The sequence below is a fragment of the Olsenella sp. KH1P3 genome, assembly GCF_900167315.1.
GTDB classification, from domain to species: Bacteria; Actinomycetota; Coriobacteriia; order Coriobacteriales; family Atopobiaceae; genus Olsenella_J; species Olsenella_J umbonata_A.
The window spans coordinates 113,446-206,638 of record NZ_FUWQ01000004.1 but is presented as its reverse complement, the minus strand read 5'-3'; the positions used below and the strand labels follow the sequence as shown (position 1 = coordinate 206,638).

General features: G+C 64.5%; 68 protein-coding genes, 1 pseudogene and 1 riboswitch (1 of these 70 cut by a window edge). Of the genes and pseudogenes, 34 read left to right on the top strand and 35 right to left on the bottom strand.

All coding sequences use genetic code 11. The features are described from left to right. Positions 1-47 precede the first annotated feature (47 nt). Positions 48-611, bottom strand: a complete 564-nt coding sequence (locus B5D13_RS06835; RefSeq protein WP_078687568.1) for a manganese efflux pump MntP — start codon at positions 609-611, stop codon at positions 48-50. 204 nt (positions 612-815) lie between these two features. Here B5D13_RS06835 and B5D13_RS06830 point away from each other — a divergent pair, with 204 nt between their 5' ends. Continuing rightward, positions 816-1,745 (top strand): zinc dependent phospholipase C family protein, encoded by a 930-nt coding sequence (locus B5D13_RS06830; protein WP_078687567.1) that lies wholly within the window; start codon positions 816-818, stop codon positions 1,743-1,745. On the opposite strand, the gene B5D13_RS06825 is transcribed toward B5D13_RS06830, so the two are convergent. Beyond that, positions 1,742-3,256, bottom strand: coding sequence for a cation:proton antiporter (locus tag B5D13_RS06825; protein WP_078687566.1), 1,515 nt, complete (start codon positions 3,254-3,256; stop codon positions 1,742-1,744). The two genes, B5D13_RS06830 and B5D13_RS06825, sit on opposite strands and share 4 nt — an antisense overlap. Positions 3,257-3,384: 128 nt before the next feature. Between B5D13_RS06825 and B5D13_RS06820 the strand changes: the two genes are divergently transcribed. Both B5D13_RS06820 and B5D13_RS06815 read left to right on the top strand, forming a co-directional pair. Then, positions 3,385-3,930 (top strand): ribonuclease domain-containing protein, encoded by a 546-nt coding sequence (locus B5D13_RS06820; RefSeq protein ID WP_200802623.1) that lies wholly within the window; start codon positions 3,385-3,387, stop codon positions 3,928-3,930. 9 nt (positions 3,931-3,939) lie between these two features. Beyond that, positions 3,940-4,212, top strand: a complete 273-nt coding sequence (locus B5D13_RS06815; RefSeq protein WP_078687565.1) for a barstar family protein — start codon at positions 3,940-3,942, stop codon at positions 4,210-4,212. 80 nt (positions 4,213-4,292) lie between these two features. Here the strand turns inward: B5D13_RS06815 and asnS are convergent, their stop codons facing one another. Continuing rightward, entirely contained in the window at positions 4,293-5,696 is a 1,404-nt protein-coding gene (gene asnS, locus B5D13_RS06810) for an asparagine--tRNA ligase (protein ID WP_078687564.1), read from the bottom strand. Positions 5,697-5,971: 275 nt separating this feature from the next. On the opposite strand from asnS, the gene B5D13_RS06805 reads away from it, so the two are divergent. After that, positions 5,972-6,475 carry a GAF domain-containing protein gene (locus B5D13_RS06805; RefSeq protein ID WP_234970750.1) on the top strand — a complete coding sequence of 168 codons (504 nt, stop codon included), beginning with the start codon at positions 5,972-5,974 and terminating at the stop codon, positions 6,473-6,475. Between the two features lie 58 nt (positions 6,476-6,533). On the opposite strand, the gene B5D13_RS06800 is transcribed toward B5D13_RS06805, so the two are convergent. Together B5D13_RS06800 and B5D13_RS06795 are read right to left on the bottom strand one after the other, a co-directional pair. After that, a complete protein-coding gene (locus tag B5D13_RS06800) occupies positions 6,534-8,894 on the bottom strand; it encodes a bifunctional diguanylate cyclase/phosphodiesterase (protein WP_078687563.1) in 2,361 nt (786 codons plus the stop codon). Positions 8,895-9,121: 227 nt separating this feature from the next. Further along, positions 9,122-9,844, bottom strand: coding sequence for a B3/B4 domain-containing protein (locus tag B5D13_RS06795; RefSeq protein ID WP_078687562.1), 723 nt, complete (start codon positions 9,842-9,844; stop codon positions 9,122-9,124). A gap of 246 nt (positions 9,845-10,090) precedes the next feature. On the opposite strand from B5D13_RS06795, the gene B5D13_RS06790 reads away from it, so the two are divergent. The 5 genes from B5D13_RS06790 (at position 10,091) to B5D13_RS06770 (ending at position 15,852) form a co-directional block, all read left to right on the top strand. Continuing rightward, positions 10,091-11,107, top strand: coding sequence for an alpha/beta hydrolase fold domain-containing protein (locus B5D13_RS06790; protein ID WP_078687561.1), 1,017 nt, complete (start codon positions 10,091-10,093; stop codon positions 11,105-11,107). Between the two features lie 7 nt (positions 11,108-11,114). Next, the gene (fumC, locus tag B5D13_RS06785) at positions 11,115-12,500 is read left to right on the top strand and encodes a class II fumarate hydratase (protein ID WP_078687560.1); all 1,386 of its coding nucleotides are present in this window, start codon (positions 11,115-11,117) and stop codon (positions 12,498-12,500) included. A gap of 3 nt (positions 12,501-12,503) precedes the next feature. Then, a complete protein-coding gene (locus B5D13_RS06780) occupies positions 12,504-13,658 on the top strand; it encodes an NAD(P)-dependent malic enzyme (protein WP_078687559.1) in 1,155 nt (384 codons plus the stop codon). Further along, a complete protein-coding gene (locus B5D13_RS06775; RefSeq protein WP_078687558.1) occupies positions 13,655-14,944 on the top strand; it encodes a glycoside hydrolase family 25 protein in 1,290 nt (429 codons plus the stop codon). Before B5D13_RS06780 ends, B5D13_RS06775 begins: the two co-directional genes overlap by 4 nt. A gap of 272 nt (positions 14,945-15,216) precedes the next feature. Continuing rightward, a complete protein-coding gene (locus B5D13_RS06770) occupies positions 15,217-15,852 on the top strand; it encodes a TetR/AcrR family transcriptional regulator (RefSeq protein WP_078687557.1) in 636 nt (211 codons plus the stop codon). Positions 15,853-15,875: 23 nt separating this feature from the next. Here B5D13_RS06770 and B5D13_RS06765 read toward each other — a convergent pair whose 3' ends face one another. Further along, a complete protein-coding gene (locus B5D13_RS06765) occupies positions 15,876-16,364 on the bottom strand; it encodes a DUF1858 domain-containing protein (RefSeq protein ID WP_159444001.1) in 489 nt (162 codons plus the stop codon). A 324-nt stretch (positions 16,365-16,688) separates the two neighbouring features. Here B5D13_RS06765 and B5D13_RS06760 point away from each other — a divergent pair, with 324 nt between their 5' ends. Beyond that, positions 16,689-18,689 (top strand): heavy metal translocating P-type ATPase, encoded by a 2,001-nt coding sequence (locus B5D13_RS06760; protein WP_078687555.1) that lies wholly within the window; start codon positions 16,689-16,691, stop codon positions 18,687-18,689. Between the two features lie 489 nt (positions 18,690-19,178). After that, positions 19,179-20,258, top strand: a pseudogene (locus B5D13_RS08905) (cation-transporting P-type ATPase); the annotation flags it as partial. 261 nt (positions 20,259-20,519) lie between these two features. Here B5D13_RS08905 and ettA read toward each other — a convergent pair. Further along, complete coding sequence (gene ettA, locus B5D13_RS06745; RefSeq protein ID WP_078687554.1) at positions 20,520-22,199, bottom strand: energy-dependent translational throttle protein EttA; 1,680 nt, start codon at positions 22,197-22,199, stop codon at positions 20,520-20,522. 281 nt (positions 22,200-22,480) lie between these two features. Between ettA and B5D13_RS06740 the strand changes: the two genes are divergently transcribed. The 8 genes from B5D13_RS06740 to B5D13_RS06705 all read left to right on the top strand — a co-directional run bounded on the left by B5D13_RS06740 (position 22,481) and on the right by B5D13_RS06705 (position 36,670). Next, the gene (locus tag B5D13_RS06740) at positions 22,481-23,494 is read left to right on the top strand and encodes an asparaginase (protein WP_078687580.1); all 1,014 of its coding nucleotides are present in this window, start codon (positions 22,481-22,483) and stop codon (positions 23,492-23,494) included. A gap of 263 nt (positions 23,495-23,757) precedes the next feature. Next, entirely contained in the window at positions 23,758-25,419 is a 1,662-nt protein-coding gene (locus tag B5D13_RS06735) for a putative manganese-dependent inorganic diphosphatase (protein WP_078687553.1), read from the top strand. A gap of 166 nt (positions 25,420-25,585) precedes the next feature. Then, positions 25,586-26,683: a GGDEF domain-containing protein gene (locus B5D13_RS06730; protein ID WP_143327760.1), complete on the top strand. Its 1,098-nt coding sequence runs from the start codon at positions 25,586-25,588 to the stop codon at positions 26,681-26,683. Between the two features lie 11 nt (positions 26,684-26,694). Beyond that, positions 26,695-31,734, top strand: a complete 5,040-nt coding sequence (locus tag B5D13_RS06725) for an EAL domain-containing protein (RefSeq protein WP_078687551.1) — start codon at positions 26,695-26,697, stop codon at positions 31,732-31,734. Positions 31,735-31,736: 2 nt separating this feature from the next. Then, positions 31,737-32,336, top strand: a complete 600-nt coding sequence (yfbR, locus tag B5D13_RS06720; RefSeq protein WP_078687550.1) for a 5'-deoxynucleotidase — start codon at positions 31,737-31,739, stop codon at positions 32,334-32,336. Between the two features lie 157 nt (positions 32,337-32,493). Beyond that, a complete protein-coding gene (locus B5D13_RS06715; protein ID WP_078687549.1) occupies positions 32,494-33,339 on the top strand; it encodes a tRNA (guanine(46)-N(7))-methyltransferase TrmB in 846 nt (281 codons plus the stop codon). Positions 33,340-33,456: 117 nt separating this feature from the next. Further along, positions 33,457-34,458, top strand: coding sequence for an alpha/beta hydrolase fold domain-containing protein (locus tag B5D13_RS06710; RefSeq protein WP_078687548.1), 1,002 nt, complete (start codon positions 33,457-33,459; stop codon positions 34,456-34,458). Positions 34,459-34,624: 166 nt separating this feature from the next. Beyond that, positions 34,625-36,670, top strand: coding sequence for a DUF3825 domain-containing protein (locus B5D13_RS06705; RefSeq protein WP_078687547.1), 2,046 nt, complete (start codon positions 34,625-34,627; stop codon positions 36,668-36,670). 109 nt (positions 36,671-36,779) lie between these two features. Here the strand turns inward: B5D13_RS06705 and deoC are convergent, their stop codons facing one another. The 7 genes from deoC to B5D13_RS06670 form a co-directional block, all read right to left on the bottom strand. After that, entirely contained in the window at positions 36,780-37,418 is a 639-nt protein-coding gene (gene deoC, locus B5D13_RS06700) for a deoxyribose-phosphate aldolase (RefSeq protein ID WP_078687546.1), read from the bottom strand. A 108-nt stretch (positions 37,419-37,526) separates the two neighbouring features. Further along, the gene (locus B5D13_RS06695; RefSeq protein WP_078687579.1) at positions 37,527-38,228 is read right to left on the bottom strand and encodes a DUF6580 family putative transport protein; all 702 of its coding nucleotides are present in this window, start codon (positions 38,226-38,228) and stop codon (positions 37,527-37,529) included. Then, positions 38,225-39,661, bottom strand: a complete 1,437-nt coding sequence (locus B5D13_RS06690; protein WP_078687545.1) for an ABC transporter ATP-binding protein — start codon at positions 39,659-39,661, stop codon at positions 38,225-38,227. Before B5D13_RS06690 ends, B5D13_RS06695 begins: the two co-directional genes overlap by 4 nt. 32 nt (positions 39,662-39,693) lie before the next feature. Further along, a complete protein-coding gene (locus B5D13_RS06685) occupies positions 39,694-40,590 on the bottom strand; it encodes an energy-coupling factor transporter transmembrane component T (protein ID WP_143327759.1) in 897 nt (298 codons plus the stop codon). A 13-nt stretch (positions 40,591-40,603) separates the two neighbouring features. Next, complete coding sequence (locus B5D13_RS06680; RefSeq protein WP_078687543.1) at positions 40,604-41,761, bottom strand: DUF4430 domain-containing protein; 1,158 nt, start codon at positions 41,759-41,761, stop codon at positions 40,604-40,606. 2 nt (positions 41,762-41,763) lie between these two features. Then, positions 41,764-46,710 (bottom strand): DUF4430 domain-containing protein, encoded by a 4,947-nt coding sequence (locus B5D13_RS06675; protein WP_159444000.1) that lies wholly within the window; start codon positions 46,708-46,710, stop codon positions 41,764-41,766. A gap of 242 nt (positions 46,711-46,952) precedes the next feature. After that, positions 46,953-47,990, bottom strand: coding sequence for a LacI family DNA-binding transcriptional regulator (locus tag B5D13_RS06670; protein ID WP_078687541.1), 1,038 nt, complete (start codon positions 47,988-47,990; stop codon positions 46,953-46,955). Between the two features lie 242 nt (positions 47,991-48,232). Here B5D13_RS06670 and B5D13_RS06665 point away from each other — a divergent pair, with 242 nt between their 5' ends. Next, entirely contained in the window at positions 48,233-49,441 is a 1,209-nt protein-coding gene (locus tag B5D13_RS06665; RefSeq protein ID WP_078687540.1) for an NADP-dependent isocitrate dehydrogenase, read from the top strand. Positions 49,442-49,465: 24 nt separating this feature from the next. Here B5D13_RS06665 and B5D13_RS06660 read toward each other — a convergent pair whose 3' ends face one another. Further along, entirely contained in the window at positions 49,466-50,377 is a 912-nt protein-coding gene (locus tag B5D13_RS06660) for a glycerophosphodiester phosphodiesterase family protein (protein ID WP_078687539.1), read from the bottom strand. Positions 50,378-50,729: 352 nt separating this feature from the next. Between B5D13_RS06660 and B5D13_RS06655 the strand changes: the two genes are divergently transcribed. The 5 genes from B5D13_RS06655 (at position 50,730) to nrdG (ending at position 56,515) form a co-directional block, all read left to right on the top strand. Then, a complete protein-coding gene (locus B5D13_RS06655; protein WP_078687538.1) occupies positions 50,730-51,416 on the top strand; it encodes a MarR family winged helix-turn-helix transcriptional regulator in 687 nt (228 codons plus the stop codon). 3 nt (positions 51,417-51,419) lie between these two features. After that, complete coding sequence (locus tag B5D13_RS06650) at positions 51,420-51,989, top strand: HD domain-containing protein (protein ID WP_078687537.1); 570 nt, start codon at positions 51,420-51,422, stop codon at positions 51,987-51,989. After that, positions 51,979-52,998 (top strand): putative ABC transporter permease, encoded by a 1,020-nt coding sequence (locus tag B5D13_RS06645; RefSeq protein ID WP_078687536.1) that lies wholly within the window; start codon positions 51,979-51,981, stop codon positions 52,996-52,998. The genes B5D13_RS06650 and B5D13_RS06645 overlap by 11 nt, the downstream gene beginning before the upstream one ends. Before the next feature lie 517 nt (positions 52,999-53,515). Next, positions 53,516-55,738: an anaerobic ribonucleoside-triphosphate reductase gene (gene nrdD, locus B5D13_RS06640; RefSeq protein WP_078687535.1), complete on the top strand. Its 2,223-nt coding sequence runs from the start codon at positions 53,516-53,518 to the stop codon at positions 55,736-55,738. Positions 55,739-55,948: 210 nt separating this feature from the next. After that, positions 55,949-56,515 (top strand): anaerobic ribonucleoside-triphosphate reductase activating protein, encoded by a 567-nt coding sequence (gene nrdG, locus B5D13_RS06635; protein ID WP_078687534.1) that lies wholly within the window; start codon positions 55,949-55,951, stop codon positions 56,513-56,515. Between the two features lie 107 nt (positions 56,516-56,622). Here the strand turns inward: nrdG and B5D13_RS06630 are convergent, their stop codons facing one another. Next, positions 56,623-57,825 (bottom strand): pyridoxal phosphate-dependent aminotransferase, encoded by a 1,203-nt coding sequence (locus B5D13_RS06630; protein ID WP_078687533.1) that lies wholly within the window; start codon positions 57,823-57,825, stop codon positions 56,623-56,625. A gap of 219 nt (positions 57,826-58,044) precedes the next feature. On the opposite strand from B5D13_RS06630, the gene B5D13_RS06625 reads away from it, so the two are divergent. Beyond that, positions 58,045-58,761, top strand: coding sequence for a nitroreductase family protein (locus B5D13_RS06625; protein ID WP_078687532.1), 717 nt, complete (start codon positions 58,045-58,047; stop codon positions 58,759-58,761). A gap of 44 nt (positions 58,762-58,805) precedes the next feature. Here the strand turns inward: B5D13_RS06625 and B5D13_RS06620 are convergent, their stop codons facing one another. Genes B5D13_RS06620 through B5D13_RS06610 form a run of 3 tightly spaced genes read right to left on the bottom strand, consistent with a single transcriptional unit; the run spans position 58,806 to position 61,076 of the window. Then, complete coding sequence (locus B5D13_RS06620) at positions 58,806-59,330, bottom strand: prolyl-tRNA synthetase associated domain-containing protein (RefSeq protein WP_078687531.1); 525 nt, start codon at positions 59,328-59,330, stop codon at positions 58,806-58,808. Positions 59,331-59,381: 51 nt separating this feature from the next. After that, entirely contained in the window at positions 59,382-60,179 is a 798-nt protein-coding gene (locus B5D13_RS06615; RefSeq protein WP_078687530.1) for a Cof-type HAD-IIB family hydrolase, read from the bottom strand. Between the two features lie 54 nt (positions 60,180-60,233). Next, positions 60,234-61,076 carry a type III pantothenate kinase gene (locus B5D13_RS06610; protein WP_078687529.1) on the bottom strand — a complete coding sequence of 281 codons (843 nt, stop codon included), beginning with the start codon at positions 61,074-61,076 and terminating at the stop codon, positions 60,234-60,236. 171 nt (positions 61,077-61,247) lie between these two features. Between B5D13_RS06610 and B5D13_RS06605 the strand changes: the two genes are divergently transcribed. Continuing rightward, positions 61,248-62,948 carry an OPT/YSL family transporter gene (locus B5D13_RS06605; RefSeq protein WP_078687528.1) on the top strand — a complete coding sequence of 567 codons (1,701 nt, stop codon included), beginning with the start codon at positions 61,248-61,250 and terminating at the stop codon, positions 62,946-62,948. Between the two features lie 109 nt (positions 62,949-63,057). Here B5D13_RS06605 and B5D13_RS06600 read toward each other — a convergent pair whose 3' ends face one another. After that, positions 63,058-63,921: a Cof-type HAD-IIB family hydrolase gene (locus B5D13_RS06600; RefSeq protein WP_078687527.1), complete on the bottom strand. Its 864-nt coding sequence runs from the start codon at positions 63,919-63,921 to the stop codon at positions 63,058-63,060. 10 nt (positions 63,922-63,931) lie between these two features. Next, positions 63,932-65,398, bottom strand: a complete 1,467-nt coding sequence (locus tag B5D13_RS06595; protein ID WP_078687526.1) for an MBL fold metallo-hydrolase — start codon at positions 65,396-65,398, stop codon at positions 63,932-63,934. Positions 65,399-65,571: 173 nt separating this feature from the next. Between B5D13_RS06595 and B5D13_RS06590 the strand changes: the two genes are divergently transcribed. Continuing rightward, positions 65,572-66,435, top strand: coding sequence for a DegV family protein (locus B5D13_RS06590; RefSeq protein WP_078687525.1), 864 nt, complete (start codon positions 65,572-65,574; stop codon positions 66,433-66,435). 19 nt (positions 66,436-66,454) lie between these two features. Here B5D13_RS06590 and B5D13_RS06585 read toward each other — a convergent pair whose 3' ends face one another. The 4 genes from B5D13_RS06585 to xylB are packed head-to-tail and all read right to left on the bottom strand — an operon-like array spanning position 66,455 to position 71,097. Then, positions 66,455-67,984, bottom strand: coding sequence for a 2-isopropylmalate synthase (locus B5D13_RS06585; RefSeq protein WP_078687524.1), 1,530 nt, complete (start codon positions 67,982-67,984; stop codon positions 66,455-66,457). 4 nt (positions 67,985-67,988) lie between these two features. Further along, positions 67,989-68,660: a phosphoribosylanthranilate isomerase gene (locus tag B5D13_RS06580; protein WP_078687523.1), complete on the bottom strand. Its 672-nt coding sequence runs from the start codon at positions 68,658-68,660 to the stop codon at positions 67,989-67,991. Between the two features lie 19 nt (positions 68,661-68,679). Next, positions 68,680-69,606, bottom strand: a complete 927-nt coding sequence (gene nudC, locus B5D13_RS06575; RefSeq protein WP_078687522.1) for an NAD(+) diphosphatase — start codon at positions 69,604-69,606, stop codon at positions 68,680-68,682. A gap of 12 nt (positions 69,607-69,618) precedes the next feature. After that, positions 69,619-71,097 (bottom strand): xylulokinase, encoded by a 1,479-nt coding sequence (xylB, locus tag B5D13_RS06570; RefSeq protein WP_078687521.1) that lies wholly within the window; start codon positions 71,095-71,097, stop codon positions 69,619-69,621. A gap of 260 nt (positions 71,098-71,357) precedes the next feature. Between xylB and B5D13_RS06565 the strand changes: the two genes are divergently transcribed. Next, the gene (locus B5D13_RS06565; RefSeq protein ID WP_078687520.1) at positions 71,358-72,359 is read left to right on the top strand and encodes a LacI family DNA-binding transcriptional regulator; all 1,002 of its coding nucleotides are present in this window, start codon (positions 71,358-71,360) and stop codon (positions 72,357-72,359) included. Between the two features lie 209 nt (positions 72,360-72,568). On the opposite strand, the gene B5D13_RS06560 is transcribed toward B5D13_RS06565, so the two are convergent. After that, positions 72,569-75,076, bottom strand: coding sequence for a phosphoketolase family protein (locus B5D13_RS06560; protein WP_078687519.1), 2,508 nt, complete (start codon positions 75,074-75,076; stop codon positions 72,569-72,571). A 430-nt stretch (positions 75,077-75,506) separates the two neighbouring features. Here B5D13_RS06560 and B5D13_RS06555 point away from each other — a divergent pair, with 430 nt between their 5' ends. Continuing rightward, positions 75,507-76,529: an aldose epimerase family protein gene (locus B5D13_RS06555; RefSeq protein ID WP_078687518.1), complete on the top strand. Its 1,023-nt coding sequence runs from the start codon at positions 75,507-75,509 to the stop codon at positions 76,527-76,529. A gap of 128 nt (positions 76,530-76,657) precedes the next feature. Here B5D13_RS06555 and B5D13_RS06550 read toward each other — a convergent pair whose 3' ends face one another. The 7 genes from B5D13_RS06550 to B5D13_RS06520 form a co-directional block, all read right to left on the bottom strand. Then, on the bottom strand, positions 76,658-77,371 hold the full coding sequence (locus B5D13_RS06550; RefSeq protein WP_200802622.1) for an L-ribulose-5-phosphate 4-epimerase: 714 nt from the start codon (positions 77,369-77,371) through the stop codon (positions 76,658-76,660). A gap of 4 nt (positions 77,372-77,375) precedes the next feature. Next, positions 77,376-78,986: a xylulokinase gene (locus tag B5D13_RS06545; RefSeq protein WP_078687517.1), complete on the bottom strand. Its 1,611-nt coding sequence runs from the start codon at positions 78,984-78,986 to the stop codon at positions 77,376-77,378. Between the two features lie 80 nt (positions 78,987-79,066). After that, the gene (gene araA / locus B5D13_RS06540; protein ID WP_078687516.1) at positions 79,067-80,563 is read right to left on the bottom strand and encodes an L-arabinose isomerase; all 1,497 of its coding nucleotides are present in this window, start codon (positions 80,561-80,563) and stop codon (positions 79,067-79,069) included. 81 nt (positions 80,564-80,644) lie between these two features. Further along, positions 80,645-81,634, bottom strand: coding sequence for an ABC transporter permease (locus B5D13_RS06535; protein WP_078687515.1), 990 nt, complete (start codon positions 81,632-81,634; stop codon positions 80,645-80,647). 15 nt (positions 81,635-81,649) lie between these two features. Beyond that, entirely contained in the window at positions 81,650-83,143 is a 1,494-nt protein-coding gene (locus B5D13_RS06530; protein WP_078687514.1) for a sugar ABC transporter ATP-binding protein, read from the bottom strand. 15 nt (positions 83,144-83,158) lie between these two features. Beyond that, positions 83,159-84,109 (bottom strand): ABC transporter permease, encoded by a 951-nt coding sequence (locus tag B5D13_RS06525; protein ID WP_078687513.1) that lies wholly within the window; start codon positions 84,107-84,109, stop codon positions 83,159-83,161. A gap of 109 nt (positions 84,110-84,218) precedes the next feature. Further along, positions 84,219-85,412, bottom strand: a complete 1,194-nt coding sequence (locus tag B5D13_RS06520; RefSeq protein ID WP_078687512.1) for a sugar ABC transporter substrate-binding protein — start codon at positions 85,410-85,412, stop codon at positions 84,219-84,221. 644 nt (positions 85,413-86,056) lie between these two features. Between B5D13_RS06520 and B5D13_RS06515 the strand changes: the two genes are divergently transcribed. After that, a complete protein-coding gene (locus B5D13_RS06515) occupies positions 86,057-87,421 on the top strand; it encodes a PFL family protein (protein ID WP_078687511.1) in 1,365 nt (454 codons plus the stop codon). 147 nt (positions 87,422-87,568) lie between these two features. Here B5D13_RS06515 and murB read toward each other — a convergent pair whose 3' ends face one another. Then, positions 87,569-88,495: a UDP-N-acetylmuramate dehydrogenase gene (gene murB, locus B5D13_RS06510; protein WP_078687510.1), complete on the bottom strand. Its 927-nt coding sequence runs from the start codon at positions 88,493-88,495 to the stop codon at positions 87,569-87,571. Between the two features lie 198 nt (positions 88,496-88,693). Then, positions 88,694-88,841, top strand: a riboswitch (FMN riboswitch). 5 nt (positions 88,842-88,846) lie between these two features. On the opposite strand from murB, the gene B5D13_RS06505 reads away from it, so the two are divergent. The 3 genes from B5D13_RS06505 to B5D13_RS06495 are packed head-to-tail and all read left to right on the top strand — an operon-like array spanning position 88,847 to position 92,058. Then, positions 88,847-89,428, top strand: coding sequence for an ECF transporter S component (locus tag B5D13_RS06505; protein ID WP_078687509.1), 582 nt, complete (start codon positions 88,847-88,849; stop codon positions 89,426-89,428). A gap of 10 nt (positions 89,429-89,438) precedes the next feature. Then, entirely contained in the window at positions 89,439-91,256 is a 1,818-nt protein-coding gene (locus B5D13_RS06500; protein WP_234970746.1) for an ABC transporter ATP-binding protein, read from the top strand. Between the two features lies 1 nt (position 91,257). Then, on the top strand, positions 91,258-92,058 hold the full coding sequence (locus tag B5D13_RS06495; protein ID WP_078687508.1) for an energy-coupling factor transporter transmembrane component T family protein: 801 nt from the start codon (positions 91,258-91,260) through the stop codon (positions 92,056-92,058). 32 nt (positions 92,059-92,090) lie between these two features. Here the strand turns inward: B5D13_RS06495 and B5D13_RS06490 are convergent, their stop codons facing one another. Next, positions 92,091-93,193 carry the end of an AAA family ATPase gene (locus B5D13_RS06490; RefSeq protein WP_078687507.1) on the bottom strand. It continues 2,173 nt past the right edge of the window, so the window shows 1,103 of its 3,276 coding nt (coding positions 2,174-3,276); its start codon lies beyond the right edge, outside the window; it ends in the stop codon at positions 92,091-92,093.

Sequence of the window (93,193 nt, the reverse complement as noted above, 5' to 3'; positions counted from 1 at the left end):
GAATCGCATTGTACCAACTGGGGAATTGGAACCGCGCGAGCAACACCCTACCCCAGCAGGGCCTTGATGCCTATACCAATCAGTACGAAGCCACCCACGACCTCTGCCCTGTCGCCCAGAAGATGACCGAGCCTGCGGCCAACAAAAAGCGCCGCTACGCAGCAGGCGGCCGTGGTAAGGCCGATGGCCGTCACCGCGAAGATGAGGTCGACGGACTGCGCGCGAAGGCTCACTCCGACGGCAAACGCGTCGATGGCAGTGGCGACGGCCTGGAAGACCAGAGTCGCAATGGTAAGACGCCCGGTGGAGACCTCCTCGTCGTCCTCGGGGTGAAGCAGGGCGCTGACGCCCTCACGCACCATGTTCCCGCCGATGATGCCCAGGATCACCAGGGTGACGATGCCGGAGTATGCCTCGATCAGCTGGGCCGCAAGTCCACCGAGGAAGTAGCCCAGAAGGGGCATCAGCGCCTGGAACGCGCCAAAGAAGACGGGCATCAGCAAGAGGCGCGATTTCTTCTCGTGAGAATAGACAAACGAGTTGGAGATGGTGACGGCAAACGCGTCGGCAGAAAGGGCGAGGCCCAAAAGCAGGATTTCAAGAGCGCCCATGCGATCCTCCGGTCTTCGGCAATACGAAAATGCTGGCCGAGGCCACCGAAGGTCGGCAGCGGCTGTCGCGACGCAACCGCTTGATTGTATTCCTGCAAGCACAGCCCAGAGTGAAATTAACAAACATCCCAAGTTGAAATGGTCTAACCTAGTGTCTGCACGCTTTCGCGCATCGCGAAAGAACACGAACACACCGGAGCGCACATGCCAGCCGTTATCACGCACCACCTCTTTGGTGAAGAGGCGGTTTCGCTTCTGCCCGAGGGCATCATCCAGAACCAGGAGGAGCTCCTGGCCTTCCTGCTGGGAAACCAGGGTCCTGACCCCCTGTTCAGCCGTGCCCTCACCATTCCCGAAGCCGCACACAACTGCCACGTCCTCGCCCGCAAGATGCACGACGGCAAGGTTCTCGAGGCGTTCATGGCGCTGCACCAGGGCGTGTCGCACCTGCCCGAGCAGGACAAGACCCTCGGCCGCGCCTTCGTCCTGGGCCTGTTGGGACACTATCTGCTGGACAGCCGCGCCCACGCCTTCGTCTACGCGCAGCAGGACGACCTGACCCAGGCCAACCCGGAGCTGAAGGACGCGCAGCACGAGCTTCATGCCATCATCGAGAGCGACATAGACACCTGGATGCTCTGGTCCATGCGCCACCTCACGGTGCTGGAGTCGCCCGCCGCAGACTACCTGGCACGCACCGAGCGCGTTGACCGCGTCGCGGGAGCGCTCGTCTCGGCCATGGCGCAGTCCGTCTTCGGGCTCAGCATCAACCCCGAGGAGTACGGCGGCGCCGTGAGCAACTACGAGACGATCTTCCGCCTGATCGACCCCCTCGAGTCTCTCAAGGTCCAGGCAATTGCACGGGTCGAGATGCTCCTGCGCAGCCACTCGATGGCACGCGCCTTGGCTCACTCCGCCAAGGGAAGCGACGAGTGCCCAGCCGCCAACCTGGAGCACCGCCGTTGGAAGAACCCCTACACCGACGAGCCCTCCAGCAAGAGCTTTGCCGACCTGTTCTTCGAGGCGCTCGAGATCTGGGAGGAGCTCTCCGAGGCCTACGTCAAGGCAGACGAGAAGACCCTTGCTCCCCTGATGGGCAAGCTCAACTACGACGGGAAGCCCGTCGAGCGCTAGCCACGCGCACCAACGTCGCCAGCAGGACCGCTGCCGGCACCATCGACCGCGCTATCGCCAGAGGGGATGACATCAGCGTCGCCTCCGGCGCTGTCGTCGTAGCCGGCATCGTCATAACCCGAGTCATCCAGCATCATGAGGTCAAGCGCACCCTCTGGCATTGCGAGGTAGACCGCCGACGAGAGCTGCTGGCCCTTCTCGCGCGCGGCGTGAAGTCTCTCGTGGTAGGCGGCCTCGCGACGGTGGAAGTTCTCGACGCTCTCGTGCAGGGCCTCTCTCAGGCCGTGCTCGTCGTGAAGGATGCCATGGAACGCCTCGGAGGGGCCAAACTCGTCGACCACGCGCGCAAGCGCGGTGACGACGGGAACCACGACGACGGTGACGGCGGCCGCTATGATCAGCACCGAGGCCTCGGTCGCGCTCATGACCTCGCTCGCAACAGCGATGTTCGAGACTGCAACGACCAGGGGAAGCGCCATCGTGCAGTATGTCGCGCTGACCAGAGACTCCTTCCAGGAAAGCCTGCGGGTCTCGGGGTCGATCCTCAGGGTAACGCCCACCACGACCCCGCGCACGACCGCGAGCGACGCGATGAACGCAAGCAACAACGGCAGGTTCTGGGTAGCGGCGGAAAGGTCGAGGGTTGCTCCCGAGACCACGAAGAAGACGGGCTGGAAGAAGCCGTTCGAGATGACGCCAATCTTGCCCTCGAGCTCGGGATTCCCTTCCGGGAAGAGCGCCCTGAGGATGAAGCCCGCCGCAAACGCGCCCAGAACGCCGTCGAACCTGAAGATTGCCGTGGCAAGAAGCAGAAAGACCAGAAGCAGCGACACGACGCGCATCATGGGCTGGCTGAGCGCATCCGTCGACTCCTGGAGGAAGCGCCAGAACCTCGTGCCGGCGCGCTTGGCGGCGCGCGAGAACGCAAGCACCAGGAAGCACACGAGAGCAAATACCAGAAGGGCCGCGACGGTGCGGCCCGTGGCGCGCGTGGAGAGCAAGAACGACATCGCTACGATGGGCAGGAGCTCTCCCAGAGAGCCGTAGATGGTGACGACCCTGCCCACGCTCGTCTGCTGGAGCCCGCGTTCCTCCAAGATGGGCGCAAGCGTGCCATAGCCTGTCGTGGTCATGATGATGGCCAGGGCCGGCCACGACGAGGAGTCGCTAAACCCCAGCCCAGCGAATACGGTCATCGTCACCAGAAAGCCCAGCCCGAGCGACACGAGCCACGACGCCGACGCGACGCGTCCCATGTGCCCCACCAAGTCGCGCGGGTCTATCTCGTAGCCAGCCTTGAGAAAGAGAAACCCCATGCCAAGGTCAGATATTGCCTCGACGGGCGCAAGCTGCGGATTGATCAGCCTGAGGCCATGGCTTCCCAAGATGGCGCCGCCAAAGACCAGAAACACGACCTCGGGCACGGCACGGCCACGCACCAGGCTCGCCATGAACGGCGCCACCAAGGCCATCGCGAGGCAAGTGACGAGCGAAACGTAGACCTGGGTCAAGGAAACTCCTAACGACTCCCAGCGCCATCGGCCCAAGCCGAGAGGGGCTGGCTCCCAAAGTTGACTAGACTTATACCCACCCAGAGGCGCGCTCAAAGCGCGGAGGCAGCGAAACACCGGGAGAGCCCATGCACGTCACGACAAGAGCGCTCACTCGGCGGCAGGATGACGCGGGAGCTCCCCAGCGCCTTCGGCTCCGCGCGTGGACGCAGGCCCTTCTGGCAGTTGCCTCATGCCTGCTGCTCTGCATGGTCTTGGGAGCCTGCGCGGGCAAGAGCGGGCAGGCGGGCACACCAGACCAGACGCCGGCTCAAGCCCAGGGCGCCACGAGCGTCAGCGAGGACGGAACCTACAGCTCAAAGAACGAGGTCGCCCTCTACCTGCACCAGTTTGGGCATCTGCCCTCGAACTACATCTCGAAGACCAAGGCGCGCAAGGCCGGGTGGAAGCCCTCGAAGGGGAACCTCGACGAGGTGTGCCCGGGCAAGAGCATAGGCGGCGGGCCGTTCTACAACGACGACGGAAGGCTGCCCGACGCCCTGGGCCGAAGCTGGAAGGAGTGCGACGTGAACTATGTGGCAGGCTTCAGGGGACCCGAGCGCCTGGTGTACTCGAACGACGGGCTGGTTTACTACACGCCAGACCACTACCAGAGCTTCGAGCGGCTGTACTAGGAGGAGACCATGCGCGAGCTGAGACTCTACGAGACGGACTTTCCCGACGCGCGCTCGGTGCACGACTACCTGGCCGAGCATCTAGGCTTTCCCTCCTACTACGGGGCGAACCTGGCGGCCCTACAGGACTGCCTGGAAGACCTCGAGGACCCGGTCAGCATCGTGGTGGAGCGCGTCGACGACGACCATTGGGACGAGCGTCCCTGGTTCGGAAGGATCTGCGACGTGCTGATACGCGCGGCCCGAGAGGGCGACGTCCTGCACCTGAGCATCAGACGCTAGCGGCAGCAAAAGGCCTCCGACACGCAGGGTGCCGGAGGCCGGTCTTTCGCAATCGGGAAGCCTTGCGCGGCCTAGTCCAATTAGAAGTCGGCGTTGCCCACGGTACGCGGGTGCGGCAGGACGTCGCGGATGTTGTCCATGCCCGTGAGGTACATGACCAGGCGCTCGAAACCCAGGCCGAAGCCGGCGTGGTGGCAGGTGCCGTAACGACGCAAGTCAAGGTAGTACTTGTACTGCTCGGCATCCATGCCCAGGTCCTCGATGCGCTTCTGGAGCACGTCCAGACGCTCTTCTCGCTGGGAGCCACCGATAATCTCGCCGATGCCGGGAACCAGGCAGTCGGCGGCGGCAACGGTCTTGCCGTCGTCATTCATGCGCATGTAGAACGCCTTGATGGCCGCAGGGTAGTCCGTCACGAAGGTCGGCTTCTTGAAGTGCTCCTCGGTCAGGAAGCGCTCGTGCTCGGTCTGCAGGTCTACGCCCCACTCGACGGGGTACTCGAACACGTGGCCGGCAGCCTGGGCGTCCTGCAGGATCTTGATGGCATCGGTGTAGCTGACGCGCGCAAAGTCGCTCGTGGCGACGTGCTGCAGGCGCTCCCTCAGGCCCTTGTCCACGAAGCTGTTGAACATGTCGATCTCGTCGGGACAGCGCTCCATGACGCGAGAGATGACGAACTTGAGCATGTCCTCAGAGACGTTCATCTCACCCTCGAGGTCGCAGAAGGCCATCTCGGGCTCAACCATCCAGAACTCGGCGGCGTGACGGCGGGTGTTGGAGTCCTCGGCACGGAACGTGGGGCCGAAGGTGTAGATGTCGCCGAAGCTCATGGCGAAGTTCTCGCCCTGGAGCTGGCCCGAGACGGTGAGGTTGGTCGCCTTGCCGAAGAAGTCCTTGCTGTAGTCGACCTTGCCGTCCTCGGTCAGGGGTGGGTTGGCGGGGTCGATGGTGGTGACGCGGAACATCTCGCCGGCGCCCTCGGCGTCAGAGGCAGTGATGATCGGCGTGTTGACGTAGACGTAGCCGCGCTCCTGGAAGAACTGGTGGATGGCGAAGGCCGCCACGGAGCGGACGCGGAAGACCGCGCGGAACAGGTTGGTGCGGCTGCGCAGGTGCTGCTGGGTGCGCAGGAACTCGCGGCTCTGACGCTTCTTCTGCATGGGGTAGTCCGGCTGCGCGGCACCCTCGATCACGATGGTCTCGGCCTGGAGCTCGAAGGGCTGCGGGCGGTCGGGCGTGAGCGCGAGCCTGCCGGTGATGACGAGCGCGGAGCCAACGGTGAGGGCGGCGACGTCCTCGTAGTTATTGAGGGACTCACGATTCATGACGACCTGGAGGTCCTTGAAGCAGCTGCCGTCATTCAGCATGACGAAGCCGAAGTTCTTCATGTCACGAATGGAACGGACCCAGCCGGCGACGGTAACCGTTGCGTCACCATACTGGTCCATCTGCGCATACAGCTGCGCAATCTTGGTGAGGTCCATCTAATGGCTCCTTTTGCCGAGCGCGCGACTTCCGCCAAAGCCCTGCCGCCAGGGAGGGCAGGAAGGCGCACTTCCCTACTACAGTCCTGTAACCATATCTCAAATGGGGCTCTTCCGACCACGTCAGAGCACATGCAAACCCAACGTCCATCTGCGGGAGGAGAGCATGGACGCATGATGGCACGCCCTTCTCGCCCACGCGGATGGGAGGAGAGTGGCATATAGTACGAGAATCAAACGAGAAGGGCATGCGCCCACAACACGAGGAGGCAGCCTTGGCCTGCAACGCAACGACGGAGACTCCGGTTCTGGACATGAGCGACTACAAGATCCTTGCGGCCCAGGTCCGCGCACTCGCCGAGGAGGACGCCCACTGGGCACCCGTGCTCTCCAACGCCTCGGCGCTCGTGATGGAGACGCTTCCCCGGCTCAACTGGGCCGGATTCTACCTGGTGCGAGACGGCCAGCTGGTGCTCGGACCCTTCCAGGGCAAGGTCGCCTGCGTCCATATCGCGCGCGGCCGCGGCGTCTGCGGCACCGCATGGGAGCAGGACCGCGCCCAGCACGTCCACGACGTGCACGAGTTCCCGGGTCACATCGCCTGTGACAGTGCCTCGAACTCCGAGGTCGTCGTCCCCCTGCACGCAAGCGGAGAGGTCGTGGGCGTGCTCGACGTGGACTCTCCCCTCGTCGGCCGCTTCAGCGACGTCGACGCAGAGGGCCTGGCCCTGGTCGCCCAGGCGGTCGAGGAGGTCGCGGACTTCTCGGACCTGCGATAAGGCTCAGGCCCGCAACGGCAAGGAGACTCGCGCGGCTACCGGACGTGCGGCCCGAAGCCTACGCCCTGCGCTCGCTCAGCTCCCTGATGACCTCGTCGGCGGGACGGGGCTCCGAAAAGTAGTAGCCCTGCACCAGGTCGCAGCCGGCCTTGCCCACGAAGTCGAGCTGGCCCATGGTCTCGACGCCCTCGATGAGGGCCGCGGCGCCCAGCTTCTTCGAGAGGTCGGCGATCGACGAGATAATCAGCGCGCTGTCAGGGTTCTTGTCGAGCGTGCGCAGGAAGTTCATGTCGATCTTGATGACGTCGAAGTGCGTGCTCTGCAGCATGTTGAGCGACGAGTACTCGCTACCGAAGTCGTCCAGCCAGACCCGATACCCCAGCGAGCGCAGGCGCTCGATCTTGCCGATGATCTCGTCGGGCTTGTCGCTCAGGGCGCGCTCCGTAACCTCGATGTCGATGAACGAGCGCGGGGTCTCGCAGCTGGACAGGACCTCCTCGACCTGCGCGACGATGTCGCCCAGCATGAAGTCCACGCGGCTGAGGTTGACCGAGACCGACCTCACGCCAAGCATGCTGAGCATCCCGTAGCTCTCGCAGGCCTTGCGCAGCATGTAGAGGTCGAGCTTGGTGATGAGGCTCATGCCCTCCAGCGCCTCGACGAACTCGCTCGGGTGGAGCATGCCGTAGCGCGGGTCCTCCCAACGCGCGAGCACCTCGAACGAGACGAGCTTGTCCACATGCAGGTCCATGATGGGCTGCAGGTACACCTTGATGCGCTCGTTCTGGAGCGCCTCGTCGATGTGGTTGACGATGTACTGGGCGCGCTTGCCGCGCTCCTCGAAACCGCTGTCGTACAGGCAGAGGTAGCGGTGGTAGTCACCCGTGATGCTGTCGCAGGCCATCTTGGCGCGGTCGCAGGCGACGCCCACGTCGTCACCATCCTGGTAGACGTAGACGCCCGCATTGAGCGCCGTGCCCTTCAAGTGATGGAACGCGTAAACGCGTTCGTAGATGGCGTCCACCTTCTTCTGGGCCTCATCCAGGTATGCCAGAACCACAAAATGGTCCGCGTTGAAGCGCGAGACCAGGCGATCGTCAAACACCTGCGAGAGCTGCTGGGCGACATACTTGATCAGCTTGTCGCCGCGTTCGAATCCGTAGCGCTCGTTGTAGCTCTTGAGGTTGGTTATGTTGAAGTAGATGATGACCGGCTTGCGCGTGCTGTCGACGGTCGACTCGAGCATGTCGTGGGCCTGCGTGCGGAAGAACTGCATGCCGGGAAGCCCCGTCAGGCTGTCAAGCAGACGCGGCTGGAGGTTCATGCCGAGCTCGCACATGATGTCCTCGCTGCGGGCGTCGCTGGAATCGAACTCGCCGCCGCTGATCTGCCCCCTGCCGTTCCGGCGCGCCTCGTAGGTCCGAATGTCCGCGTGCCTGACCATCTCCTGCAGCTCCGCGACGTCGGTAGGCGTGCCGAAGACGTAGCCGCAGCTTGCGGAGGGGCGCAGGTGACGCTCCTTCACCACGATGTCACGCAGGTCGTGCTGGCAGGCGCGGGCAAGCACGAGGTTGGTCTCGAGCTTCGTGTCGCGGCAGGCCACCAGGAACTGGTCGCTCTTGTAGCGATAGACGTGGTCCCTCCCGAAGCGGCTCACCAGGATGCGCGAGAACGCCACGATGATGTCGTCGCCCACGCCGTGACCGTACATGTCATTGAAGAACTTGAAGTCGTCGATGTCGAAGAAGAGGAGGAGAAGCTCGTGGCCCACCAGGCCGGGGGCGTCCCCCTTGAGCCCCAGGACGTTCTTGGCGTCAGTCACCACGTCGTGGGTCGAGGCCCACTTGATCTCGCGCAGGTTGTGCATGCTCTCGAAGCGGTCGGCAAGGGCCAGGGCCGTGATGACAAGGCTGGCCACGTAGAACTCGATGCCGTTAAGGAGGTCGACGCGGAAGATCGAGGCGGGCTTGACCATGAAGCTCGTGACCTCGAAGGCAACGGTCCAGAAGGTCGTGTGCAAGAAGACGCGCCAGGGCCGGTCCACGATGAACGGCGGAAGCATTACCAATAGCAGCAGGAAGGTGACGGCAATGTGATTGGGGTCGTTGACGGTGTTGTACAGGAGGGACATCAAAAGTGGCGCCGACTCGCACAGGTAGATGAGGACGGTGCCGTGCTTGCCCTTCGCGGGAATGACCAGCGCAAGAATGAGAATGGTCAGAAGGTGGAGCGAGGTGACCACGACCGAGTCAAGGCCACCGCCCATCACGATGCACTCTCTCACGAAGATGTTGAGCACGCCTATGGGCATGCTTGCGACGATTAGATACTTCAGGGAGTCGTGGTTGCGCTGCGATATCTCATCCGCGACCGACTCATAGTCGTCATATCCAATGGCTTTAATCAGCCTTCTGAACACTGTGCTTCCCGTCTTTGTCGTATTGCGTTTATGGTTCGTTCTAATCTGCGTATGGCGTGGGAACACCCGCTCCTTGCGTCACAAAGAGCGCGCTAAGAATGTAACCCAAACGAGGATGGTTGTGGAACAACGTTACCCATCGTTTCGGACATTTCCTTTTTGATTACGGGAATCGCCGGCACCGCACGGCATGCGGCGGGGAGGCAGTTGCGGCGGCCACGGCCAAACTAGGCCAGCTCGACCCTGGGATGATCCCTGGCCGCGTAATCCTTATTGGTGACGGTGGCCCCCAGCAGACGCTCGCACGTCTCGGCCAGCTCGTCGATAGCCGCATGGAGGTCGCCCGAGCGCTCGGGCATGACGTTCTCCATGATGAACATGCAGTGCGAGGTCTCGTCGGAGACCTCGGTGCGACGCCCGTCTCGCCAGTTCCAGCACCGGCAGACCGCACCGGCGTCGTCCAGGTAGGCCACCTCTCCGGGAAGCGTGGGGTCGCTCTCGTCCTCGCCGATGGGCAAAAAGACGTCGCCCCCCTCAGTCACCGCAAGGCGGAAGGTACCCTCGATAGCGTCGATGTTCTCGGCGCCAATGGGCAGGGCGTACTTGAGCGAGATCGCGTTGGAGACATCCACCGAGGGGACAATGTGACCCACCGGATTGCTCTTGAGCACACGCTTAAGGAGGTTCTCGACCGAGCAGCGTGCACCCTTCTTGGTCTTGAAGCGCCTATAGGCGTCGCGCCAAACCGCGACGACCTCGTTCTCGCTGATGGTCTCGCTCGTCAGCCACTTTTTGGCGCCGGCGTTGGCCCTGTCGAGAAGTGCCGCGGCCTCGGCCGCCGACTCTTCGCTGATCTGGTCGGTGGGCAGGATGCCCTCAAGGCACAGGACGCCGATCTCGACGTCGGGAAAAAGGTCCCAAAACGAATCCTCAACGACAAACTGCTTCATAGCCGACTCCCCCACGACGCACTTCCCTTTGAGCCTTCGCAGGCAAGGCGCAGCTCGCCCGCCCCCTCATGATATCCAAGAGTCGCACCCGACAAAAACGCGCGTCCACGAGCGGCTTTGCATAAACGGTAGTCTGCCAAGCCCCTGCGTCACGAGGCGGCGACAACCTACTAGAATGAAGGACGTTGTCACAACTTTGCCGTCCATGGCCTGGGTTGTCCCGGGCAGTCGCAAGGGAGTCATCGCATGGCAGACAAGAAGAACCGTATCTTGGACACCACGGCCAAAAAGGCGCTCGCCGCGGCCATAGCCACACCTGCCGCGCTCTTTGGCGCCGTCACCGCCGTCAACCACCTGGCGTACCGCCGCTCCAACATCGCTGCGGCATCCGAGGTCTACAACCGCGTCACCGGCAACAAGAAGAAGATGGCCGACGCCGTCGAGTGGGACAACCTCATCCTCGACCGCAGCGAGGCCAACGAGCAGCGCCAGACCCTCCCCACCCTCCTGAGCTTCAAGGTGTCGGTCGAGGACACCGACTTCGACGGCATGCAGACCTTGGTCCTGAACCGCCGCAGCATCAACGACCGCGCCGTCATCTACGTGCACGGCAGGGTCCTGGTCGACCAGCCCAGCATCTACCAGTGGAAGTTCCTGGACACCATAGCCCGACGCACCCGCGCCGAGGTAATCGCGCCCATCTACCCCCTGGCCCCGGTCCACGGCTTCCGGGAGGCCTACGACAAGATCGAGGCCCTCTACCTCGAGACCGTCAAGAAGTACGGCGCCCAGAACGTCACGCTCATGGGCGACAGCGCGGGCGCAGGCATTGCCGCGGGCCTGTGCCAGTCCTTCTCCCCCAAGGGAATCGAGCAGCCGGGACACCTCATCCTGATCTCCCCGTGGGTCGACCTCACGCTGGGCAACCCCGACATCGCGCACTACGAGGCCCAGGACCCCATGCTCTCCGCGAGCGGCATGCGCAAGGTGGGCAAGGTCTGGGCGGACGGCACCGACCCGCGTGACCCGCGCCTCTCGCCCATCAACGGACCGGTGTCCGACCTGCGCAACGTGATGGTCTTCACGGGCACGCGCGAGATCTTGCATCCCGACGCGGTCCTGTTCCACCAGCGTGTGAGCGCCTACGGCAACCACTCCGAGCTCTTCGTGGGCACCGGACTGCACAACAACTTCCCGCTCTACCCCATCCCCGAGGCAAGCGGCACCATCAATTCCATCGTTACCGCGATAACAATGGACTAGGAGCAACATGGGCAACTGTCGCATAGAGCACGACTCGATGGGAGAGGTCAAGGTCCCCTCCGACGCACTGTGGGGCGCGCAGACCCAGCGCTCCTACCAGAACTTCAGAATCGGCACCGAGACCATGCCGCACGACATCGTGCGCGCGTTCGCCCTGCTCAAGAAGGCAGCCGCGCAGGCGAATGCCTCACTGGGCACCCTTCCCGAGGCAAGCGCGCAGGCCATCGAGCTCGCCTGCGACGAGATCCTCGCCGGAGAGCACGACGACTCGTTCCCGCTCAAGGTCTGGCAGACCGGCTCGGGCACGCAGTCGAACATGAACCTCAACGAGGTCATCGCCAACCGCGCCAATCAAATCGCCGCCAAGAAGGGCATCGCCCTTCCGACCCCGATCCACCCCAACGACGCGGTCAACCGCTCCCAGTCGAGCAACGACACCTTCCCCACCGCGTTGCACGTGGCGGCCACCCTCGCCGTGAGGCAGAAGCTCGTGCCCGCCGCGGAGCGCCTTGCGGAGACCTTCGAGCGCCTGGAGCGTGAGAACGCCGGCATCGTGAAGAGCGGGCGCACGCACCTTCAGGACGCCGTCCCCATCGCGTTCAGCCAGGAGATCTCGGGCTGGCGCGGCATGCTCCAGGCGAGCGTCGAGCAGCTCGAGGCGAGCCTGCCCATGCTGAGGCGCCTGGCCTTGGGCGGCACCGCCGTGGGAACCGGCCTGAACGCGCCTGAGGGCTTCGACGTCCTGGTCGCGAAGCGCCTGGCAGAGCTCACGGGCGAGCCGTTCGAGACCAACCCCAACAAGTTCCACGCGCTCACGAGCAAGGACGCCGTGGTCTTCTCGCACGGCGCCGTAAAGGGGCTCGCCGCGAACATGATGAAGATCGCGAACGACGTGCGCTGGCTCGCATCGGGCCCTCGCCTGGGCCTGGGCGAGATCACCATTCCCGCCAACGAGCCCGGAAGCTCCATCATGCCCGGCAAGGTCAACCCGACCCAGTGCGAGGCCGTCACGATGGTCGCAGTCCAGGTCATGGGCAACGACAGCACCATCGGGATCGCCGCCAGCCAGGGCAACTTCGAACTGAACGTGTTCATTCCCGTGATCGCCTACAACTACCTGCAAAGCGTCAACCTGCTCGCAGACGCCATCGACTCGTTCCGCGTACACTGCGCTGAGGGCATCAAGGCGAACCGCCAGAAGATGGCCGACAACATGCGCAACTCGCTCATGCTGGTCACCTGCCTTAACCCCTACATCGGCTACGAGAACGCCGCGAAGGTCGCGCACAAGGCCTTCGACGAGGGCACGAGCCTGCGCGAGGCCTGCTGTGGCCTGGGCTTTCTGACCGAAGAAAAGTTCGACGAGATATTCAGACCCGAGGAGATGGTCTAGCCAATGGACGACACCAGCAAGAGAAGCCTCGATCTGCACGAGCAGCTTCACGGAAAGATCGAGGTGGTCTCTCGCAAGCACGTCGAGACCCGCGACGACCTCTCGCTCATGTACACCCCCGGCGTGGCCGAACCCTGCCGACAGATTCAGGCCGACTACCAGAAGTCCTGGGAGCTCACACGCCGCGGCAACATGGTGGCCGTCATCACCGACGGCACCGCCATCCTCGGACTGGGAGACATCGGCCCCGCGGCCGGCATGCCGGTGATGGAGGGCAAGTGCGCCCTGTTCAAGGAGTTCGGAGACGTCGACGCTTTCCCGCTGTGCGTGGACACGCACGACGTGGATGAGTTCGTGCGCTGCGTCCAGCTGATCAGCAAGTCCTTCGGCGGCATCAACCTCGAAGACATCGCCGCGCCCCGCTGCTTCGAGATCGAGGAGAAGCTCAAGCGCACCTGCGACATCCCCGTCTTCCACGACGACCAGCACGGCACGGCCATCGTGGTCGCCGCCGCGCTAATCAACGCCCTCAAGGTCACGGGCAAGACCATGGGAGAAGTGCGCATCGTCATCAACGGCGCGGGCGCCGCGGGATGCGCCATCGGCACGCTCCTTTCCCACATGGGCTTTGGCAACGTGATCATGTGCGACATCAACGGCATCATCTGCGAGGGCGACGAGGGACTCAACCCCGGGCAGGAGGCCATCAGCCACATCACCAACGCCGACCACGAGCACGGCACGCTGGCCGACGCGCTCAGGGGTGCCGACGCCTTCGTGGGCGTCTCTCGTCCCAACCTGGTGAGCACCCAGATGGTCTCGACCATGAACGACGGCATCGTGTTCGCCATGGCCAATCCCACGCCCGAAATCATGCCCGACGAGGCCCTGCGCGGAGGAGCGGCCGTCGTGGGCACGGGACGCTCCGACTTCCCCAACCAGATCAACAACGTGCTGGTCTTCCCCGGCATCTTCAAAGGCGCGCTGGCTGCCCGCGCACGCGAGATCACCGAAGAGATGGAGGTCGCCGCAGCCTACGCCATCGCCTCCGTCATTCCCGACGACGAGCTCTCTCCCACCAACATCATCGCCTCGGCCCTCGACAAGACCGTCGCCGACGTCGTCGCAAAGGCCGTCGCGGACCATGCGAGCGCATGAGCCAGGACAGACAGAAGAAGCGCGCCACCAAGCGGACGGCGCCGCACGCGCGCATCAGCCGTCGCCCCAGCGGGACGCCTCACGACAGCACGCGCTATCGCGAGCGCCTGACGCACGAGAGCGGGCGTGACGCAAGGCGCCCCGCCCGCGTGGCGACGCCATCGCACAACGACATACAGAGGAGGCCCTACCGCGAGACCGCGAGCCACCAGGAGGTGCGCGGGACGCGCGTTGACCGCTCGCGCCAGGCGACCAGCCAGGCGAGGACCAGTCGCGGCCCGCGCGACCGCTCCGGACGCACCAACGCGCGCGCCCACAAGGTCGCCCAGCTTCGCGAGAGCCGCGAGCGGCGCGCCGACGAGGCGCGCGTGCGCAACGCCCGCCGCACCAGGCGCGAGAAGGCCCAGGTCCCCATCAAGATCGCGATAGCAACGGTCGCCCTTCTCCTCGTGGTAGCCATCCTGCAGCTGCCCGTCTTCTCCTCGCCCTCGGCTGACGCGAGCCAGGACGCACAGGATACGCGCCAACCAAGCGCCAACCAGATATCCGCAAGCGTGAGCGACCCGAACAAGGTATTTCGCTCGGCCTTCGACTGGTCGAACCTCAAGAGCGAGGGCGACCGCCTGAGCTACGTGGTCGACGGCAAGACGCTCTCCCGCTGTGGCATCGACGTCTCGGAGCACAGCGGCGACATCGACTGGAAGGCCGTTGCCGACGACGGGGTCGACTTCGCCTACATTCGTCTGGGTTACCGCGCCACGGCAGACGGAGCCATCCACCTAGACACGCATTACAAGAGGAACATCAAGCAGGCGCAGGCGGCGGGACTGGACGTCGGCGTGTACTTCTACTCGCAGGCCGCCAACGAGGACGAGGCCGTCGAAGAGGCCAACTACGTGTGTGACACGCTGGGCGACCTCGACCTGCGCTACCCCATCGCCTTCGACATGGAGCCCTCGGCCACAGGAACCGACCGCATCTCTGCGCTAAGCAACTCCGAGCGCAGCGCCGCGGCCCAGGCCTTCTGCAAGCAGGTCGCCTCGCGCGGCTACAGGGTGATCATCTATGGAAGCAGGTCCGACCTGGCCAGCTACAGCCTCAAGGACTTCGCCGACTACGGCTTCTGGTACGCAGAGTATGCCGACAAGCCCTCGCTCAGCCTCCAGATGGGCATCTGGCAGTACAGCGACAAGGCGACGGTAGACGGCATCGACGAGAAGGTCGACCTTGACCTTGACCTGACCGCCGTCCTGGCACGGGGTGACGAGAAGGACTTCGACCAGTAGCCTGCGCATGAAACTTCCCAATGGGACTACCGTTCGCCGAACGCGCAAATAGTGGTCTGTAACTGCTAAGAATCATAAATGGAATCGATTACGCAACCGCTTGTAGGTTTAATATTGACAATTCCATAAAGTGACCATTTTTAATAATTGTCACTTTTTGTGAAGACACAAAAAGTGAACATGTACAACACTCCCAAAAAATATTATTCCCAACGGAATGAGACAGGTTGCCTGCGAGCAACGGACGAAGTCTATCGTTTTGGGGAGTTACCTTGACCGTCAAAGTTATCACCAAGAACGCCCGCCGCGTCGGCTCTGCCTCGCGAAAACAGATGCGCTGTGAAAAGATCATCGAGACGGCCCGCGCCCTCTATACCGAGAAGGGCATCGAGCACACCAGCGTCAGCGACATCACGGAGACACTGGGGATCACCCGCACCCTCTTCTATCACTACTTCTCGAACAAGGACGAGGTTACCGAGGCCATCCTGCAGGGATACGTGCGCGACGTCGTGGAGCGCACCGACCAGTGGCACAAGTCGCTCGCCCCCGACATGACCATGGACGAGTACGTCGACAGTCTGGTCTCCCTGCTCCACACGCAGCTGAACGAGATGGAGGGCTTCAAGCAGGACCTCCTCAAGAAGCAGAACGCCGTTCTGTACCAGCACTACTTCCTTCAGGCCTGCTCGGCGGTCGCCCACTACTTTGTGGACATCAACTCCGAGCTGGGCAGCATCGCGACCTCGCGGGTGTACCAGCACCCCTACGAGACCTTCTACACCGTCCTGGTCGGCATGGTCGCGGTCATTCGCCACAACCCCAACATCCCCGACGAGACCCTGAGGGACATCATCATCACCACGCTTCACCTTCCCATGGATCAGAAGATTGGAGCGAGAATCTAGCCTCGCCAAGAAGGACGAGCGCACTACACGAGGCGCTGGACTTCCCTTACGGGGACGCCGCCACGGATGAGCGCCTGCTCGGCAGCCGCGATCTCCCCACCCGAGACGTCCTTGAAGTTCCGGCGGAAGTCCTCTTGCACGTCCTCGACGACCTCACCCGAGCCCAGGCGCTCGAGCAGATCCTGAAGCAGCCTCATTCGCTCCTCAGGGCTCTTGGCAACGGAACGCCCGCGAGGCTTTCCCTCGCATGCAGAGGCGACCACGCCGGCGCCGCGCACGCCCCTGCCCTCGACCTCGAATCCGGATTGCATAAGGGCATCCACCACCGCATCGAGCGTGATGCCCTTGTGGCGGCAGCCCTTGGCGAGAGTCATGAAGCGCCCAACAGTCGCAAGACGCCCCGGGCGTGTTATCTCGTTGAAGCCCAGTCCCGCCATGATGTCCACAACCTCGGGATGGGAAGTGCAGACGTCGAAGATAGACTCGTCCACGCTGATAGCCCTGTCGTTCATGCTCACTCCTTCTGTTCGGGGCACGCTTCGGCTGGGTGAAAGTATATGTCGGTAAACTACTAGGGTTTGTTGCCGAAGCAACACCATAATGACTCGACCAAGAAGGCCGGAAGCCTCACCCGCAGCGCAACGGTGCCCAGGGCGGCCACATGCGGAAGTCGAAGCCCGGTCAGGGACGATAAGTCACCCTTTCCCGATACCACATGTAATTATGAGTGGATGCTCATATCCTAATAATATCTGTTGACCACAGAGGTTTTATGGCGTAGCATACGGAGCCATAAGTATGAATGATTGCTCATATCTTCACGTTAGGAGGAGAAGATGGCCTGCAAGCACTGCCATGACCATGGGCACAGCCATTCCCACAGCCACCACGGGCACGACCAGGACGCAGACGAGAAGTGCTGCGGCTCTCGTCCGGAGGTCGACGAGGACGAGGACGACGAGGACCCGAGCGTCCTCAAGCGCAGGATTGCGCTTTCTGCCGTCCTTCTCGTCGTGGCGATCGCCGCGCAAAGGCTGATCGAGGTGCCGCTCTGGGCGCAGCTTGTCATCTTCCTGCCCAGCTACCTCGTCGTCGGGCGAGAGACGCTGGCGGAGGCCGTCGAAAACATCGCGGAAGGTCACCCCTTTGACGAGGACTTCCTCATGGCCCTGGCGACTGTGGGCGCCCTGCTGATCGGGTTCGTCCCCGGCGGCAAGCCGATGTTCGCCGAGGCCGTCTTCGTCATGCTGTTCTTCCAGGTGGGAGAGCTGTTCGAGGGCATCGCGGAGGACAGGAGCAGGAAGTCCATCGGCGAGCTTATGGACATCCGCCCCGACTCGGCGAACCTCGAGCGTGACGGCAAGGTCGTCAGCATGCATCCCGACGACGTGCATCCCGGCGACGTCATCGTCGTCCGCCCTGGCGAGCGCATCCCTCTGGATGGGCGCGTCATCGAGGGTCGCTCGAGCCTGAACACCGTCGAGCTCACGGGCGAGTCCGCCCCGCGTGACGTCAGCGTCGGCAGCGACGCCATCTCGGGCTGCATCAACCTCTCGGGCGTGCTTCGCATTCGCGTATCCAAGGAGTTCGGCGACTCCACGGCCTCGAAGATCCTCGACCTGGTCGAGAACGCCAGCGGCAGCAAGTCGAAGTCCGAGGCGTTCATCACGCGATTCGCGCGCGTCTACACCCCAATCGTCGTCTTCCTGGCCATTGCCGTCGCACTTCTCCCTCCCCTGGCAACCGGAGACTTCGGCGCCAACTTTGCCACCTGGCTGCTGCGCGCCCTCACCTTCCTGGTCGTCAGCTGCCCATGCGCGCTCGTGCTCTCGGTTCCCCTCACCTTCTTCGGCGGAATCGGCGGCGCCTCCCGCCACGGCATCCTAATCAAGGGCTCCAACTACATGGAGGCGCTCGCCAACGCGAGTACCGTCGTGTTCGACAAGACCGGCACACTCACCCAGGGCGTCTTCAAGGTCGCCGTCGTCCACAGCTCGGGCCTGACCGACGACGAACTGCTTCACCTAGCAGCCCACGTCGAGGCGAACTCCACGCACCCCATCGCGACCGCCCTGCGCGAGGCCCACGCCATCGACGACTGTGGCTGCAGCGTGTCTGACGTTCAGGAGATTGCAGGCGAGGGCGTCGTCGCCCGCGTCGGCGGAAGGAGCATCGCCGTCGGCAACGCCAGGCTCATGAAGCGCATGGGCACCACGCCCCAAGCCTGCCATGAGGCGGGTGGGACGATCATCCACGTGGCAATCGACGGCGCATATGCGGGCCACGTCCACATCGAGGACATCGTCAAGCCCGACTCACCCCAGGCCATCGAGGACCTGCACGCGACGGGCGTCCGCAAGACGGTCATGCTCACCGGCGATCGCGAGGACGTCGCCCGCCAGGTGGCATCCGAGCTCAAGATCGACGAGCACCACGCCAACCTGCTGCCCCAGGACAAGGTCGCAAGCGTCGAGGCACTGCTCGGCGCAAGGAGCAAGGGGGAAGCACTCGCCTTCGTGGGCGACGGCATCAACGACGCGCCCGTCCTCGCGCGCGCCGACATCGGCATCGCCATGGGCGCCATGGGTTCCGACGCCGCCATCGAGGCCGCGGACGTCGTGCTGATGGACGACAAGCCCTCCAAGATTGCCGTTGCCATCCGCATCGCGCGCCGGACCCTGGCCATCGCGCGCCAGAACATTGTGTTCGCCATCGGGGTGAAGGTTGCCATCCTGGCCCTTGCGGCCCTGGGGCTCGCGCCCATGTGGCTCGCGGTCTTCGGCGACGTGGGCGTCATGGTAATCTGCGTGCTCAACGCAACACGCGCGCTCAGGTAGCCAGGCGCGCACGACAGGCTCACACAACGGAAACGGGAGGCGGGTCGACCCAAGCGGTCGGCCCGCCTCCCTCGTTTCTCCCCACTATGCACACGAACCGACATGGTCCCCTTTTTAATATAGCGCCTGTTAAAATGGCGTCTTTTGCATTCACCTCGCACCCAGATGCCTTGTTTTGGCCCTTTGGGACGAGCGGCGTCGACAGTCTTTCCTCATTGTCATACCCTCGGTCAGTCATCACGCTCTCGCAGGAGAGCAGCCAGCATTTGCCCCAACCGAAGGAGGTGCCCCCATGCCAGACGGGCCGAGTCACAGTCACAGTCACAGTCGCAACTCATCACGTCAGAACTGCACATGGAGGGGCGCCGCCCATCGGGATGGAGGCGCCCGCCTCGCCTAGGCTGGCTCTCGCCGCCGTAGGCGCGGCCGCATGTAGTGCGCTCCGCTGGTGCCAACAGGCACTTCCCATCCCGGGAAAAGAGGAGGCGCATGACGCTTCGCACCCTCATCCAGAAGACCCCCGCAAGCGCGGGCAAGAACCGTCCGAACGCCCAGGACCAGTGGCTGTGTCATGCCGCGGTCTGCCCCATCGACGAGCTCTTCGTCGAGCTCAACAGCTCTGCCGAGGGCCTCGACTCATCTCAGGTCGACAGCGCCCGCGAGCTCTATGGCGGCAACGCTGTGTCGTCACCCGACAGCAAGCCCGTGTCGCTCAGACTCCTTGCCTCGTTCGCGGACCCCTTCACCTACATCCTCGTGTTCATTGCCGGCGTGTCCGTGCTGACCGACTGGGTGTTCGCCCAGCCGGGAGACAGGAGCATCACCACCCCGGCCATCATCTCGTTCATGATTCTCGCGTCCGGTCTCCTCAGGTTCACGCAATCCGAGCGCAGCACCGTTGCCGCGGCATCGCTCGCCAAGATGATCGAGCCGTGCGCAAACGTCGAGCGCGACGGGGACGGCGGCAACGAGACGGCCGTTGAGCAGATCGTGGTCGGCGATGTCATCCGCCTCTCCTCCGGATGCGTCGCCCACGCCGACATGCGCATCTTCTCGGCTCGCGACCTCTTCGTCAGCCAGGCGTCGCTCACCGGCGAGTCCGACTCCATCGAGAAGCTGCCCTTCCTTTCCGACGCGGGCGAGAAGTGCCCCGTCATCGGCCTTGACGACCTCGTGCTCGCCGGGTCGACCGTCATCTCGGGCCACGGCCGCGGCGTCGTGGTGGCAACGGGCGTCAACACCATGATCGGCGAGATTGCGGGCTCGCTCGCCAGCACGCCACGCAAGACCTCGTTCGACGAGGGCATCTCCTCGGTGAGCAGGCTCCTTGTGGGGCTGATGGCGACCATGGTGCCCATCGTCTTCATCACGTCCGGCATCACCAAGGGGGAATGGGTGGACGCCCTTCTCTACTCCCTCTCCGTCGCCGTCGGGCTCACCCCCGAGATGCTCCCGATGCTCGTCACCTGCTGCCTGGGCAAGGGCGCGGTCGACCTTTCGCGCGACCACGTCATCGTGAAGCGCCTCGACGCCATCCAGGACCTGGGCTCGATCAACGTGCTGTGCTGCGACAAGACGGGCACTCTGACCGAGGACCGCATTGTCCTGGAGCGCCACCTCAACGTCGACGGCGAGGAGGACGAGCGCGTGCTGCGCTTCGCGTACCTCAACAGCAACTACTCGACCGGAGTCAAGAACCTCATCGACCGTGCCATCATCGACTACGCGGGCGGCCGTGGAGCGGGCGAACAGGGCGGCCGCACGCAAAAGGAGCCGGGGCACGCGTCCCGGCTCCTCCTTCATTTCGAGCGAGCTATCCCCCGAGCCGACCTAGTCGCGCGTCAGCTTGCGGTGGATGCGATGCGGACGGGCCGCGTCCGCACCCAGGCGGGCGACGCGGTCCTTCTGGTAGTCCTCGAAGTTGCCCTCGAACCACTTCCAGGCGCCGGGGTTCTCGTCGGTGCCCTCCCACGCGAGGATGTGGGTGCAGATGCGGTCCATGAACCAGCGATCATGGCTCGTGATGACGCAGCAGCCGGGAAACTCCAGGAGGGCCTCCTCCAGCGCCTCGAGGGTCTCGGTGTCGAGGTCGTTGGTGGGCTCGTCCAGAAGCAGCAGGTTGCCGCCCTGCTTAAGGGTGAGGGCCAGGTTCAGGCGGTTGCGCTCGCCGCCGGAAAGGACGCCGGCGCGCTTCTGCTGGTCGGTGCCCTTGAAGCCGAAGGCGCTCACGTAGGCGCGGCTGGGGATCTCCTGCTTGCCGACCATGATGTAGTCGTTGCCGTCCGAGACGACCTCCCAGACGTTCTTCTGGGCGTCGAGGCCCTCGCGGCCTTGGTCGACGTAGGAGAGCTTGACCGACTCGCCCAGCTCGATGGAGCCGGAGCTGACGGGCTCCTGCCCAACGATCATCTTGAACAGAGTCGACTTGCCCACGCCGTTGGGGCCGATGACGCCGACGATGCCGTTGCGCGGCAGGCTGAACGAGAGGTCGTCGATCAGGACGCGGTCGCCGAAGGCCTTGTGCAGGTGGTCGGCCTCGAGGACCTTGTTGCCCAGGCGCGGGCCCACGGGAATGTGGATGTCGGTGTAGTCGACCTTCTCCACACGAGAGGCCTGGGCCTCCATCTCCTCGTAGGCAGCAAGGCGAGCCTTGCTCTTCGCCTGGCGCGCCTTCTGGGAGCTGCGGACCCACTCGAGCTCGGACTTCATCTTCTTGGCGCGCTTGGCGTTCTGCTTGGACTCCATCTCGAGGCGCTTGGCCTTGGTCTCGAGGTAGGTCGAGTAGTTGCCCTCATACGGGTAGAGCGTGCCGCGGTCGACCTCGCAGATCCACTCGGCGACGTTGTCCAGGAAGTAGCGGTCGTGCGTGACCGCCAGAACGGCACCCTGGTAGTTCTTGAGGAACTGCTCGAGCCACAGGACGGACTCCGCGTCCAGGTGGTTGGTGGGCTCGTCCAGGAGAAGAAGGTCGGGGGCCTCGAGCAGCAGCCTGCACAGGGCCACGCGACGGCGCTCGCCACCCGAGAGGTGGGTCACGTCCGCGTCGGGGTCGGGGCACTGGAGGGCATCCATCGCCTGAGAGAGCTGGCTGTCCAGGTCCCAGCCGTTGGCCGCGTCGATCTCGTTCTGCAGCTCGCCCATCTCGGCCATGAGGGCATCGAAGTCCGCGCCGGGCTCGCCCATCTCCTCGCCGATTTTGTTGAAGCGCTCGATCTTGGCCAGAAGATCACCGAACGCCATCTCGATGTTCTCCTTGACCGTCTTCGTCTCGTCGAGAGGGGGCTCCTGCATGAGCATGCCCACGGAGTAGCCGGGGGCAAGGCGGGCCTCGCCGTTGGAGATGTCCTCAATTCCGGCCATGATCTTAAGCAGGGTGGACTTGCCCATGCCGTTAGGGCCGACGACGCCAATCTTGGCGCCGGGGTAGAATCCCATGGTCACGTCGTCCAGCACGACCTTGTCGCCGTGGGCCTTACGGACCTGGTACATCTGATAAATGAACTCAGCCATTAGTCGGAAGCTCCTTTTTTGCGTCGTTGTGGCGCTTACGTTTTCCCATTTTCGTGGGCGCCGACGTGCGGGGCAAGTGCTCCGCGATATAAGCACGAGTATCGCGCGCGACCGTCTGGCCAGCCCCGCGCAACACGGCACCGCCGCGTCGTGCGGCGAGGAAGCAAGAGGCCCTATAATCTCCAACGCACGAACACGAACGCCGCCTTTTTGCGGAATAGCAAGGAGCAACCGTGAGCAAGAACATCCTGCTGATAGCAACCGGAGGGACCATCGCCTCGATGCCCGAGGACTCTGGGCTCGCCCCCGCCCTCTCCGGCAAGGAGCTCGCTGCCTACGTGCCCGAGATCCGCGGCCTGTGCGACGTGAACGTAGTGCAGCCCATGAACATCGACAGCACCAACATGCGCCCCGCCGACTGGCTGCGCATCGCGGAAGAGGTGGAGCGCAGCTACGACGACTACGACGGGTTCGTGATCCTCCACGGTACCGACACCATGGCCTACACCGCCGCCGCGCTCTCCTACCTCATCCAGGGCAGCCGCAAGCCCATCGTGCTCACCGGCTCGCAGCAGCCCATGGCCGCGCCCTTCACCGACGCGCGCCTCAACCTGTACCAGTCTCTTCTCTACGCGACGGACCCTTTGAGCCACGACGTCTCCATCGTCTTCGGCGGCTGCGTCATCGTGGGAACGCGCGCCCACAAGCAGCGCACCATGAGCTTCAACGCCTTCACCAGCGTCAACTACCCGCTGCCCGCCGTCATCCGCAACGACCGCATCGTGCGCGACAGCGCCATGGGCATGTCGATCACGGGCATCCCCGTCGCCACCGCGGGACACGCCGACCTCGACGCGGGCGAGAAGGACCTGCCACGTCCCAAGACGTACTCGTCTCTCAACGAGCGCGTCATCGTGCTGAAGCTCACGCCCGGCCTCACGCCCGAGGTCTTCGCCCTTCTCAAGCCCCACTACGACGCGGTCATCCTCGAGACCTTCGGCATCGGAGGCGTCCCCGAGTACGAGGGGGCGTCCTTCGAGCGCGCCATCTTCGACTGGGTGGACTCGGGACGAAGCATCGTTATGACCACGCAGGTCTCAGAGGAGGGCCTCGACCTGGGTGTGTACGAGGTCGGCCGCGCCTACGCTCAGCACCGTGGCATCCTGAGGGGCGACGACATGACCACCGAGGCGCTGGTTGCCAAGACCATGTGGGCCCTGGGCCAGACGAGCGACCCCGACGAGCTGAGCGAGCTCTTCTACACGCCCATCAACCACGACAGGGCCCCTCGATAGCATCGCCTCGGGCGCCTTGTGCGCGCCACATATGTGGTGATGTTTTGTCAAGCAGCCCTAACATTACCCATGACGTGCTGAAACGCACTTCCCAATATGGCACGTGAGTGGTAAAGGCGCAGGTATTGTGCAAATATGGTCACACTTGGGACACTCGGTCGCCACGGCGTCTGGGGCCCAAGGACCGATGCTCACCGCGCGGTACGGAACACGCAAGCGCATCGCATACCTACCCGCACGAACGTCTACCAGAGGGAGTTCCCATGCCTGAGGCCATCCGCAAGGTTAATGTCATCGGCCACCTGCACCCTGACACGGACAGCATCTGCTCCGCAATCGCCTATGCGTATCTCAAGAACCAGATCAGCGACATCGAGTTCGAGCCGCGTCGCGCCGGCGCAATCAACCGCGAGACCGCCTTCGCGCTCAAGAGCTTCGGCTTCGACGAGCCCGAGCTGATCACGAGCGTCGCCCCGCAGATCAAGGACATCCAGATCTCGCGCCAGCAGGGCATCAGCCGCGAGACCAGCCTCATCACCGCATGGAACCTCATGCGCGACCTCAAGACGGGCACCCTCATCATCACCGACGAGGACAACGACCTCGAGGGCCTCATCACCGTGAGGGACATCGCCAACGCGAACATGGACATCTTCGACTCCGAGGTCCTCTCCAGCTCCCGCACGCACCTCTCCAACATCGTCTCAACCCTCCAGGGCGAGCTCGTCTCCGGAAACCCCGACGGCGTCGTCACCACGGGCAAGATCCGCGTGGGTACCACGCCCGAGATGATGGAGGGCTTCGTCGAGAAGGGCGACGTCGTCCTGGTCACCAATCGCTACGAGACCCAGCGCTTCGCGGTCGAGGCCGGCGCGAGCTGCCTGATCATCTGCAACGGTGCAGGCGTCTCGAGCATCGTCGTCGAGGCCGCCCGCGAGAAGGACTGCACCGTCATCACCACCCCGTACGACACCTACGCCGCCGCTCGCCTCATCTCGATGGCGATTCCCGTGCGCGCCAAGATGCTCGGCAAGGAAAACGTCCTGCACTTCTCGGTCAACACCTCGGTCGACGACGCGCAGAAGGTCATGGCCTCCTCGCAGCACCGCTTCTTCCCCGTGATGGACGAGGACGGCAAGTACATCGGCGTCGTCAGCTCGCCCGACATGCTCAACGTCAACAAGAAGCACGTCATCCTGGTCGACCACAACGAGCGCAGCCAGGCGGTAGACGGCCTTGAGCGCGCCGAGATCATGGAGATCATCGACCACCACCGCATCGGCTCCATCGAGACCTCCGCCCCCGCGTACTTCCGCAACATGCCCGTGGGCTGCACGGCCACGATCATCTACGGCCTCTTCGAGGAGAACGGCGTCGATATTCCCAAGAACATCGCGGGCATCATGCTCTCCGCAATCCTCTCCGACACGCTGGCGTTCCGCTCCCCCACCTGCACTCCCAGGGACAAGATCGTGGGCGAGAAGCTGGCCGAGATCGCCGGCGTCAACGTCGACGAGTACGCCGATGCCATGTTTGACGCGGGCGCCGACCTCACCGGCCGCACCGCCGACGAGGTCTTCAACTCTGACTTCAAGGTCTTCTCGCGTGGCCACGCGCGCTTTGGCGTGGGCCAGGCAAGCTTCATGACCGAGAACAGCCGCAAGGCCGCCGAGGCTCTGGTCGGCCCCTACCTCAAGGACGCCGCCGCGGCCAACGACATCCCGATGGTCTTCTACATGTTCACTGACGTGAAGAGCCAGACCACCGAGATGATGTACTGGGGCGAGAACACCGAGCAGATTGTCTCGCGCACCTTCAACGTCACTCCCGAGAGCGACATCGCCACGCTGCCTGGCGTCGTCAGCCGCAAGAAACAGGTCATTCCGCCACTGATGGCGACTCTGCAGGACATGGACGAGGACTAGTCTCCCCGCGTTCACGTTGAGATAGAGCACGTCCGACAGGGGCGAAGGCCGTTTGGTCTTCGCCCCTTCGCATATGTGAGTAGCGAGGGGGTAGAATGAACTCAAGCTCTCCGTATGTCACGCTCACGCGCACCACCTCGGCGCGCGCCAACGATTGAGGTGGGCCGTGCTCGATCTCCTTAAAGAAAAGCTCTCCTGGTGGTTGTGCCTAAGGCTCGAGCCTGAGGTGCACGCCGACATCAGCCGCATCAACGTACGGAACCTGAGGACCATGGCAGGCATCGTCCTGGCTATCGAGGTCGTCACCCTCGCGATTGCCCTCGGCATGAGGGACACGCTCAACGTAGCGCCCGCGGGGTTCTACAGCGTCGGCATCATGATCGTGATGAGCGCGATAGACCTCTTCGCCGCCGGAAGGGTCCTTCGTCCCAAGCGCATCAATGCCACGGCCGCGTCCGTCCTCTTGGTCGCCACCTTCCTTTTGGCAAGCGCTTGGGGCATCAACGTGTCGCTTCGCCACTACATGACGGGCGACCAGATGCTCACCTTCTACACCGTCCAGTTCTGCTTCGCCTGTTTCATCAGCTCCCCTCCGGTCATCTCACTTCTGCTTACCGGAGGCGCCTTCGCCTGCCTCTACCTGGTGCTGCTCGCAATCAACGGGGCAAACGACATCAACTCCATCAATTACGCCATCTTTGCGACCATCGTCATCCTTGGGTCGATCGCGCGCTACCGCGCCCAGGCCAGCGAGTCGGAGCAGCGCCAAGAGATCGAGTCGCTCAACAAGTCGCTCTTCCACTCCTCCACGCACGACGAGCTCACGGAGACCCTGAACCGCGTCGCGCTACGCAACCACTTCCCCTCGTTCGTGGGTCGCGAGCTCTGCGTCATCATGGTCGACATCGACCACTTCAAGCACTACAACGACAGCTACGGTCACCGCAAGGGAGACGAGATCATCCGCGCCGTGGCCAAGGAACTCGCCGGCACCTTCGCCAACGGCATGACCTTCCGCTACGGCGGAGACGAGTTCCTGATCATCATCCCAATCGAGGGAGGCGACGTTTCCGACATCCGCGAACAGGTCCAGCACTGGGAGAAGAGCGTGACGGACCTCTCGATGAGTGGCGTGGACGAGAAGATCGTCTGCAGCCACGGGCTCGTCCACGGGACGCCCGACAACGCGAGCGACCTTCGCACGATGATCGACGGGGCCGACGCCCAGCTCTACCTTGCCAAGCGCAATCGCTCTGGCGACTAGGACGGTGGCGTATGAAGAAGAACACGCATCCGGACAAGACGGCCGCCTCGCCAAGCGATGGCGCCCCCTTCGTCGGTCCGGGCGAGGCCCGCCGCATCAATCCCGATCCCGACGGCATGCCCGGTGGCTTCTTCGTCTATCAGGCCGAAGGCGAAAAGAGGGTCGTCTACGCGAACGACTACGTCCTCAAGCTCTTCGGCTGCGAAGACGAGCGTGAGTTCGCGGGGCTGACGGGCAACACGTTTCCCGGCATGGTGCACGAGGACGACCTGGCAACGGTCGAGGGCGACATCGCCAACCAGATTCGAGCTGGCCAGGGCGGCTTCAACCACGTGACCTACCGAATCCGCACCAAGTCGGGCGAGGTCGCCTACGTCGAGAACTTTGGAAGACTGGTCCACGACGCGGACGAGGGAGACCTCTTCTACGTGTTTTTGGCCGACTCCAAGATCAGGTTCCTGACCCACACGAAGGACCGTGTGACCAAGCTCCTTGGCATGCAGCGCTTCCTCGAGCTCGCCCACGACGCGCACGAGGCCACGCTTCTTGTCGGCCGACAGCAGGATTCCGACACCATGGCCCACTCAAAACCGCGAGCCATCAGGTCCCTGAGCGGGCCGACCCCCCAGTTCTTCGGTGGCCCGAAGCGCGACAGCCCCACCGGCGAGGCGATCGCCTTCTTCAACCTGGTCAACTTCAAGCTCTACAACTCGATCTACGGCATCAAGGCCGGAGACGAGTGCCTCTTCACCGTCGCGCAGACCCTCAGGGAGGAGTTTGCCGACGGCTCGTTGGTCTCGCGCTTCTCGGATGACCACTTTGCCGTCTACACCAAAGGCGATAGACTCCAGGTCGAGGCCGCGACCGAGCGCGTCCACAAGCGGGTCGCCTCGAGCTACAAGAGCTTCAGCCTCCAGGTCAAGGCAGGCATCTATCTGCTCACCAGCGACCGGAACGTCTCCATCAGCGAGGCAAGCGACCTGGCGCGCATGGCCTGCAACAGCATCAAGGCGGATCCCCTTCGCCACGTGCTGACCTACGGGCCCGAGCTCAAGCGCATCACCGAGCTGCGCAAGCACCTGGTCGAGAACCTCGAGTCCGCAATAGAGACGGGGCTGATAGAGGTCCACTACCAGCCCCAGATCCGTACGCTCTCGGGCAAGCTCTGCGGCGTCGAGGCCCTCACCCGCTGGCGAGACCCCGAGTTCGGGCTCATCACCCCGGACACCTTCGTGCCCGTGCTGGAGGAGGCGAACCTCTCGTACAAGCTCGACACCTTCGTCATCCGTCACGTCTGCCAGTCGCTTCGCAGGCACCTGGACGAAGGGCGCGAGCCCGTCGCCGTCTCGTTCAACCTCAGCCGCGTCGACTTCATCTCGTGCGACCCCCTCGAGGTGCTCGAGGATGCCGTCAGGACCTACGGCGTCCCGCGCGACATGCTCCACGCCGAGGTGACCGAGTCCATCGCCATGCGCGACGAGACCCGCATCAAGGTGGCCATCGAGCGCTTCCACGAGATGGGCTACCAGATCTGGATGGACGACTTCGGCAGCGGGTACTCGTCGCTCAACGTCCTCAAGGACTACGACTTCGACGTCATAAAGATCGACATGGCCTTCCTCTCCAACCTGAGCGCCCGCGCGCGCCAGATCCTCACGTCCACGGTCGACATGGCAAAGCGCCTGGGCATCCAGACGCTCGCGGAAGGCGTCGAGACCGAGGAGCAGCTCGCCTTTCTCAGGAGCATCGGCTGCGAAAAGATCCAAGGCTACTTCTATGGAAGGCCGCTCCTTCCCGACAGGCTCGACCAGCACCTTCGAAACCTGGGCATGATCCACGAGACGGGCGCCGAGTCCCACTTCTGGGACAAGGTCGGGACCATAAACCAGATCACCGACCAGTCCCTGGCGATCGTCGACGACGACGGCAGGCACTTCAAGATCATCTTTGCGAACGAGGGGTTCCTCGAGGCGCTCCGGAGCAAGGGGACCGACAGCATCGCCAAGGCAAACGAGAACCTCTCGTCGCCCTACTACCTCAACCGGGTAAAGTTCCGCGAGTTCTCGCAGCGTCCCATCGCCACCCATCGGGAGGAGACGTTCAACTACGTCGACAATGGTAACTACCTGCGCCTGAACATCCGCGTAATCGCAACGCTGGGCGAGCGTCGCGTCTACCGCTGCTCGCTCTACAACATCACCTACGACACAAACCAGCGCGAGAGCTCGCGCATGGACCTGGCCATCCGCAACATCTCCTCGCTCTACGACAGCATCCTCGAGATCGACTTCGAGGCCGACTGCGTGACCACCATCGTCTCGAACCTCGCGAAGGACTCGCCCGGCGAGCGGCGCCACGGCATCATCCGCCTCGCGGAAGACTACTCGCACAGCTTCATCCACCCCGACGACCGCGAAGCCTACTGGAAGTTCATGGCCCCCGGAACCATGGCGGAGCGCGTCGCCTTCGCAAACGCGGGATTCACCTCGGCGGTCTTCCGCGTGCGCGGAACCGGCGGCAGCTGGCGCTGGAGGGAGTTCGTCCTCATCCCCCTTCCCAACACGGGAAACCTGCGTTACCTCTACGCCATCAGGCTGGCGGCGCTGGAGTTCCAGAGCCATCCCGGCGAGGCGCTCGAGCGCCTCTCGGCAGACTACTCCCCCACGTCCGGACTGAGCACCGACAGCATTAGGACCGAAAGCATCTGGGGCACGCTCATCGAGTCCTCGGGCCTCAAGTTCTTCTGGAAGGACGACAGGCGACGCTTCCAGGGCGCAAGCTGGTCGTTCCTTCACTACTTCGGGCTCAAGACCGTCAACGAGATCCTCAACAAGACAGACGAGGAGATGTTCTGGCACGTGGCGGACGCGCCCTTTCACTCCGACGAGGACGCCGTGCTCCTCAGGGGAGAGGTCGTGCGCGGCGCCCATGGCCAGTGCATCGCGCGCGGCGTGCTGCGCGACATCGTCGCATACAAGTACCCCATTCACGAGCGCGGCCGCATCGTCGGCCTCGTGGGCTTCTTCGTGGAGGCGGGGGAGCTCGCCGACAAGTCCCACGCCAAGAACCTGCTGGTTGACAAGGTGACCGGCGGCATGAACGACAACGGCATCGCGACCACCATCGTTCGCATGGACGAGGAGTTCCACCGAGAAGGAATCGACTACTCGATCGTCGTGCTCGACGTCCCCGAATACAGCCGCATCTACCACACCTATGGCGAGAAGGTCGCCCAGACCCTGCTGCGGGAGGTCCACCACGCGATAGAGGGCTCTTCTCCCAGGAGCTCGACCATCGGTCGCCTCACGGGCGGCAAGTTCGTCGTGATGTTCAAGGGAACGGCGCGCGAGGCGGAGGACGGCGTGGTGGACGGCATGCTCGCGGCCGTGCACGCCATACACAGGGTGGACGGGTACCCCTGCACGGTTTTCGCGAACTACGCGCTCATCAAGGGGTCGGAGGCGCGCAGCCTCAAGGAGCTCGAGCACATAGCGGTCGACCGCCTCTCCCGCGCCAAGGATCTCGAGCTCGTACGCAGGTCCTTCACCGGCGACATCCTCACGGTCGAGATGAGCAAGCTCGACACGCTCGAGGCGGCCCTCTACATCTGCGACGCCAAGAGCTACGAGATCGTCTTCGCCAACGAGTTCGCCCGTCGCGAGTTCGGAATCGAAAGGAGCACGCCACTTCGCGGCCTCAAGTGCTACAAGGTGTTTGGCGGCTCCAAGGACATCTGTCACTTCTGCTCCTCCCCATCCCTCTCGCGCAAGCGCTTCCACCACTCGCACTTGCACAACCACCAGACCGGAAAGGACTACACCACCTTCGAGACGCTCATGCCCTGGAACGGCAAGCCCTACCGCGTCACCCTCGCCCTATGCACGTCCGACCTGGTCGCCGAGGCAGAGCGCAGGGCAAGCCTGCTGTACGTCGAGCATTCCATCAACGACATGCTCTCCGTCGCGCTCAGCGAGCCCGACCCCAACGACGGGCTCGACCGCATGCTCGAGATGCTCGGCGACCTGAGCGACGCGCGCCACGCCTTCATCTTCGAGGACGACGAGATGGGGCTGACGTCGAACACGTACGAGTGGTGCGCTGCGGGGCAGCCCTCAAGGATCTCCGAGTTCCAGCAGGTGCGCTTTGGGTTCTCGGACTCGTGGACGGCGCTGCTCTCCGACGGCGGGCTCATCGTGATCGAAGACCCCGCCCACGACGAGCGCCTGAGCGACAAGGCGCGAGAAGAGCTCGTCAGCCAGCGGGTCGACAACCTCGTGGCCGCACGGCTGTTCCAAGACGCGAGGCCCATAGGCTTCCTAGGCATCGAGGGCGTCGCGGCAGGAAAGATCGAAGTGACCGAGCTGTTCATGCGCATCGCAGCGGCCTTCACGTCAATCCTCCTCAGGAACCGCAACACCATGGAGCGGCTCAACTCGATCAGCACGCACGACCCCCTGACCGGAACGATGAACCGCCGCGCGTTCACCACCTTCATGCGTGGGCTGACGGTTGCGGGCGGGTTCGCGCTGGTATACGGAGACCTCAACGGCCTCAAGGAAACAAACGACGTCCTGGGGCACGACGCCGGAGACGCCCTGATCGAGCGCGCGGCGCGCGTGCTCGAGAAGCGCTTCGGGACCGAGTTCGTCTTTCGCATGGGTGGCGACGAGTTCGTCGCGTACGTCGAGATGTCCGGGCCCGACAAGGTCGACGCGCTTCTCGCCTCGCTGCGCCAGGAGTTCAGGGAGAGAGGCGTGAGCATCGCGCTCGGCTGCGTGTGGAAGGGGTCCTACGACGGTGACTACGAGGGGCTCATCAGCGAGGCCGACCGCCGCATGTACCTCGACAAGCGCTACATTCACGAGCACGAGCCGACGGGGATCCTGCCCATCCTCTCGCCCGAGGACGCCGACGCAAGGGCGGCGGGCAATGCGGCTACGATAGGGAAAGGCGCAACTACGAGCGGCTCCGACCTCCCCGGGGAACCGTGCGGGGAGGGGACGCCATCCGACGAGGGCCGCAACGACCAGGCGGCCGACAAAGGGGTGTAACCATGAGCGAGCAGTCGAGCTTTTTTGCCGTCGTGTCCAGAATGAAGTACATCGAGCGCTGGGCCTTGATGCGCAACGCCCGGCCCGAGAACCTGAGCGAGCACTCGCTCGAGGTCGCCGTGATCGCACACGCCCTCGCGACCATCGGAAACGTTCGCCACGGCAGAAAGCTGGATGCCGACAGGGCTGCGCTCATCGGGCTGTTCCACGACACGACCGAGATCGTGACCGGCGACATGCCCACGCCCGTCAAGTACGCGAACGGCACGATCCGCGACGCCTACAAGGACGTGGAGGACCAGGCCGCGCACCGGCTCCTGAGCGGCCTGCCCGAGGACCTTCGCCCCACCTACGAGGCAATCTACTTCGGCGCCGACGACGAGGACGACGCGTACCTGCGCAAGCTGGTCAAGGCGGCCGACAGGATATCGGCCCTCATCAAGTGCGTGGACGAGCGTCAGTCGGGCAACCGGGAGTTCTGGCGCGCCGAGCAGGGCTGCCGCAGCAAGGTAGAGCAGATGGCCGCGACCTGCCCCGAGGTGCGCGACTTCATGGACGAGTTCCTCCCCTCGTACGGGGAGACCCTCGACGAGCTGCTGTAGGCAGCGCGGCGCATCCGAACGGCAGGGCATCCGCCGTGTGAACGACCCGCTCCGCAGGTGAAGGTACAGGGTAGCTTTGATGCCAGGCGTCGTCCCGCAGCTGGGGCGACGCTATACTTTTGCGCGCATTCACGTCCGTCATCACGAAAGGCACCCCATGCACGCTCTTCACGCCCGCCTCCCCAAGCACTTTGTCCTGGAGGAGCGCCTCGAGCGCTATGCCGACGCCATCGAGGCTGCGCCCGCAAGCTACGCGGGAGTCTGGGCCGAGGCCTGCAGGCCCCTGGACGCAGAGGGGGCCGCGCGCTTCTCTGAGGTCCGCCTGGACATGGGCTGCGGCAAGGGGGCCTTCACCGTCGAGGCGGCCGCAAGGGAGAAGGACGTGCTCTTCGTCGGCATCGACTTCGAGCCCATCTGCATCGCCTACGCCGCCCAAAAGGCCGTCGAGTCCGGCCTAGACAACGTGGTGTTCTGCCCGGGCATCTCGGACAAGCTGGGAGACTACTTCGCCGCGGGAGAGGTCTCGCGCATATACCTGAACTTCCCCACCCCCTTCCCCCGCAAGAAGGAGGCAAGGCAGCGCCTGACCTACCTGGATAACCTGCTGCGCTACCGCCAGATTCTGGCACCCGGTGGCACCGTCCTATTGAAGACCGACAGCTACCCGCTCTGGCACTTCTCGCAGACGCAATTCGCCCTGGCGGGCTACGACGTGAGCTGGGAGTCGACCGACGCGCGTGCCGAGCGCCCCGACGACCCCATGAGCTGGTACGAGGAGCGCCTCTCCGCCGAGGGCGCGAAGGTCTTCGCGATCGAGGCGGCCGCCGGCGAGGAGCCCGCCAGAAACGAGGAGGGCGTCGTCGAGCAGACCGAACCCCTGAGCCTGATCGACTACCTCCCCGAGGACCTCTCGACGATGAAGTACGTCCCCCACGGCATGCAGGGAACCATCACCAACCTGCGCAACCTCGAGAAGAAGGGCAACTACAACCGTCACCTGTAGGGACGCCGACGGGGGCGGCGGCCAAGCCCCGCTTGTCCAATATGGCGCCGCGGGCGCAATTTTGACCCTCGCTTGGGTAGACTTCTACGTATCCGTCTCTGGAGATTGGAGCAGAACGTGAAGAAGTCCACGAAGGCGATCCTCGCAACCACCGGCGCAACGCTTGGCGCCGCAGTAGCTGGCGCCGGCTTCGAGCTTTGGTCGAGGACCAGGTTCGGCCGCTCCGGCATCGCAACCGCCGCAGAGGGCGTCTGGCGCCTCTCGGGCGTCCGTCGCAACACCCTGGGCCGCGACCTCGGTCGCTACGACGACTTTGTCGAGAAGAACCGCGCCGTGAACGAGCAGGAGTACCACCTGCCCGGCTGGATGGGCATGAAGTCGGTCGTCTTCGAGGAGACCCGTGACGGCATGAAGACCTTCCATGTGGGAACCACGGGCAAGAACAAGCACGCCATCCTCTACCTGCACGGCGGAGCCTACGTCCAGCAGATCTCGCCCTTCCACTGGCAGATGATCGACAAGCTCTGCGTCGAGACCGAGGCAGAGGTTGTCGTCCCCATCTACCCCCTCGCGCCCGCGCATGACTACGACGAGGCCTACTCCCTGCTAACCGACCTGTACGAGGGGATGTGCGACCGCTACGGCGCCGACGCCATCACCATCATGGGCGACTCGGCCGGCGCGGGACTCGCGGCCGGCATGGCGGAGACCTTCTCGCACTACAAGCTCGAGCAGCCGGCCCACCTGGTGCTCATCTCGCCCATCGTCGACCTCTCGATGCGCAACCCCGACATTCACGACTTCTTCGACCGCGACCCGATGCTCGCACCCTGGGGCCTGGCGCAGCTGGGTGACCTGTGGGCTGATGGCGACGACATCTGCGACCCACGCCTGTCGCCCATCTACGGAGACGTGAGCGATCTCAAGAACGTCACCATCTTCACCGGCACCCGGGAGATCTTCTACCCTGACGCCATCAAGTTCGCCGAGAAGCTCAAGGACGCGGGCGTTACCTGCGACCTCAGGGTCGGCCAGGGAATGAACCACGACTGGCCCCTCTACCCCATTCCCGAGGCGAAGGAAGCCATCAGCCAGATGGTTCAGGTCGTCGTGGCCTAGCAGTCAGACACCATCTCATACGTGCGAGCCCCCTGCGGGGCCCGCGGCCGCAGGGGGGGCGCATGGCTGGCGCCCCCTTCGCATCGCGCGGTCGCACGCCGGCCCGCACAAAGCACTCGCCCCCCCCGCGCCCCGTACGCATCGCTCATAGAAAGGTCGTCCACCCATGCCCAAGATTACGCCCGGCAACCGTCTGTACTTCTACCAGCTCTTCCAGAGGGAGATCGGCACGGGCAAGCAAGAGCGCGTCGCACGCTTTGAGGAGGTTCTCGAGGCGGACGGGGTGAGCGCGCAAGACTGCGACTGCGAGGACACCTCGCAGCTGCTGGAAAACCTGGGCGAGTTCGTCAAGCTGACCGTCTTCAAGAAGGGTCGCGTGTTCGCCACGCTCATGGCAAACGCCGACCTCGACGCCGCGCTGGCCAAGGCAGCGCGGCCAGCGGGCGACTCCAGCGCGAAGTCGGGCAAGTCGTGGAAGAAAAAGAAGTCCGGCAAGGTTCCCAAGCCGGCAAAGCCGCATCACAAGGAAGGGCGCAAGGCGCGCCGCGACGACGAGGCACAAGGGAGCGCCTCCCCCAAGACCGAGACACAGCCGGGACCCGCAAAGGACATGCCGGTGCCCCAGGGGAAGAGCATGGCCCGCGATCCCGCACGCGAGCCTGCCACTGCAGCGCCCGAGCCTGCTGCGACGGCCGAGGAGCCCGCGACCCGCGCCGAGGAGGTTCGTCCCCACGCGCAGGAGAAGTGCGTCGAGGCACCCATGGCCGGCATCAAGCTCACCATCACCTACGACCCGCGCGGCATGGAGCCCGAGGCTCCCAGGGAGGGGCTCGCACCCGCGGCGTCTGACGCAACCGTTGCCGACAAGGCCCCCGCTCCCGCACAGGAAGCTGACGGGCAGACAGGGCCGAGCCCTTCTGGCCCTGCTGCGGCCGCACCCCAGGATCTCACGGCAAAGGAGGCCGTCGCCTCCGGCGCAAGCGCGCCCGAACCCACAGAAAACCGCTTTGAGCCGATCGCAGGCCTCGGGACCGTCCCTCCCATCGAGGAGCCCATCGCGAACCAGGCGGGCTTCCCCCAGAGCATCGAGCGCGACGTCCACTGCAAGGACGCCGTGCTGGGGCTCCTCTACCAGATGCTGCCACTGGATGCCGACCCCATCAAGACGATGGACGAAGACTGGCTGGTCGCACGCTCGACCACGAAGCTCAGGGGCAGCCGCTCGGAGGTCACCTTCCCCCTGCACTTTCTTCACGCGCAGGACGGCTCGCCCATCGAGGTCACCATCGCCCACGCGGCGCGTTCCGCGTCGGGAAAGCGCTGGGAGCTGACGCAGGTGGACGGCCACGACGGCAGCGACGCGCCCCAGCCGCCCGCACGCGAACCGATCCGCGAGGCCGCATGGCCGTGGCGCGACCTGTTCGGCAGGGGGTGCGGCCAGGAGGTCGACCCCGAGCGCAAGCTCCAGAGCATGCTTCAGGTCGGCCCGTGGGAGAAGTGCCTGAAGGCGCTCGCCGAGGTTTGCGCCCCCGAGCGCTGGGACATCCAGGAGGGTGACCGCGCCATCCTGAGATCCCACCTCGTCACCAACGCGCTTCTGGCCTTTGCCCAGGACAAGCTTGTCGCGAGCGCGGACGAAACGTTCGCGAGCTTTGACACCGGGCTCGTCTCGCCTTTGGGAATGCCCGTGTATGCCCTCCTAACCCGGCGCCCGGTCAAGCCGTTCTGGCGCCTGGAGAGCTTTGGCACGACGGACACGGCAAGTGTCTCCCAAAGGCTGAGCGCGCTGGAAGTGCTTCCCCAGCACGTCAGCTACCCGCAGCGACTCGAGGACCTCGTTCTGCGCGCGGACGCGAGCGTGGACTACAACGCCGGCAAGCTGCTGGAGGCGGCGCTGCGCGTCGACGCGAGTCTCGCCGAGCGCGGCCTGGACGAGTCGGCCCTCTCCGCAGCTGTTGAAGCGAGTCTTGCGCGGGCGCGCTCGAGCTGGCGCCTTGCCGCCGCGACTCGAAACCCCGCAGGAGACCAGAGCGCCTTCCTTCTGCCGCTGTGCCCCTTCGGCGGCACGAGGACGGAGCTGGCGCTGGTGGTCGCGCCAAAGGGCGGGGACTATGTCGCAGGAGGCGTAGTGAGCCTGGCGGCGGCCCGTGCGGCCGCGCGACCGTACTGCGCCGACCTGCCCGGCTGGCTTGAGGCGACGCCCACTCGGTAGGACCCGGCATCCCGAGCACACCCGATGGCAAGGGGGGGTCGTCCCGCTTCGCGCGAGACGACCCCCCTTGCCTTTTTTCCTTACGGCACCCGGACGCCCAGCCACCAACCTATGCGCAGATTGCAATCGACGCGGAGGCGCCAATGCGGTCGGCTCCCGCCTCGATCATGGCAAGGGCCTCCTCCTTGGTGTGAATGCCACCCGCGGCCTTGATCTTTAGGCGACCGCCCACGGTCTTCTTCATGAGCTCGACGTCGTGGATGGTTGCGCCACCCGTGCTGAAGCCGGTTGAGGTCTTCACGAACGCGGCGCCCGCGGCCTCGGCACACTTGCAGGCACGCACGATCTGGTCATCGTCGAGCAGGCAGCACTCGAGGATGACCTTGACGGGGCGTCCCTGGGCGGCCTCGACCACGGCCTTGATGTCGCGCGTGCAGTAGTCGTCGTCACCGGAGAGGAGCTTGCCCACGTTGAGGACCATATCGATCTCGGTCGTGCCATCGGCGACGGCCTGCTTGGCCTCGGCGACCTTGCCCGCGGTGGAGCAGGCGCCCAGCGGGAAGCTGATGCAGGTGGTGATGCCAACGCCCGACCCTTCGAGAACCTCGGCGGCAATCTTGGTCCAGCAGCCGTTGATGCTGACCGTCTTGAAGCCGTGCTCGCGGGCCTCGTCGCAGAGCGCGCGCATCTGGTCCTCCGTGGCGTTCTGCTTGAGGAGGGTGTGGTCCATGTACTGGTTCAAGTCCATCGTGCGATTCCTTCTCTCTGGTCAAAAGGTGGGTAATCGTTTACTCTTAACACGCAGCTCAGTCTAGACGCATCACCCCATTGCGTCAAGCGATCCGATGGCGCACGGCTAGCCAAGGCCGTACTTCGCAACCACGCGTCGAATCGACCTTCCCCACGGCAGCCAGATGGCCAGCAGAAAGCCCACCGTGGAGACGCCATGCAGCACGTCGAGCGGAAGGCCGGCGGCAAACGCCGCGAGCACGGGCGCCCACTCGAGCGGACGGACGAAGCCCAAAACGTGCCAGCCGTTGAGGATGAGGCCATAAAGCAGCGCCGAACAGAAGCCGTACGCGCAGAGGGCCGGTCGGCTGTCGAGGGCATGGTGGTCGGAAAGCACGCCGGCCAGGTAGCCAACCAGGCCCCACGCGTACATCTGCAGCGGCGTCCAGGCCCCCTGCCCAAAGAAGAAGTTCGAGACCAGAGCGGCAAGTGCGCCGACCATGAAGCCGCAGCGGCGTCCCAGAGTCGCGCCGGCGACGATGGCAATGGCCGAGACGGGCTTCACGTCGGGAAGCGGTGCGAAGGCCACGCGTCCGGCCGCGGCGACGGCCGCCAGTGTCGCAGTGGGCATGACCTGGCGAAGCGTGGGACGGCTCCTCTCGAACGAGCGGAAGAACAGCCCCAGGCAGAACAGGGCGACGAGCAGCACCAGACCCGCGGTCGCCTCGACTTGAAGGTACGCGCAGCAGAGCATCGCCACGAGGGGGACCAGAAGCAGAAGCGGCCCGAGGCGGTCGAGCGCAGAGGGATTCGCGCGTGGCTCGCTCATGCGCCCCACACCCAAGACTCGTCGAAGAAGCTCCGGGCATCCTGGGTCAGGGATACCTGACCGTCGAACAGCAGCGAGCAGCTGGTGGCGACCGCCCTCGCGAAGGCGACGTCGTGGGTCGCGACGAGCACCGCGCAACCGGAGCGCGCGGCATCGCGAACGCGGGTCGCGACAAGGACGCGCGCGGCATCGTCCAGCCCCTTGGTCGGCTCGTCGAGCAGCAGAAGCCGAGGGCGCGTGAGCAGGACCTTCGCAAAGGCCAGAAGCTGCTGCTGGCCACCTGAGAGGTCGTAGGGATGGCGACCGAGCGCCGACGCGAGGCCGAGCGCCGAGGCCAGGGCGAGCGCCTCGTCGCGCCCGTAGCCGGAGGCCGACCACTCCATCAGCTCCGCCTCGACGGTCTCGCGCGACAGCAGGGCCTTGGGAGACTGCGGCAGGTAGGCCTGCGAGCGAGAGAGGGCGTTGCTCAGACGCCCGCGCTGCAGACGCGCGATTCCGGCAACGGCCATGAGCAGCGTCGACTTGCCCGAGCCGTTCCCGCCCACGAGGGCGCGCACTTCTCCCGCGCGCAGCGACAGATCTGCCGAGCGCAGCACCCAGCGGCCATCGCGCTCGTAGCGGTACCACGCGTCGCCCAGGCTGACCCTAAGCTCACCGGAAGGCTCCGCCAGCCCATCGTCGCCAATGCGGCCGAGAAGGCCATGCCCCCCGCGCAGGGAGCCGAGCTCCACCTGGCGGGGCGCCCCGCCCTCCATGCGGAAGGCGGTCGTGGCGTAGTCGACCATCGCCTGGGGGGCGTGCGTGGCCACGACCACGGTCACGCCCAGCTCGCGATTGACCCTGAACAGCAGGGAGAGGAAGCTCTTCTCGGCAACGGGGTCGAGCATCGAGGTCGGCTCGTCCAGAAGCAGGAGGCGTGGGCGCATCACGAGCGCCGAGGCGAGGGCGAGCAGCTGGCGCTGGCCGCCGGACAGCTCGGCACAGCGTGCGTGGAACCACGGCTCGATGCCAAAGAAGTAGCAGGTCTCGGCTATTCGCCGGCGCATCTGGTCCTGGGGGACGCCGAGGTTCTCGAGGCCGAAGGCAAGCTCGTGACACACGCTGTCACACACGATCTGGTTGTCGGGACTCTGGAACACGTAGCCGACCGAGCGCGCGGAGGCCATGGGGTCGAGCTCGTGCACGTCGCGCCCCAGCACGCGGACGGTGCCGCGCATGCTCCCCTCGGGGGCGATCTCGGGCTTGCACAGGCGCATGAGCGTGGTCTTGCCCGAGCCCGTGTCGCCCACCAGCAGCACGAACGCGCCTTGCGGGACGGTCAGGCTCGCGGAGCAGATGACGGGCTCCGGCGACGGTGCGACCTCGGCTGCGGCATAGGAGAAGCCCAAGCCGTCCAACTGGAGCGCGGGGACTTCCCCGCGGGACGATGCCACGTTTTCCTCTGTTGTCAAGCAAGACCCCACGGCTACCCCAATCTGTTCCAGCGAAGGCGCTCCGCCAGCGCAAGGACGCTCGGCAGAGCCATCAGCGCGGCGTAGGGCGCATAGCCCCACCACGGCTCGAGCGTGGGAAGCTGAGGGTAGAACCGCCACTCCCCCACGGCGACGATGGCCAGCACGACGTTTGCGCCGACCATCGCGGCGAGCGCCGATGCATACAAAACGTCACGCGAGCGCAGGAGCTCCGTCCGGTAGTGGCTCCGCGCGGACGTTGCACCCCAACCCCGGGCGCGCATCGCATCTGAGCGCTCAAGTGAGTCCTCCATCGCCCATGACATGAGCATGGTCGAGCTGCGCACGTACGAGCCCAGTCGCGCACGGCCGGACGCGGACGGCTGGCCGCCGCCTCCGGAGGCGGTGCAGGCGTCGAGCGCAGACGCGACCAGCGCGTGGCGCCTCAGCAGCTGCGGAAGCAGCTGGACCGCCATCGAGACCATGGTCCCCACCACAGGAAGGCGCCGCCCCGCCATGCCCATGACGCGATCCTGGGTCAGCACGCAGGTCGCGTTCGAAACCCACTGCAGCATCGAAACGAGCATGCCGCCCATGCACGCCCCGAACGCAAGCGGCTCGAGCTTGAGGGGCAGGGGCCCCAGCCACGCGAGGGTCGTCGCGCCAGAGCGCGAAAAGAGCGGATTGACCAGGCAGACGAGCATCACCAGCGGGGCCTGCCAGGCAAGGCTGCGCCCGACGGCCCGCCACCCGCGGCAGCAGCCCCCGAACAGGAGCGCCCCGACCACGGACAGCAGGACGTAGACGGGCTGCAGCACGAAGATGCCCAGGCCAATGGTGCCGACAAAGTAGACGGCCGGAACCACAAGGTGGACGCCTTCGAAAGCCGTCTGTCCAGAGCGTCTGCCCAACGCAGCCTCCCGCCTACACGTAGTTCCACGCGACGGAGTCGCCGTCGTGAAGCACGTACTCGTCGCTCATCACGCTCGGAAGCGTGCCGTTGACAGTGTAGGTCCACCCGTGCGCGCTGTCCTGCCCGAGCCCGTTGATGGCCGTGACCCAGGTCCCGCTGCCCGTGCGGTTGGCACCGCCCTCCACGGTGGCACCGGTAGCGAGCAGCGCCGCGTAGGCGCTGGTCCCCTTGGGAACGCTCACGCGATGCGAGGCTCCGTTGATGCTGACGGAGACCGTCATGTTGCCCCGCTCAGCAGCCGCCGCGGGCCCGTCGGCGCCGGACGTGGAGGAAACGTCCGCGGAAGCCGCACCAGAACCCGACGCGACGGCCTGCGCAGAGCCGCCCTCGGAGCCGGCCGAGACCGACGACGCGCGACCGACCGCGACCTCGTCTCCGGAAGGCAGCCGGGGCGCGTCGCCCTTGGCGGCCGAGAAGGACACGTCGCCCAAGGCCGCGAAGCACTCGGAATCGATGGCATAGCCGCTCGCCGCCGCCATGACGTCGGCCGTCGCCGCGTCGGACGCAAGGGCGGCCGCACTCGAGGAGTCAAACGACATGACGACCCGCACGACGCCGGACTCGTCCTCCGAGATCCAGGTGACGGTTGCCGCGATCCCGCGCCCGTCAATCCAGCGGGCCAGCGCCGCGGTGCGCCTGGCCGTCGCGTCCACGCGCGCAACAGGCTCGCTGCCGTCTCGCTGCTCGACCCAAACGCCAGCAGAGTTCACGACGACCTGGACGTCCTGGGAGAGCGAGACGTCCTCCCCGTCGCAGCTCAGGTCGCCAAGCGCCGCAAGGACGTCGTCGCGGCCAATGGCGCACCGCGAGCCATCGTCATCCGCGCTGGGAGCCGCGTCCACCGCGGCCTGGGTCGAGGCGGAACCCGAAAGCGGGGCCAAGGGATCCTTCCCCTGCGCATATTGGCTCATCGACCAGGCGCTCAGGGCAATCAGGACGGCGGCAAGGCAAAGCGTCGCCACGCGCGCAGCGCCCAGGCCGCGCCTTCCCCCGGGATCTCGGCTGGGGCCGCCCCCAGCCGAGATCCCCTTTGAGGGGTCACGGCCCTCCGCCAAGGTCCCCCTGTCGCGAGCGGCGGTGTTCGCCGCCTTGAAGTCCGGCTCTGCCATCGCTAGTCCTCCTTACCCTTGCCGAATCCGAGCAGAGAGAACGCCACGGCCGCAACGCCCACGCACACGCCGGCAAGCGGCCAGGCGGGAAGCTTTGCCAAGCCGGCAAGGGGGGTCGCGTCGTCGGCAATGCCCTGGTCGTCGTCCGCACTGGACTCGCTCGTCAGAAGTCCCTCGCCAAGCTGGCCACCCAGGAGGCCGGACTCGCTTGCGTCCAGCAGTCCGCCACCCAACAGGGCGCCCCGCCCCGAGGCAGGCGCGTCCGACGCGAGCGAGAGCTCGCCGCGGGCCGCATGCAGGGGCCCGACGGCGCCATTCGTCACTCCATGCGGGGACTCCGTCGCGCCGCCCCGTTCGGCGTCGCCCGCAGCCCCGTCAGTCGTGCCGGCACCATTGCCCGGCTCGACAGACGGCCCAGGCAGTTCGCTGCCGGCGACAACCTTGAAGAGGCTTCCGGAGTCGTTCACGTAGTACAGGCTGCCGTCGGCCGCCGCAACGACGCTCGACATCGCGTAGTTCTGGCGCGTGGTCTCCGGCCTGAACAGGAGGGTGGCGCACTTCTCCCCCAGCTTGTAGACGTAGATGCCGCCGGGACGGGCGTTGCTCGTGAAGTAGACGTAGGTGCCCGCGCCCCGCCTGGCCACCAGCGGAGCGCTCTTTACGTCGCCCGCGATGGCGCCGTCGGCCGTCGCGGTCACGCTCTGCTCGACCGACAGCGTCTTGGCGTCGATGACGTAGAGGCCACCCGTGCCGCCCACGCGGCTGGAACCCCCGCCCACGTAGACCTTGCCATCCGAGAGCGTCGGGGTGGAGGTGCTCGCCTGGGCGAACCTGACCGAGCCCACGGGCGCGAGCGTGCCATCGACGGCGACGCTCACCTTGTGGAGCACGCCGTCGGTGGTGACCACATAGGCCTCGGAGCCATCGGCGCTCGTCACGACACCCGAGCGAGAGGGGCTTCCCAGCACGAGCTTCGAGACGATCTTCCCGGTCGAGGCGTCGCGCAGCGCAAGCACCCCCGTATCGTCCGCCACGAGGATGCCGGCCCGCACGTTCGCCGCGCCGGACCAGTAGTAGCCCGACCCCTCGGACTCCACGCTCCAGCGCACAGAGCCCGTGGCGAGGTTAATGCTCATGAGGTAGCCACCGAGCGAGGAACCCGTAAACGACGCGGCGGTCGTGCCGAGGTAGTAGTACCCGTCACGCACGAGCGGCGTGGAGATGGACTGCTGGGAAACGCCGCCCGACTGCGGAAGGGCATCGGTCAGCCAAACCGTCACGAGCTTGTCGGCGGTCAGGGCCTGAACGCGGCCGTCATGGAGCGGCACGATCACCAGGCCGTCGGCGTACGCCAGGCGGCAGGTGGACTCGACGTGCTCCGCCAGGTCGGCCTGACTCTTGATGGCACCGGTCGCGGCATCGCGTATCTGCAGCTTGCTGCCGGCAGCAACGTAGACGTCGCCGTTGACGACGATGGGGTCGCTCATCCAGGTGGCCATGCCCGACGCAACGAGGTCCCGTGCCCAGGCGAGGCTGGAGCCCGTGGTGGGCGTGTCGGCCGCACTGGTTCCGGATCCGTCGCTTCCCTTGTAGGCACCCCACTCGGCCTGGTAGTCGGGACGGGGGGCCGAGGGGTCAACCGTTACGTCGCCCTGGGGAAGGCCGGAGCCATAGGCCCCGTAGCACCACTCGATGCGGTCACCCGGCTTGACCACGTAGCTGGAGGCGTACTCACTGGAGAGCTCGCCGTTGATGTAAAACTGCCACCACGACCAGGTTCCGTCGGCAGCCTGCGCGGCACCCAGCGATTGGGTCCCGTTGGGAAGGGTCTGGCCAGCTTCCCGCGAGCTGATGGTGTACATGCCCTCATCGCAGGTCATGCCGTTGCGCTCGAGCGCGATCTTGGTAAGCTCGGCCGCGGTCGTCCCCTCAGGAACGCTGACCTCGCTCTGCCCCACCCAGGAGGTGTACGAGCCCGAGGCGTTGGGTCCGACGACCTTGACCGAGGCTGTGACCTTGTTCTGGTCGGATGGCTGCTCGCCGTAGGCGGAGTACACCCAGCTGACGCTCATGCCATCGGTCAGCTTCACGGCGTCGGCACCTAGGTCGGAGGCCTTGCCGTTCACGAAGAGCTGCCAGTACTTGCCCGTCGTCGCGTCGTAGCCGTAGGTCTTGCCCGTGGTGAGCGACGTGACCGAGTCGAGGTAGAAGCCGTAGGCCGTATCGTAGCTCACGTAGCTGAGCCCGGCCTTTTCGAGCATCGCCTTGGTGAGGTCGGCAACGGTCGAGCCGGCCGGCAGGCTGTAATCCTCTGCGGATGCCCAGACCTCGGGCGCGCCGAAGGAGTCGATGCCCACGACGGAGGCCGTGGCGGCGACGTCGGGCGATTCCTTCTCCGTAGTCCCCAAGACGGTAAGAACCGTCTTGACCTCTCGCCCTGCCAGGGTCTTCAGCTTTGCCTTCAGGGCATCGGAGAGCTGGGGGTCATCCTTGTAGCGATCGTAATACGCACCGTAGCGCTTGCTCCTGAGGTTGGAACGCACTGTGACGCTGGTGTTGTAGGCGGGACGCGTGACGCGCAACGTCTCGTTGCTCACGACGGAGGAGTTGCTCGAGGCGAACGTGCGGCCCTGGTCGCTGGAACCCATGGGGTCGTAGTCGGCGAGGTCGTAGGCGACTATGCCGCTGACCCCGTCGGCTGCAGACCTGGACGAGGCCCATCCGACCCGTCCCAAACCGTCAAGGTAGCCCTCCATGAAGGGATGCAGGTCCGAGGTGACCGCCGCGGGGTCCTGCCCGCCCAAGAGGCGCTCGGGATAGGCGGCGGCGACCTCGTCCATAAGAGAGAGCTCGTCGTCAAGCGCTCCCAGAGAAAGCGGGCGCAGGGTGAGCGAAAGCGTCTTGGAGACGCTGCTCGAGGGGTCGTCCCTAAGCGCAACCGTGCAGGTGATGTCCACCGTCTGGTCGCTTGCCCCAGCAAGGGGGCGCCACACGTTGGCGCGGTATCCACTGATGGTCACGGCCTGGTTGGAGGCCTGGTAGCTCACCTTGACGTCGAAGTCGAGAGAGCGCGTGCCCAGAGTTCGGGTGGTCGGCAGCTGGATGTCGCCCGCCACCGGCTGCGGGTCGAACGCCCCGTCGGAAGAGTTGGAATACGAGAGCGACGCGTAGGCGTAGTTCTGGTCGAGCAGCTGCTGGACCTCGGCAAGGCGATGCTGGCTCAGCTGCGGGTCGCCCTTCACAGTCAGCTGGAAGTCCCTCGTGACGCTGACGTCAGGCATGCCGTAGCGAGAATAGCTGACGATTGCGGTCAGCGTGACGGGCCTGTCCTCGGAGCTCGCCCTGGGCGTCGCCTTGGTCTCGTCGTCCCAGGAGTAGCCGCTGAGCGCCAGGGCGTCCTTGTCGGAGCTACTCCACTCGACCTTCACGCCATCCGCAAGCTTGTTGGGAAGCGAGAACCCCTGCGTCACCGCGGCAGCAGAGTCGCCCTGCGCAAGGGAGAGCCCCATGCCGTCCGCGGCCTCGGAGAGCTCCTGCGACATTGCCTCCTTGTCCCAGTCGAGCTGGACCCACCTGCCCGGCGTATACCAGGCGGTCGCCGTGCCGTAGCCCAGCCTGAAGGTGGGCTTGATCTGGCGCAGGGCCGAGTAGTCGGTCGACACCGTCTTGTCCGACGGGCTCAGCGAGAAGAACGTGACGTCTCCGTTGTGCTCGGAGCCCGTGTCGATGCCGCCCCGCTGCTTGGGATCGGGGTCCGCCGTGTGCGCCACGGACTCCGTGACGACCGTGACGCCCGCGAAGCGCCCGTCCAGGGAGGCGAGCTCCGCGGAGACCATGTCATTCGCGTTGGAGTCGGCGCCATAGGCGGGGCTGGGGCAATAACCGCTGTAGCCGACGCTCTGAAGTGCGGACACGGCATCGGCAAGAAGGGCCTCGTCCTCCTCGCTGCCACGCGCCGCGACCGGGCCCAGCGTCGCAGACTCTACGACGTTGCGCGACTCGGCACTCACCCTGAGGTACTTGCCGACCAGGTCGCTACCGATGGTAAGGGTTCGCCCAGTCGCCCCCGCAATGGGCAGGTAGTTGCCATCCGCAAGGCCTGCAGCCAGCCACTGGTAGCCAACGGAGGCATCGGAGCCGACGCTCTTGGTTCCGCCCCAGCTCGTCGCGACGAACGCGTCCGCGCTGACGGTCTCACCGACCTTGGCAGTTCCGGCGGCGCTCACGCCCGAGAGCTCGGCCTTGCCGTCGGTCACCTGGCCGGTCGCGTACGTGCTCCAGACCTCCTTCGAGGAGCCGCCCGTTCCCGCAAACGTGACCTTGCATGCCAGGTAGAAGCCCGCGTCGGCATCCGTCGCCGCATACGTGCGCGCCGTCGCGCCGTCGATGGGCACATAGCTGTCGTAGCTTCCGCCATACATGGTTTTGCGCACGGTGCCTCGGTACCACTGGAAGGCGTAGTCCGCATACGCGCTCTCGGGCGCGGCCTCCTCCTCGTCGAGGCCCCACTCGTCCTCTTCCAGGCTGTAGACGTTCGCCCTAAGGTTCGCGCCCACCGCTATGCCGGACGAGATGGCGGTCTCGGAGCCCTGCTCGTCAGCAATCTTCAGCGTGCTGGGCTCGACCGCAGCTGACGCAACGGCCAGGGCGCCACTTGCGGGCGACGCGGCCGGGACGGCCGGCGCGGCGCCCTGCGCAGAGGTGGCAGCAGTGACAGGCGCCTCGCCCTTCTTGCCTGCGATACCTTCTGGCGACTCCGCGACAGCGCCCTCGCCGCCCTGTGCGTTCGCGTCCTGCGACGACTCGACCTGCTCGACAGCCGGCTCGCCTGGCGTTGCCTGGGCCGCCTCGGCCCAGGCGGTGCAGGGAAACTGCCCCGCGACCAAGGCAAAGCTCAGCGCCGCAGCTGCGGCGCCACGCGCGACGGAATGCGTTTTTTGGGATGACATGACCGACCCTTCTTGTTCCGACTCTTCCAGAACAGAGGGCAGGCAGGATTGGAAGCCAGGAAGGCAACCACTCTGGCCAGCGCCGCGGCGAGGCGAGCGGACGGCGCGACCGCATCGCCAGCTCCGCATAGGGCCGACCACCTTTTGAGCACAGTACACGCTGATCCGGAGTCGAACCGGAATCCTTTTACCTAGGCCTACGAGCTTTGGACCATGCCCTCATTATTTTAGCTGGCATGATTCTAACAGCACGAACGGCGAGATGAGGCGCGCGGCACAAGTTCTACGGGCACGGTCTCGCACAATCCGCACGCTCCCTCCTCCCCCGCGATCATCGCGAGCATGAGCGAGGCGGCGCGCTCCCCCATGAGCAGGGGGTTCTGGCGCACCGTTGTCAGCGGAGGCCTGCCGAAGCGGGCAATAAGGATGTCGTCGTGCCCGACCACCGCAACGTCCTCCGGAACGTGCAGCCCATGGTCGCGCAGGGCTTCGAGGGCGCCCATGGCCAGGCGGTCCGTCTGGCAGAACATGCCGTCGAACGGAATGTCACCGGCAAGCAGGCGCTCCGTCGCCGCATACCCCTCGTCGAAGCCCGTGGCCTTGGGGCAGATGACCAGCCTTGGGTCGAGCGCGAGACCGCGCCGCCCAAGCTCCGTCTCGAAGCTCTCCGTGCGACGAGTCCCCACCGGGTCGTGGCGGGTGGCCGAGACGAGCGCGAGGGACCTGCAGCCGCCCGAGATCAACTCGTCTGCGGCAAGGCGTCCGCTCTCCCGGTTGTCGGAGCACACGAACGCGCAGACAGAGCCGCGCTCGAGCGCGGCCCTCTGGCTTTCGGGCGCCGCATCGATCAGCACCACGGGAACGGACGAGTCGAGGGCGCCACGCACGTCCACGGTCGGATTGGAGCAGACCACCCCCGAGACGCGCTGGGCCGCAAGCTGCGCGTGGCTCGCGCGCTCCATCTGGGCGCAGTGGTTGGTGTTGTAGATGCTCAGCGAGTAGCCCGCCTCGAAGAAGCGCTCCTGAAGGGACAGGATGAGCGTCGAGAAGAACTCGTTCGAGATGTTGGGAACGACCACGCCGATGGCGCTGGTGCGGTCTTGGCGAAGCCCCTTGGCCATCTGGTTGGGACGGTAGTCGAACTTCTTTATGGCCGCGCGCACACGCTGCTCCGTCGCCTTCGAGAAGCGGCCGTTCTGGTTGATGACGCGCGACACGGTGGCCACCGAGACGCCCGCCTCCCGCGCGATGTCGCGCACCGTCGCCCTCTTGCCAGCCATCGTGCCCCGCCCTTCTCACCCCATGGTCCCACGACCTCGTCCGATGCGGCAGCATGGTCGTGGGTAACGGTTACCCACAGAAGAGAATACCAGCAACGCGGCGCGCAGCTCCTCTCGTTAGCATTGCGCTACGAATTGTCCCAACCGTAGGCAAGTCGCGCCCACCCAGCTAAACTAGGGAACGTTTGGCACAATCGGGCTCGGCTCAGCCGACCGACCCAACGCTTGGGAGTTGATAGCGCATGGCAAAGATCCAGATGAAGACCCCGCTGGTCGAGATGGACGGCGACGAGATGACCCGCATCATCTGGCAGATGATCAAAGACGAGCTCATCTGCCCCTACATCGACCTTAAGAGCGAGTACTACGACCTGGGGCTCGAGAACCGCGAGGCCACCAAGGACCAGGTGACCGCCGACTCCGCCGAGGCCACCAAGAAGTACGGCGTGGCCGTCAAGTGCGCGACCATCACCCCCAACGCGCAGCGCGTCGAGGAGTACAACCTGAGCCAGATGTGGAAGAGCCCCAACGGCACCATCCGCGCCATGCTCGACGGCACCGTCTTCCGCGCGCCCATCGTGGTCAAGGGCATCGACCCCGTCGTCCGCAACTGGACCAAGCCCATCACCATCGCGCGTCACGCCTACGGCGACGTCTACAAGAACGCCGAGATCCGCGTGCCGGGCGCCGGCAAGGCCGAACTTGTCTTCACAGCAGAGGACGGCACCGAGACCCGCGAGCTCATCCACGACTTCACGGACGCCGGCGTCATCCAGGGAATGCACAACCTGGACGATTCCATCGAGAGCTTCGCGCGCAGCTGCTTCGAGTACGCGCTCGCGACCAAGCAGGACCTGTGGTTCGCCACCAAGGACACCATCAGCAAGAAGTACGACCACCGCTTCAAGGACGTCTTCGCCGAGGTGTTCGAGGCTGACTACAAGGCGCGCTTCGACGAGGCGGGCATCGAGTACTTCTACACGCTGATCGACGACGCCGTCGCGCGCGTCATGAAGTCCTCGGGCGGCTTCATCTGGGCCTGCAAGAACTACGACGGCGACGTGATGAGCGACATGCTCTCGTCCGCCTTCGGCAGCCTGGCAATGATGACCTCCGTGCTCGTCTCGCCCCACGGCTACTACGAGTACGAGGCCGCCCACGGCACCGTCCAGCGCCACTACTACAAGCACCTCAGGGGAGAAGAGACTTCCACCAACTCCGTCGCGACGATCTTCGCGTGGACGGGTGCCCTGCGCAAGCGCGGCGAGCTGGACGGGACTCCCGAGCTCTGCGCGTTTGCGGACCGTCTGGAGAAGGCGACCGTCGCCACGATCGAGTCCGGAAAGATGACCGGAGACCTGGCGCGCATCACCTCGCTGGAGAACCCCACCAAGCTCAATACGCGTGACTTCATTCTTGCCATCCGCGAGACCATGGACCAGCTGGTCTAGCCGCCAGTTGGCGGCGGCAGCTCGCTAGCAAGTCGGGTCGGGGAGGAAGCCCTCGAAGATGGCGACTCCTCCCTCGGCCTCGCACTCACGCAGGTCTGCCTCGGTCCGGATGGTCCAATAGACCGGCTTCGCTCCCATGGGGCCGACGACCATTCGGACAACGGGCAGCTTGCGGTCCTCAAAGCGATACGCGATGAAGTCCGGGCGCGCGGCATGGTTGCCCGTGAGCATGGTCCGGGCGAAGCGGACGGGCAGGGCCAGGGCCTTCCCGTGGCGGACGTCGTAGGCAAGGCGCCCGCGAATGACCTCCGGGCGATGCCAGCGCAGGCGCGAGAGCACGTAGAGGTCAAAGCTCTGAATGCAGAACGACACGCAGTGGCGGTCGAGCGCCTCCATCACAAGGTCCGTCAGACGCTTGAAGTTGCCGTTTGCGGTCTTGATCTCGACTATCACCGGAGTGGCAACGCCGCTTCCGTCGACGTCGAGCTCATCCAGCTCGTTCTTGGGCCCCTCGTAGTCGAAGACCGAGATGGCCTCCTCGAAGGTGGGGATGCGCTCGTCGGTCCCACCAAGGCGCAGCGCGCGAACCTGGTCGAGCGTCATGTCCTCGATGGCCCCCGAGACGCCGCACATGCGTGTGGTGTCCGCGTCATGAAAGACCACGAGCTGATCGTCCTTGGTGAGGCGCACGTCCATCTCGGCGCCGAAGCCGTTGTCGCGCGCGCGCTCGAAGGCCGCCAGGGAGTTCTCGGGCACGCCCGTCACGCGGCCGTGAAGGCCCCTGTGCGCATAGCGATAGCGCTTCATCCGCGCCCAGCGGGCATCCACGTGGGAGTCGCCCACGCGCGGCGCGACAGCACCAAGGGTCGACGCCCCCAGCAGGGCGGCTCCGCCGATGACTGCAGCGGCCGCAGCCGCGGTCCTCTTCTCGCCCATTACGGTCTCCCTACCCCAATCGAGCGCTCTCACGGTTGAGAGCGAAGGCCCCCTCGGGGGAAACTATCACAGGTATACCCTCTTTCCTCCTTCCCTTCCGACGGCAAGGCACGGGCAAGCCGCTCGTCCCTCTTTACGCATCGCTCGCCAGAGAAGACGCGTCCGTCTACGTGCCATTTGCTTCGTCATTAGTGACATATATCCGCGTAGTATTTATATGCTCCCCCACGTTGGCTCAAATGTAGGCAACTAGCTGGCAGATGATGGTATGATTGCGTTGCAAATCGCACGCGATTAGTACGCCCGCCGAGGCCACAGGCGTCGCGAAACTACACGAGGAGGGGAATCTGCCATGGCAGACTGGAAGGAAGCCCTGAGCCACTACCCCGGCTACAGCCCTGACGACCCGAGGGAGAACGGCGCCACGACGGATGCCGACGAGGCCGCTCCCGCGCCCCTGGCCGACCGCGCCGATGCAGGCCAGGCTCCAGCAAGTCCGGCAGAGCCCGCCGGGGACCCGTTCGAGGTCAAGGCGCAAGGCATCTATACCGAGCCCGAGAGTGCCTGGCGTGAGGAGCCGGCAGAGGTCGCGCCGCGCCGCGACCTCTCCGGAGACCCCCTGGCGCTCCAGAACCAGATCTGTTTCCCGCTCTACGCGGCGTCAAAGGAGCTCACCCGCAGGTACAAGCCCTTCCTCGACCCCCTGGGCCTCACCTACACCCAATACGTCACCATGATGGCCCTCTGGGAGCAGGACCGCGTGAGCGTCAGCGCCCTGGGCAGGCAGCTCTTCCTCGACTCCGCAACCCTCACGCCGCTGCTCAAGCGGCTCGAGTCGCACGGCTACCTGACGCGCGAGCGCTCCCGCCAGGACGAGCGCTCGGTCATCATCACCCTGACCCAGGCGGGGCGGGCCCTGCGCAACCGGGCGATCGACGTCCCGCGCTGCGTCTGCGACACCATCAACCTGGACCCTGAGGACCTCGCCCAGCTGAAGGCCCTTATCGACAAGCTCCTCATGTCCTTCTCGGAGGAATAATCAATGCACCAAGCCTCACGGCCCGCCGCCCGAAAGGAGGGCGATCGCCCGCTGCCGCGACGACGGATCGACGCGGCAGCGACGCCCAACCAGCTCATCGAGAAATACTGCTCTGACATCCTGACCTCCCCCGGCATGTCCATCGAGAGCCAATGCATCCAGCACGGCGACACCACGGTGCTCGAGCACTCTGCCGCGGTCACGGCCTGCTGCGCGCTCATCGCAAGGGCCCTGCGCGTCCCCGTGGACGAGCGGGCCCTGATGCGCGGCGCTCTTCTCCACGACTACTTCCTCTACGACTGGCACGTCTACGACCCCAGCCACAGGCTCCACGGCTTCACGCACCCCGGCCGCGCCTGCAAGAACGCGATCCGCGACTTCGGCGTGGGACGGCGCGAGCAGTCGATGATCAGGCATCACATGTTCCCCCTCACGCCCACGCCGCCCACCTGTCGCGAGGGTGCCATCCTGTGCGTCGCCGACAAGATCGTCGCCACCAGGGAGACCGTCCACGGCTTCGCCCTCAAGCTGCGCGCACGCCAAAGGTCGAGGGAGGAGAGAAATGCCCGATAGCATTACGTCCGGAGCCATCGTCGTACGAGAGCTCCCGTTTGGCCCCGACGGGCTCGCCACGCTGTGGCTGCTCTTCTTCGGCTACTGCTTCCTGGGCTGGTGCGCGGAGTCGGCCTACTGCTCCGTGCTAGAGCGCAAGCTGGTCAACCGCGGCTTCCTCAATGGTCCCTACCTGCCCATCTATGGATCGGGCGCGCTCCTGGGACTCCTTCTTATGCAAGATGTCCAGTGCGTCGCCGTACTGTTCCTGGTCGGAGGCGCCCTTTCCTGCGCGCTCGAGTTCGCCACTTCGTGGGTCATGGAGAAGGCCTACCACGCCAGGTGGTGGGACTACTCGCATCTGCCGCTCAACCTCGACGGGCGCGTATGGGTCGGCGGCTTCTTCGAGTTTGGCGTCGGGGTCGTGCTGGTGGCCAAAGTCGCGCAGCCGCTGCTCTCGGTCCCCCTTCTGCTCATGTCGCAGCCCGCGCGCGCGACGCTCGCGGCGCTCACCGCGCTCACGTTCTTCGCGGACCTAGCCGTCACGCACGTCGGCCTGAGCGGCTTCCGTTCCAAGATGGACGACCTGGTTGGCTCCATGCGCAGCCGCGCCTTCGCCCTTGCCCAGTGGGCGCCCGCCATACCGCACGTGCCCTCTCCCTCCGACGCGATGGACGCGTTGAGCGGCTACATCCCCTCGCGCTCCGACATCGCCTCGCTGGTCGGCTGGGAGCGCATCCGCGAGCTTTCGCTGGGCCGCCGACTGGGAGCCGCCCGTCGCAGCCTGAGCAGGCACATGCCCGACGTGTCGCTGCCGCGGATCAACATGCCCGTCCCCAAGATCGAGCTGTCCGCCCTCATCGACGCGGCCCGCAACGCCCAGGGCGAAGTGGCCGAGCACTTCTCGTCCGCCCTCAACGCGCAGGAGAAGCGCATCCTCGGCGCCTTTCCCAGTCTGAGGCCCTCTGAGTACCAGAGCATGATCGACGACCTCTACGACGCCTACAGGAAGCATGCCGGGCGCCAGTAGGACGCGTCGCCGAGCGGCCATGCGCGGCGTCTAATTTGAGGGCGATTTGTGCGCACGAATTTGGCGATGTGTCAGCGCTCATCGCATCTACCAGCGGCTTTGAAATTCCTGTTCAAAGGCACAATTCAACTACCTGCGCGTATGTCCAGAATATGGAATGGAACACATCTCTCCGGCGCTTGGCTATGGTCTACTAGGCGTTTTTCCGCTCACGGAAATGCCACCCAAATTTGTCAGATTATTTTTTCTGTCAGATTGCGCGACAGATATGCCACGTGTCGTTCTTGCTACCTGCGCCAATGCATGTGACAAATTCGCTTTTATGTAAAGATTTGAGAATGTCAAACAATATCTAGGGGTTTTCTCACAAGCAGACCACAAGAGATTGTGTCATATTCATATCGCACACTAAACGCAGCCAATCAGGAGCTAGGTCCCTGGCGTGCCATGCGGTGCGTCTTTTTTTGGCCAAACCGCGCCTGCGGCTGTAGGCAACAACCAACTGGAGGATCAGATCATGAAGATCATTAAGCGAAACGGCTCAGAGGCAACATTCGACCTGAACAAGATCGAGAACGCCATCAAGGCCGCCAATGCCGAGGTCCCCACCGAAGAGAAGCTGACCGACCGCGAGGTAACCTTCGCATCGCTCAACGTCGAGGATGCCTGCAAGGCCTCCGGCCACACGGTCACCGTCGAGGAGGTCCAGGACCTCGTCGAGGATCAGCTGATGGCGCTCGACCGCTTCGAGGTTGCACGCAAGTACATCATCTACCGCTACGTCCAGAACCAGAAGCGCCAGAAGAACACCACCGACGACAAGATCCTCTCGCTCATCGAGTCCAACAACGAAGAGGTCAAGCAGGAGAACTCCAACAAGAACCCCACCGTCGTCTCGGTCCAGCGCGACTACATGGCCGGCGAGGTCTCCAAGGACCTCGCGATGCGCGAGCTGCTGCCCGCCGAGGTCGTCGACGCCCACAACGAGGGCATCATCCACTTCCACGACGCTGACTACTTCGCGCAGCACATGCACAACTGCGACCTCGTGAACCTCGAGGACATGCTGCAGAACGGCACCGTCATCTCGGGCACCATGATCGAGAAGCCCCACTCCTTCTCGACCGCGTGCAACATCGCCACACAGATCATCGCCCAGGTCGCGTCCTGCCAGTACGGCGGACAGTCCATCTCGCTCGCCCACCTCGCTCCCTTCGTAGACATCTCGCGCAAGAAGATCCGTCGCCAGGTCTTCGCAGAGATGGAGGAGATCGACGCCCACCCCGGCACCGAGAAGATCGACCAGATCGTCGAGAAGCGTCTGCGCGACGAGGTCTCCCGCGGCGTCCAGACCATCCAGTACCAGGTCGTCACTCTCATGACCACCAACGGTCAGGCGCCCTTCATCACCGTCTTCATGTACCTCAACGAGGCCAAGAACGAGCAGGAGAAGAAGGACCTCGCCCTCGTAATCGAGGAGATGCTCAAGCAGCGCTACCAGGGCGTCAAGAACGAGGCCGGCGTCTGGATCACGCCCGCCTTCCCGAAGCTCATCTACGTGCTCGAGGAGGACAACGTCAGCGCCGACTCCCCGTATTTCTACCTCACCAAGCTCGCCGCCAAGTGCACCGCCAAGCGCATGGTCCCGGACTACATCTCTGAGAAGAAGATGAAGGAGTACAAGCTCTCGAAGGGCGAGACCGAGGGCGCGGGCGACGTCTACACCTGCATGGGATGCCGCTCCTTCCTGACCCCCGACCGTTCCGGCAACGGCTTCGACAACGTCGCCAACGCAAAGAACTGGGAGCCAGGCAAGCCCAAGTACTACGGTCGCTTCAACCAGGGCGTCGTCACCATCAACCTGCCCGACGTCGCGCTGTCCGCCGACGGTAACTTCGACAAGTTCTGGCAGATCTTCGACGAGCGCCTCGAGCTCTGCCACAAGGCCCTGCGCTGCCGCCACGAGCGCCTTCTGGGCACCACCTCTGACGCTGCCCCGATTCTCTGGCAGTACGGCGCCCTCGCACGCCTCGAGAAGGGCGAGAAGATCGACAAGCTCCTCTACGGCGGCTACTCCACCATCAGCTTGGGCTACGCGGGCCTCTACGAGTGCGTCAAGGCCATGACCGGCCACAGCCACACCGACCCCGAGGCAACCGACTTCGCGCTCTCCGTCATGCAGCACATGAACGACATGTGCGCCAAGTGGAAGGAGGCCGAGAACATCGACTACTCCCTCTACGGCACGCCGCTGGAGTCCACCACCTACAAGTTCGCCAAGGCCCTCCAGCGCCGTTTCGGCATCATCAAGGGCATCACGGACAAGGGCTACATCACCAACAGCTACCACGTCCACGTGACCGAGAAGATCGACGCCTTCACCAAGCTGCAGTTCGAGAGCAAGTTCCAGCGTCTCTCCCCCGGCGGCGCAATCTCCTACGTCGAGGTCCCCAACATGCAGGACAACCTCGAGGCCGTCATCAAGGTCATGCAGTTCATCTACGACAACATCATGTACGCCGAGCTCAACACCAAGAGCGACTACTGCCAGGTGTGCGGCTACGACGGCGAAATCAGGATCGTCGAGGATGACGGCAAGCTGGTCTGGGAGTGTCCCAACTGCCACAACCGCGACCAGTCCAAGATGAACGTCGCACGACGCACCTGCGGCTACATCGGCACCCAGTTCTGGAACCAGGGCCGTACGCAGGAGATCAAGGACCGCGTCCTTCACCTGTAAGAGCCAACGCAGAGAGAGCCGAGCCCTTCCGTGCTAGGATTACTTGCACCGCAAGAACCCATGCGCGGGAGGGCTCGGCTTTTTTGCGACCGTTACGACCGTTGCGCACAATCCGGCGCCGGCAAGGCACCGAGACCGAGCGCAACGCCCTTCTCGCAGGCCAGCGTCTTGGCGGAGCGCCGTCGCGCAGGGGACCCAGGGAGGCAAGCCATGAACTACGCAACCATCAAGTACTGCGACATCGCAAACGGCACGGGTGTGCGCACCTCGCTCTTCGTCAGCGGCTGCCGCCTGCACTGCCCCGGCTGCTTCAACTACGAGGCCTGGGACTTCGACGCGGGCGAGGAGTTCACGCCCGCAGTCGAGGATCAGATCGTCGAGAGTCTGCGCCCCGTCTATATCGACGGCCTCACCATCCTGGGCGGCGAACCCTTCGAGCCCGAGAACCAGGCGGGCCTGGTCGACTTCGTCGAGCGCGTGCGCACGGAGTTTCCCGAGAAGAGCATCTGGATGTTCTCGGGACACACCTGGGATCAGCTGACCCAGGGCAAGTGGCACACGGACGTCACCGACCGCATCCTGTCATGCGTCGACGTGCTCGTTGACGGACCGTGGCAGCAGCAGAACTACGACATCACCCTGCGGTTCCGTGGATCCTCCAACCAGCGCCTGATAGACGTCCCCAGCACCCTCGAGGCGCACACGGCAGGCGAGCTTGGGGGCAACGAGGTGATCCTCTGGGAGGACGACCCCGTCTTCAGCACCCACACGATGTAGGCGGCGAGGCCCTGCGGCCACGGAGTCGGTGAATCCGCCAAGGTCTTCAGAGCCCACACAACGTAGGCAACGAGGCCCCACGGAGCGTCCGCGGGCCTCGACCCTTATTACCACTGGTAGCCACCATATGAGTCGTACAGACGCTTGAATGCGGGCAGGCTCGTGCGAATGCACTCGTCAGACACGCAGTAGCTCAGGCGGAAGTAGCCCTTTGCGGCGAAGTCGTCGGAGCCGACCACGTAGAGCCGCTCCTCGTTCGCCGCACGCTCCTGAAAGGCGTCGTCATCCGGTTCGAGCGCACGCACCCACAGGTAGAACGCACCGTCGGGATGTACCACCTCGTAGCCGATCTTGGTCAGTCCGTCGAAGAGCAGAGCTCTCTTGCGCGCGTACTCCTCTACGGGGGCCGGCAGGTCGACGCAGCGCTCGATCACGCGGCAGAACAGGCTGTTGCAGATGGAGTTGACCACGCGCTGCGCACCCAGGATGGCATCGTAGACGCGTCCCGCGTGCCTCACCGTGCTTGGCACCCAAACGTAGCCCACGCGCTCGCCGGCAAGCGAGAGCGACTTGGACCAGCTGTAGCACACGATGGTGTTCTCGTAGTACTGCGCCACCCACGGACACTGCTTGCCGTCATACACGATCTCGCGATAGGGCTCGTCGGAAAGCAGGTAGATGGTCTGCCCCAGCTCCTTCGACTTGCGACGCAGGAGCTCGCCCAACTTCTTGAGGGACTCCTCCGTGTAGATGGCGCCCGTCGGGTTGTTGGGCGTGTTGATGATGACCATGCGCGTGGTGGGGACGATGGCGCGCTCGATGGCGTCCAGGTCCAGCTGAAAGGTCTCAGGCAGCGTCGGCACCTCGACGCAGCGGCAGTTCCACGCCTGGATGTACATGCGGTACTCGGCAAAGTAGGGAACGGGGACGATGACGTCCTCGCCGGCCGTGGTGACCGCCGCGATGGTCGAGGTGATGGCCCCCGCGCAGCCGCCGGTCATAGCGATCTCGCTGGCGCGGGCATGCGCGTTGAAGCGACGGTTGAGGTTTGCGGCAACGGCCTGGCGCGTGGTCAGCCAGCCGTTGTTGGGCGGATAGCCATGCACGTCAATCGGGTCATACTCCTCAAGCACCTCGCGGATGGCCTCGTTCACCTCGGGCGGCGCCGAGACGTAGGGATTGCCGATGGAGTAGTCCCAGAAGTCGGTCACTCCCTGTTGGCGCAGCTCGGTCGTCTGCTCGTAGACCGTCCTGATCGCAGACTTGCCCGCACCGTAGTCATACATCCTCGAGTCGACACCGTCAGCCATCCTGTCCCCTTCCGTCGGTCCCCTCGGTTCCCTCTTCCGGTAGACAGTGTGGCAATCCGGCGTTACGCGCCGAAATATAAGTTGTTTCCTCTACGGTGACGAAGCGTTTCTCGTCTGCGTCATCCGTCGCGACCCAGCGAGAGGCGCGATTCCCGCAGCCCATACCAAATGGAAGGCGTAGACTCGTCAAAAAGGTATCTACGAGAAGGACGTGCCAACATGCCCCACAGCAGCATCCTGGACGAAAGCCGAATCGACGAGGCCATCGCCGCTCGCCACTCGGTAAGGCAGTTCACGAGCAAGCCCATCGAGGGCGCGGTGCGCGAGCGACTCGAGGGGGCCGTGGCGTCCGTCAACGAGCAGGGCGGCCTGAACATCCAGCTAGCCTGCGACGAAGCCGAGGCCTTCTCGTCCTTCCTGAGCCACTACGGCAAGTTCGACAACGTCCGGAACTACCTCGCGCTCGTGGCCCCCAAGGACGGCGACGGGGCCGAGCTCTGCGGCTACTACGGCGAGCAGCTGGTCCTCCTGGCACAGCAGCTCGGGCTCAACAGCTGCTGGGTGGGCGGCACCTTCAGCAAGCGCAAGACGCGGTGCGCGGTAGCCAAGGGCCAGAGGCTGCTAGGCACCATCGCGCTAGGCTACGGCATCTCGCAGGGCACCCCCAGCAAGTCTAAGGGCATATCGGAGCTGTGCGCCACCCACGGGTTCGCGATGCCCGACTGGTTCCAGCGCGGCATGGAGGCCGCACGCCTGGCGCCGACCGCCTTCAACCGGCAGAGGTTCGTGTTCACCCTAAGCAAAGACCAGACCGAGGTAACGGCCAGCTCCGCCGGCGCCATGGCCGCGGTCAACCTGGGAATCGCGGAGTGCCACTTCGAGCTCGCCTCGGGCCACAGCGTCTCGGGCTCGGCGATGGAGCGCCGCAAGGCCTAGTCGTCACTGGCGGCCGACCCATATGCCGGCGCTGGCCGTCGGCGTTACCTGCCGGCGCGGGGGCCGGCTTCCTCCGCGTCGTCGGGCCCTAGGTCAAGAAAGAGCACGCGCGTCCCGTGTTCTCTCTGAAGCGTCACGAGGTCGTCCATCTGGACGAACATCGTCGCGGTGTTGACAAGTGGGTGCGCATCGATGCGCCGCCCCTTCAGGTTTCTGTCGTAAATCATGGTAACGGTGCGACCCTCGTCGTTCAGCACGCCCCAGGGAGTCACGCTTCCCGCGACGAGGCCCAGCATGGATACGAGGTCCTTCTCGCTGGCAAACGAGAGGCGCCTGCTGGGAATGCGAGCGGCGAGCGCCTTGAGGTCGACTCTCTGGTCCTCGTGGGCCGTAACCAGGTAGTAGTTGCGCTTCTTGTCGTCGCGCAGGAAGAGGTTCTTGGTGTGGGTCCCCAGCTCGGGGATACCCACGGCGTCACCCTCGGCGACCGTGAATATCGCCTTGTGATGATAGACCTCATAGGGCACGCCCCGCTCGTCAAGCATCTGGTAGAGATCGTCCTCGGTCATGCTTCCTCCTTGTTCGGGGCAGGCGGGCGCGATCGGACCCGGACGTCCGTCCTAGGCGTCGATCAGCCCCAGACGGACGCAGGCGTTATAGATGCCGTCGTGGTCGACGTCGTCCGTTACGAAGCTCGCCATCTCCTTCACCTCGGGGTTGGCGTTGCCCAGCGCGACGGAGGTGCCCACGGCGTCGAGCATGCCGATGTCGTTGCCGCCGTCGCCAAAGGCCACGGCCTCCTCGGGAGAAATGCCGTACATCTCGAGCACGCGGCGCACCGCACGGGCCTTGCCGCCGGCACGCGGGAAGACGTCCACGAAGTCGGGATTCCAGCGTGTAAGCTTCACGTTCCTGCAGGCGCTGGTGAGCACCTCGGTCTCGCCCGTCGCCAGGTAGGCGTTGAGCTGGAAGATGTCGTTGTGCAGGGCCTCGTTGACGTCGCCCTCGGCAAAGCGCAGTCCGACCTGCCGCTCGACGCGCAGGACGCGCTCGGAGTGGCGGTTTACGTAGCAGCGGCCAGCCTCCATGAAGAGGCAGTCATAGAGCCCCCGGTTGACCTGCTCGACGACAGCCGCGATGTCGCCGGGGTCCATGGCCTCACGATAGAGAACCTCGTCGCGATTCAGGATGAACTGGCCGTTGAACAGGATGAAGGCCTCGAGGCTCTCGATGGGGATCTCGTCCACCTGATAGGGAGGTCGGCCCGTGGCCAAGAAGCACTTGACGCCCCTGCGCTTGAGCTCGTTCAGGGCGATCTGCGCAGAGTCGGGGATGTGGTGTGTCTTGAACGACAGCAGCGTACCGTCGGCATCAAAGAAGGCCGCCTTGATGGGGCGTTCGACATTCCAAAGTGGCATTAAGCACCCTCACTTCCGTCCAATTGAGACCGCTAGCCACGCTAGGCCACGCGGCTAGCGCGACACGTTGACAAGGTAGATCTGATGGAGCCCGCGCAGGGTCAGGGCGCCATCCAAGGTCGTCCGATGGGCAAGAAGGGCGGCGACCCAGGCCGCGTCGTCTCCCGTCAGGACGACGGGCGCCTCCTGCCCCAGTTCATCAAAGACCCGGTCGAGGAGGCCGTCGATACGGGCGGCCGACCCCAACACCACGCCGGCGCACATGGCGTCGCGCGTGCTCCTCGCAATGACCGACGAGGGCGCCTTGAGCTCGATGGAGGGAAGACGTGCCGCCGTCTGGGCAAGCGCGCGAGCCTCCAAAGGCATGCCCGGCGCGATGATGCCGCCCGCAAAGGCGCCCCTGGCATCGACCACCTCGATGTTGGCCGTCGTTCCCAGGTCGATGACCACGACCGGAGCGCCGTAGCGCCCGCGGGCGGACAGGGCGTCCGCGATTCGGTCCGGGCCGACCTCGGAGGGGTCGTTGTAGCACAGCCTGAGCCCCGTCTTGAGGCCCGGCCCCACGACCAGGGGACGCGTCTTGCAGGAGCTGGCGAGCGCCTGGGTCCACGGGGCGACGAGCGTCGGGACCACGCAAGAGAGGATGGCGCCCAGGGGAGGCCGCGCGAAACCTCGCGACTCGTGCCCTGCGTCGCGGGCTGCCTCGAGGTCCTGGGCCAGAACGGAGAGCACCTGCATGACCTGCATGCGAGCCTCGTCGGAGGTCAGCGCCTTTGGCGTCGTGAGCTCCCAGGTCCCCAGGGGCTCCGCCTCCTTATCTCCGTCGGAAGAGAACAGCCCGAAGCGCGTCGTCGTGTTGCCCACGTCGACGGTCAGGCAGCATAGCGGTCTCGTCATAAGTGCCAGCTCCGTTTCCTTACGCACTTCTCCCCCCATTGGTCAAAGAAGAGGTAGCTATACTGTAGCAAGTCTGACGCTCGTCCAGCGCCAGACGCAGGTAACCCGACTTCTCGGCCGCGGCATGAGCCGCCGCGCCAGGGGGAAGCGGATATACGCAAAGGAGACCATATGGACAACAGGAACGGCCGCGCCTCCTGGCGCGGGCAGCTGACGTTGCGCGGATCGATCGTCGGCGTACTTGGCTGCATCATCATCACGGCATCTTCCGCCTATACGGCGCTCAAGCTTGGGGCCCTGCCGTGGCCCATCGTGTTTGCGGCCGTAGTGTCGCTGTTCTTCCTCAAGCTGATGGGCAACGCCTCGCTCAACGAGGCCAACGTCACCCACACCATCATGTCGGCGGGAGCCATGGTCGCAGGCGGCCTTGCGTTCACCATCCCCGGCGCCTGGATGCTGGGACTCGCCGACGAGTTCGGCTGGCAGCAGATCTTCCTCGTAGCGCTCTGCGGAACCGTCTTGGGCCTGCTCAGCACCGCGCTCATCCATCGCCACTTCATCGTCGACGCCAAGCTTGAGTTCCCCACCGGAACCGCGGCCGCCGAGACCCTTCGCGCGACCGAGGCGGGCGGCAAGACCGGCACCCAGCTGTTCGCGTCGATGGGCATCGCAGGGCTCTACAGCCTGCTTCGCGACGGCCTGGGCATCATACCGACCATGCTGTGCACGCTGCCCATCCCCGGCGTGGCCTTTGGCATCTACAACTCGCCCATGATGCTCTCCATCGGCTTCCTGGTCGGCACCGGTGCCATGCTCTTCTGGATTGGCGGCGCGGTGTGCGCCAACTTCGGACTGATCGTCGGTGGCAGCGCCGCGGGCCTGTGGGACGTCGCAACCGCCCAGGGCATCGTGGCCAGCCTGGGCATGGGGCTCATGATGGGCTCCGGCGTCGCAACCGTCCTGAAGGACATCCTGCCCCAGGTCGCCGGCATCGTCCGCGGCCTGAGGAGCAGCTCCTCCGAGCAGGGTGAGGACGCACGCTCGCTCATGAGCGGCAGCGTCAGGACCGATGCGGGAATCCTGGGCGTGGGCGTCGCCGCCTGTGCGCTGCTGGCCTGCTTCGGGCTGGGCCTCTCCCCCGTCGCCTCCGTCGTGGTCGTCGCGCTCAGCTTCGTCACCACCATCATGAGCGCGCAGTCCTGCGGCCAGACCGGCATCGACCCCATGGAGATCTTCGGCCTGATCGTTCTTCTGGCCATCGCCGCCCTGGGCGAGTCCTCCCAGGTGAAGCTGTTCTTCGTGGCCGGCGTCGTCGCCGTCGCCTGCGGCCTTGCCGGTGACGTCATGAACGACTTCCGCGCCGGTCACCTGCTGGGCACCGACCCGCGCGCGCAGTGGCTTGGCCAGGCCCTGGGCGGTCTGGTGGGCGCCGCCGTCGCCGCGGCCGTCATGGTCGCCCTCGTGAGCGCCTACGGTCCGGACGCCTTCGGTCCGGGCAAGGACTTCGTGGCAGCCCAGTCCTCGGTCGTCGCCACGATGATATCGGGCATCCCCAGCATCCCCTGGTTCGTCGGCGGACTCGTCGCAGGCATCGCCCTGTACTGGGCCAAGATTCCGTCCATGATGATTGGCCTCGGCGTCTACCTGCCCTTCTACATGTCGTTCTCGAGCTTCCTGGGCGTCATCGTCAAGCTTGTCTTCGACAAGGTCGCCGCCGCACATCGCAGCAGCATGACCGAAGAGCAGAAGGCGGCGGCAGCCGAGAGGGACAACGAGGCCGGGCTGGTCGTGGCCTCCGGCACCCTGGGCGGAGAGTCCATCGTCGGTGTCATCATAGCGTTCGTGGCCGTGTTCGCGAGCCTGGCCGGCTAACATCGGCGCCATGCGCAAACGAGAGGACCGCCCCGGCGAGCCGGGGCGGTCCTTTTGTCGCTCGCTATGATGCGGCGGAAGTCGGGAATCGACCGAACGGCAGGCCTCGCTATGCGCCGAAGCGCTCCAGCCCGGGAATGTGGCGCGAGAGGGAGAGCGCGATGCCGTCCTCGTTGTTGGAGAGCGTCACCTCGTTGGCAACAGCCTTGGTCTGCTCGACCGCGTTGCCCATGGCAACGCCGCAGCCAACGAGCTCGAGCATGGAAGTGTCGTTCTGCGCGTCGCCGAAGGCCATGGCGTCACGCAGGCCGATGCCCAGCCTCTCGAACGCGCACATGATGGCATTGGCCTTGTCTATGCCGCGTGCCGTGAACTCGAAGAAGAACGGGGCCGTGAACATGGAGCTGAGCTTGCCCGAGAAGGGCGCGGCCATCTGCTCGTGATGGGCCTGGAGGTAGGTGGGCTCGCCGGCCACGAGAATCTTGCTGGTCTCAAAGTCCGCGAACGCGGCAAGGTCGCCCTTCTCGCAAAGCAGGTAGTTGTTGGAGCGGGCCTCGTACTCGATGATGTTGTAGTAGGGGTCGGGAACGAAGTCCCTTCCAAGCGCGCAGCCAAAGACGTCAGTAGTGTAGATGTAGTCGCCGTGATAGAGCACGGGCCACACGTCGAAGCCCTTCATGTGGTCGAGCACCGCCCTCACGTCCGCGGCACCCATCGGACGCGAGAAGTAGGTCTCGCCCGTGGCGCAGTCCATCACCTGGGCGCCGTTGTAGCAGATGAAGACTCCGTGGTTGCGATACATGTCGAGCTCCTCGGCATAGCAACGCAGGCCACCGGCCGGGCGGCCGCTTGCCAGCATGAGGCGGACGCCCTGCTCTTGGGCGGCCAGGAGCGCCTCGCGGGTCTTGGGCGTAATCTCCTTGCGGTCGTTCGTGAGGGTTCCGTCGATGTCCAGAAGTATTGCCTTGATCATATGGTGTGTCCTACTCCTTCTTTTCGTACTCGAGCAGCCCGCCGTGGCCGCCCATGACCTGCCAGGAACCCGGTCCCAACAGTGCGAAAAGGTACTTTCGCTCGGTTCGCTCGAGCTCGGGGGCCGAGTCGACCGAGGTCATCAGGAAGGGCGACAGCAGGTTGAAGGCCCGCTGCGGCTTGGTCTGGCCATGAATGTTGATGAAGACGTCCCCCGAGACGCAGATGCGCTGGCCGCGCTCGATCAGCACGGTCTCGCCCCTCACGTGGCCTCCAGCGCCCTCCCACACCTCGAAGTGGAGCGGCCCGACATCCAGCCAGGCAGGGTCTCCCGTCGTCGAGCTGATCACGCGCGCGATGGGCTCCTCGGCGTCCTTGGGACGACGTCCCAGGCAGTGGAAGCCGCTCATCCAAGGGGACTCGTACCCCGTGATCATGTTGGTGATGGCCACGTAGGGCGCGTGACTCGGGTTGCGCTCGCGCCAGTCCGGCTCGCCAGCGTGCTGGAAGCGGAAGTTGTCCATCACGTCGCCGACCGCGTGGACGCGGTCGAACAGGTCACAGCAACCTGCGTGGTCCACGTCCCCATGGGTCAGGAAGAGCTCGCGGCATCGCTCGTCCCAGTCGGGAAAGAGCTCGCGCAGGGTCGCCTCGAACTCCGCGCGGAAGCACGAGTAGCCCGAGTCGATCGCGAAGATGGTATCCCCGCAGTCGAAGAGCCAGGTATTGCTGCCGCAGGGAGGCTCGATGAGCACGGAGGGCACGCCGCCGGCAGTCGAGAAGTGCGTGACGCGCCCGTTCTTGCGATACGCCTCCCCATGGCTGCCGCAGATGGCGTCGGCGAACTCCCTGAGGTAGGCGAAGGGCTTGTAGGGGTTGTTGGTGGTTCGCTCGAGGTTCTGGACGATGCGGTTGCTGTTGATCATGATGCTGCGGCACTGCTCTGAGTCCAGATCGAACATGGAGCCGATCTCGAGGGCGAAGTCGACGTAGAAAAGGTTGTTGTCCAGCACGTCGACCGTCTTGTCGTACCTGCGAAGGACGGTGGGGCAGATGGCGTTGGCCTCGTCCATAAAGGCGACGAAGTCCTTCTCGCCCTCGACGTAGAGACCCATGAGAACCGACTGCTCGCCGCCGTGGTCGACGCGCGCGTTGATGTAGCTGATGTTGTAGCCGTAGCGGTCAACGAGCTCGAGCATGGGGACCATCGACCCGGGATGCGAGTCCATGCGCGACTCGATCAGCCTGACGTCACCAACCGAGGCCCGCTCGGGATGCAGGCCACGACGGCTGAGCTCGGCCTCTGCGGCCTCTATCGCGGCCTCGGTGCCCTCCGCCTCGAGAAAGAAGGTGTGGACGTCAACCACCTTGTTGTAGTTGACGCGCAAGATGTCGAGATCAAGATCGCGGAACACGCGCGAGACCCCGAGAAACGACCCCGCCTTGTCGGGCAGTACGATGGCAAAGTTCTTCTTCATGTGGCGCTCCTCGTGGCACGCAAGAGTCATCCTTGCCACTTTAGCAAGACACGACACGCGCTACGCGCACGGTGGTCCCAACCATGTCAAGTACATGGGACGACAACATCTGATAGCCTGTACGAGCTGGTAATGAATTGGCGCGCGGACGCCCTTTTTTGCTGGGAGCACACATGGTACGCTTCATCCTTGTCGCAGAGACCGGTTCGGACATCACCCCCGAGGTCGCGGAAGACTTGGGCATCGAGATCGTCCCCATGCACGTCAACTTTGGCGGCCACGACCTCGATGACGGCAGCTTCCCGCCCGAGGACCTCTACGAGAACTACCGTCGCACCAAGGAGCTCCCGCACACCAGCGGTTCCACCCCACAGGACTTCACGCGCGCCTTCAACCGCATCCACGCCGAGCATCCCGAGGCCCAGGTGGTATACCTTGCCTACTCCTCCGTCACGACGGTGAGCTATGCCTCGGCGCTGGCCGCCGCAGAGGGGCGCGACTACGTCACCGCCATCGACACCAAGAGCGTCAGCGCCGGTCAGGGCATGGTCGTCACCAACACGGCACGTTGGCTCAAGGCAAACCCCGAGGCGACCCTCGACGAGCTCAAGGCCTTCGTGGATGACCAGGTGGCGCGCATCCGCATGTCGTTCATCCCCGGCGACCTCGAGTACCTGCGCGCCGGAGGCCGCCTGTCAAACATCGCCTTCCTAGGTGCCACGCTGCTGCGCATCAAGCCCACGGTGGAGATCCAGGATGGCAGGCTAGTCGCCACCGACAAGCGTCGCGGGTCGCGCCTCAAGTGCATCGTCGCCCTGACGCGCCACTTCCTCGAGGCCGAGCCCCTGGACGCCGGACGCATCAGCTTCATCTACTCCGTGGGCGACGCACCCGACCCCACCGAGCGCGAGGCCGTCGAGCAGCTGGCCCACGAGCACGGCTTCGAGAGGATCGAGTGGGTCAAGACCGGCTGCGTCATCGCGTCGCACTCCGGCCCTGGCGCCTTCGGCATCGTCGCCATGGCAAAGGGCGCGTAGGCAGCGGGTGGCCGCAACGCTAGGCGTCTCCGCGCTCCATCCTGATCAGGCGGTTGAGCGCATTCACATAGGCCTTGGCGGACGAGACCACGATGTCGGTGTCGGAGCCACGACCCGAATAGACCGCGCCGCCGCTCGCCACGATGCGCACGGTCACCTCTCCGATGGCGTCGATGCCGCGCGTGACAGCCTTGACTACGAACTCATGAAGGTCACCGTGAACGGCGACGACCTGGTCGATGGCCTTGTATGCCGCATCAACGGGACCGGCCCCGGTCGCCGCAGCGACATGCTCTTCTCCGTTTTCATCGGTGATGCGCACGGTCGCCGTGGGCGTCGCCACGTCTCCGCAGACCACCTGAACGGAAGAGAGCGTATAGACCGCGCTAACGTCTCGCTCGCGCTCCTGCGCAAGCGAGTCGAGGTCCTCATCGAACACTTCCTTCTTCTGGTCGGCCACCTCGAGGAAGCGACGGTAGACGCCCTCGAACTCCGTCTGGGGGAAGCTGTAGCCGAGCTCTGCCAGGCGATGCCTGAGAGCAGCGCGGCCGCTGCGAGCCGACAGAATGAGCTCCGATCCCTGAGCGCCGACCTCGTCAGGGTCGATGACCTCGTAGGTGTCGCGGGCCTTCAGCACACCGTCCTGGTGGATGCCCGACGAGTGCGCGAAGGCATTCGCGCCCACGATGGCCTTGTTCGCCTGGACCTGCATGCCCGTGACGCGGCTCACGAGTCGCGATGCCTTCGTGAGCTCGGACGCGACGACGTCGGTGTGGGCGTCGAGCGCGTCCTCGTGCATCCGGAGCGCCATGACCACCTCTTCGAGGGCGGCATTGCCCGCGCGCTCTCCCAGCCCGTTGATGGTGCACTCAACCTGCGTGGCGCCCTCCCTCACGCCGGCAAGCGCCAGCGAGGTCGCCATGCCGAGGTCGTTGTGCGTGTGCACGGCGATGGTCACGTCCTCGATGCCGCGAACGTGCTCGCGAAGCCCCCTGATGCGCGCGGCAAACTCCTCGGGCAGCTGGCAGCCCGTCGTGTCGGGAATGTTCACCACGGTCGCGCCCGCCTCGACGGCCGCCTGAACGACCCGCTCAAGGAAGGACTGGTCCGCACGACCAGCGTCCTCTGCGTAGAACTGGACGTCCTCGACGTAGCGCTTGGCATAGGCGACGCTGCGCCGTGCGCGCTCCACGCACTCGTCCTCGCTGATGCGCAGCTTCTCGCGCAGGTGCTGGGGAGAAACGCCCAGTCCCGTGTGGATGCGCGGGCGACTTGCGCCCCGCAGCGCCTCGGCGGCGCAGTCGATGTCCTTCTCGACCGCACGGGCCAGGGCGACCACGGCGGCGTCGTCTCCCGCGAGCTGACCGATTTTCTGAACCGAGCGGAAGTCGCCCGGCGACGAGATGGGAAAGCCAGCCTCGATCGCGTCGACGTGCAGGCGCAGCAGCTGTCGCGCGATGATGAGCTTGTCGTCGGTGTTCATCGACGCGCCGGGCGACTGCTCGCCGTCGCGCAGGGTGGTATCGAAAATGTAGACCTTACGACTCATGCAGCTAACCCCTTTGCTCGGCCCCGCGCGCGGCTGCAAGCGCGGCCGACACGAGCTCCAAAGACTTCGTTCCGCCCACATCCAGGCGAGACCCCATACTCACGCCCCAGGGGCGCAGGTCCTCGACAGCCGCAGCGACGTTGTCCGCGCCAAGGCCGCCCGACAGCATGAACGGGCGGCGCAGTCCCTCGATGAGCGACCAGTCGAACGCCTCGTCGCGCCTCCAGTCGCCGTCCAGCAGGACGAAGTCGGCCTTGCTCTCGTTCGCCTTGCGGATGTCGTCCGGCCCCGCCACCAAAAACGCCTGGACGATGGGCACGTCCACCAGCTCTCGCAGGAAAGTGATGTAGGGGTTCTCCTCGCTCCCGTGAAGCTCGACGACGTCGAGGACCTCGTCGGCAAGCTCGGCCACCAGCCCCAACGGCTGGTCGACGAAGACGCCGACGGCGGGGATGGTGGACTCCAGGTGTGAGACGAGGTTCCACAGCTGGTCGCGATCGACGCTCCATGGCACGCTGGGATAGTCGACCAGAAAGCCGCATAGGTCGGGCGCGGCCTCGTTGACCACATGGACCTCCTCCTCGCGCGACACGCCGCGCACCTCGGTGCGCAAATAGCCGCTCGACCCGTACAGGATGTCGTGCGTGACAATTGTGGTGATGCGTCGTCCCAGCATGCGACCCCCTTCTGCCTTCCTACACTTCTCCCCTTGCAAACGCCTCGATCATTCTGTTCGTCAGGCTGGACGTGTCCTCGTGCGTCTTTGGCAGGTCGTCGCGCGACCACCACTCGCCCAGGCGCAGTTCCTCCCCATCGACGTGAATCGAGGGGTCTCCCGCGACGTCGCAGAAGAACCCCGCGAGCAGCGAGTCCGTGAACGGCCAGGGCTGTGAGGCGTAGTAGCGTAGGTTACAGACGTCCAGGTCGACCTCCTCGCGCACCTCGCGCGCGACGGTCTGCTCGAGCGTCTCGCCCACCTCGCAGAAGCCCGCGACGAGCGCGTAGCGGTCATACCCGTGAGCGTACTTGGTCAGCAGCAGCTTGTCGCCGTTGGTGATGCCCACGATGACCGCGGGGTTCAGACGGGGATAGACGACGTTCTGGCAGGAGGGGCACGCGAGCTCGCGCGAGGTGGTCACGTGTCCCAGCTCTGCCCCGCAACGCCCGCAGTAGTGATTGAGCTCGTACCACCGGGCCAGCTGACGTGCCGTGATGGCGGCAAAGGCCAGGTGACGCGGCCGAAGGTAGCGCATGAGGTTCATCTGGGTGGGGACGAAGCCGGCACGGGAAAGCGCTGCCACGGCCGCTCTGAGCGGCTCGGTCCCCAGGCTGCCCTCGACCAGATAGAAACGCGTCCGGTCGATCGAGAAGAGCATGCGCGGGGCAAGCGTGCGTAGTGCCTGGACCGAGGTCCCTCTTGACCCGTCGTCCTTTGACGTATCGTCCAACGCGCGCTCCCAGTCGCGCAGGGTCGGAAGGACGAGCCCCGCCTCGCCCTGGGAGGCGATCACCTGCCCGCGGGTCTCACGGTCGCGGGAGAACGCCAGAAGGACGTCGTCCTCGCGAGGGGGATCCGGGATGTAGCCGTTGTCAAAGAGATGAGCTCCGATGTCTTGGATCATGTGCCCCCCACGTTACAGAATCTGTTGATAGACAGACTGTAGCGCGGGATACAGGCTGTGCCACACATCGTAATGACCTTGATAGAGAGAGCGGATCTTTAGGTTCGGCATGACCATGCGCGGACTCACCTTGACCAGGGCGTGGGCGCACTCCCCCACGTCCGGGTACAACCCGGCCGAGACCGCCGCCAGCATGGCCGCACCGAAGGCCGGCGCCTGCTCGGTCTGGGGAATCTGGAGCGGAATGCCCAGCACGTCTGCCACGATGGCGCGCCACAGCGGGCTCTTTGCGCCTCCGCCGCAGATGGTCGAGGCCAGCACCTCAACCTCCTCCTCGCGCGCCGCCCCCAGGCAGTCGCACAGCGCGTACGCCACGCCCTCGAGCACCGCCTGCGTCATGTCGGCCCTGGACGTGTCCATGCGCATCCCCACGAATGCCGCACGTGCCCGCGGGTCGTTATGAGGGGTCCGCTCGCCCATGAGGTAGGGCAGGAAGTAGACGTCGTTCTGCCCCAAGCGTCCACCCTGCACCAGCGCCTGCTCGGCCTCGTAGTCCGAGGCCTGAAGAATCTCGTCCATCCACCAGCCGTTGCAGCCGGCGCCCGTCAGGATGCAGCCCATCAGGTTGAAGCCGCCATCGGCCGAGCAGAAGCTGTGCAGCCGATTCCTCCCGTCGGTCAGGAAGCCCTCCGTCGTCATAAATATCGTACCCGCCGTGCCCATGACGATGTTGCAGCGGCCGGGCCCCACGGCACCCGTGCCCACGGCGGCGCTCGCGTTGTCGCCCGCACCCGCGCACACCCTCACGCCCTCGGGAAGCCCCAACTGACGCGCGATCTCGGGCAGGACCTCGCCGACGGTCTCCCAGCTCTCGAACAGCTGCGGCAGCTGGCACTCGCGCAGTCCGCAGACGCTCATCATCGGGCGGCTCCAACTGCGATTCCGCACGTCCAGAAGGAGCGTTCCGGAGGCATCGGTGCAGTCGGTCGAGGCGACGCCCGTCAGGCGTAAGTTGACGTAGTCCTTGGGCAGCATCACCTTTGCGATGCGCGAGAAGTTCACGGGCTCCTCCTCGCGAAGCCACAGCAGCTTGGGAGCGGTGAAGCCGGTGTAGGCGACGTTTCCGGTGTAGGACGCGACGGTCTTCACGCCGACCTCGCGGTTCAGATAGTCGACCTGATAGCGCGTGCGGCTGTCGTTCCACAGGATGGCCGGGCGGATGACCTCGCCCTTCTCGTCCAGAACGACGAGACCGTGCATTTGGCCGCACGACCCAAGGGCAACGACCTGCGAGGCATCAAAACCCTCCAGCAGGCGCGGGATGCAGTCGCATACGGCATTCCACCAGAGTTCGGGGTCCTGCTCGCTCCATCCTGGCTCGGGAAAGGACGTGGGATACGAGGCGCGCTCGATGTTCAAAACCGCCCCGGCCTCGTTCATGAGCAAGCACTTGGTGGCGGACGTCCCGATGTCCAAGCCAATAAAGAGCATGAGCCCCTCCCGTCGCCCGGATCGTCAGACCTTTCCCATCGTAGCCCCACGCAGGCGGTACGCGACGAGGCTGCCTGCGAACGGCAGGAAATAGAGCGACCTAAAATGATTCATAAACATGTCGCCAGCATTTTGCCTCCGCTTCCCGAACTCACATTACCGCTGGAAAAATAAACAAAAGTCCTCAATCAGAACCACTTCGGAAAGAGTACTTTAGTTATAAACACGTTTGCTAATCGTTTTGTTCCAGGGAGTCCATCGTGAAGGTCGGAGTACGAGACATCAGTCGCAAGACGGGCTACTCGCCCGCCACCGTCTCCAACGCGCTCAACCGCAAGCGAGGCGTCAGCAAGGAGACGGCCGAGGCCATCCTTCAGGCAGCCCAGGAGCTTGGCTACCAAAGGCCCAGCAGGATAGACAGGATCCAGTTCATAGTCGCCCGCAAGAGCGGAAAGATTCTGGACGAGAGCGACTTCCACCCCGCCGTGGTCGACGGGGTCGAGCGCGAGGCCAAGGCAAACGGCCTGCCCACCAACTACATCACGGTCGACCTGAACGACCCGTCGGGGACCCAGCGCATGCGCCAGATGTGCCAGGACCCCTCCGGCGGCATCGTACTTCTGGGAACCGAGATGGACGAGGAGGACTACGCCCCGTTCTACGATTCGGTCGCGCCCCTCGTGGTGGTCGACGGCTGGTGTCAGCACAGCTTCATGGAGGCCATAGTCATCTCGAACGAGAGCTCGGCCTACCACGCCGTCCACTACCTCATCTCGAAGGGCCACAAGAAGATCGGCTACATCCAGGGAACCACGAGCATCCGCAACTTCCCGCTGCGCGAGCGCGGCTGCAAGCGCGCCCTCGAGGAGGCCGGTCTGAGCTTCGACGAGAAGTACCGCGTCAAGGTCGGCACGTCGCTGCGCACCGCCTACCAGGATGCCAAGTCGTGGATCGACACGAACCCCGAGCTGCCCACGGCGTTCTTCGCCGAGAACGACGTGCTGGCCTGCGGCGTCGAGCGCGCGCTCATCGAGGCGGGCTACCAGGTGCCCGAGGAGGTCTCGCTCGTCGGCTTCGACGACCTGCCGGCCGCCACCATCATGCTGCCCGCTCTCACGACCATCCACGTCCCCAAGCACGACATTGGCAAGATGGCCGTCCAGAAGCTCATCGAGCAGGTAAAGAACCCGCACGAGTTCACCTGCACCACGCACATCTCCACGACCTTCGTGGAGCGCGACAGCGTCTGCGAGAGGCACTAGCGGAGACGTCGGCAATGACGGCAGTGCCAAGGCGCGGAGACGGAAGGCGAGAAGGACTTCGCCGACCGACTCCGCGCCTTTTTTGATGCGTGGTCACATGAAAAGGGGAGCCCCCTCGGACCCCCCTCTCTTAGTCCCCCTCAATCGACCGGACGCCCACGGGCGAGCCGGCAGCGGCGTGTCGGGTGCGGTGTTCCTGTCAAGAGGCGCTACTCCTCGTTGTCGCCACCCGTCGAGGACATGGCCGCCGCGGAGTTGTCCTGCCCCACGACGTCGCGCCAGCACCACTCGGTGAAGCGGGGGTGGTCGTAGCCATTGGCGCAGGCGAACTCAAAGGCCTCCTGGCGGAAGGCGCGGTACTCGGCAATCTTGTCGGCGAACTCCTTTGCGTCGACCAGCTCGAGCGCATGGGCGGTCAGGGCGTAGCGGTCCATCTCGTTCAGGCGAAGCATGTCGAAGGGCGTCGTGGTGGAACCCTCCTCCATGTAGCCGTGAACGTGGAAGTTGTCATGGCCGGGGCGCTCGTAGATGAGGCCGTGAATCGTGTGGGCGTATGCGTGGAACGCGAAGAGTACGGGCACCTTGGTGCCGAAGAGCTCCGAGAACTCCTTGTCGGAAAGAGCCTCGTCGTTCTGACCCGCATTCTGGATCGAGAGCAGCTTGACGACGTTGACGAACTTCACCTTGAGGCCAAGGTCCTGAAGGGCGTCAGAGGTCGCGAGCATCTCGAGCGTGGGCACGTCGCCGCAGCAAGCGAGCACGATGTCGGGCTCTTCTCCCTTGGCCACATTGCCAGCCCAGTCCCAGGCCGCCGCGCCCTTCTGGAGCTCCTTCTGGGCGTCGTCAATTGTCTGGAAGGTTGGCGCGGGCTGCTTGCCGGCGAAGATGGCGTTGATCCTGTTGGTGGAGCGGTATGCCTCCTGGCCCACGCAGAGCAGCATGTTGGCATCGGCCGGATAGTAAATCTGGACGACGTGGTCGTTGTGGAAGTTCTTGTTGAGCAGCAGGTCCACGAAGCCGGGGTCCTGGTGGCTGAAGCCGTTGTGGTCCTGGCGCCAGACATGGCTGGAAAGCAGGATGTTGAGCGACGCAATGGGCTTGCGCCAGGGGATGTGCCGCACGGTTGCCTCAAGCCACTTGGCATGCTGGTTGACCATGGAGTCGACCACGTGGATGAACGACTCGTAGGAGCTCCAGACGCCATGGCGACCGGTCAGCAGGAAGCCCTCAAGAAGGCCCTCGCACTGGTGCTCGGAGAGTTGCTCGATGACCGAGCCGGTCGAGCTGAGGTAGGAGTCGTTCTCGGGATCGGCGTTGAAGCCGGCATCCCATTGCTTGTCGGTCAGGCGATAGGCCTCCTGCAGACGGTTGGACGCGGTCTCGTCAGGACCGAACACGCGGAAGTTGGTGAAGTTGAGCCTCATCACGTCCGCCGTGTACTGGCCGAAGACGCGCGACGCCTCGGTCATGCCGTAGCCGTGCCCCTTGCTGGCCACGTCGATCTCGTAGTCGTGGACATCGGGCAGCCTGAGGTCGTGGCGGAGCAGGCCGCCGTTGGCGTTGGGGTTGGCACCCAGGCGCAGGTCGCCCTCGGGCATGAACTCGGTAACCTCGGGGCGTAGGGAGCCGTCCCTATTCCAGAGCTCCTCGGGCTTATAGGAGCGGAGCCAGCCGCGCAGCACGCGGAAATGCTCGTGGGTGTCACGGGCGGACGCCAGGGGCACCTGGTGGGCACGCCAGGAGCCCTCGGTCTTCTTGCCGTCGATGTACTTGGGACAGGTCCAGCCCTTGGGCGTCTTGAAGACGATCATGGGGTAGGCGGGGCGCGCGGTCTCGCCGGCGAGGGCGCGCCACTTGATGTCACAGATCTCGTTGAAGACCTGCTCGAGCAGGGCCGCGAAGCGACGGTGGATCGAGATGGCGGGCTCGTCGTCGAAGCCGGCCACGAAGGTGTAGGGGTGGTAGCCCATGCCGCGGAAGAACTCGTTGCGCTCCTCATCGGAGATGCGGGCGAGGATGGTGGGGTTGGCAATCTTGTAGCCGTTGAGGTGCAGGACGGGCAGGACGATGCCGTCAGTCAGCGGGTTGACCAGCTTGTTGGTCTGCCACGACGTGGCAAGCGGTCCGGTCTCGGCCTCACCGTCGCCCACGACGGCGAAGGCGAGCAGGCTGGGGTTGTTGAGGACGGCGCCATAGGCGTGAGAGAGCGTGTAGCCAAGCTCGCCACCCTCGTGGATGGAGCCCGGAGTCTCGGGCGCGAAGTGGCTGGGGATGCCTCCGGGATAGGAGAACTGGCGGAAGAACTTCTGCAGGCCCGCCTCGTCGTCAGTGATGTCAGGGCGGATCTCGGCGTAGGTGCCATCCAGCTTGGACTGCGCGGTACCCGCGGGTCCGCCGTGGCCCGGCCCCATGAAGAAGACGACGCTCTGGCCATGGTCGTGGATGAAGCGGTTGACGTGGCCCATCAGGAAGTTCAGTCCCGGCGTCGTCCCCCAGTGCCCGACCAGGCGGTGCTTGACGTCCGCTCGGCCGAAGTCGCGCGTCTGACCCGTCTGCTCATCGACGAAGTCGCTTCGCATGAGCGGGTTGCTCCTCAGGTAGATCTGTCCGACGGACATGTAGTTGGCGGCACGCCAGTACTTGTCGACCCAAGCGATCTCCTCCTCGGGAACAGGCGCGTCGAGCTTCTTCCAGGGGGTACCCAGATCTTCAGCCATAACAGTCTCCCTCGACAAAACGTTTAGCAACTATTTTGGCACCATGTGCCACGTTCCAACAGCCCCTACGATAGGAAGTTACAAGAGGTCAATCAAGACAATTCGCCCAACGGTAGGTGTTTATCTGGTCGTTTACTAAACCAAATTAACCGTTCGTGAATTACGTCAACAAATGACCTCTCTAAGATAGACAATGTGCAGATAAAATGCATTGTTTAGTAGCGTGCGAGCTTAACGAGAAGGGTTTCAGCCCCGCTTCTGCCCCACTCCTAAAGGACAAGGCGTTTTCACCCGTTTGCTAGGCACTTCTCCCCTCCATGCCTTGCGCCTATCCTTCAAGCGGCCCCACCGAAACGTCAGGCGAAATCGAGCCGGGGCGCCTATGGTGGAGGCAGCGACATTACGCGAAACGAATCGACGGGAGAAGCACATGTCACTTAGGACGAGCGTCTTTGGCGTGACCGAGAGCGGTCACGAAGCGCACCTGTTCACCCTCGAGAACTCCCACGGCATGCGGGTCGAGCTGACCGACCTGGGCGCATGCGTGGTCAGCGTTCGCGTACCCGACGCGCACGGGGGCTGTCCCGACGTCTGTCTGGGCTACGACGGCGTGCGTGGCTACGAGCACAACTCCGCGGACTTCGGCGCAATCGTGGGACGCTGTGCCAATCGCATTGCGGGTGCCTCGTTCGAGCTCTCGGGAACCACCTACCGCCTTGCGGCGAACGAGGGGCCCAACAGCCTCCACTCGGGCCCACACCTGTACTTCGAGCGCCTGTGGAAGGCAACCGGGACGACGGACGACTCGGTAGCCTTCAACCTCCTGAGCCGTCGCGGCGACCAGGGATTCCCCGGCGCCGTCGACGTCAACGTCACCTACACGCTCACCGAGGAGAACCAGCTGGGCATCCGCTACGAGGCGACGCCCGACGACACGACGATCATCAACCTGACCTGCCATGCGTACTGGAACCTGAACGGGCACGCCTCGGGAAGCGTCCTTGGCCACGAGCTCCAGATCGAGTCGACCCACTACACGCCCGTCGATGAGCACCACATTCCCACGGGAGACGTCCTGCCCGTCGCCAGCACGCCCTACGACTTCATGACCCCCAAGGACCTGGGGGACGACATCGCGCTCGTTCCCGGGGGCTACGACACCAACTTCGTGCTCCAGAACGAGGAGCGGCTCGAGCGCGCGTGCACCCTGGTGGGAGAGCGTTCCGGCATCGCAATGGACGTCATCACCGACTCGCCAGCCCTGCAGGTCTACACCGCAGGCGGCCTTGACTGCATGGGAAAGGACGGCTGCCACTACGGGGACCACTGTGGCGTGGCGCTCGAGACGCAGTTCTACCCCGACGCGATCCACCACAAGGCCTGGCCGCAGCCCGTCTACGACGCCGGCCACGCCTTCCGCTTCACGACCGTCTTCGCTTTCAGGACCGCCTAGCCCAAGCGCGGGGCGCGATGCCCCTTGAGCGCAGCCACGGCACGCACGAGCACAAAGAGCCCGCCCGGCAACACCGGGACGGGCTCTTTCGCAGGACACGCGGACGGGGCGCGTTGGAAGCGAAGTCGCTACTTGCCCTGGCCGTAGTAGGCGTTGGGGCCATGCTTGCGCATGTAGTGCTTGTCAAGCAGGTACTGGGGGGCAAGGCAGTCGTCGATGGCGCGACCCGAGGCATGGGCGAGCTGCTCTGTGTGCAGCGCCATCTTCGCGACCTCCTCGATCACGACAGCATGGTACACGGCGGCCGCCGCGTCCTTCCCCCACGAGAACGGGCCGTGGTTGCGAACCAGGCAGCCGGGGTGGGCAATGTGGTCGACGCCCTCGAAGCCCTCGAGGATGACCTTTCCAGTGTTGAGCTCGTAGGCCTCGCGAATCTCGCCGGCGGTCAGCCCGCGCATGCAGGGAACGTCACCATAGAAGTAGTCCGCGTGCGTGGTGCCGTAGCACGGGATGGAACGGCCGGCCTGTGCCCACGACACGGCGTTGCTGGAGTGCGTGTGGACGACGCCTCCGATGTCCTCCCACGTCTTGTACAGGACCGCATGGGTCGCCGTGTCCGACGAGGGATTGAGCTCGCCCTCGACCTTGTTGCCGTCAAAGTCGACAACAACGAGGTTCTGCGGGGTGAGCTCGTCGTAGCTCACGCCCGAGGGCTTGATCACGAACAGACCCCTCTCGCGATCGACTCCCGAGGCATTGCCCCAGGTGAACACCACGAGGCCGTGCTTGGGCAGGTCCATGTTCGCCTCGTAGACCTCGTCTCTCAGCTCTTTGAGCATCATCCTTCTACGCCTCCCGTGAGAAGTGCTTCTCGGCGGCCTTCTCGGCCTCGTTCGCGCGCTTGAACGCCTCGAGGAACGAGCGATAGCCCGCCACGTCGTCGGCATCGGGCTCGAGCGTGACGCCCTCCATGTCGGCGAAGACCTTGTTGTTGAGGAAGTCGGCCAGCGACTCGCCGTCGGCCTTTCTGAGCATGTAGGATGCGGCGACGGCCTGGCCCCAGGCACCGCCCTCGCCCGCCGTCGCCATGACGGTCACGGGAGCGTCGAGCGCGGCCGCGAGCAGGCTCTGCGCGACCTTGGGCGTCTTGAAGATGCCGCCGTGGCCGTAGAGCTTGTCGATCTTGACGCCCTGCGCCTTGAGGGCGTCATTGCCCGCGGCAAGCGCGCCGAAGGCCGCCATGATGTTCATGCGCATGAAGTTCGCGATGGTGAAGCGCGCGTTCTGCCCGCGCAGGAACAGCGGGTAGCCGGTCTGGACGCCCATGACCGTCTCGCCGCTGATGAACGGCAGCGAAACCAGGCCGCCCGCGTCCTTCTCGCCCGCGAGCGCCTCGTTGAACAGCGTGGTGTAGATGGAACCCTTGTCGACCTGGTGCCCCATGACGCGGCTGTAGTCGGCCAGCAGGTCGACCCAGTCGTTGATGTCCGAAGTGCAGTTGTTGCAGTGGACCATGGCAACGGGATCGCCCACCGGCGTGGTGACCAGGTCGATCTCAGGCGCGGTCGAATCCTTGAGCGCATGCTCGAGCACGACCATCGAGAACACCGAAGTGCCTGCCGAGACGTTGCCCGTGCGCTGGGCGACCGAGTTGGTGGCAATCATGCCGGTACCCGCGTCACCCTCGGGCGGGCAGAGGGGGCATCCGCTCTGGAGGTCGCCCGACGGGTCGAGCAGCCTCGCGCCCTCCTCCGTCAGGTGGCCGGCCACCTCGCCGGCGACCATGACCTTGGGGAGAAGGTCCTCAACCTTCCACGCAACGCCCCTCGAGGCGACGAGCTCGTCGAAGGCCGCGATCATCTTCTTGTCGTAGTCCTTGGTGGTCGAGTCGATGGGAAACATGCCCGAGGCGTCTCCCACCGAGAGTGCCTTCTGGCCCGTGAGCTTCCAGTGCGCGTAGCCCGCAAGCGTGGTGAAGTGGGCGATCTTCGAGACGTGCGGCTCCTCGTCGAGCACGGCCTGGTAGATGTGCGAGACGCTCCAGCGCTCCGGAATGTGGAACGAGAAGAGCTGCGAGAGCCCCCTAGCCGCACGGGTCGTGGTGGTGTTTCGCCAGGTGCGGAAGGGAACGAGCAGGTTGCCCTCGGCGTCGAACGGAAGGTAGCCGTGCATCATGGCGGACACGCCCATGGCGCCGACCCTCGAGAGGGTGAGTCCGTACTTCTCGCTCACGTCGGCCTTGAGGCTGGCGTAGGCGGCGGCGATGCCATTCAGGAGCTCGTCCTCCGCATAGGTCCAGAAGCGCCCGTCGAAGCTGTTCTCCCAGTCGAAGGTACCGACGGCGATGGGTGCGTTGTGAGAGTCGTTGAGGACCGCCTTGATGCGGGTCGAGCCATACTCGATGCCCAGGGTGGTGGCGCCGTCCTCAATCTCGCGCTTGATCTGGTCAGTGGTCATGACCCCTCCTTGATAGAAAAGGCCGCGCCCCAGGGCGGGACGCGGCCGGGTGTTTACGAGCCCTTACCGGACGCGTCCTCCTAGCGATAGAAGACCTCGCCGAGCTTGAGGTCGCGCTGGAAGTCACGAAGGTTGGTGTTGGCGTCAATCACGACCGGCTCGATGTCCATGCTCTCGGCCCAGTCGACCATCTGGTCGGCTGACAGGTCGAACGACATCGCGGTGTGGTGCGCGCCGCCCGCATAGATCCAGGCGGTGGTGCCGACCTTGAGGTTGGGGCGCGGCTCCCAGAAGACGGTGCCGGTGGGGAGCATGGGCATGGGCTTCTCGACGGGCTTGCAGTCGATGTCCTGGATGATCAGGCGGAATCGGTTGCCCAGGTCGACCAGGGAGGTTGCGATGGCCGGGCCGGTCTTGCCGGTAAAGATCAGGCGCGCGGGGTCCTCGCGCTCGCCCATCGACAGCGGCGTCGCGCGGATGGCGATGCGGCCCTCGGCGACGGAGGGGTCAACCTCGGACATGTGGGACTCGAGGATGCCCTCCTTGCCCTTGACGAGGTTGTAGGTGTAGTCCTCCATCAGGGCAGAGCCCTTGGCGTCCTTCATGCCGGCGGTCATTATCTTCATCAGGCGCACCATCGCGGGAGTCTTCCAGTCACCCTCGGGGCCAAAGCCGTAGCCCTTGGCCATGAGGCGCTGGATGGCCAGCGACGGGAGCTGCTTGAGGCCGCCGAGGTCGCCGAAGTGATCCGAGAAGGCGTTGTAGCCATGCTCGACGAGGAAGCGCTCGATGCCGATCTCCTGGGCGGCCTGAACTTCGACGTGGCGACGGAACTCCTCGGGGTCACGCCCGTCGAGAACGAGCTCGTAGGTGTCGTAGTACTCGTCGGTGAGCTCCTTGACCTCGGCGTCGGTGACGGCGTCGACATAGGGGACGAGGTCGTTCACAGGCCAGGCGTCGACGGTCCAGCCAAGCTTGACCTCGGCTTCGACCTTGTCGCCATCGGTGACCGCGACGTTACGCATGGTATCGGCGAAGCGGCAGACGCGGATGTTGCGGCTCTCGTTGATGCCCACCGCGACGCGCATCCACTGTCCGAGCTCGGCCTGCGCCTCGGGGTCCTTCCAGAAGCCGAAGACGACCTTGTGGTTGATGCGCATGCGCGCGAAGATGTGGCCGAACTCGCGCTCACCGTGGGCGGCCTGGTTCTCGTTCATGAAGTCCATGTCGATGGAGTCGTAGGGGATCTCCTCGTTGTACTGCGTCGCGAATTGGCACAGGGGCTTGCGGAGGTCCTGAAGGCCGTGAATGTAGGACTTGGAGGGCGAGAAGGTGTGGGCCCAGGTGATGATGCCGGCGCACTCGTCGTCCATGTCGGCAGCGCGGAACGTGCTCTGGATGACGTCGTTGGTCAGCAGGTTGGGCTTGACGACCACCTCGTAGGGGACGAGGTCGGACGCGTTGAGGGCGGCTGCCACCTCGACGGCGTGCTCGTGGACATGGGCGAGGACCTCGTCGCCATAGAGGTCCTGGGTGCAGGGGCAGAACCAGAACTTGTACTTCTTGATCTCGAGCATTGAATGCCTCCTTGAGACTGTGGGGCACAGGGCCCCGGGGGGGCCGGGCGCACGGGGCGCCCGGCCGAAGGAAAGGGGAGTCTACTTGATGACCTGGTTGGAGTCGCGGTCGGAGAAGAGTGCGAGGAACACCAGGAAGACGACGCCCATGATGAGCTGCTTGGGAGCGGCCTCGAAGCCCATCATCGACAGGCCGCGGTCGAGGATGCAGTAGGTGAGAACGCCGACGACGATGTTGGAGAAGCGCACCTTTGCGCCGCCGGAGATGGGGAGTCCGCCCAGGACGAGGGCGAGCATGATCTGGGTCTCCATCATGTTGCCGCCAGTCGCGGTCACCGAGCCGTTGCGGATAGCGAGGATGAACGCCGCGAAGCCCGTGATCGCACCGGCCGCGATGTAAACGAGCGTCTTGGTCTTCTGGACCTTGATGCCGGCGAAGCGAGCGGCAGTCTGGCTTGCGCCGATGGCCTTGAGGTTGCTTCCCAGCGGCGTGAAGTTGAACACCACGTAGAACACTGCGAGGCACACGACGGTGATGGTCAGCAGGAGCGTCGGATTGTTGAGGCTCCCTTGCAGGTAGCCGGCGCCCTGTGCGGGGGCGTTGGTGGTCAGGAACGCGACGATGCCGCGCAGCAGGAACATCATGCAAATCGTGACGATGAACGAGGCTATCTGCCTGCGCACGTGGAAGTACGCGTTGACCGCGCCGATGACCGCGCCGGTAAGGATGCCGCCGACCACGGAGAGCACGGGACTGACGTGCGAAAGCGTGCACACGACGATGCAGCACACGCCGATCATCGAGCCTTGCGAGAAGTCCAGCGACCCCATGGACATGATCATGAAGACGCCGATGGCGGAGATCATGAGCACGTAGGTCGAGTTGAGAATCAGGCGCAGGTTCTTCATCTGGACGATCTTGCCCTGCGTCGCGACGGCGAAGAACAGAAGAATCAGAGCGAAGCCAATAAGAGGAAGGATCGAGCGGAAGTTGACCTTCGTAAGAAGGCCGCCTTTGCCCTTCTCCCCCATGGCGTTGGCCATGACTGCGGAGTTGTTGATGTCAGACATTTGGTTCGCCTCCCACTAAACCATCAGAGCGATGAGGTCTTGCTCGGTCAGCTCCCTGGAGCGCTCGAGCTCGCCGTTGATCTTGTGGTCCTTCATGACCAGGATGCGGTCGCACATGCCGATGAGCTCCATGATCTCCTCGGAGATGACGAGGATCGCCTTGCCCTGCTTGCGCATCTCGTCGAGAAGGGCATAGATGTCTGCCTTGACCTTGATGTCAATGCCACGCGTGGGCGAGTCGAGGAGCAGGATGTCGGACTCGGCGCCCAGCCAGCGGGCGAGGACGACCTTCTGCTTGTTGCCACCCGAGAGCGCCGAGACGAACTGGTCGGTGTTAACCATCTTCACGGACATCTCCTTGGCGTACTTGTTCGCAAACTGTTTCTGCCTGCGCTTGGAGAGGGGAAGACCCATCTTGCGCAGCGAGGGCAGCGTGATGTTGTCCTGAATCGTGTCGGCAGTGAGCAGCGACTCGTTGTCGCGGTCCTTGGACGCGTAGGCGATGGAGTGGTTGATGGCGGTGTTGATGTCCTTCACGGACGTGCCGTCAGCCAGGGTGACTTCTCCGCTCCTCTCGAACGACGCGCCAAAGAGTGCCTTGCCAACCTCGTGCATGCCGCACTCGGACAGGCCACCGATGCCGAGGATCTCGCCCTTGTGCAGGTCGAGGGAGACGTCCTCGAGCTGGTTGGGGACGGAGACGTCCTTCATCGAGATGGCCACGTCGCCTGCCATCGACCCCTCGTAGTCCTCGCGGTAGTAGTGCTCGGACATCTGGCGACCAACCATCAGGGTCTTGAGCTCATCTTCCGTCACGTCCTTCGCGCTCACCGTCTTAATGAACTCGCCGTCTCGCAGGATGGAGATGGTGTCGCTCATGGCAAGGACCTCGGCCATGTCGTGACTGATGAAGATGACGGTGCGGTTGTCCTCGCGGACCTTGTTCATGACGGTAAACAGCTCGGCGCGGCCGTTCTGCGAGAGCGCCGTCGTGGTCTCGTCGACGACGAGGACCTTGGGACCGAACCATGTCGACTTGACGATCTCGACGAGCTTTCGGTCCTCGAAGTTGTAGTTCTCGATGGGGTCGACGGCCTTGATGTAGTCGAGGCCGTAGCTGTCAAGAAGCTCCTGGGCCTTCTTGATCATGGCTCCGGTGTTCTTGATGCCGCCGGAGATGAACTGGTCTTCGTCTCCCAGGAACATGTTCTCGGCGACGGTGAGGCCATCGAGCGTTCCCTGCTCCTGGACGATGACGGCAGCCCCGTGGTGGTTGGCGTCGACCTGGTTCTTGGGCTCGATGCGCTCGCCATCGAGCTCGAACGTGCCCTCGCCGATGCTGATGATGCCCGTCAGCATGTTGGTAAAGGTCGACTTGCCCGAGCCGTTCTCGCCGATGAGCGCGTGAATCTCGCCCTTGTTGAAGTCGAGGGAGACGTGATCTACGGCATGCGTGGGCCCGAACTGCTTGTCGATTCCCACGGCGTGGAGCATTACTTCCTTGGCCATGTTCTTCTCCCTCCCTTACTTGACTACCGCGCCGTTGCGACGCTTAGTGGTCAGCGTGACGATGGCAAGCAGCGTGACGCCGGTGACGATGTTGTTGACGGTGGTGGGCATGCCGAGGGCGACGAAGCCCGCGAAGATCATGGCGACGATGTACTCGCCCATGAGGATCGAGAGGACCGGATGTCCGTACTTCTTGAAGGCAAGCCCGAAGAACGTGCCCATCAGGGGCTGGAAGTTGAGGGCCTGGGAGAGCATGCCGGTCTGCGGGGTCTGGGCGGTGCCGTAACCCAGGTAGAGAATGGACATGACACCCATGAACGTTCCGCAGAGGGTGAATGCGATCGCCTTGTACTTGTCGACGTCGACGCCCATGTTCTTTGCGACGAGCTCGTTGGCGCCAATGGCGTTGGTGTACGTGCCGATCTTGGTGTAGTTCAGGATGAACCAGCAGAGGAGGAACGCGAGAAGGGCGACGATGAGGTTCCAGGGATAGGACCCGAAGAGCTTGTAGGCGTCGTCGAGACGCGTGCCGTTGACGTCGGCAATCCAAACCGAGAAGCTCTCGTAGATGAGGGAGAGTCCGGTCGTGACGATGATCGACGGAATATGCATCTTGATGTAGGCAATGCCGTTGGTGAGGCCGAGAATGACGCCCACGACAACGGGAACCACGATGACGGAGAACCAGCCGAGCGTCGGGATGAGCGCGATTGCGGCAAGCTCGGCGGCAATCAGAATCGAGCCGATTGAGAAGTCGAACAGACCCATGACGCAGATGAAGTACATGCCACAGCCGCCGATGGCGTAGATGAGGGCGGACTGCAAGTAGGACATGAGCTTGTCGGGGGCACCGAACGTTGCGGGGGCCCCGACCTTGAAGACCGCCCAGATTGCAAGGGCAATTAGTGCGAGAAGGCCGACGCCATACCACTGGCTCTGCTTTGCCTTCTTAAGAAACGATTGCATGCATCGCTCCTTCCCTTTCCAGGTCAGCAAAAATCGGAGGGGCCCGAAAGTCCCAGGCGCCCCTCCGATTCAGTTGATCGCTTACAACGGCGAAACCAGCAAGAGGAACTTATGCGTGACGCTTCTTCACGTCCTCGATCGAGAGAGACTCGGCGGCCTTGCAGAGGGCGTCGAAGTCGTCCTCCGCCAGCGCCTTGATCTCGTCCTCGTTGTAGGGAGCGTCGTCGACGAAGTACTTCGCATAGTCCTTGTACTCGTCGGAACTCGAGACGTAGACGTAGGGGAACTTGATCTCCTTGCCGAACTCGCCGTCCTTCACCTCGAGCTTGCCGGTGCAGGCCTGGTAGGTGAGGATGAACGCGTACAGCGGATCGCAGAAGTGACCGCCGGACTCGGCGAAGATGCCGCCGGACTCAAGCTGGTCGGCGAGGTCCTCGAGGAAGTCGGTGGAGACGACGGAGATCTGGCCCGTCTTGCCCATGTTGGCGAGCTGGCCGATGGAACCGACCAGCGGGTCTCCGCCGCCACCGGCGACAATCAGGGCGTCCATGTTGGGGTTGGTGTTGACGAACTGCTCGGTAACCTTTGCGCCCTCAGCGGAGGAGGTGTTGGCGTAGACGGGCTCGGTCATGGTCGCCTGGTCGTCGGGGTGGGCCTGGTTCCACTCGTCGAGACCCTCCTTATAGCCCTGCCAGCGCAGCTGGAAGGTGGCGTCGCCGACGGTCCAACCCTCGAGGCAGATGTTGCGGGCGCCCGTCTTGTTGGGGCCACCCTTCTCTAGAAGCAGTCCCATGAGGGTCTTGCCGTTGAGGACCTCGTCCTCGTGGACGGCACCGACGTAGAACTTGGAGTTCTTCGCGACCTCGTAGACGTCGGGGGAAGCCTCCTCGGAGATGATACGGTAGAACTGGGTGACATACATCTCGTTCTCGTTACAGGTGTTGATGACGGAGGTCATCTCGGAGTCTGCAGAGTTGCAGATGATCATGCCGTTGCAGCCGGCAGCGGCGAGGGTCTCAGCAGATGCGGTGACCTGCTCGGAGACGTGACCCTGGTCGACGGTCTGGACCTCGCAGCCCAGGATGTCTGCGGCCTTCTTGCAGATTGCGACGGAAAGAGAACCAAGCGCGTCAGTGGAACTCCAGATCGAGATGCCGATCTTCTTGCCCTCGCCGGACGCACCGTCACCACCGTCGTCCGAGCCACCGCCACCGTTGCAGGCGGCCAGCAGCGCGGAAGCACCGAGGCCGGCACCGGTGACGCCCGAAAGCTTGAGGAAATCGCGCCTAGAAAGATTGCCCATTCCAAAAACTCCCTTCAAACCCCTCTATCTTGTTTACCGAGTGCGCGTCTAGCCCAGATAAGCAGTAGAAACTTTTGGCCCCTGCCTACCGGAATCAAGCGATGATTGTTTTGCAGATTGTTTTGTGCCTTCTGCTCCCACGCTGTCGTTCCGGAAACACATCGACCGAATGGATCGCCTTGCCAAAACCGAACTAAAACAACGCTGTGGGATGGTCGTTTTTTCCTATGCCATCCCTCGCACAACTGAAGTTTTACTCCTGTTAACACCCGTTGTACTAGCCTTTGACTGTGAACGGTTGCGAAACAGTATTAAACGGCTAAACAGCTGTTAGATGCAGGTAAAACGTTCCTTTTGCAGGTATAAGTGGATGTAAACACATACCATTCTGTTTAGTTAACACGCAAGCGAATCGCGAACCCGTAGATGCCGACGGCGACAACAGACGCCCCTTCTCGGCCATAACGTTTATCGAGCACACGGCGACAGGTGCGTCACGCACACGCCCCACGGGCGACACGCGTACGTAAAATGAATGTCACGCACGCATGCGCCTCTCGCGCATCGGCGCTGACGCATGCATAATGCTGTCTGAACGACCGTGATGCGGAGACAATGCCGTAAGGCAGAAGAAGGATGTGGATATGGCAATCACCCCAGACGAGGTAGCCGAGACCCTCAGCATGGTCACGGAGCAGAACCTTGACCTCAGGACCATCACCATGGGTATCTCGCTGCTTGGCTGCGCAGACGAGGACATGGACCGCATGTGCACCAAGATCTACGACCGCATCACCAAGACCGCCGAGAAGCTCGTGCCCACGGCCGAGAACCTCGAGCGCGAGTACGGCATCCCCATTGCCAACAAGCGCGTCTCGGTGACGCCCATCGCACAGGTCGCCGCAGGCTGCCCCGACGAGGACCTCACCCCCATCGCGCACGCCATGAACCGCGCGGCGGAGTCCCTGGGCATCGACTTCATGGGCGGCTTCTCCGCACTTCTCCAGAAGGGCATGGGCGCCACGGACCGCAGGCTCATCAACTCCATTCCGCACGCCATGGCCACCACGGACCGCGTCTGCTCTTCCCTCAACATCGCAAGCACACGCGCGGGCATCAACATGGACGCCGTCCTCCTGTCCGCGCAGACCATGATCGACTGCGCCAGGGCCACGACCGACATCGACTGCTACGGCGCGGCCAAGTTTGTTGTGTTCGCCAACATGGTCGAGGACTCCCCGTTCATGGCAGGCGCGACGCACGGCTCGGGCGAGGCGGACGCCGTCATCAACGTGGGCGTCTCCGGCCCCGGCGTCATGGCCGCCGCCCTGCAGCAGCTTCCCGAGAGCGCCTCTCTGATGGAGGTCGCGGAGCGCATCAAGCAGACCGCGTTCAAGATCACGCGTGCAGGCGAGCTCATGAGCCGCGAGGCGGCCCGTCGCCTGGGCGCCGAGAAGGGCATCGTCGACCTAAGCCTGGCACCCACCCCCGCCGCAGGCGACTCGGTTGCGAAGATCCTCGAGACCATTGGCGTCGGCGAGTGCGGCGGCCCCGGCACCACCTGCGCCCTCGCACTCCTGAACGATTGCGTCAAGAAGGGCGGCGTCATGGCGAGCTCCAGCGTCGGAGGCCTTTCCGGCGCGTTCATCCCCGTGTCCGAGGACGCCGGCATGATCCAAGCAGCCAAGGACGGTGCCCTGTCCATCGAGAAGCTCGAGGCCATGACCTGCGTCTGCTCCGTCGGCCTCGACATGATAGCCATCCCCGGTGACACGCCCGTCGAGGCCATCGCCGGCATCATCGCGGACGAGATGGCCATCGGCGTCATCAACACCAAGACGACGGCCGTCCGCCTGATTCCCGCCATCGGCAAGAAGGAGGGCGACGTCCTCGAGTTCGGCGGCCTGTTCGGCAGCGCCCCCGTCCAGCGTGTCAACCCGTTCGCGGGCACCGTCTTCGCGCATCGCGGCGGCCGCTTCCCCGCGCCACTCAACTCGCTCAAGAACTAGGCGAAAGGGATCACGGGACGGCATCCCGGCAACAACCGCAGTGCATACGAGCAGGCGGGCATCGTGGTCTTCCACGATGCCCGCCCTTTTCAAGCAGATGCTGTAAGCCCTTCTCGCCGGCGCAAGACGATGGGGATGAGTCGGTCGCTACTCGCCCAGGAAGAGGACCTCAGTCTCGAGTTTGACGCCAAACTGGCGCGCAACCTCCTTTTGTACGTGCTCGATGACGGAATGGACGTCCGCCGAGGTGGCATGGTCCACGTTAACGACGAAGCCCGCGTGCTTGGTGGACACCTCAGCGCCGCCCGCTCGGTAACCTCGAAGGCCCGCGTCGGAGATAAGCTTGCCGGCAAAGTATCCCTCGGGACGCTTGAACGTGGAGCCCGCGCTCGGAAGCTCGAGCGGCTGCTTGGACTCGCGGCGCTGGGTGAAGTCATCCATCTTCTCTCGGATGGACTCCGGGTTCGCCTCGCGCAGGGAGAACGTCGCGGAGAGCACAACGAGCCCCTCGGTGCGGATGCGGCTGGTTCGGTAGCCAAGCTCGAGCTGGTCGGCGGGGATGGTCTCGAGAGAGCCGTCGCCCATGAGCACGCGCACGCTCTGGAGCACGTCGGCCATGCAGCCGTCGTAGGCACCGGCGTTCATGAAGCAGGCGCCGCCGATTGAGCCGGGGATGCCACAGGCGAACTCGAGGCCAGAAAGGCCAAGCTCACAGGCCATCTCCGAGGCCTCGCGAAGGTTGACGCCCGCCTGGCAGGTCATCTCTTCGCCCTCGACGCTCACGTTCAGCAGCCCCTCGGTCAGCGAGATGATGACGCCGCGATAGCCCTCGTCGGAGACGAGCAGGTCGCTTCCACGCCCCAAGATAAAGAACGGCACGCCCCTCTCCCTACAGAGGGAGACGACATCGTGCACCTCCTCGGGATCGTCCGGGATGACGAAGAGGTCAGCGGGGCCACCAATCTCGAAGGTGGTGTGGGCGCTCATGGGCTCATTCGCGAGGACGTTGTCCTCCCCCACTACCTGACGAAGCTTCCAAGACAAAGACTGCAAGTGGTCGGCACTGTCGGACATGCCTTCTTCACGCTCCTTGAAACGGCCGTTTGGCAAATCGTCCCCATAGTATAGCAAGTGTGACAGCAGGACCCTCAAAGCGCATGGGCACCGCACGGCTCGTAACACGTCCGTCGCACCCCCGTCATGCCTGGCCGCAACGCCATCTCAATTGCCCGCCGCCCTTTGACAGTTCACGAAGAAGTGATACCGTTACCTAGTCAGTTTCAGGGCGGGGCGAAATTCCCCACTGGCGGTAACGAAGGCGAGAAGCGTCGAAGAAGTCCGCGAGCCACCATCACAATGCGTGGTTGACCTGGTGTGAGTCCAGGACCAACGGTTACAGTCCGGATGGAAGAAACGGAGGGCCTCATGGCCGCATCAACCACCAGCAGGCACGATACCCACTCGACCACCGCCCAGGGATCTGGCTGGTCCACAAAGCGCATCGCGATTACCGCGCTGTTCTGCGCCGTCTCCGCGATTTGCACGCTCGTGCTGGAGTTCCCGATCATCCCCGGCATCACCTGGCTCAAGTACGACCCCTCGGGAATCGTCGCGCTGATCGCCGGCTTCGCCTATGGCCCGGCAACCGCAGTCGTCGTGTCGATCATCCCGTACCTCGTGCACCTTGCGACGCAGAGCGGGATCTACGGCGTCATCATGGCCGTTCTCGCCACGCTGAGTCTTTCGGTGCCCGCCGCACTCGTCTACAGGCGTTTAATGTCCCTCAGAGGAGCCGTCGCGGGAATGATCGTCGGAGCCGTCTGCTGCCTTGCGGCCTGCATCCTTGGCAACGTCCTCATCACGCCCCTCTATTCGGGCATGGCGACGGAGGCTGTCGTCGCGTTGATAGTCCCCGCCCTTCTCCCCTTCAACGTTCTTAAGATTGCCATCAACTGCGTCGCGACCACCCTGGCATACAAGCCCGTCTCCAAGGCGCTCGCGGACTAGAGCACGCAACATGAAACCGGATAACGCCATCCTCGTCGACCTCGACCACGTCACGCTCAGATTCGAGAGGGGCGTGGTCGCCTTGAATGACGTGAGCCTTCGCATCCACGAGGGCGAACGCATCTGCATCCTCGGCGCAAACGGATCGGGAAAGTCGACCCTGGCGTCCGTCCTGTGCGGCCTGCTCGCGCCCGACCAGGGAGGGGTATCCCTTCTGGGTCGCAAGGTCGCCCAGGACGGTGACGTCAACTATGACGCCTACGAGGCCGTGCGCAGGGAGCTTGGCCTTGTGTTCCAAAACCCGGACGACCAGATTGTCACCACCGTGGTCGAGGACGACGTGGCCTTCGGTCCCGAGAACCTTGGGATGGCGCCCGAGCAGATAGAAACGCGCGTCAGGCGCGAGCTCAAGCGCGTGGCCATGCAGAGCTTTGCCAAGGCAGACCCCACCAGACTGTCCGGAGGCCAGAAACAGCGCGTCGCCATCGCGGGCGCGCTTGCCATGGGGCCGCGCGTCCTGGTGCTCGACGAGCCCGGCTCCTCGCTTGACGTGCGCGGAAGGCGATCGATAATGCGCGTGATGAACCGACTCCACGCAGCCGGGACAACCATCGTGCACGTCACCCACTTTATGGAAGAGGCCCTCTGCGCCGACCGAGTCATCGTGATGGACCACGGTCGCATCATCCTCGAGGGTGAGCCGCAGCGAGTCTTCTCGCAGGGGGACACCATTCGCAATCTCGGTCTCGAAGAGCCCTTCTCCGCAAGGCTCGCCAGCAGGCTCGCACAGCTTGGCGTGCCCGTAAGATGGACCTGCAGCGCAGACGACCTCAAGGACCAGCTAGTCAACCTGGGGAAAGAGCTCGTGGTGGACGACCTGGCCCCAGCCGGGACAAGGTCCCGTCTAGGCGCCCGCGACGAAGTCCCCGCCTCGCAGTCGCCACATGCGACAGAGGGCCGCATCAGCGCATCGGGCGTCTCGTATTCCTATGCGGGAACGAACGGCAGGCAGGCGGTTGGGGGAGCGTCGTTTGAGATTGCGCCAGGAACGAGCTGCGCCCTGATTGGCCAGACCGGCTCGGGCAAGTCCACGCTCCTGCGCCTGATCTGCGCGCTCGAGAAGCCGGATGCAGGCCGCCTTGAGGTCAACGGCTTCGACGTGAGCAAGAGGCGTGAGCGCCGCATGCTGCACGGGCAGGTCGGCTACGTCATGCAGCATCCCGAGCGCCAGCTGTTTGCAGAAACCGTTTGGGAGGACGTCGCCTTCGGCCCAACCAACCTTGGGCTTTCCGTCGAAGAGGTCAGGCACCGCTGCGTCAGCGCCCTCGATCTTGTGGGACTTGCCGACCAAGAGAGCGCCTCTCCGTTCGATCTGTCCGGAGGCCAGCAGCGCCTCTGCGCAATTGCGGGCGTGCTCGCCATGCGCCCCCGCCTCCTGATTCTGGACGAGCCGATGGCGGGGCTCGATCCACGCGGCCGACAGGCGATTCGATCGATCCTCGGGAAAATACACTCCCTGGGCGTGACGGTGGTGCAGGTCACTCACTCGATGGAAGACGCCGCGCTCCAGCAGCAGGTCATCGTTCTCGACCAGGGATCCGTAGTCGCACAAGGCACGCCTCACGAGGTCTTCAACGCCCGGACCGGTCAGACGCTTCACGAGCGCGGGCTCGGCCTGCCCCAACCCCTTGCCTGGGCGCAGGAGCTCGCCGCGTCGGGACTGGACCTGGGGCAAGACCCCCTGAACCTCAGCGACCTCGCGCGGGCGATTGCCCATCAGCTCGACCCCGCGGCCTCTTCATCCCCACGCGACAGAGGAAAGGAGTGAGATGGCACTTCGGCTGAGCATCGGACAATACTATCCGGCAGAGTCTCCCATTCACAGGCTTGACCCGCGTGCGAAGGTTGGCTGCGCCCTTGTGGCGATGGCGTCAACGTTCCTCATCCGCACGCCGCTTCAGCTGGCGCTTGGGGTCGCCCTCGCCCTCGCACTCGTCGCCGCGACGCGCATCCCCGTGACAAAGGTTCTGGAGTCGATTCGCCCGCTCGTCACCATTCTTGTGCTGTTGGGTCTCTTCAACCTGTTTCTCGTCAGGGACGGAGAGACCCTGTTCGCTTGCGGCCCGCTCGTCATAGGCGCCGAAGGCGCCTGGTCTGCCGTACTCTACTCGCTGCGTTTGGCGATTGCCATCCTCATGGGCGCGCTCATGATGCTCACGACCACGCCCACCCAGCTGACCGACGCCTTCGACGCGGCCCTCTCGCCCCTCGCGCGACTGGGATTGCCCGCCCATGAGATTGCCATGGTCTTCTCGCTCATGCTCCGCTTTATACCGACCATCGCAGACGAAGCGCAAGCCATCGCCGATGCCCAGAGGACCCGCGGCGGAGCTCTGGGAGAGGGATCGCCCCTCCACCGTTGCCATGCCATAGCCGCCATCCTGGTCGCGCTTTTCGCAAGCTCCGTCCGTCACGCCAACGACCTTGCGAGAGCGCTTGACGCACGGTGCTACGCCGGCGGAGAGGGGCGCAGTCACTGGCACCCCGCGCACATGCGTCCACGCGACTGGGCCGCCGTCGCAACGTGCGTGGCTTGCATTGCGGCGATTCTGTTCGCCGGGACGCTCTAGCCACAAGAAGGATCACTCTGCGCGCACCGAACTCAGCCAGCGACGCCCTCGATGCGGACCTTCGACCCCTCGCGACCCGCCTCGACGACGATCTTGCGATCAATCGACGAACGAAGCTCCTCGACGTGGCTGATGATTCCGACCAATTTGTCAGGGCCAGACAGCTCCGTCAGCGTCCTGACGGCGAGGGCCAGGGACTCCTCGTCCAACGTGCCGAAGCCCTCGTCCACGAACATGGCGTCCAGCTGGATTCCGCCCGCAGCCGCCTGCACCACGTCAGACAGTCCAAGTGCCAGCGCCAGGGACGCCTTGAACGATTCTCCGCCCGAAAGCGAGGAAGCCGGGCGGGGTTTGCCCGTAAACGTATCACGCACGTCCAGGCCGAGACCTGATTGGGCCGAGCCGCTCCGCTGCCCCTTCTGACGTTCCAGCTCGAAACGACCGTTGGTCATAACCGAGAAGCGCCCGTTGGCTGCCGCTATGACGCGATCGAACCAGCGTGCCTGAAGATACGTCTCGAAGCTCAGGCGCTCCTTGCCGCTCAGTTGCCCCGTCGCAGTCTTGGCGAGCGTTTCTATCTCGCCATATTGGTCGGCAATCTTTCGCGCTCGCTCCCCCAGCGCCTCCAGTGCCTCTTTTGCGCTGGCGTTTGCCGCAGCCCGCGCGGTCAGGCTCGTTATGGCATCCTCAACCTCACTATGCCGGGCGCCGACTTCATCCAGCTTCGAAGTGACCTCTTCAACGGATTGACCATCCGATTTGCGCAGTTCATCTATCTGTCCGGACAGAGTCTTCGCCCTCTCCAAAAGTTTGTCCCTACCGGACTCGGCATCCACAAGAGCCTTGCGCGCTGCCTCAATGCCTTCCGTGATGCGGAGTCCCCGCCCCTCGAGGCGGTCCGCCTCGGCCTTGGCGGCGACGCCACTTTCAAACTCAAGGCCATCGGCAAGGGTCTTGACCTTGGCCGAGGACGCGCTCAACGCTTCGCGCGCCCCCGCCTGCTCCGATGCGGCCCTCTTATGTCTGCCCTCAAGCTGAGCTTTCCGGGACTCCAAATCCGTCATCTTCTTGGACAGGTCGTCGAGCTCGTTGACGCGGGCGCGGGCGGAGTCGACATCCCTCCCGGCTTGCTCCA

What these genes read in the sequence shown, in the direction of transcription:
- B5D13_RS06655 (WP_078687538.1), top strand. Translation starts at nt 50,730, where the DNA reads ATGGCAGACTGGAAGGAAGCCCTGAGCCACTACCCCGGCTACAGCCCT.
- B5D13_RS06790 (WP_078687561.1), top strand. Translation starts at nt 10,091, where the DNA reads ATGGCAGACAAGAAGAACCGTATCTTGGACACCACGGCCAAAAAGGCG.
- B5D13_RS06650 (WP_078687537.1), top strand. Translation starts at nt 51,420, where the DNA reads ATGCACCAAGCCTCACGGCCCGCCGCCCGAAAGGAGGGCGATCGCCCG.
- nudC (WP_078687522.1), bottom strand. Translation starts at nt 69,606, where the DNA reads ATGATCCAAGACATCGGAGCTCATCTCTTTGACAACGGCTACATCCCG.
- B5D13_RS06545 (WP_078687517.1), bottom strand. Translation starts at nt 78,986, where the DNA reads ATGACCACTGACCAGATCAAGCGCGAGATTGAGGACGGCGCCACCACC.
- fumC (WP_078687560.1), top strand. Translation starts at nt 11,115, where the DNA reads ATGGGCAACTGTCGCATAGAGCACGACTCGATGGGAGAGGTCAAGGTC.
- B5D13_RS06695 (WP_078687579.1), bottom strand. Translation starts at nt 38,228, where the DNA reads ATGAGCGAGCCACGCGCGAATCCCTCTGCGCTCGACCGCCTCGGGCCG.
- B5D13_RS06715 (WP_078687549.1), top strand. Translation starts at nt 32,494, where the DNA reads ATGCACGCTCTTCACGCCCGCCTCCCCAAGCACTTTGTCCTGGAGGAG.
- B5D13_RS06500 (WP_234970746.1), top strand. Translation starts at nt 89,439, where the DNA reads ATGAAACCGGATAACGCCATCCTCGTCGACCTCGACCACGTCACGCTC.
- B5D13_RS06660 (WP_078687539.1), bottom strand. Translation starts at nt 50,377, where the DNA reads ATGGGCGAGAAGAGGACCGCGGCTGCGGCCGCTGCAGTCATCGGCGGA.
- B5D13_RS06740 (WP_078687580.1), top strand. Translation starts at nt 22,481, where the DNA reads ATGCCCGAGGACTCTGGGCTCGCCCCCGCCCTCTCCGGCAAGGAGCTC.
- xylB (WP_078687521.1), bottom strand. Translation starts at nt 71,097, where the DNA reads ATGCTCTTTATTGGCTTGGACATCGGGACGTCCGCCACCAAGTGCTTG.
- B5D13_RS06830 (WP_078687567.1), top strand. Translation starts at nt 816, where the DNA reads ATGCCAGCCGTTATCACGCACCACCTCTTTGGTGAAGAGGCGGTTTCG.
- B5D13_RS06780 (WP_078687559.1), top strand. Translation starts at nt 12,504, where the DNA reads ATGGACGACACCAGCAAGAGAAGCCTCGATCTGCACGAGCAGCTTCAC.
- B5D13_RS06530 (WP_078687514.1), bottom strand. Translation starts at nt 83,143, where the DNA reads ATGGCCAAGGAAGTAATGCTCCACGCCGTGGGAATCGACAAGCAGTTC.
- B5D13_RS06645 (WP_078687536.1), top strand. Translation starts at nt 51,979, where the DNA reads ATGCCCGATAGCATTACGTCCGGAGCCATCGTCGTACGAGAGCTCCCG.
- B5D13_RS06820 (WP_200802623.1), top strand. Translation starts at nt 3,385, where the DNA reads ATGCACGTCACGACAAGAGCGCTCACTCGGCGGCAGGATGACGCGGGA.
- nrdD (WP_078687535.1), top strand. Translation starts at nt 53,516, where the DNA reads ATGAAGATCATTAAGCGAAACGGCTCAGAGGCAACATTCGACCTGAAC.
- B5D13_RS06505 (WP_078687509.1), top strand. Translation starts at nt 88,847, where the DNA reads ATGGCCGCATCAACCACCAGCAGGCACGATACCCACTCGACCACCGCC.
- deoC (WP_078687546.1), bottom strand. Translation starts at nt 37,418, where the DNA reads ATGGACTTGAACCAGTACATGGACCACACCCTCCTCAAGCAGAACGCC.
- B5D13_RS06795 (WP_078687562.1), bottom strand. Translation starts at nt 9,844, where the DNA reads ATGAAGCAGTTTGTCGTTGAGGATTCGTTTTGGGACCTTTTTCCCGAC.
- B5D13_RS06665 (WP_078687540.1), top strand. Translation starts at nt 48,233, where the DNA reads ATGGCAAAGATCCAGATGAAGACCCCGCTGGTCGAGATGGACGGCGAC.
- B5D13_RS06630 (WP_078687533.1), bottom strand. Translation starts at nt 57,825, where the DNA reads ATGGCTGACGGTGTCGACTCGAGGATGTATGACTACGGTGCGGGCAAG.
- B5D13_RS06595 (WP_078687526.1), bottom strand. Translation starts at nt 65,398, where the DNA reads ATGAAGAAGAACTTTGCCATCGTACTGCCCGACAAGGCGGGGTCGTTT.
- B5D13_RS06580 (WP_078687523.1), bottom strand. Translation starts at nt 68,660, where the DNA reads ATGCTGGGACGACGCATCACCACAATTGTCACGCACGACATCCTGTAC.
- B5D13_RS06550 (WP_200802622.1), bottom strand. Translation starts at nt 77,371, where the DNA reads ATGATGCTCAAAGAGCTGAGAGACGAGGTCTACGAGGCGAACATGGAC.
- B5D13_RS06625 (WP_078687532.1), top strand. Translation starts at nt 58,045, where the DNA reads ATGCCCCACAGCAGCATCCTGGACGAAAGCCGAATCGACGAGGCCATC.
- B5D13_RS06815 (WP_078687565.1), top strand. Translation starts at nt 3,940, where the DNA reads ATGCGCGAGCTGAGACTCTACGAGACGGACTTTCCCGACGCGCGCTCG.
- B5D13_RS06515 (WP_078687511.1), top strand. Translation starts at nt 86,057, where the DNA reads ATGGCAATCACCCCAGACGAGGTAGCCGAGACCCTCAGCATGGTCACG.
- B5D13_RS06620 (WP_078687531.1), bottom strand. Translation starts at nt 59,330, where the DNA reads ATGACCGAGGACGATCTCTACCAGATGCTTGACGAGCGGGGCGTGCCC.
- B5D13_RS06725 (WP_078687551.1), top strand. Translation starts at nt 26,695, where the DNA reads ATGAAGAAGAACACGCATCCGGACAAGACGGCCGCCTCGCCAAGCGAT.
- B5D13_RS06560 (WP_078687519.1), bottom strand. Translation starts at nt 75,076, where the DNA reads ATGGCTGAAGATCTGGGTACCCCCTGGAAGAAGCTCGACGCGCCTGTT.
- B5D13_RS06520 (WP_078687512.1), bottom strand. Translation starts at nt 85,412, where the DNA reads ATGGGCAATCTTTCTAGGCGCGATTTCCTCAAGCTTTCGGGCGTCACC.
- B5D13_RS06585 (WP_078687524.1), bottom strand. Translation starts at nt 67,984, where the DNA reads ATGAGTCGTAAGGTCTACATTTTCGATACCACCCTGCGCGACGGCGAG.
- murB (WP_078687510.1), bottom strand. Translation starts at nt 88,495, where the DNA reads ATGTCCGACAGTGCCGACCACTTGCAGTCTTTGTCTTGGAAGCTTCGT.
- asnS (WP_078687564.1), bottom strand. Translation starts at nt 5,696, where the DNA reads ATGGACCTCACCAAGATTGCGCAGCTGTATGCGCAGATGGACCAGTAT.
- B5D13_RS06670 (WP_078687541.1), bottom strand. Translation starts at nt 47,990, where the DNA reads ATGGCTGGCAAGAGGGCGACGGTGCGCGACATCGCGCGGGAGGCGGGC.
- B5D13_RS06610 (WP_078687529.1), bottom strand. Translation starts at nt 61,076, where the DNA reads ATGACGAGACCGCTATGCTGCCTGACCGTCGACGTGGGCAACACGACG.
- yfbR (WP_078687550.1), top strand. Translation starts at nt 31,737, where the DNA reads ATGAGCGAGCAGTCGAGCTTTTTTGCCGTCGTGTCCAGAATGAAGTAC.
- B5D13_RS06615 (WP_078687530.1), bottom strand. Translation starts at nt 60,179, where the DNA reads ATGCCACTTTGGAATGTCGAACGCCCCATCAAGGCGGCCTTCTTTGAT.
- B5D13_RS06605 (WP_078687528.1), top strand. Translation starts at nt 61,248, where the DNA reads ATGGACAACAGGAACGGCCGCGCCTCCTGGCGCGGGCAGCTGACGTTG.
- B5D13_RS06600 (WP_078687527.1), bottom strand. Translation starts at nt 63,921, where the DNA reads ATGATCAAGGCAATACTTCTGGACATCGACGGAACCCTCACGAACGAC.
- B5D13_RS06590 (WP_078687525.1), top strand. Translation starts at nt 65,572, where the DNA reads ATGGTACGCTTCATCCTTGTCGCAGAGACCGGTTCGGACATCACCCCC.
- B5D13_RS06555 (WP_078687518.1), top strand. Translation starts at nt 75,507, where the DNA reads ATGTCACTTAGGACGAGCGTCTTTGGCGTGACCGAGAGCGGTCACGAA.
- B5D13_RS06765 (WP_159444001.1), bottom strand. Translation starts at nt 16,364, where the DNA reads ATGAACGACAGGGCTATCAGCGTGGACGAGTCTATCTTCGACGTCTGC.
- B5D13_RS06535 (WP_078687515.1), bottom strand. Translation starts at nt 81,634, where the DNA reads ATGTCTGACATCAACAACTCCGCAGTCATGGCCAACGCCATGGGGGAG.
- nrdG (WP_078687534.1), top strand. Translation starts at nt 55,949, where the DNA reads ATGAACTACGCAACCATCAAGTACTGCGACATCGCAAACGGCACGGGT.
- B5D13_RS06760 (WP_078687555.1), top strand. Translation starts at nt 16,689, where the DNA reads ATGGCCTGCAAGCACTGCCATGACCATGGGCACAGCCATTCCCACAGC.
- B5D13_RS06680 (WP_078687543.1), bottom strand. Translation starts at nt 41,761, where the DNA reads ATGGCAGAGCCGGACTTCAAGGCGGCGAACACCGCCGCTCGCGACAGG.
- B5D13_RS06495 (WP_078687508.1), top strand. Translation starts at nt 91,258, where the DNA reads ATGGCACTTCGGCTGAGCATCGGACAATACTATCCGGCAGAGTCTCCC.
- B5D13_RS06735 (WP_078687553.1), top strand. Translation starts at nt 23,758, where the DNA reads ATGCCTGAGGCCATCCGCAAGGTTAATGTCATCGGCCACCTGCACCCT.
- B5D13_RS06525 (WP_078687513.1), bottom strand. Translation starts at nt 84,109, where the DNA reads ATGCAATCGTTTCTTAAGAAGGCAAAGCAGAGCCAGTGGTATGGCGTC.
- B5D13_RS06835 (WP_078687568.1), bottom strand. Translation starts at nt 611, where the DNA reads ATGGGCGCTCTTGAAATCCTGCTTTTGGGCCTCGCCCTTTCTGCCGAC.
- araA (WP_078687516.1), bottom strand. Translation starts at nt 80,563, where the DNA reads ATGCTCGAGATCAAGAAGTACAAGTTCTGGTTCTGCCCCTGCACCCAG.
- ettA (WP_078687554.1), bottom strand. Translation starts at nt 22,199, where the DNA reads ATGGCTGAGTTCATTTATCAGATGTACCAGGTCCGTAAGGCCCACGGC.
- B5D13_RS06675 (WP_159444000.1), bottom strand. Translation starts at nt 46,710, where the DNA reads ATGTCATCCCAAAAAACGCATTCCGTCGCGCGTGGCGCCGCAGCTGCG.
- B5D13_RS06775 (WP_078687558.1), top strand. Translation starts at nt 13,655, where the DNA reads ATGAGCCAGGACAGACAGAAGAAGCGCGCCACCAAGCGGACGGCGCCG.
- B5D13_RS06705 (WP_078687547.1), top strand. Translation starts at nt 34,625, where the DNA reads ATGCCCAAGATTACGCCCGGCAACCGTCTGTACTTCTACCAGCTCTTC.